This is a genomic window from Streptomyces sp. NRRL S-920, from assembly GCF_000717945.1.
Classification (GTDB): Bacteria; Actinomycetota; Actinomycetes; order Streptomycetales; family Streptomycetaceae; genus Streptomyces; species Streptomyces alboniger.
In genome coordinates this window covers 1-113850 of sequence record NZ_JODF01000031.1, presented here as the reverse complement: position 1 = coordinate 113850, position 113850 = coordinate 1, and the positions used below count along the sequence as shown (strand labels likewise).

The window sequence follows — 113850 nt, the reverse complement described above, 5'->3', positions numbered from 1 at the left end:
CGGGTCGGTCAGCTCGGTCCATCAGGGGGACCCCCAGTCGACGTGGTTTCCGGCGGGATCCGGAAAGGTCGGGACGGATGCGCGGAAGTGGGCCAACTATGGCCGGTCCCGGCCGACTTCTGCCAGCGCTTCGGACACCGCCGCGCGCGTCAATATTGGCCTCAACCACTGGCATGACCAGCGTCGGCGCGCGGAACACCTGCTTCCGCGGTCGTACGCTTGCCGATGATGACCCCTGACCCGCGCGCCCCGCACACCCCGCTCCCCCGCCTCGCCGGCGCCCTGCGCCGGCTGCCGCCCTCCTGCGGCCCCGTCCGGCTGATCGCCGTGGACGGGCACGCGGGCTCGGGGAAGTCGACGTTCGCGCGGCGCCTGGCCGAGGCGCTGGGCGGCGCGCCGGTCCTGCGGCTCGACGACATCGCGAGCCACGAGGAGCTGTTCGACTGGACGGAACGGCTGGGGCGGCAGATCCTCGGCCCGTTCTCGCGCGGGGAGACGGCGCGCTATGCCACGTACGACTGGACGGAACGCCGCTTCGGTCCGGCCGAGGAGAGCCTGCCGCCCGCGCCCGTGGTGATCGTCGAAGGGGTCGGCGCGGGCCGCCGCGCGCTGCGGGCGCGCCTCGCGGCCGTGCTGTGGATGGACGTGCCGCGCGAGGAGGCATGGCGGCGGGGGCGCCATCGGGACGGGGCGGTCCAGAGGGACTTCTGGGACGGGTGGGAGCCGGCGGAACTGCGGCACTTCGCCGAGGACCCCTCGCGGCCCTTCGCCGACCTTCTGGTGCGACAGTGCCCAGAGGGGTACGAGGTACTGCCGGGGCCCAGTGGGACGCCAGTCGGGACCCAGATCGTCACGCAGGGTGATGGGTCATCGGCGGTCCGCTGAACCTCCGGAAAGCGCCTTCCACTTGACCCGGCGAGTTTTCATGAGTGCCCCAACTCCGCTTGACCGAGGGGCCTTACAGGACTTACGTTCTGAATGTGCGGCCTTTCGAGGCCGCCCGCAGACGCGAAGCCCCCGGTTGTTCCCCCGTGATCGGGGGCTTCGTTCTGCCCTAGGAGTCCGATTTCCGGCCGCCATTGACCGCCATTCGCTCACCCTCGGTCACCATCGGGCGCGTTCCTCGATGCTCCTTTTCCGGCCGATCCGCCGGTGCGGCACCCTACGGCCGACCGCTCCCCCGCAGGTACGATGCCTAACGGTGCGCCTTTTTCGGACGGCTGCTCTGCGCGCCGGAACAACTCCCGTCCACAGCACGGCGGTTCAGCGCAGTGGCCGACGGGCACCGGCCCGGTGGTACGCAAACGGGGGCACGGTTTGTGGGGGACGTGATGGACTTCGACGCGGTGGGCTCACCCGCCCCGGCCGACCTCGCCTGGCTGAGGGGCGTCGACGCCTACACGATGGGCGCCTACCCGCAGGCGGAGGAGGAGTTCCGCACGGCGGTACGGCTGGATCCGGGGATGGCCGACGGCTGGCTCGGGCTGCACGCGCTGCGCGTCGAGACGACGACGGCTTTGCTGCGGATGTTCCAGCACCGGGACCGGTTCGGGGACCAGCGCGTACGGCACGCGCGCGCCCTCAACTCCTGGTACTGGCTGGGCTGGTGGGTCCAGCCCGTCCTGGAGAGCACCCGCGATCTGCTGCTCGCGCACGCCTCGCACTGGCTGGACGGCCGCCACGTCCCCGAACTCGACCGGGCGCTCGCGGGCCTGCCGCCCGTCGACGCCGATCCGCAGGTGCGCTTCCTGCACGCCTGCCGTTCCTACCTGGTCAAGGACTGGGAGCAGTTGGTGCGGCACACGGACCCGCTGATCGACGACCCGATGCTCGGCATCGAGGCCGGCCTCTTCGGCGGCATGGCCCGCGTGCGCCTGGAGATGTACGGGCAGGCCGAGCCGCTGCTGTCCGCCGCCCTGATGCGCTGTCGCAGCGAGCAGCCCCAGCGCAAGGAGCTGCGCTACTGGCTGGCCCGCGCGCGCGAGGGCACCGGACGCTCGGCGGCCGCGCTGCCGCTGTACCGGGCGGTACACCGGGTCGACTCCTCATTCATGGACACCTCGGCGCGGCTCGCCGCGATCGCCGAGGGCGACGGCTACGACGAAGCGGCCGACCTGGCCGCCGCGATCAGCATGGCGGGCGGCGGCCAGGACGCGCTGGAGGGGCCCGACGGCATCGACGTGCTCTTCGGCACCGAGGGCCGCGACGTGAAGGTCACCGGCCCCGAACCGCCACCGGGCGGCGGCCCGCCGGGACCCGGCACACCGCCGGGGCAGAAGGGCGCGGCGGGCCGCTCCGAGGCCGACGCCGTCCGCGAGAAGGCGATCATCCCGATCAAGCCGGGCCGCACGCAGCTGCCACCGGGCCCCACCGACCCCGCGCTCCTGGAGGCCGCGCTCTCCGAGCTGGAGTGCATGGTGGGCCTGGAGCCGGTGAAGCGCCAAGTCAAAGCGCTCTCCGCGCAGTTGAACATGGCACGCCTGCGGGCCGCGCAAGGTCTGCCCGTACAGCCGCCGAAACGACACTTCGTCTTCTCCGGCCCCTCGGGCACCGGCAAGACCACCGTGGCCCGCATCCTCGGCCGGGTCTTCTACGCGCTCGGGCTGCTCGGCGGCGACCACCTCGTCGAGGCGCAGCGCGCCGATCTCGTCGGTGAGTACCTGGGCCAGACGGCCGTGAAGGCCAATGAGCTGATCGACTCGGCGATCGGCGGTGTCCTCTTCGTCGACGAGGCGTACTCCCTGTCCAACTCCGGCTACGGCAAGGGCGACGCGTACGGCGACGAGGCCCTCCAGGTCCTCCTCAAGCGCGCCGAGGACAACCGCGACCACCTCGTCGTGATCCTCGCGGGCTACCCCGAGGGCATGGACCGGCTGCTCGCCGCCAACCCCGGGCTGTCCTCGCGCTTCACGACACGCGTCGACTTCCCCTCGTACCGCCCCCTCGAACTGACCGCGATCGGCGAGGTGCTGGCCGCCGACAACGGCGACGTGTGGGACGAGGAGGCCCTGGAGGAGCTGCGTTCCATCAGCGGGCACGTCGTCGACCAGGCCTGGATCGACGAGCTGGGCAACGGCCGCTTCCTGCGCACGCTCTACGAGAAGAGCTGCGCCTACCGCGATCTGCGGCTCTCCGGCTACCCCGGCGAGCCGGGGCGCGAGGACCTGTCGACGCTGCGGCTGCCGGATCTGATGCAGGCGTACGGAGAGGTGCTCTCGGGGCGGGGGCCGCGGAACGCGCCGGAGTTCTGACGCAGGCTCCGAGCCCGGTCCCGCGGCCCGCCCGTCATCCGACGAGGGCGTCGTCCAGGCTGCCGTCCAGTCTCTGGTGGGCGCTCGTCGCTCCCTTGGCCTCCTGGGCCCTGCGCGGTACCGCGACGCGGTGCGCCGGGTCGCGGACCTCGCCGACCAGGAGTTCGAGGACGTCCTCCAGGGCGACCAGGCCGAGCACCTTCCCCGACGCGTCGGCGACCTGCGCCAGGTGCGTCGCGGCGCGGCGCATCACGGTCAGCGCGTCGTCCAGCGGCAGCTCCGCCCGCAGCGTGGTCATCGGCCGCCACACCTGCTGCGGCACGGCGCGGTCGGTGTCCTCCAGATCCAGTACGTCCTTCACGTGGAGGTAGCCCATGAAGGCGCCGTTCTCCGCGCGGACCGGGAAGCGGGAGTAGCCGGTGCGTCCGGTCAGTTCGACGATCTGGCCCGGGGTGACCGAGGCGGCCACGGTCACCAGCGCGGCGCGGTCCAGGAGCACGTCCGTGACCGGGCGCGAGCCCAGCTCCAGGGCGTCCTCCAGGCGCTCCTGCTCCTCGGGGCCGAGCAGCCCCGCCTGGCCGGAGTCCTCGACGAGGCGGTTGAGCTGCTCGCTGGTGAAGACCGCCTCGACCTCGTCCTTGGGCTCGACCCGGAAGAGTTTCAGGACGACCCGGGCGCACGCCCCGAGCGCGACCGTCACCGGCCGGCACAGGCGGGCGAAGGCGACCAGGCCCGGACTGAACCAGAGCGCCGTCTTCTCGGGGGCCGCCATCGCGAGGTTCTTCGGAAGCATCTCGCCGACGACGAGGTGCAGGAAGACGACGACGGCGAGCGCGATCACATACCCGAGGGGGTGGATCATGCCCTCGGGGAGGTGGATAGCGTGGAACACCGGCTCCAGGAGATGCGCGACGGTCGGCTCGGCGACGGCGCCGAGCGTCAACGAGCAGACGGTGATGCCGAATTGGGCGGCCGCCATCATCTGCGGCAGGTGTTCGAGGCCGTAGAGCACCTGGCGGGCCCGCTTGGTCTCCAGGGGCTCGATCTGGCTGCGGCGCACCGATACGAGCGCGAACTCGGCGCCGACGAAGAAGCCGTTGGCGAGGACCAGCAGGAGAGCGAAGAGGAGTTGGAGCAGGCTCATCGGAGTGCCTCCGCGGCGGCTACGGGGGCCGGGGCGTCCGCCGTCATGGCGATCCTGACCCGTTCGGCGCGGTTGTGCCCGACCTGGCGCACCGAAAGCCGCCAGCCCGGGAGTTCGGCCCGGTCGCCGGGGGCCGGGATGCGGCCGAGGAGATCGGCGACGAGGCCCGCGACGGTTTCGTAGGGCCCTTCGGGTACGTCGAGTCCTATGCGGCGGAGGCTGTCGACGCGGCAGCCGCCGTCGGCGTCCCACGCGGGCCTGCCGTCCTCGGGCGGCGCCGCGCACAGCTCGGGCACGTCCAGCAGGTCGTGCTCGTCGCGCACCTCGCCGACGAGTTCCTCGACGATGTCCTCCAGGGTGACGACCCCCGCCGTGCCGCCGTACTCGTCGACGACGACGGCGATCGGCTGCTCGCTGCGCAGCCGCCCCAGGAGGGGCTGCACGGGGAGCGTCTGGGGGACCAGGAGCGGGGACTGCGCGATGCGGCCGACGGGGGTGCGCAGCCGGTCGTGCGCGGGCACGGCGAGGGCGTCCTTGAGGTGGACCATGCCCACGATCTCGTCGATCCGCTCGCGGTAGACCGGGAAGCGGGACAGGCCGGTGGCGCGGGTCAGGTTCACCACGTCCTCGGCGGTCGCCGACGACTGGAGCGCGCTGACCTTCACGCGCGGCGTCATGACGTGCTGCGCGGTCAGCTCGCCGAGGGAGAGGGTGCGCACGAACAGGTCGGCGGTGTGCTGCTCCAGGGCCCCGGCCTGGGCCGAGTGCCGGGCCAGGGAGACCAGTTCGCCGGGGGTGCGGGCCGAGGCCAGCTCCTCGGCGGGCTCGACGCCGAGGGCGCGCACCAGGCGGTTGGCCACCGCGTTCAAAAGGGCGATCACGGGCCGGAAGAGCCGCGAGAAGGCGTGCTGCGGGCCCGCGACGAACCGCGCGACCTGGAGCGGCCTGGACACCGCCCAGTTCTTGGGGACCAGTTCGCCGATGACCATCTGCACGGCGGACGCGAGCAGCATGCCGACCACGACGGAGACACCGCCGACGGCGCCCTCGGGGACACCGATCGCCGTGAACGGGCCCGCGAGCAGGTGCGCGAGGGCCGGTTCGGCGAGCATGCCGACGACGAGCGAGGTGATGGTGATGCCGAGCTGGGTGCCGGAGAGCTGGAAGGACAGCTCCTTGAGGGCGCTGACGACCGTACGGGCGCGGCGGTCGCCGTCGGCGGCGGCCTTCTCCGCGTCGGGCCGCTCGACGGTGACGAGGCCGAACTCGGCCGCCACGAAGAAGCCGTTGGCGAGGATCAGCAGGAATGCCGCCGCGAGGAGCAGGAGGGGGACTGTCATACCGCCGCCTCCCAGGTCGTACGGGTCCCGGGACACCGGGAGGGGGCGGCGCAGGTACTACAGGACGATCCGTCCATCGCCGGAGGGAGTCACTCCTCGGATAGCAGGGGCCCCCGGGGGCCGGGCGGGCCCGTCAGGGGCGGGGCGGCACACCTTGCGTGCCCCGCCACCAGATTAATCAGAACGTCAAGGCGCTGCGTGGAACGTCAGTCCCCGAGCGGCGTGCGGGCTTCGACGAGCGCGCGCAGTGCCTGGGAGTCGGCGATGGCCTGCTGCCTGGCGATGCCCGGCTGGATGCCCAGGGCGGGCAGGCTGGTGCCGTCGCTGAGGTTCAGGAACACCCACGGGTCGCCGGGGCGGAGGGTGACCTGGACGATCTCGGCCCAGGCCAGACGCCGGCTGGTCGCGATGTTGACGACGGTCACGCCGGACTCCTCGGCGACGACCTTGGGCCTGCTAAGCAGCACGAGGACGCCGAAGAGCAGCGCGCCGGTGAGGATGAAGCTGGTCCGCTCCCCCGGGCTGAGCTTGGGCAGCATCAGGGCGATCACCGTGAGGACCACGAACATCGCGGCGCCCGCGGTGAGCATGACGGCCCGGGTCCGCTTGGGGCGGAAGGTGACGGGCAGGGCGGGGAGGTCAGACATGAGATGCGGGCTCCGGCCGGGTCAGAGACGGCAGGCGTGGATGGCGGTGGTCAGGATGGCCCGCGCGCCGATGGCGTACAGGTCGTCCATGACGCGCTGTGCCTCCTTGGCGGGGACCATGGAGCGCACGGCCACCCAGCCTTCGTTGTGCAGCGGGGAGATCGTCGGCGATTCGAGGCCCGGGGTGAGGGCGACGGCCTGCTCCAGGTGCTCGGCGCGGCAGTCGTAGTCCATCATCACGTACGACCTGGCGACCAGGACGCCCTGGAGGCGGCGCAGGAACTGCTGCACCTTCGGCTCGTCGCCGTCGGCGCCGGTGCGCCGGATGACGACCGCCTCGGACTTCATGATCGGCTCGCCGAAGACCTCAAGGCCCGCGTTGCGCAGGGAGGTGCCGGTCTCCACGACGTCCGCGATGACCTGGGCGACGCCGAGTTCGATGGCGGTCTCGACGGCGCCGTCGAGGTGGACCACGGAGGCGTCGACGCCGCTGTTCGCGAGGTGCTTGGCGACGATGCCCTCGTAGGAGGTCGCGACGGTCTTGCCCGCGAGGTCCTCGATGCCGGTGGCCGTGCCCGGCTTGGCGGCGAAGCGGAAGGTGGAGCGTGCGAAGCCGAGCGGCAGGATCACCTCGGCGTCGGCACCGGAGTCGACCAGCAGGTCCTGGCCGGTGATGCCGATGTCGAGCCGGCCGGCCGAGACGTAGATCGCGATGTCCTTGGGGCGCAGGTAGAAGAACTCGACCTCGTTCTCGGGGTCGACCAGGACGAGTTCCTTGGACTCCTTGCGCTGCTGGTATCCGGCCTCATGGAGCATCGCCGACGCAGGTCCGGACAGTGAACCCTTGTTGGGGACGGCGATGCGCAGCATGAGGTCGGATTCCTTTGCGTGAAGGGGGTTGAGCGGGGTTGGCTGGCGTACGGCTCAGAGGTGGGCGTACACGTCGTCGAGGGAGATGCCGCGGGCGACCATCATCACCTGCACGTGGTACAGGAGCTGCGAGATCTCCTCGGCGGCGGCTTCCTTGCCCTCGTACTCGGCGGCCATCCAGACTTCGGCGGCCTCCTCGACGACCTTCTTGCCGATGGCGTGGACGCCCTTGCCGACCAGCTCGGCGGTGCGGGAGGTCGCTGGGTCGCCGTTGGCGGCCTTGTGCTGGAGCTCGGTGAAGAGCGCCTCGAAAGTCTTATTGGACATGATGCCGTTCACTCTACGCGGCCGGGCGGCGCCGCTCAGCGCCAGGGTTCGGAGACGGTACGGAGCGTGGTCGCGGTGGCCACGGCCGCGGTGACCGCTTCGTGCCCCTTGTCCTCGCTGGAGCCCTCGATGCCGGCGCGGTCCAGGGCCTGCTCCTCGGTGTCGCAGGTCAGCACGCCGAAGCCGACCGGCACCCCGGTGTCCACGGAGACCTGGGTGAGGCCCTGGGTGACGCCCTGGCACACGTACTCGAAGTGCGGGGTGCCACCGCGGATCACGACGCCGAGCGCCACGATCGCGTCGTAGCCGCGGCCCGCGAGGACCTTCGCGACGACCGGCAGCTCGAAGCTGCCCGGCACGCGCAGGACGGTCGGCTCGCTGATGCCCAGCTCGCCCAGGGCGCGCAGGGCGCCGTCGACGAGGCCGTCCATGACCTTCTCGTGCCACTGCGCGGCGATCACCGCGACCCGCAGGTCGCCGCAGTTCTTCACGCTCAGTTCGGGTGCGCCCTTGCCGCTCACGCGCTTCTCCTTCGGTCCGTTGACAGGGGTGGGTGCTTACTGGTTGCCGCAGGCGGAGACGCCGGGGGCGTCGAGCCAGGGCAGGTCGTGGCCCATCCGGTCCCGCTTGGTGCGCAGGTAGCGGAGGTTGTGCTCGCCCGCCTGGACGGGCATGGGCTCGCGTGCGCTGACCCGCAGGCCGTGCCGCAGGACCGCGTCGACCTTGTCGGGGTTGTTGGTCATCAGCCGGACGCTGCGGATGCCCAGGTCGTCCAGGATCCGGGCGCCCGCGCCGTAGTCCCGCGCGTCGGCGGGCAGGCCCAGCTCCAGGTTGGCGTCGAGGGTGTCGCTGCCGCGCTCCTGGAGTTCGTACGCGCGCAGCTTGGAGAGCAGGCCGATGCCGCGCCCCTCGTGGCCGCGGAGGTAGACGACGACGCCGCGGCCCTCCTCGGTGATGCGCCGCATGGACTCCTCCAGCTGCGGGCCGCAGTCGCAGCGCAGCGAGTGGAAGACGTCGCCCGTCAGGCACTCGGAGTGGAGCCGGGCGAGGACGTCCTCGCCCTCGCCGACGTCGCCGTGGACGAGGGCGACGTGCTCGACGCCGTCGACGGTCGAGCGGTAGCCGTACGCGGTGAAGTCGCCGTAGGCCGTGGGCAGCCGCACCTCGGCCTCGCGGCGGACGGTGGGCTCCGCGGAGCGGCGGTAGGCGATCAGGTCCTCGATGGAGATGATCGTCAGGCCGTGCTTGCGGGCGAAGGGGATCAGTTCCGGCAGGCGGAGCATCTTGCCGTCCTCACCGGCGATCTCCACGATGGCGCCGGCCGGGCGCAGACCCGCGAGGCGGGCGAGGTCGACGGCGGCCTCGGTGTGGCCGTTGCGGGCGAGCACGCCGCCGGTGCGGGCGCGCAGCGGGAAGATGTGCCCGGGCCGCACGAAGTCGTCGGCCGTGGCCGCGCCACCCGCGAGGAGCTGGAGGGTGGTGGCGCGGTCGGCGGCGGAGATGCCGGTGCTCACGCCGTGCGCGGCGGAGGCGTCGACGGAGACGGTGAACGCCGTGCTCATCGACTCGGTGTTGTGCTCGACCATCTGCGGGAGCCGCAGCCGGTCCAGCTCGTCGGCCTCCATGGGCGCGCAGATCAGGCCGCGGCACTCGCTCATCATGAAGGCGACGATCTCGGGGGTGGCCTTCTCGGCGGCGACGACGAGGTCGCCCTCGTTCTCGCGGTCCTCGTCGTCGACGACCACGACGGGGCGGCCGGCCGCGATGTCGCGGATGGCCTGTTCGACGGGGTCGAGGGAGAGGTCCTCGGCGTTGTCGGTGCTGTACCAGAGCCGGGGGCCCGAGGGGGCGGCGGTCAGCGCCTCGTTCAGGGGGGTGGCGGGAGACGGGTGGGCAGTCATGCCGGGGCTCCTTCCATGACGGGCTGAGAGGCCGCCGCGCGGGAGCGCAGCCACCAGTCGCGCATGCCCCACAGGACGAGGGCGAGGTAGACGACGTACACGAGGCCGGAGAAGGCGAGGCCGCTGCTGAAGGCGAGCGGTACGCCGACCACGTCGACGAGCAGCCAGGCGAACCAGAACTCGACGAGGCCACGGGCCTGGGCGACCATCGCGGCGAGGGTGCCGACGAAGATGTAGGCGTCCGGCCAGGGGTTCCAGGACAGCGAGGGGACGGCGGTGAACAGGGCGCCGACGGCGAGGGTGCCGACGGCGGTGCCCGCGAGCAGGATCCACCGCTCCTTCCAGCTCGCGAACCGGATGGCGATGGAGCCGTCCTGCGCCTGCTGCTTGCCGCGCGTCCACTGCCGCCAGCCCCACAGCGCGACACCGATGACGAGGAGCTGCTTGCCGACGCCGCCGGACAGCTGCGCGGAGGCGTACGCGGCGACGAGGATGACGCCGGACAGGAACTGGGCGGGCCAGGTCCATATCGAACGCCGCCAGCCGAGCGCGAGGGCGACGAGGCCGACGGTGTTGCCGATCATGTCGGACCACATGATGTGCTGGTCGAAGGCGGTGAAGGCCTCGGCGTTGAGCCAGTTCACTGGGTGGCCTCCTGAGCCTGGACGGAGCCGGTGGCGCGGTCGCCGAGGAGGCGCTCCACGTACTTGGCGATGATGTCGACCTCGAGGTTGACCGGGTCGCCGGGCTGCTTGATGCCGAGCGTGGTCAGCGCGAGCGTGGTGGGGATCAGGCTGATGGTGAAGTAGTCGGGGCCCGCGTCGACGACGGTCAGGCTGACGCCGTCGACGGTGATGGAGCCCTTCTCCACGACGTAGCGGGAGAGGCCCGCGGGGAGGGAGACCTTGACGATCTCCCAGTTCTCGGAGGGCTTGCGCTCCACGATCTCGCCCGTCCCGTCGACGTGCCCCTGCACGATGTGCCCGCCGAGGCGCGCGCCGACCGAGGTGGGGCGCTCCAGGTTGACGCGGGAGCCGACCGTGAGCGCGCCGAGGCTGGAGCGGTTCAGGGTCTCGGCCATCACGTCGGCGGTGAACTCGTCGCCCTCGTGCTCCACGACCGTCAGACAGACGCCGTTGACGGCGATGGAGTCGCCGTGCCCCACGCCCTCGGTGACCACGGGGCCGCGCAGGCGGAACCGGGACGCGTCGGGGAGGTTCTCGACGGCGGTGATCTCGCCCAGCTCTTCGACGATTCCGGTGAACACTTCAGTGCTCCTTCGCTACGGGGGTCGCGGTGACGCGCAGATCGGGTCCGATGCGGACGGTCTCGCTCACGTCGAGCCGCAACGCTTCGGTGATGGTCGTGATTCCGCCACCGGTCAGGGCGGCGGGGCCCGCGCCCAGCAGGGCGGGGGCGAGGTAGGCGATGACGCGGTCGACGGCGCCGGCGGCGACGAAGGCCCCGGCGAGCGTCGGGCCGCCTTCGAGGAGGACGGAGCGCACCCCGCGCGCGTGGAGCACATCGAGCAGGGTTGGAATGTCCAACCCTGCCTCGGTGCGCGGGAGTCGGACGGTCTCCGCGGTGTGGGCCCGGGCTTCGGCTCCCGCGTCGGCTCCGGCTTCGTACGCGGGCGTGACGCCGTCCGCGAGCGCGATCAGCGTCGGCGCCGCGGTGTCCAGGACGCGGGCGCCGGGCGCGACGGCGGTGCCGTTCGTGTCGACGACGACCCGCAACGGCTGGACGGCGCCCTCGATGCCCCGCACGGCGAGGTGCGGGTCGTCGGCGCGCTGGGTGCCCGAGCCGACGACGACGGCGTCGCACTCGGCGCGGAGCCGGTGGACGTCGGCGCGGGACTCGGCGGAGGTGATCCAGCGGCTCGTACCGTCGGCGGCGGCGATCCGGCCGTCGAGCGTGGCGGCGTACTTCCAGGTGACGTGCGGGCGGCCGAGGCGTACGGAGGTCAGCCAGGCGGCGTTCCCCTCGGCGGCCGCCGCCTCCAGCAGGCCCGCTTCGACGGAGATCCCTGCCGTGCGGAGGGTCTGGGCGCCGCCGGTCGCGGTGGGGTTCGGGTCGCCGACCGCGTAGACGACGCGGGCGATACCGGCGTCGATGAGGGCCTGTGCGCACGGGCCGGTGCGGCCGGTGTGGTTGCAGGGCTCCAGCGTGACGAGGGCGGTGCCGCCGCGCGCCTTGTCGCCCGCCGCGCGCAGGGCGTTGACCTCGGCGTGCGGGCCACCGGCGCGCTGGTGCCAGCCCTCGCCGACGACCTCGCCACCCGCGTCGAGCACGACACAGCCGACGACGGGGTTGGGGCTCGTGGCTCCGAGGCCGAGCGCGGCCAGCGTGATGGCACGCCGCATGGCGGCTGCTTCGGCTACGGCGGTGGCCACCGGGTCCTCCTGCCTCTTCGGGCACGGACTCCGGGGCTGTCGATGGCGACGACACGTACGGGCAGCGACACCTGGAGACACGTCGACGCCGAATGAGACCTGTCCTCGGGAAAGCCCGAGAACCACTCCTGGCCGAAACCAGGAACCACTCCTGACCCGAGCCAGGAACAAGCCAAGACGGCGGCGTGCAGAGATGCCCGCCCGCCGCGCACTGCCTCCCATCCGGACTTTCACCGTCGGTCCAGGAATTTCACCTGGTCAACCGGCCGCTGGAGGCGGCCGGGTCGCGGACTGTAACCGCCGGTTCGGAATTACACCGACCCCGGAGTGCGCTGCTTCTGGTACGAGGCCAGTCTGCCACGCCCGATCGACGGCCATGCGGGCGATCTCCTGTGGGCTGGCTCACAGCAACATCATTCAATCATCTCTTCAACAACTTGGTCCAGACCTATTGACCGACTGGTCTAGTCCTTTTAATCTCTGCGTCACCTCGGAGGAACCGGAGCCGGACGGTATGCGCACGCCGGGCCCCGGAACGATTCACATCTGTGCCAGCTGTGTTGTGTTCCGCCCCCGTCCGCGTCCCACCCCGTCCCTGGAGGCTCCCTTGCCGTCCCTCTGCCGCGCGAGAACCACTCTGCTGGCGACCGGCGCCGCCGTCGCCGGAATGCTGCTCAGCGTGGTCTCCCCAGGCGCCTCGCACGCCGCCGACAACGCGTCCTGCCGCCCCGACGGCCTCTACCGCACGCCCGGGGTCGAGGTTCCCTACTGTTCGGTCTACGACAGCGAGGGCCGCGAGAAGATGGGCGCCGATCACCAGCGGCGCGTCATCGGCTACTTCACCGGCTGGCGCACCGGAAAGAACGGCGAGCCCGCCTACCTCGCGTCCGACATCCCGTGGGAGAAGGTCACCCACGTCAACTACGCCTTCGCGCACATCGACAAGGGCAACAAGCTCTCCGTGGGCTCCGACGGCGAGAAGAACGCCGCCACCGGGATGACCTGGCCGGGTGTCAAGGGCGCCGAGATGGATCCCGCGCTGCCCTACAAGGGCCACTTCAACCTGCTCAACAAGTTCAAGAAGAAGCACCCGGACGTCAAGACGCTGATCTCGGTGGGCGGCTGGGCCGAGACCGGCGGCTACTTCGACGACGACGGCAAGCGGGTCGGCTCCGGCGGTTTCTACTCGATGGCCACCAACGCCGACGGCTCGGTGAACCAGGCGGGCATCGACACCTTCGCCGACTCAGCCGTCACCTTCATTAAGAAGTACGGCTTCAACGGCGTCGACATCGACTACGAGTACCCGACCTCGATGAAGGACGCGGGCCACCCGGCCGACTTCTCCATCTCCAACGCCCGGCGCGGCGGCCTGGTCAAGGGCTACGCGGCGCTGATGAAGACCCTGCGCGAGAAGCTCGACAAGGCGGGCGCGGCCGACGGCAGGCACTACATGCTCACCGTGGCGGCGCCCTCGTCCGGCTATCTGCTGCGCGGCATGGAGACCTTCCAGGTCCAGAGGTACCTGGACTACGTCAACATCATGTCGTACGACCTGCACGGCGCCTGGAACGAGTACGTCGGTCCGAACGCCTCGCTCTTCGATGACGGCAAGGACGCCGAACTGGCCGCGGCGGGCGTCTACGGAAGCCAGCAGTACGGCGGCATCGGCTATCTGAACACCGACTGGGCGTACCACTACTTCCGCGGTTCCATGCCCGCCGGGCGCATCAACATCGGCCTGCCGTACTACACGCGCGGCCACAAGAACGTGCAGGGCGGCACGGACGGGCTGTGGGGGAAGGCCGCGGCGGCCACCTGCCCGGCCGGTTCCGGGCTGACCAAGTGCGGTGACGGCGCGGTCGGCATCGACAACCTCTGGCACGACAAGGACGACAACGGCAAGGAGTCCCCGGCGGGCTCCAACCCGATGTGGCACGCCAAGAACCTGGAGAAGGGCGTCGTCGGCGACTACGTCACCAAGTACGGCTTCCCCGCGGACACCAAGCTGACCGGCACCTACACCCGCAAGTACAGCTCCTCGCTGGTCGCGCCCTGGCTGTGGAACGCCGACAAGAAGGTCTTCCTGTCCACGGAGGACGAGGAGTCGGTGGCGAAGAAGGCCGACTACGTGGTCGACCGGGGCATCGGCGGCACGATGGTCTGGGAGATGGCGGGCGACTACCGCTGGAACGCGGCCAAGGGCCAGTACGAGATGGGCGACACGCTCACCTCGCTGATGTACGACAAGTTCAAGACCGCCAAGCCCTACGGCGCGAAGGTGTCGAACAAGGAGCTGCCCGCCAAGGCCGTCGACATCGGCGTGGAGTTCGGCGACTTCAAGCTCGGCGACTCCAACTACCCGATCACGCCCAAGGTGAAGATCACCAACAGGACGAAGACGGCGCTGCCGGGCGGCACGGAGTTCCAGTTCGACTACTCCACCTCGGCCCCGGGCAACGCCTCCGACCAGTCCGGTTTCGGTACGAAGGTCATCAGCAGCGACCACACCGGCAGCAATGTGGGCGGTCTGAAGGGTGACTTCCACCGGGTATCGCTGAAGCTGCCCGCCTGGCAGTCGCTGGCGCCGGGCGCCTCCGTGGATCTCTCCTTCAACTACTACCTGCCGGTGTCGACCCCGTCGAACTGGACGGTGAACATCAGCGGTACGACGTACGCGCTCGCCGGTGACCTGGCGCGCGGCACCACGGTCGTCGAGCCGGGCACCGGCACGGACCCGACGGACCCGCCGGACCCGACGGACCCGCCGACGCCGGGCAAGTGCACGGCGCCCGCGTGGACTTCGGCCACCGAGTACGGCAGCGGGTCGACCGTGTCCCACAAGTCGCACACCTACAAGGCCAAGTGGTGGACGAAGGGCGACGAGCCCGGCGCCGGCGGCGAGTGGGGCGTGTGGCAGGACCTCGGCGCCTGCTGATCCCCTGACGCGCCGAGCCGGGAGGGCGCGCGGGGTACGGGAGGTCAGGGGCGCGGCCCGAAGAGTTCGTCCTGGGCCGCGTCCCTGGCGGCGAGCAGCGCGCCGCGCGAGACCGCCGAGCCGCCGAGCGCGCTCGCCCGGACCTCCGTACGCAGGGGCGACATGGCGGTGACGCGGTCCGTGACGCGGTCGGCGAGCGCGGCGCCGCCCGCGCGCCCCACCTCGCCGCCGAGGACGACACACCCCGGGTCCAGGATCGCTGCCATCGCGGCGGCACCGACGGCGACGCGGTCCGCGACGGCGTCCAGGAAGGCGCCCTCCCCCGCCTCCACCGCGTGCCGGACCACGTCGGCGGCGGACATGTCCGGTTTCCGCAGCCCGTGCTCCGCGCCGAGGTCACGGAGCGCGGCGGCGCAGGCCAGCGAGTGGAAGCCGCCCTCGCAGCCCGTGGCGGAGGGCAGGGCGCCGGTCCCCGGCACCGGCAGGAAGCCGATCTCCCCGGTGCCTCCCGAGGCGCCCCTGCGCAGCACCCCGTCCAGTACGACGGCCGCCCCCACGCCCTCGCCGAGCCAGAGCAGCACGAACGTGTCCCGGTCGTGCGCCGCGCCGTCCCGCTGTTCGGCGCGGGCGGCGAGGTTGGTCTCGTTCTCCACCAGGACGCGCGCGCCGAGCCGCTCCTGGAGGGCGCCCGCGAGACGGCGGTGCCAGGCCGGCAGCGAGGACGTGTCGTGCAGGTCGCCGGTCGCGGGGTCGATGAGGCCGGGGGCGCCGATGCCGATGGTGTGCAGCCGCTGGGCGCCGCCTTCCCGCGCGGCGCGCTCGACGAGCGTGAGGGCGCGCTCGACGGCGGTCCCGGTGTCGCCGCCGATGGGCGCGGAGTCCTCGGCGAGGACCGCGCCGAGCAGATCGGTCACCACCACACGGACGCTGTCGGTCCGTACGTCGAGCGCGGCGAGGTGCGCACGGCCCGCGACGATGCCGTAGAGCCGGGCGTTCGGGCCGCGCCGCTGGGCCCCCGCCTCACCGACGACCGTGATGAGCCCGGCGCTCTGGAGGCGCTCGACGAGATCGGCCACCGAGGGCCGGGAGAGTCCGGTGAGCTGCTTCAACTGGTTGGCGGTCAGGGGCCCTTCGCTCTGTAGGAGGCCCAGCGCGAGCCGGTCGTTGATGGCCCGAGCGGTACTCGGTGAGGCAGGCATGCCGCGATCCTTCCACAGAGCGTATTTATCAGGCAGGGTTCCTGATAGTTTACGTCGCCGTACCGGGGCACCTGTCGGGAGGGGCGGAACGCAATGAGTGAAGTGGTCTACGACAAGAGCCGGTTGCGGCGCGCGCGGATCGCCGTGGCGGCCGTCTTCTGTGTGCACGGCGCGGTCACCGGCTCCTTCGCGACCCGGGTGCCATGGATCCAGGAGCACGCCTCGGTCAGCGCGGGCATGCTCGGCCTCGCGCTCGCCTTCCCGGCGATCGGCGCCTCCGTGGCGATGCCGCTGGCGAGCCGGATCAGCCACCGCTTCGGCGCGCGCAACGCGCTGCGCGGGCTGCTCGCGCTGTGGACGCTCTCCCTCGTCCTGCCCTCGCTCGCCCCGAACCTGCTCACGCTCTGTCCGGCGCTCTTCGTGTACGGCGCGACCTCGGGCATGTCGGACGTGGCGATGAACGCGCTGGGCGTCGAGACCGAGACCCGGATGCGGAAGTCGATCATGTCCGGTCTGCACGGCATGTGGAGCGTCGGCGCCCTGATCGGTTCGGCCGCGGGCACGGTGGCCGCCCACCTCGGCTCGGACGCCCGGCTGCACCACGCCCTCGCCGCCGCGGCGCTCACCGCGCTCGGCCTGATCGCCTGCCAGGGGGTCCTCGACCTCCAGGCGGCACCCGAGGAGGAGGAGCCGCCGCGGTTCTCGCTGCCGCCCAAGTCGGCGCTGCTGATCGGCGCGGTCGGCTTCTGCGCGGTCTTCGCGGAGGGCGCGAGCCTGGACTGGTCGGCGGTCTATCTGCGGGACGTCCTGGACTCGTCGGCCGGGGTGGCGGCCGCGTCCACCACCGGCTTCACGCTCACCATGGCTGTCGCGCGGCTCGCGGGGGACGCGGTGGTCAACCGGTTCGGCGCGGTGCGCACCGTGCGCGCGGGCGGTGTGCTCGCGGCGCTCGGCGGGCTCCTCGTGGTCCTCGCCTCCCACCCGGCCGTGGCCATGGGCGGCTTCGCCCTGCTCGGCCTCGGCATCGCGGTCGTGGTCCCGCTGGCCTTCGCCGCGGCGGGGCGCAGCGGCCCGAACCCGAGCCAGGCCATCGCGGGCGTCGCCACCATCACGTACACCTCGGGCCTGATCGCCCCGTCGGCGATCGGCACGCTGGCGAACGCGACGAGCCTCGTGACCTCGTTCGGCCTGGTGACGCTGCTCGCCTGCGGCCTCGCGGTCTTCGCGGGCGTGCTGCGCACGGACGGGCGCGGGGGCGGGCGCGAGGGCGCGCGGGCCGGGAGCGCCCGGGCGACCGGAGAGAAGTCGCACTGACGTCGCACTAACATGGCGTCGATCATTTCGGGCCACGCATACCCGCCAGAGCGGCCCGGCTCAGCGCACAGAAAGCGATACTCACCATGGATCTCGGCGTGCGCTGGAAACTGCACGGCGACGGCCGTACCCCCGCCCCCGGGGCCGTCGTCCGGCCCGATGAGCGGCTCTCCTGGCCGCGGACCTTCGGGCTCGGCGCGCAGCACGTGGTGGCCATGTTCGGCGCGTCCTTCGTGGCGCCCGTCCTGATGGGTCTCGACCCGAATCTCGCCATCATGATGTCGGGCGTCGCGACCGTCATCTTCCTGCTCGCCACGCGCGGCCGGGTGCCCAGCTACCTCGGCTGCTCGCTCTCCTTCGTGGGCGTCGCCGCCGTCATCCGGGCGCAGGGCGGCTCCAGCGGGACGGTGACCGGCGCCGTCCTCGTGGTCGGTGCCGCACTGTTCCTGGTGGGGCTCGCGGTGCAGAAGTTCGGGGCGCGGATCATCCACGCCGCGATGCCGCCGATCGTGACCGGTGCGGTCGTCATGCTGATCGGCTTCAACCTGGCGCCGGTCACCGCGTCGACGTACTGGCCCCAGGACCAGTGGACGGCCCTGCTGGTGATGCTCTTCACCGGGTTGGCCGTGGTGTGCCTGCGCGGCTTCTGGTCACGCGTCGCGATCTTCCTCGGCCTGATCTTCGGCTACGGCATCTCCTGGGTCCTCGACCGGGTCTTCGGCAAGATCCACTCGGCGGACGGCTCCGGCAAGGTCGTCGACCACTGGCGGCTGGACCTCTCCGCCGTGGGCAACGCCGACTGGATCGGCCTGCCCTCCTTCCACGCGCCGAGCTTCGAGTGGTCGGCGATCCTCGTGGCGCTGCCCGTCGTCATCGCGCTGGTCGCGGAGAACGCGGGCCACGTCAAGGCCGTCGGCGAGATGACCGGCGACAACCTCGACGACAAGCTCGGCACGGCGATCTCCGCCGATGGTGCCGCCTCCATACTGTCCACCGCGGTCGGCGGCCCGCCCAACACGACGTACTCCGAGAACATCGGCGTGATGGCGGCCACCCGCGTCTACTCCACGGCCGCGTACTGGGCGGCGGCCGCCTTCGCGCTGCTCTTCGGCCTCTGCCCCAAGTTCGGCGCGGTCGTCGCGGCGATCCCGGGGGGCGTGCTCGGCGGCATCACCGTGATCCTGTACGGCATGATCGGTCTGCTCGGCGCGCAGATCTGGATCAACGCCAAGGTGGACCTGCGCAATCCGCTGAACCTCGTACCGGCAGCGGCGGGCATCATCATCGGCGTCGGCGGTGTCTCGCTGAAGTTCACCGACAACTTCGAACTGAGCGGCATCGCGCTCGGCACGATCGTCGTCATCACGGGCTACCACGTGCTGCGCGCCTTCGCCCCGCCGCACCTCAAGTCCCAGGAACCGCTGCTGGATTCGGGCACCTCGAAGTACGGCGAGGGCGACGAGGGCAGCGATGCCCGCTAGGGCCTGCTAAACCCCATGGACGTGGTGCGCGCCGACTGAGTACCGTGCGCACCATGTCCAGCCCCGAGTCCGACAGACTCCGGCCACCGGTCGTCCGGTGGCTTCCCGTGCTGTCACGCTGACGCTCTTCGCCCGCTGCCCTCTCGCAGCCGACCGCTGCCCCACGCAGCCGTTCGCTGCTTCTCGCAGCCGTCCGCGGCCGTGGCACCACCGCCGGATCACCGCTCCCGTGTCCTGATCGTCATCGATCCACATCGTGGTTGCGGAGTTTCGCTGTGCCCTTTGCCCTCTACCTGCTCGGACTCGCCGTCTTCGCGCAAGGCACCTCCGAGTTCATGCTGTCCGGCCTGCTCTCGGACATCGCCCGGGACCTGGAGGTCTCGATCCCGTCCGCGGGCCATCTGACCTCGGCGTTCGCCGTGGGGATGATCGTCGGCGCGCCGCTGATGGCCGCTCTGAGCCGTCGCTTCTCGCGGCGGCGCGCGCTCCTGGCCTTCCTGATGACCTTTCTGCTCGTCCATGTCGTCGGCGCGCTCACCACGAGCTTCGCCGTGCTGCTCGCGACGCGCGTCGTGGGCGCCCTCGCCAACGCCGGGTTCCTCGCGGTCGCCCTGGTGACCGCCACGAGCATGGTCGAGCCGAACGCCAAGGGACGCGCCACCTCGGCGCTGCTCGGCGGCGTGACGGCCGCCTGTGTCGCGGGGGTGCCCGCGGGCGCGCTGCTCGGCCAGGTGTGGGGCTGGCGCTCGGCGTTCTGGGCCGTGGCCCTGGTGTCCGTGCCCGCTCTCGCCGCGATCGCGCGGGCCGTGCCGGCCGGGGCGCCGGACGCCACCGGGCCGAGCGCGCTCGGCGAACTGCGCGCGCTGCGCGGCCCCCGGCTCCTGCTGACGCTGCTGCTCGGCGCGCTGGTGAACGCCGCGACCTTCTGTACGTTCACCTACCTGGCCCCTGTGATCACCGAGGTCACCGGCCTCCGTCCGGCCTGGGTGCCGGTGGTGCTCGCCCTCTTCGGCATCGGCTCGTTCATCGGCGTCGGCGTGGGCGGTCGCCTCGCGGACGCTCGGCCCCTGCCCCTGCTGGTGTCCGGCTCACTGGCGCTGCTGGCCGGCTGGATCCTCTTCGCGGTGACCGCGGCCCACCCGGTGGCCGCGGTCGTGCTGGCCCTCGTCCAGGGCGCGCTGTCGTTCGGCGTCGGCTCCACGCTGGTCTCGCAGGCCCTCTACGCGGCGGACGGCGCGCCCAGTCTGGCGGGCGGCTTCGCCACGGCCGCGCTCAACACGGGCGCCGCGCTCGGCCCTTGGTCCGGCGGACTCGCGCTCTCCGCGGGGCTCGGCTACCGCTCACCGCTGTGGGTCAGCGCCCTCTTCGTGGCGCTGGCCCTGGCGGTCGGGGGCGCGGCACTCGTCCCGCGTCGCCGGGGGCGTGCGGCAGGGTCCCTCTTTTCGGGGAAGCGACCGGTGCGCTGACGTCCGGGACGGCCCGGTGCTGGGACCCTGCCCCCATGGCGCAGTTGGAGCGGTTCGCAGAGACCAGGGGCCCGCGGCGCGGGGTCGACGGTGTGGTGGCGCGGATGCGCGCGCTCGGCGACGACTGGCCGCCGCGCGACGGGGTGGCCGTCTTCAACCGCGTCTATCTCTCGGTCACCGAGGAGGTCCACCGGAGCATCGGCCTGGGCGCCTTCGCCGACACCCGGGCCGCGACCGCGCTCGGCGTACGGTTCGCCGAGCGCTATCTGGCGGCCGTCGACGCCGCGGCGGACGGGCGCAGGCCGCCCGCGTGCTGGCGCCCGCTCTTCCAGTACCGGCGCCATCCCGGCGTACGCCCCCTACAGTTCGCCCTCGCGGGCATCAACGCGCACATCGGCCACGATCTGGCGCTCGCCCTCGTGGACGCCTGCCGCACGCTCGGCTGCGAACCGGCCGACCTGGAGGACGAGTTCGACCGCGTGGGAGACATCCTCGTCACGCTGGAGGAGCGCATCCGCGAGGAGCTGATGCCCGGCCCCGACCTCCTCCAGATCGGCGATCCGCTGACGCACCTGGCGGGTTCCTGGAGCCTGGAGCGGGCCCGGGACGGCGCGTGGGCCGCGGCCCGCACCCTGTGGGCGCTGCGCGAACTGCCCGGCGTGGCGGAGGAGTTCGCGCAGCGACTCGACGGAGCGGTGGGCCTGGTGGGGCGCATCCTGCTCACCCCGCTCCCGGACTGAGCGCGAGCGCCCGGGGTCAGTCCTCCGGCAGCTCGACCGGCGCGATCTCGTCGTACACGTCCCCCGGGCCGGGGTTCGTGGTGTCCGAGGCGCCGCCGAAGTGGTGCATCACGCCCCATACGGCGTTCAGCGCGGTCTGGATCGCGCCCTCGGCCCAGCCCGCCGTCCAGGAGATGTCGTCGCCCGCGAGGAAGATGCCGCGCTTGTCCTCGGGGAGGCGGTCCTGCATGAAGTGGGTGAACAGGCGCCGCTGGTAGCGGTAGTGGCCCGGCAGGTTCGCCTTGAAGGCGCCCATGAAGTAGGGCTCGTTCTCCCACGAGACCGTCACCGGGTTGCCGATGATGTGGCTGCGGATGTCGACCTTCGGGTAGATCTCGCCGAGCGACTTGAGCATGACCTCCATGCGCTCGTTCGCCGACAGGGGCAGCCACTTCAGGCTGTCGTCGCACCAGGTGTAGGAGAGGCAGATGACGGCGGGCTTGTCCGGCCCGTCGTCGAGCAGGTAGGTGCCGCGCGTCATGCGGTCGGTGAGCGTCATCGACATGACGTCACGCCCGGTCTCCTCGTCCTTGTCCAGCCAGAACGGGCGGTCCACCGGCACGAAGAGCTTGGAGGACTCCATGTAGTGGGTGCGCTCCATCGCCGTCCAGTGGTCGATGGGGAAGAGCGAGTCGTCGCACTCGATCTTGGAGAGCAGCATCCACGACTGGGCGGTGAAGATCGCCGCCTGGTAGGTGCGGATGTCACCGGAGGCGTCCGTGACGGTGACGCGGTTCCCCGCGGTACGGGTCAGGCGGGTCACGGCGGGCCTGGGATCGCCCTCGTGCAGCGACTTCAGGGACGTACCGGGTGCCCAGTGCACGATCTTCTGCGGCTCGCGCTCCCACAGGCGCAGGGGCAGCTGCTGGCTGCCGCCGACGATGCCGCGGTGGTGGTCGTCGGCCTCGGTGTAGACGACGCGCAGGATCTCCAGGATGGAGTTCGGGAAGTCGGTGTCCCAGCCACCGGTGCCGAAGCCGACCTGGCCGAAGATCTCGCGGTGGCGGAAGGACTTGAAGGCCTCGGAGTCGCAGAGGAAGCCGTAGAAGGTCTGGTTGTCGAGCTTCTCGACGAGCTTCGACCAGATCTCGCGGATCTTCGGCACGTCCCGCTCGCGCAGGGCGCGGTTCATGTCGGAGAAGTCGGCGCCCTCCTCCAGGCAGTCGGCCCACGCCTTGGCCACGTCGCGGTAGACCTGCGGCAGGTCCGCGACGGTCTCGGCGTAGTGCGACTCGCCCTTGAGGTCCACGACCGTCGAGGGGGTCGTCTCGGCGAGGGGGTTGGGGAACGCCCTGGTCTTCAGGCCCACCAGGTCGATGTAGTGCTGGAGCGCCGTCGAGGACGGCGGGAAGCGCATCGCGCCCATCTCGGCGGTCAGGTCGCCGTCACAGCCCTCGAACCCGACGGTGCGCAGGCGCCCGCCGATCTGGTCGGCCTCGTACACGACGGGCTTGAGGCCCATCTTCATCAGCTCGTACGCGGCCACGATGCCCGACAGCCCGCCGCCGATGACGGCGACCTCGGTGCCGTGCTCGGTCGCGGGTATCTGGCCGAGGCCCGCGGGGTGCGCGAGGTAGTCGTCGTACGCGTAGGGGAAGTCCGGGCCGAACATGGTGATCGGCGGCTGGGCGTCGGTGTGCTGGATGGCGGTGGGCACCGTGGACGTCATGGGGTACGGACTCCTTGCACGGAACTGAAAAGTCAGGTGGGGGGCGGGGCTCAGACGAGGGACGCGTACAGGCCGGGGCGGCGGTCGCGCAGGTAGGGGTTGGTCTCGCGGGACGCGCTCAGGAAGTCCGGGTCGACGTCGCCGATGACCAGCTCGGTGCCGCGGCCCGCGCGGGCGCGCGCCACACCGTCGGGGCCGACCAGCGTGGAGAGCCCGACGAACTCGAACTCCCCTTCGGGGCCGACGCGGTTGACGTACGCGACGTACATCTGGTTCTCGAAGGCGCGCACCGGCACGACCGACTCGGCGACGAACTGGAAGGGGTGCATCTGCGCGGTGGGGACGACCAGCAGGTCGGTGCCCGCGAGGCCGTGCGCGCGGACGTTCTCCGGGAACTCCACGTCGTAGCAGATCATGAGGCCGATGCGTACGCCGCCCAGCTCGGCCTGCACGACGGGCTGCTCACCGGGGGTGAAGGCGTCGCGCTCGAAGCAGCCGAAGAGGTGGGTCTTGCGGTAGTTCGCGAGGCGGGTCCCGTCGGGGCCGATCAGCTGCACGGAGTTGTAGACCACCTCGCCCTCGCGCTCGGGGTAGCCGTACGCGACGCCGACCTGGTGGCGGACCGCGATCTCGGCGATGGCCTGCGCGGAGGCTCCGTCCGCGGGCTCCGCGAGGCGGGCCACGTCATCACCTATAGCGTACCCGGTGAGGAACAGCTCGGCCGCGACGAGCAGCCCCGCCCCCTGGGCGGCGGCACGGCCCGCGGCCTCGTCGAGCGCCGTGAGGTTCTCGGCGACGGATCCGAGCTGCCCGGAACTCTGGAGCAGGGCGGTGCGCAGCGCAGGCATGGCTGATCCTCAGGGCGTACGAAGGGGCAGGTGGGGTCCGTTAGACCGTACGGTCGGCGACCGCACCGGGACAAGGCTCGACCGTTGCGGGCAGCCGCACGATCTGTTGCGCGTGGCGGGCTCGGAGCGGCGATTCATTGCGCACGGGTCCGTGCGCCACGCGATGGGGGCCGGACACCTCGCGTGTCAGGGGCCGCGCGCCGCACTTCTCGGGGCCCGCGCGCCGCACGTCCCGGAGCCAGGGCGCGGCCCTCGGGAACCATTCACCGCACTTCGCGGGGGGGGCACGCGCCGCACTTCTCGGGGCCACGCGCCCCACCATCCGGGCCCGTACGCCTCATCACTCGGGCCCGCGCACCTCACCACCCGCGCCCGGCCGCCGTGCTCGTCCCTAACGAACTGCCCATGACCGCGCACGGCAAGCTGGACCGGCGCGCCCGCTTCTCGAGGGGCCGCGCACCTCACCACCCAGGCCCGTACGCCGCACTTCCCGGAGCCCGCGCCGCCCTCGGGGGCCGTGCACCGCACTTCTCGGGGGAACCACACGCCGCACTTCTCGGGGCCGCGCGCCCCACCATCCGGGCCCGCCACGCCTCACCCCCCAGGCCCGCGCACCTCACCACCCGCACCCATGCCCCTCACGTATCAGGCGCGTCAGCCCACAGGCGCAGGCCCGGCGCGGCTTCCCCCGCCATGCGGCGGAGACCGGGTGCCGCCCGTGGCCGGACGTGCCGGACCCCGCTTCCGCGAGAGCGTGGTCCCACCCAAGAGAGCGGGTGCCCGGAGAGACCGGGTGAACGCCTCGCAGACGGAGGGTTTGCCATGAGCCGTACGAACACCGACCGTTCCCTCAGCCGCCACCGCGCCTTGGCGGTGGGCGCCGCGCTCCTGATGACCGCGGGGGCGACCGGCGCGGCCGTCGCGTCCGACAAGGACGCCGCACGCACCGACAGGTCGGCCTCCGCGCCGCACAGCGCCGAGCGGGCCGAGAAGCGCGAGGCCGCGGCGCTGACCGGCTCGGCGAAGATGTACCGCAAGACCACGGAGGACGTGACGTTCACCTTCGACGCGCATCTGGCGGCGAGGAACAACGGCGACCCGGCGAAGGCGACCGGCACCTTCCGCTTCGTCCACCTCGACAGGCCGGGCGGCAAGGGCGGCTGGGCGAAGGGCCGCATCGACTGCCTGATGACGGGCGGCAAGGTCGCCACGACGACCGGCATCATCACCGACACGAACATCAAGGAGATCAAGGGCGGCCGGGTGGGCTTCACGGTCCACGACCTGGGCAGGACGGACCGCGTGGGCTACAGCTGGGCGGGCGTGGGCGGCCCCGACGGCACGAAGAACCTCCCCAAGTGCACCAGCTCGGCCCCGCACGAGAAGGTGCGGACGGGCACGGGCGACTTCCAGGTGCTCCCGTGGAAGGTCCCGTACCCGACGGGCGACCGCAGCCGCACCGGGAACTAGAAGCTGGAAGCCGGCCCGCCCTAGGGCGTGTCCGTAAAGTCCCGCCTGCGTCGCGACGCCCGGCACGCACTCTCGCCGCATCGGCCGAAAGCCCAAGTACGCCCAGTACGAGGGCCTCCGGCCGCCACGCCGAGAGCACGCACCGGACGCCGCGACGCCCGCCCTCCGGGCGAACGACGCGACTTTACGGACACGCCCTAGGCCGGGGACCCCGAGGAGAAGCGCCGCATCAACGGCGAGAGAACCAGAACGGACTTCGTCCGCTCGACGAACGGTTCCCCCGCGATCCGTTCGAGCACCCGCTCGAAATGCCGCATGTCCGCGGCGAAGATCTGGACGATCGCGTCCGCGTCCCCGGTGACGGTGGACGCGGACGCGACCTCCGGATAGCGCTCAAGCCCTCGCTTGATCGCCTCCGGCGAGGTGTTGCGGCGACAGTAGATCTCGATGAACCCCTCGGTCTCCCAGCCGAGAGCCGCGGGGTCCACCCGCACGGTGAACCCGGTGATGGCGCCCGTCGCCCGCAGCCTGTCCACGCGCCGCTTCACGGCGGGCGCGGAGAGTCCGACCAGCTGGCCGATGTCGGCGTAGGAGCGGCGGGCGTCCTCGGCGAGGGCGTGCACAATGCGTTCGTCGAGATCGTTCAGTCGCACGGGGGGTGGATCACTTCTCTGCTGTGGCCAATCGGGAGCGGCTCATGCCGTACAGGAAGTAGAACACGAGGCCGACGGCCATCCAGACACCGAAGACCGTCCAGGTGATGGAGTCGAGGCTGAACATGTTGTACGCGCAGAAGCCGAAGCCGAGCACCGGGAAGAGCCAGCCGAGCGGCACCCGGAAGGTGCGCGGCATGTCGGGGCGGGTGCGGCGCAGCACGATCACGGCGATGTTGACCAGGCCGAACGCGAAGAGCGTGCCGATGCTGGTGGCGTCGACGAGCTTGCCGAGCGGGACGACCGACGCGAGCGCGGCGCAGAACAGCGAGACGATGACGGTGTTCACGCGGGGCGTGCCGGTCTTCTTGCTGACCTTGCCGAACGCCTTGGGCACGAGGCCGTCGCGGGACATGGCGAACAGCACGCGGGTCTGGCCGTAGAGGACGGTCAGGACGACGGACGCGATGGAGATGACGGCGCCGGCGGCGAGCAGCGTGCCCCAGAAGCTCTGGCCGCTGACGTCGTTCATGATCGCGGCGAGCGTGGCCTCGGAGCCCTCGAAGTCCTTCCAGTTCCAGGCGCCGACGGCGACCGCGGCGACCAGGACGTACAGCGCCGTGACGATGATCAGCGACAGCATGATGGCGCGGGGCAGGTCGCGCTGCGGGTTCTTGGCCTCCTCACCGGCGGTGGAGGCGGCGTCGAAGCCGATGTACGAGAAGAAGAGGCTCGCGGCGGCGGCGCTGACGCCGGCCGTGCCGAGCGGCATGAAGTCGGAGTAGTTGCCGGACTTGAAGCCCATGAAGCCGATGGTGCAGAAGAGCACGAGCGCGGCGATCTTCACGATGACCATGACCGTGTTGGCCGTCGCCGACTCCTTGGCCCCGCCGAGCAGGAAGACCATGGCGAGCAGCACGACGATCAGGCCGGGCAGGTTGATGATCGCGCCGTCGACCTCACCGGGCGCCGCGGAGAGCGCGTCGGGGATGGTGACGCCGATGGTCCCGTCGAGCAGTTCGTTGAGGTACTCGCCCCAGCCGACCGCGACCGCGGCGACCGATACGCCGTACTCCAGGACCAGGCACCAGCCGCAGACCCAGGCGATGAGTTCACCCATCGTTGCGTACGCGTATGAGTACGAGGATCCCGCGACCGGTATGGAACCGGCCAGCTCGGCGTAGGAGAGGGCGGAGAAGAGGGCGGTGAGGCCGGCGATCACGAAGGAGATGGTGACGGCGGGCCCGGCCTTGGGGACGCTCTCGCCGAGGACGACGAAGATGCCGGTGCCGAGCGTGGCACCGATGCTGATCATGGTCAGCTGCCACATGCCGAGGGAGCGCCGGAGCGAGCCACCCTCGCCCTGGCCACCCTCCGCGACCAGGGCTTCGACGGGCTTGCGGCGCATGAGACGGCTGCCGAGGCCAGGGGCGCCCGGGGGGCTGGGGCGGTTCTGCGGGGGTGCGCCTTGGTCGAGCACGCGCTGGCTCCTTCATCGCTGCCGGTCAGGGCGGCGAGGGACCCGTGGCACCCGTGTCTGAAGACGGGACCCACCGAGCAGGCAGTCCCCGCCACACCACGTACAGCGCCTGACTCTAGAGTCCACGGTTCCCGACCGTAATGCAGCAACCTTGCGCACCAGCGGTGGATCATTGCGCTCTTCCGCCGCACGCGTCGGTTCGTTGCGCGGTCCGTTTCGTCCGTTGCGTTCCGCCCCGGAAACACGAAAGGCGGGCCGTGTCCCTCAAGGGGACACGGCCCGCCTTTCAGGGGCGCGGGGAACTGCACGACCAACCCTCACGACCCGCAGATCTCACGCGATCCGCACAGCGCAGCGACTAGCTCCAGCTGGCGTGCAGCGGCTTGCCCTCGGCGTATCCGGCGGCGCTCTGGACGCCGACCGTGGCCTTCTCGGCGAACTCCTCCAGGGAGGCCGCGCCCGCGTAGGTGCAGGAGGAGCGGACGCCCGCGATGATCGAGTCGATCAGGTCCTCGACGCCGGGCCGGGCCGGGTCGAGGAACATGCGGGAGGTCGAGATGCCCTCCTCGAAGAGCGCCTTGCGCGCACGGTCGTACGCGGACTCCTCGCTGGTGCGGTTGCGCACGGCACGCGCCGACGCCATGCCGAACGACTCCTTGTACAGGCGGCCGTTGGCGTCCTGCTGGAGGTCGCCCGGGGACTCGTACGTGCCCGCGAACCAGGAGCCGACCATCACGTTCGAAGCGCCGGCGGCCAGCGCCATGGCGACGTCACGCGGGTGGCGGACCCCGCCGTCGGCCCAGACGTGCTTGCCGAACTTCTTGGCCTCGGCGGCGCATTCGAGCACCGCGGAGAACTGCGGGCGGCCGACGCCGGTCATCATGCGCGTGGTGCACATGGCGCCGGGACCGACACCCACCTTGATGATGTCGGCACCGGCCTCGATGAGGTCCCTGACCCCCTCGGCGGCGACGATGTTGCCCGCGACGATCGGGACCTGCGGGTCGAGCGCGCGCACGGCCTTGACCGCGCTGATCATCGACTCCTGGTGGCCGTGGGCGGTGTCCACGACGAGCGTGTCGACGCCCGCGTCGAGGAGCTGCTTGGCCTTGCCCGCCACGTCGCCGTTGATGCCCACGGCGGCGGCGATGCGCAGGCCGCCGTTGGCGTCCACGGCCGGGGTGTAGAGGGTCGCGCGCAGGGCGCCCGTGCGGGTCAGGATGCCGGCGAGGCGGCCGTCCTTGTCCACGGCGGGGGCGTACCGGCGGTTGGCGTGGTCCAGCTTGTTGAACGCGTCGCGCGGGTCGATGTCCGCGTCCAGGAGCAGCAGGTCCTTGGACATGACCTCGGACAGCTGCGTGAAGCGGTCCACACCGGTCAGGTCGGTGTCGGTGACGACGCCCACGGGCTTCTGGTCGGCGTCGACCACGACACCGGCGTTGTGCGCGCGCTTGGGCAGCAGGGCGAGCGCGTCCGCGACGGTCTGCGAGGGGGCCAGGACGATCGGGGTGTCCAGGACGTGGTGGCGCGTCTTGACCCAGGAGACGACCTCGGTGACGACCTCGATCGGGATGTCCTGGGGGATGACGACGAGGCCGCCGCGGCGGGCGACGGTCTCGGCCATGCGGCGCCCGGCGATGGCGGTCATGTTGGCGACGACCAGCGGGATCGTCGTGCCCGTGCCGTCGGGCGAGGCGAGGTCGACGCCCTGGCGGGAGCCGACGGCGGAGCGCCTCGGGACCATGAAGACGTCGTCGTACGTCAGGTCGTACGCAGGCTGGATGTCATTGAGGAAACGCACGTGCTGCTCATCCCAGTCGATCAGAGGTGGCCCCCGGACAGTTAGGCCGAGGGAAAAGCACGTACTTCATTCTCCCATGCCGCCGGGGTTGTGCCGCCTGGGACGATCACCCAGGCAGGTCATGGGGGCGTTGGTCGGATCATCCAAGAGCCGTCCACGAGCCGTCCACGAGCCACCCGAGAGGCGACGCGAGCGGAACAGCCGGTTCAGCCCTCGCCACGCTCCGTGCCGACGGGCCCGAGCGCGAGGGCGATCTCCAGGCCGGTCTCCGCGCCCCGCCAGTGCTCGACCGCCGAGGAGAACACCTCCTGGGCGACCTCCCACTCCCCCGGCGCCTCCCGCGCGAACTCCTGCCATCCGGAGACGACGAGCAGCCGTCCACGCGCGCGGGGCGCCCACGACAGGTCGGTGAGGCAGTCGGCGAGCGCGTCCCAGTTCCGCCCGAACCAGTCGGGCAGCGCGAGGTCGCGGGCGCACCGCTCCATGAAGGCGGCCTTGTCCCGCACTCCGGCCAGGGAGAGCGCCGCGGTGGTCCAGCCGGCGCCGCGCGCGGCGTCGAGCACGGGGGCGAGGGGGTCGGGTGCGCTGTCTGTTCGGCCGGGCATTACCTCAGCACCGCCTTGAAGGACGCGTAGTGGTCGTCGGTGTAGTAGATCTCGCCGCCGCTCCCGGTGACGATCCGCCGGGCCCCGCGGTCCCGCTCGCCGGGGGTGCGGACGGTGTACTCCCGGTAGTAGCCGCGCTTCTGCCGGGGCAGCTCCCGCTCGAAGTTGCCGAAGACGCGGCCGTCCTTCTCGTACGGGAACGGGCCCCCGTCATCAATGCGCCGCAACGTCCGCCGCGCCTCGCCGGGCAGCCGGTCGGCCTGGACGGTGTCCATACCGCGGGCCCATGCGGGGGCGCTCGCCCCGGCGTCCGAGGAACACCCGGCCACCAGGACCGAGAGACAGACGAGCAACGCCCCCAACAGGCGGGGAACAACCCGGGTCACCATGCGAAAGACCCTGCCACAACGCCCCGTAAGGGGCGCGGGGCTGTGGCATTTGCGGCTCCGCCGCGCGGGCGCGACCAGCCCCCACGACCCGCGGACGCTCAGCTACCGTCCGGGTCGGCCCGATCCAGCGCGGGCCGAGGCGCAGCCCCAGCGACGAGCAGCTGATCGGCAGCTGCCGTGTCCGTCACCAGACTGGTGACAAGCCCGGACCGAAGCACCGCGTCAATGGCGGCAGCCTTCCGCTGCCCACCCGCGATGGCGACCACCTCGGGAATACGCCGCAGCCGGTCCGCTTCGACGGTGATGCACCGCTCCCCGAGATCCCGCCCGACCCGACGCCCCTCGGCGTCGAACAGGTGCGCGGACATCTCCGCGGCCACTCCCAGCGAGGCGTAATGCGCACGCTCCTCGTCGCTGAGCATGTCGTGGACGGTGGAGATACCCGGCTCCCAGGAGCCGATGGAGACCGCCGCGACCGTGACCTTGTCGAAGTACTCGAAGGCGCGGGCGATGCCGGTCTGGTTCCGCAGCGCCGCCGCGGTGGCCGGGTCGGGCAGCAGCATCGGCGCGTAGATGGGGTGGGCCTCGCCACCGGAGACCTGGGCGGCGCGGCGCACGGCCTCGACCGAGCCGCGCTCGGCGGTCCCCGCGTCGTAGACACCCGTCAACTGCACGACCGTGCACGGCGGCAGCTGGTCGAGCGCCGCCGCCATGTGGATCGTGGAGCGGCCCCAGGCGAGGCCGAGCACATCGCCCTCACTGACCAGCTCGCCGAGCAGGTCCGCCGCGACCTCGCCGAGGTTCTCGGGATCGGGCGAGTCCTCGATCTCGTCGGTGGGCGCCGGCGACTCGACGACGACGGCGTGCCGCAGGCCGTAGCGGGCGCGCAGTGCGTCCGAGCGCTCGGCGTCCAGCTCGGCCGGGACTCGGATCTCGATGCGTACGAGATCCCGCTCCAGGGCGGTCTCCAGGACCCGGGCCACCTTGAAGCGGCTCACGCCGAACTCCTCGGCGATCTGGATCTTGGACTTGCCCTCGAGGTAGAAGCGGCGGGCCATGGCCGCCGCCTGCACCAGCTCCGCGGGTCCCATCCGCATGGCTGACCGACCCGCCGACATGGCCGACACGGCGCTCTCCTCACTGCTGTTCACAAACTGGGTTCGCCGTTCATCCTTGCAGATCCGGCCTAGTTGATCAGCCCTGAGGGACTGCGTTCACGTTCCCGTGGCTCAGTGGTCGCACGCCCAGGCACTTGACGCGGTCTTTGCCGCCGCTTGGGCACGCAATGAACGTACCGCCTCCGCCGGATCCTCGGCGCCGTAGACCGCGGAACCCGCGACGAACACATCGGCGCCGGCCTCGGCGCAGCGCTCGATGGTGGAGGCCGAGACGCCGCCGTCGACCTGGAGCCAGAGCTGGAGTCCGTGCTTGCTGATCAGCTCACGGGTGCGGCGGATCTTGGGCAGCATGATGTCGAGGAACGCCTGGCCGCCGAAGCCCGGCTCGACCGTCATGATCAGCAGCATGTCCAGCTCGGGGAGCAGGTCCTCGTACGGCTCGATGGGCGTCGCCGGCTTCAGCGCCATGGAGGCGCGGGCGCCCTTGGCGCGGATCTCGCGGGCGAGGCGCACGGGGGCGGCGGCGGCCTCCGCGTGGAAGGTGACGGACCCCGCGCCCGCTTCGACGTACTGCGGAGCCCAGCGGTCCGGGTCCTCGATCATCAGGTGGCAGTCCAGCGGCGTGTCCGTCGCGCGGGCCAGCGACTCCACGATCGGCACGCCGAGGGTGAGGTTCGGGACGAAGTGGTTGTCCATCACGTCGACATGGAGCCAGTCGGCGCCCTCGGTGCCCGAAACGGACTTCGCCTCCTCGGCAAGACGGGCGAAGTCCGCGGACAGGATGCTGGGGTTAATCTGCACGGCCATGACCCAAGACTGCCATGCCCGGCGCGGATCGCCGACCGCGGTCCGGGCGACGGCCGCGGCGCCTGCCGCGACAGCACTCCGGGAGCCGGGCCCCGGGGCGCGCCAGACCCTTTGCCGCACCCCCACCCGGCTCCCCCGGTACCTACCAACTCCCTTTCCGCACCGCCGAGTTCACGATTCGAGTACGGCGGCCGCGCGCGGGCGGCTCAGGCGGTCCGCCTGATCAGCGCCAGATACATGGCGTCCGTCCCGTGCAGATGCGGCCACAGCTGGACGTCGGGGCCCTCGCCGAGCGCCGGGACGTCCGGCAGCAGCGGTCGCGCGTCGAGCAGTTCGGCGCCCCCGGTGTGCTTGAGGACGTCGTCGACGACCGCGCGGGTCTCGGCGAGGTGCGGTGAGCAGGTGGCGTAGCCGACGACGCCGCCGACGCGCACGGACTCCAACGCCGTGCGCAGCAGGCCGCGTTGGAGCGGGGCGAAACCTTCCAGGTCCTGCGGGCGGCGGCGCCAGCGGGCCTCCGGGCGGCGGCGCAGCGCGCCGAGCCCCGTGCAGGGCACGTCCATCAGGACCCGGTCGAAGGTGCCGGGGCGCCACGGCGGGCGGGTGCCGTCAGCGGCGATGACCTGGTACGGGCCGGGGTTGCCGGCGAGCGCCTGGGCGACCAGGCCGGCCCGGTGCGGCTGCTTCTCGGCGGCGAGCAGCGCGGCGCCCCGCTGAGCGGCGAGCCCGGCGAGCATGGCCGCCTTGCCGCCCGGCCCCGCGCAGCCGTCGAGCCACTTCTCGTCGGGTCCTTCGACCGGGGCGTTCGCCAGGGCGAGCGCGACGAGCTGGCTGCCCTCGTCCTGCACCCCCGCGCGGCCCTCGCGCACCGCGTCGACAAGGCCGGGCTCACCACCCTCACTGAGCCGCACGGCATACGGCGACCAGCGGCCCGGCAGCGCCGAGTCCTCCCCCACGGAGGCGAGCAGCTCATCGGCGGTGGCGCGGCCGGGCCGCGCCACCAGCGTGACCTCGGGGCGTTCGTTGTCGGCCTCAAGGAGATCCTCGATCCCGGCGCGGCCGCCGCCGAGGGCGTCCCACAGCGCCGAGACGACCCAGCGCGGGTGCGAGTGCACGATGGCGAGGTGGTCCTCGGGGTCCTCGTCGTAGGGCGGCGCGACCTTCTCCACCCAGCCGTCGAGGTCGTCCTGGGCGACCTTGCGCAGCACCGCGTTCACGAACTTGGCCCGCCCGTCGCCGAGCACCACGCGCGCCAGCTCGACCGAGGCGGAGACGGCGGCGTGCGTGGGGATGCGCGTGCCGAGCAGCTGATGCACGCCCAGATTGAGCACGTCGAGCACCGGCGGGTCGACCTCGCGCAGCGGCCGGTCGATGCAGGCCGCCACGATCGCGTCGTACGTGCCCTGGCGGCGCAGCGTGCCGTAGACCAGCTCGGTCGCGAGCGCCGCGTCCCGCGCGTCGAACTTCTCGGGCCCCTCCTTCTCCCTGGCCTTGCGCAGCAGGGGCGGCAGGACGAGGTTCGCGTACGCGTCACGCTCGTCCACCGCCCGCAGCGCCTCGAAGGCGAGGAAGCGGACGGGGTCCTTCTGGGGCCGACGATAGGGCTTGCCGGACTTCCCGGGCTTGCCTGACTTCACCGGCTTGCCGGAGGGCTTACGGGGAGGCCGGTTCGGCTGGTCGTTCAAAGGTGCTCCGCGGCTGGAATGAGTCGAACCCCATCAGCGTACGTCGCCGTCCCCCACGCGCTCGCCGGGGGCGATCCGCACCCCGCGCGCCCAGTCGGCGCCCCGCATCGGCTTCTTGCCCTGCGGCTGGACCCAGAGCAGCTCCACGGCGTGCGAGCCGGAACCGACGTACACGTTGTTCTTGGCGGCGGACAGCTCGCCGGGCGCGAGGTCGGTGCGGTCGGGCACGAGCGCCGCCTGAATGATCTTCAGCCGCTCGCCGCGGAAGACGGTCCACGCGCCGGGCGCGGGGGTGCAGCCGCGCACCACGCGGTCGACGCGCAGGGCGGGCGCGGCCCAGTCCACCTGGGCGTCCTCTACCGTGATCTTCGGGGCGAGGGTGACGCCGCCGGCGGGCTGCGGCACCGCCTTCAGGCTGCCGTCCTCGATGCCGTCCATGGTCGCGACGAGCAGCCCGGAGCCCGCGAAGGCGAGCCGGGTCAGCAGGTCACCGCTGGTGTCGGTGGGCCGCACCTCCTCCGTGACCGTGCCGTACACCGGCCCGGAGTCCAGCCCCTGCTCGATCAGGAACGTGGAGGCGCCGGTGATCTCGTCGCCCGCCATCACCGCGTGCTGCACGGGGGCCGCGCCGCGCCAGGCGGGCAGCAGCGAGAAGTGAAGATTGACCCAGCCGCGGGCCGGTACGTCGAGCGCGGCCTTGGGGAGCAGCGCGCCGTAGGCGACGACGGGGCAGCAGTCGGGCCCGATCTCCCGCAGCCGCGCCAGGAACTCCTCGTCGCGCGGCTTCGCGGGCTTCAGCACCTCGATGCCGGCCTCCTGCGCGCGCTCCGCGACCGGGCTCGCCACGAGCCTGCGGCCACGGCCCGCGGGCGCGTCCGGACGGGTGACGACGGCGGCCACCTCGTGCCGGCCGGAGGCGATCAGGGCGTCCAGGGCGGGGACGGCGACCTCAGGAGTGCCTGCGAAGACGAGCTTCACTGGGTGGTACCTCGGATCTCTGGTGGGAGCGACGGCAGCGCACCAGTCTATGGGCCGCTTCCGGGCCCCGCCCAGGACGGCCCTGCCGGTGACTCGCGTTGACGGCCCTGGGGGCGTACGAACTGACGCGCGCCCCGTGCATATGCGCATACGCCCCTGCACCGTGACCCCACACGAGCTAGCGCGTTGGTCAAGAAAGAGTTGACCACTATGGGCCGCCGATACGGCCCGATCCTTTTCACGCCGGTTCGAGAGGCTTGTTCATGGCCGACCACGCAACCCACGACGCCCAGGCACGGGCCAGCCTGCACCTCCTGGTGCGGGACATCGAGCGGGTCCGCCGGCAGGTGGACGCGCTGCGTACCCTCACCGCCCAGCTCGGCAACGTCTACCGCCCGCGCCGCTCCAGCCCCTCGGCGGGCTTCGTCGTCTACGGGCGGGCTCCCGCCCCGACCGTCCGCCTCGCCCAGGAACTGCGGGACAGCGTCGAGACGCTGGTCACCGCCGCGGTGGACTTCGACCGCTCGCTCGGGTTCTCGTGGGACGCGGTGGGCTCGGCCCTCGGGGTCACCAAGCAGGCCGTCCACCGCCGTTACGGCGCGCGGCGGGCCACCACGCAGGCGGCGGCCGAGGCGGAGCGCGCCACGGAGGCCCCGGTGCCGGCCGCGACCACCACGGCCACCCGCCCGGTCCCGGTCGGCGTCCCCCTGCCGTCCGTCCCCGCCGCCCGTGCGATGCCGACCCAGCCGACCGCGGGCAGCCCCGCCCTTCGCGACGACCCCAGGCCGCCCGCGCTGCCGGGCCCCCGCAACGGCTGAGAGCCCGTGTCCCGGCACGGGCTCCGATCCGCGCCGCTCCCTGCGACTGCCCCCTTCCGCCGCTCAGCTGCCCAGGCCAGGGGGCAGTCGCACGCCGGAGGGACATGCCGGCGTGAGGTGAGCCGGGCCCGGCCCCCGCCCGGCGCCGTCAGCCGATGTCCGGCGGATCCACGCGGATCCGTACCGCCTCCGCGCCGCCCTCCCGGGCCCCCTTGGCCCCCCGGGCCATCCGCGCGGCCTGCGCCGTCTTCAGGGAGGCGGCCAGCGCGGCGCCGCTGCCCGGGGGCACCCGGATCAGCACCCGCTCCCACTGCTCGCCGACAGGTGCCGCGCCGGGGCGTCGTGCGGGCCCCGGGCCCGCGTCCCGTACCGGCACGGGGCCCAGCACCACCGCGTCCGGCGGCAGTTCGGCACCGGCGAGGAACCCCGCGAGCGCTTCGGGCGGCCCGGAGACCGCCGCCATCCGCGAGACCGGCGGGAACCCCAGCTCGGCGCGCTCGGCCAGTTCCCGCACCGCGTGCCCCACGGGGTCCCACCGCACGAGCGCCTGCACGGGCCTCAGCGTCGGCTCGGCGACGACCACCACGGTGCCGCCCGCCCCTTGCGGACGTACGAGCGAGGCGGCCGCTATCCACCGCCGCAGCGCGTCCTCCCCCGCCCGCAGATCGGGCCGGCCGAGCATCGCCCACCCGTCGAGCAGCAGCGCCGCGGCGTAACCGCCCTCCGCGACGGGCTCCGCCCCCGGTGTGCTCACCACCAGCGCGGGCGCCCCCGGCACCGTGTCCAGCACCTGCTCGCGCCCCGAAGTGCGCACCGGAACGGCCGGAAACGCCCGCCCCAGCTCCTCGGCGGTCCGCCGCGCCCCCACCACCTGCGCCCGCAGCCGGAAACCGCCGCAGGAGCCGCAGTGCCACTCGGCCTCCGCCACCCCGCACCAGCCGCACCGCAGGGCCGCGCCGCCCTCCTGCGCCTCCAGCGGCCCGGCACACCTGCGGCACCGGGCGGGCTCCCTGCACCGCTCGCAGGCCAGCCTCGGCACATACCCGCGCCGCGGCACCTGCACCAGGACGGGCCCGTGCTTCAGCCCCTCCCTGACGGCCCGCCAGGCCAGCGTCGGCAGCCGCGCGGCCCGTGCCGCCTCGTCCCGGGCGAGATCCCCGTCGCCCACCGTGCGCACGAGCGGCGCGGCACCCCGCACCTGCTCGCGGTCGGCGACGAGGGGCGCCGCCCAGCCGGTCTCGACGAGCTGCGCGGCCTCGACCGTGCAACTCCAACCGCCCAGCAGGAAGCCGCACTTGTCCCGCGCGGCCCGCAGTTCGAGAACCTCCCGCACATGCGGGAAGGGCGCATGGTCGTCGCTGTGGTTGGGGTCCCCGTCGTCCCAGATGACGACGAGCCCCAGATCCCGTACCGGCGCGAACATGGCGGCCCGCGTCCCGACGACGGCCCGCACCGCCCCGCGCCGCACGGAGAGCCACTCCCGATAGCGCCGCTCCTGCCCGGCGTCGGCGGTCAGCAGTGCGTGCTGCCCCTCGCCGAGGAGCGCGGTGAGCGCGGCGTCCACGCGGGCGGCGGGCCGCCCGGTCGGTACGACGACGAGCGCGCCCCGCCCCGAGGCCAGCGTGGCCTGCACGGCGCGGGCGATCTCCTCGGCCCACTGCGGGCCGGGCAGCGCGGTCCACACCGCGCGGGGCGACCCGCCCGCCGCGAGCGCCCCGACGAAGTCCGCCCCGTGCCCGTACCGCCGCCAGGAGCCGGGATCGGGCGCGGCCGGTGGCGGCGGAGGGGTGGACGCCGCCCGGGACTCGGCGCGGCCGTGCCGGGGCGGGACCGCCAGCTGCAACACGTCGGCGAGGCTTCCCGCGTACCGGTCGGCGACCGCGCGGGCCAGCTCCAGGAGCCCGGAGTCGAGCACCGGCTCGGGGGACACGACCTGGGCCAGGGCGGCGAGCGGGCCGGTGTAGTCGGTCTCGGCGCACCGCTCGACGATGAACCCGTCGATCAGCCCGCCGCCCTCGCGCCGCCCCTCCCGCACATTGCGCGACCCGGCCCCGAACCGCACCCGGACCCGCACCCCGGGCTGGGCCACCTCGTCCAGTTCCTCGGGGACGGCGTAGTCGAAGTACCGGTCGAGGTGCAGCACGCCCTTGTCGACGAGGACCCGCGCCACCGGCAGCTCCTTGGCCAGCGCGGCCCCACGCCACGTCCGCGGCTTGGCCCGCGGCACCTTGGCCTTGCGCACACTGTCCCGGATCAGCGCGAGCTGCTCGGGCTCGGGCACCCCACCCCCGGCACCCTCGCCCGCACCTGAACCGTTCTCCCTGCTCACAGCAGCATTCCTACCAGACCGCTCTGACACCGCCGCGGAGTCGGCCGAGGCCCGGCACCCCGCGAGGGGTACCGGGCCTCAGAAGCCGAAGCGCCGGGGAACTACAGCCCCGCGGCCTTCCGCAGCGCCTCCACGCGGTCCGTGCGCTCCCACGTGAAGTCGGGGATCGCCCGGCCGAAGTGGCCGTACGCGGCGGTCTGCGCGTAGATCGGACGCAGCAGGTCGAGGTCGCGGATGATCGCGGCCGGGCGCAGGTCGAAGACCTCGCCGATGGCCGTCTCGATCTTGTCCGTGTCGACCGTGGCCGTGCCGAAGGTCTCCACGAACAGGCCCACCGGCTCGGCCTTGCCGATGGCGTACGCCACCTGGACCTCGCAGCGGGCCGCGAGACCGGCCGCCACGACGTTCTTGGCGACCCAGCGCATCGCGTACGCCGCGGAGCGGTCCACCTTCGACGGGTCCTTGCCCGAGAAGGCGCCGCCGCCGTGGCGGGCCATGCCGCCGTAGGTGTCGATGATGATCTTGCGGCCGGTCAGGCCGGCGTCGCCCATCGGGCCGCCGATCTCGAAGCGGCCGGTGGGGTTGACCAGCAGGCGGTAGCCCTCGGTGTCCAGCTTGATGCCGTCGTCGAGGAGCGCCTTCAGCTCGGCCTCGACCACGAACTCGCGGATGTCGGGGGCGAGCAGCGAGTCCAGGTCGATGTCGCTGGCGTGCTGCGAGGAGACCACCACGGTGTCGAGGCGGACGGCCTTGTCGCCGTCGTACTCGATGGTGACCTGGGTCTTGCCGTCGGGGCGCAGGTACGGAATGGTCCCGTTCTTGCGCACCTCGGACAGGCGCCGCGAGAGGCGGTGCGCGAGGTGGATCGGGAGCGGCATCAGCTCCGGCGTCTCGTCGCAGGCGTAGCCGAACATCAGGCCCTGGTCGCCCGCGCCCTGCTTGTCCAGCTCGTCCTCATCGCCCTCGACACGCTTCTCGTAGGCGGTGTCGACGCCCTGCGCGATGTCGGGCGACTGCGCGCCGATGGACACCGAGACACCGCAGGAGGCGCCGTCGAAGCCCTTCTTCGAGGAGTCGTAACCGATCTCGAGGATCTTGTCGCGCACCAGCTGCGCGATCGGCGCGTACGCCTTCGTCGTGACCTCGCCGGCCACGTGGACGAGGCCAGTGGTGATCAGCGTCTCCACGGCGACCCGGGACGTCGGGTCCTCCCGCAGAAGCGCGTCGAGAATGGTGTCGCTGATCTGGTCAGCGATCTTGTCGGGGTGACCTTCGGTCACAGACTCCGAGGTAAAGAGGCGCCGGGACACATCGCTCCCTGTGGTTGCAGCGGCTGCTGGCTGATCATTGGTGGACTGCCGGGGGCTGCGCCCGGCGTGGTCCGAGACCAGTTTATCGGTCACACTCGTCCGCCGGACCACATGTCTCGCCACTTGGGAGCCCTGTGACCTGCGGCACTGCATTGTGCGGTACGACGATCAGTCTCCACCAGAGGGTCTCGCACCCGTTTTTTGCAGGTTTGAGGCCCCTGGTGGGACGAAGATGACATTGAGCCCCGTCGGTGGAGACCCGGTCAAGTAACGCATCGCATTCTGGCCGAGTTCCGCCAGGAGACGAAAGGTGAAGTGAAAAAAGACGGAAGAAGACGGAACGGGACAGGCCGCCCGTGATCAGGAGAGCCGCGCCGCGACCAGGTCCCAGACGGTGTCCGCGAGCGCTTCCTTCGGGCCGTACGGCACCGGCGTCTCGCTGCCGTCCGCTCCCAGCACCACGGCCTCGTTCTCCTCGGAGCCGAAGGTCTTGCGCTCGCCGACCTCGTTGACGACCAGGAGGTCGCATCCCTTGCGGGCGAGCTTGGCCCGGCCGTTGGCGAGGACGTCGTCCGTCTCGGCCGCGAAGCCGACGACCACCTGGGCCGGACGCGGCCTGTCCCCCGCGATCTCGGCGAGGATGTCGGGGTTGCGGACCAGCGCGATGGGCGCCGGTTCCTGGCCGTCCTTCTTCTTGATCTTCCCTGCCGCGTACGTCTCCGGGCGGAAATCGGCCACGGCGGCCGCCATCACGACGGCGTCGGCGTCGGCGGCGGCCTTCAGGACGGCCTCGCGCAGCTGCACGGCGGTACCGACCGGCACGACATCGACACCGGCCGGGTCGGGCAGCGCGGCGTTCGCCGCGACGAGCGTGACGCGGGCGCCCCGCGCCGCCGCGCTGCGGGCGAGCGCGTAGCCCTGCTTGCCGGACGAGCGGTTGCCGAGGAAGCGGACCGGGTCCAGGGGCTCACGGGTCCCGCCGGCGCTGATCACGACGTGGCGCCCCGCGAGGTCCCGCGCCAGCCCGCCGCGCGCGAGGACACGGCGTACGACCTCGAACAGCTCGGCGGGGTCCGGGAAGCGGCCCTTGCCGGTGTCGACGCCGGTGAGCCGGCCGACGGCGGGCTCGATGACGAGCGCGCCGCGACGGCGCAGCGTGGCGACGTTCTCCTGGGTGGCCGGGTGCTCCCACATCTCCGTGTGCATGGCCGGGGCGAACACCACCGGACAGCGTGCCGTCAGGAGCGTGTTGGTGAGCAGGTCGTCGGCGAGGCCGTGGGCGGCCTTGGCGAGCATGTCGGCGGTGGCGGGAGCGACGATCACGAGGTCGGCCTCCTGGCCGATCCGGACGTGCGGCACCTCGTGGACGTCGGACCAGACCTCGGCCGAGACGGGGTGGCCGGACAGCGCGGACCAGGTCGCGGCACCGACGAAGTGCAGCGCCGACGCGGTCGGTACGACGCGCACGTCGTGGCCCGACTCGGTCAGCCGCCGCAGCAGCTCGCACGCCTTGTAGGCGGCGATGCCACCGCTGACCCCCAGGACTACCTTCGGCTTCTCGGCCACTGCCTCTGTCTCCCCGCACTCGGATGCGTACGACTCCATGACACACCACAGGCCCGGCAGCCGTGCTGCCGGGCCTGTGGTGAAGGTACGAACCGCTTACTGGGCCGGGCCCTCGATGGCCTCGGACGTCAGCAGGCCGGCGTTGATCTCGCGGAGCGCGATCGAGAGCGGCTTCTCGTGGACGTGGGTGTCCACCAGGGGACCGACGTACTCCAGGAGGCCCTCACCGAGCTGCGAGTAGTACGCGTTGATCTGGCGCGCGCGCTTGGCGGCGTAGATCACGAGGCTGTACTTCGAGTCGGTGGCTTCGAGCAGCTCATCAATCGGCGGGTTGATGATGCCCTCGGGCGCGGTGATGGAAGAGGACACTCTTCGCCTTCCGATGGGGTCAAGACCAGAAGGGTCAAGACAGGGGTAAAGATCAAAGAACCTTCATCAAGGCTAGCAGCTCACGGGCCACGTCCTCGACGGAGGTGTTGACAAGGGTCGTATCGAACTCGGCCTCGGCGGCCAGTTCGACCTTGGCGGCGGCCAGCCTGCGCTCGATGACCTCGGGCGCCTCGGTCCCCCGGCCGGTGAGCCGGCGGACCAGCTCCTCCCAGCTCGGCGGGGCGAGGAAGACCAGCTGCGCCTCGGGCATCGACTCGCGCACCAGGCGCGCGCCCTGGAGATCGATCTCCAGGAGGACGGGCTCGCCCGCCTCCAGACGCTCGATGACGGCGCGTCGCGGGGTGCCGTAGCGGTTGCCTGCGAACTCGGCCCACTCCAGCAGCTCGCCGTTGGCGATCAGCTTGTCCATCTCGTCGTCGGAGACGAAGAAGTACTGGACACCGTGCTTCTCACCGGGGCGCGGCTTGCGCGTGGTGGCCGAGACCGAGAGCCAGACCTCGGGGTGTTCCTTGCGCATATGGGCGACGACCGTGCTCTTGCCGACCCCGGAGGGGCCGGAGAGCACGGTCAGCCGCGGACGTACGTCCGGGGGTACGGGGGTCGTCCCCCGGGATGTTGCAGCCATGCAGCGATTATCCAGGTTCTCAGGAGTGCCTGAGAACGTCAGGCAGCGCCACCGCCGAACTCGCGCTCAAGAGACGCGATCTGGTTGGAGCCGAGCCCGCGCACGCGGCGGCTCTCGGAGATGCCAAGACGCTCCATGATCTGCTTGGCGCGGACCTTGCCCACGCCCGGCAGGGACTCCAGGAGGGCGGAGACCTTCATCTTGCCGATGACATCGTTCTCCTGGCCCTGCTTGATGACCTCGTGAAGCGAGGCGCCGGAGTGCTTGAGTCGATTCTTGACCTCGGCCCGCTCCCGGCGAGCCGCGGCGGCCTTTTCGAGCGCGGCTGCGCGCTGTTCAGGGGTAAGGGGCGGAAGAGCCACGCCTACGTCACCTCGGATGTCGAACTGTCGGATACGGACCGGTGAGGAACCTAATCGCCCCACACCTGGGGAGCAACGTGCAACGCGCTTGCCCGTTGGCTCTCGTCGGAGACTAGCGGCCATGGCCGCTGGAGTCAGCGAGAACAGACGAAAAGTCCTGGTCAGCCTCTGTCGAGCCGTACATATCGGGCAATTCGGCCTCGATTTTGGCTGGTGAGTGATCGGTGGGACCCGCGCGCGGGTCCCACCGATCACTCAGGCCGCTCCGACCGCCGCCCGGATCTCGTCCGCGAAGCGCTCCGCGGCCCCCCGCAGGCCCGCGCTGTCCGGTCCGTACCGCAGCACGCCCCGGCTGACGCTCGGCACCACATTGCGCACCGCCGCGCCGAAGACGCCGGGCAGATCGGCGGGCGTCGCGCCCTGTGCGCCGATGCCGGGGGCGAGCAGCGGGCCGTTGATCCCGAGGTCGTACGACGACAGGTCGCCCAGCGTCGCGCCGACGACCGCGCCGAAGGACCCCAGGGGCTCCTCTCCGGCGTTCTCGGCGGCGAGGTGGCCGAGGACGGTGGCCGCGACCGTGCGGCCGTCCGCACGGAGCGCGTGCTGCACCTCGGCGCCCTCGGGGTTGGAGGTGAGGGCGAGCACGAAGAGCCCGGCGCCGTTCTCGCGCGCCAGCTCCACGGCCGGCTTCAGCGAGCCGTATCCGAGATAGGGCGAGACCGTGAGCGCGTCGCTGAACAGCGGCGAGTCCTTGTGCAGGAAGGTCTCGGCGTACGCGGCCATGGTCGAGCCGATGTCGCCGCGCTTGGCGTCCATGACGACCAGGGCGCCCGCCTCGCGCAGCTCCGCGACGGCCTTCTCCAGTACGGCGATGCCGCGCGAGCCGAAGCGCTCGAAGAACGCGCTCTGCGGCTTGAAGACGGCGACGGTCCCGGCCAGCGCCTCGACGACGGTCCGCGTGAACCGCTCCAGGCCCGCGATGTCGTCGTTCAGGTCCCACGCGGACAGCAGCGAGGCGTGCGGGTCGATGCCGACGCAGAGCGGTCCGCGCTCGTCCATGGCGTGGCGCAGGCGCGCGCCGAACGGCTCAAGGGCACTCATGCGGACTTCCTCACGTCGGCGCCGACGGCGTCGGCGAGGGTGGCGTACGGGCTCGTGCGCAGGCGCGCGGCGAGGCCCTTGTGGATCGCGCGGCCCCAGAACGGGCCTTCGTAGATGAAGGCGCTGTAGCCCTGGACCAGCGTGGCGCCCGCGAGGATGCGCTGCCAGGCGTCCTCGGCGTTCTCGATGCCGCCGACGCCCACGAGCGTGATGCGGTCGCCCACGCGCGCGTAGAGGCGGCGCAGGACCTCCAGGGAGCGCGCCTTGAGGGGCGCTCCGGAGAGCCCGCCGACCTCCTCGATCAGCAGGGGCGGGGAGGTCAGACCGAGGCTCTCGCGCGCGATGGTCGTGTTCGTGGCGATGATGCCGTCCAGGCCCAGCTCGACGGCGAGGTCCGCGACGGCGTCGATGTCCTCGTCCGCGAGGTCGGGGGCGATCTTCACCAGGAGCGGTACGCGACGGCCGTCGACGGCGCGGTCGGCGGCCTCGCGCACGGCGGTCAGCAGGGGCCGCAGCGACTCGGTCGCCTGGAGGTTGCGCAGGCCCGGCGTGTTCGGGGACGAGACGTTGACGACCAGGTAGTCGGCGTGGCGGGCGAGCCGCTCGGTCGACTTCACGTAGTCGGCGGCGGCCTCCTCCTCGGGGACCACCTTGGTCTTGCCGATGTTCACGCCCACGACGGTCTTGAAGACGGGCCTGCGCGAGGCCAGGCGCTCGGCGACGGCGGCCGAGCCGTCGTTGTTGAAGCCCATGCGGTTGATCAGCGCGCGGTCGGGGACCAGGCGGAAGAGGCGCTTCTTGGGGTTGCCGGGCTGCGGCTCCCCCGTGACCGTGCCGATCTCGATGTGATCGAAGCCGAGCATCGACATGCCGTCGATCGCGACGGCGTTCTTGTCGAAGCCCGCGGCGAGCCCGAAGGGGCCGTGCATCCGCAGCCCGAACGCCTCGGTGCGCAGTTCCTTGTAGCGGGGCGCGAGGGCGGCCGCGACGAACGTACGCAGGACCGGGACGCGGGCCGCGAGGCGGATCCAGCGGAAGGCCAGGTGGTGGGCCTGCTCGGGGTCCATGCGCCGGAAGACGAGGTTGAAGAAGAGCTTGTACATGTTCGATGTCCTCAGAAAGAGCCTCGCAAAGAGCCTCACAAAGAGGGGGACACCGTTTCCGGTGTCCCCCTCAGGGCTGCTAGTCGCGGGCCGCGGTCAGGCGTTCGGCGTGTTCCTGGAGTGAACGCACGCCCACATCGCCGCGTCCCAGCGCGTCGATGCCCTGGACGGCGGCGGCGAGCGCCTGGACCGTCGTGAGGCACGGCACGGAGCGCGCCACGGCCGCCGTACGGATCTCGTAGCCGTCGAGGCGGCCGCCGGTGCCGTAGGGGGTGTTGACGATGAGGTCGACGCCGCCGTCGTGGATGAGCTGGACGATCGTCTTCTCGCCGTTCGGCCCCTCGCCCTCGGACTGCTTGCGCACGACGGTGGCGTGGAGGCCGTTGCGCCTGAGCACCTCGGCCGTGCCGGACGTGGCGAACAACTCGAAGCCGTGCGCCACCAGTTCGCGCGCCGGGAAGATCATCGAACGCTTGTCGCGGTTGGCGACGGAGATGAAGGCGCGGCCCTTGGTGGGCAGCGGACCGTACGCGCCCGCCTGCGACTTGGCGTACGCGGTCCCGAACACCGAGTCGATGCCCATGACTTCACCGGTCGAGCGCATCTCCGGGCCGAGGACGGTGTCCACGCCGCGCCCGTGGATGTCGCGGAAGCGCGACCACGGCATGACGGCCTCCTTGACGGAGATCGGCGCGTCCATGGGCAGCGTGCCGCCGTCGCCCTGCTTGGGCAGCAGGCCCTCGGCGCGCAGCTCGGCGACGGTCGCGCCCAGCGAGATCCGGGCGGCGGCCTTGGCCAGCGGCACCGCGGTCGCCTTCGAGGTGAAGGGGACCGTCCGCGAGGCGCGCGGGTTGGCCTCCAGGACGTAGAGGATGTCACCGGCCATCGCGAACTGGATGTTGATGAGTCCGCGGACGCCGACGCCCTTGGCGATCGCCTCCGTGGAGGCGCGCAGGCGCTTGATGTCGAAGCCGCCGAGCGTGATCGGCGGCAGCGCGCACGCCGAGTCGCCGGAGTGGATGCCGGCCTCCTCGATGTGCTCCATGACACCGCCGAGGTACAGCTCCTGGCCGTCGTAGAGCGCGTCCACGTCGATCTCGATCGCGTCGTCGAGGAAGCGGTCGACGAGGACCGGCCTGGAGGGGCTGATCTCGGTCGACTCCGCGATGTACGAGGCGAGGCGGACCTCGTCGTACACGATCTCCATGCCGCGGCCGCCGAGCACGTACGAGGGGCGTACGAGGACGGGGTAGCCGATCTCGTCGGCGATGGCCTTGGCCTCGGCGAAGGTGGTGGCGGTGCCGTGCTTGGGCGCGGGCAGCCCGGCCTCCGCGAGCACCTGGCCGAAGGCGCCGCGGTCCTCGGCGGCGTGGATGGCCTCGGGCGGGGTGCCCACGACCGGCACGCCGTTGTTCTTGAGCGCCTGCGCGAGGCCCAGCGGGGTCTGGCCGCCGAGCTGGACGATGACGCCCGCGATCGGCCCGGCCTGCGCCTCCGCGTGCACGATCTCCAGGACGTCCTCCAGGGTGAGCGGCTCGAAGTAGAGCCGGTCGGAGGTGTCGTAGTCCGTGGAGACGGTCTCGGGGTTGCAGTTGACCATCACGGTCTCGTAGCCCGCCTCGCTCAGCGCGAAGGAGGCGTGGACGCAGGAGTAGTCGAACTCGATGCCCTGGCCGATGCGGTTCGGGCCCGAGCCCAGGATGATCACCGCGGGCTTCTCGCGCTTGGCGACCTCGGTCTCCTCGTCGTACGAGGAGTAGAAGTACGGCGTCTTCGCGGCGAACTCGGCGGCGCAGGTGTCGACCGTCTTGTAGACCGGGCGCACGCCGAGGGCCTGGCGCACCTCGCGGACGACGTCCTCGCGCAGACCGCGGATCTCGGCGATCTGGGCGTCGGAGAAGCCGTGCCGCTTGGCCTCGGCCAGCAGGTCGGCGTCCAGGCGCTCGGTGGCGGCCAGCTCGTCCGCGATCTCCTTGATCAGGAAGAGCTGGTCGACGAACCACGGGTCGATCTTCGTGTAGTCGAAGACCTCCTCGGGGGTCGCGCCCGCGCGGATGGCCTGCATGACGGAGTTGATGCGCCCGTCGGTCGGCCGGACGGCCTCTTCCAGGAGAAGCGCCTTGTCGCCGGGGTCGCCCACGAACGTGAACTGCGAGCCCTTCTTCTCCAGCGACCGCAGCGCCTTCTGGAGGGCCTCGGTGAAGTTGCGGCCGATGGCCATGGCCTCGCCGACCGACTTCATGGTGGTCGTCAGGGTCGAGTCCGCCGAGGGGAACTTCTCGAAGGCGAAGCGCGGGGCCTTGACGACCACGTAGTCGAGGGTCGGCTCGAAGGAGGCGGGCGTCTTCTCGGTGATGTCGTTCGGGATCTCGTCCAGCGTGTAGCCGACGGCCAGCTTGGCGGCGATCTTCGCGATCGGGAAGCCGGTGGCCTTCGATGCCAGCGCGGACGAGCGGGACACGCGCGGGTTCATCTCGATGACGATGACCCGGCCGTCCTCGGGGTTCACCGCGAACTGGATGTTGCAGCCGCCGGTGTCGACGCCGACCTCGCGGATGATCGCGATGCCGACGTCCCGCAGGATCTGGTACTCGCGGTCGGTCAGCGTCATCGCGGGCGCGACGGTGATCGAGTCGCCGGTGTGCACGCCCATCGGGTCGAAGTTCTCGATGGAGCAGACGACCACGACGTTGTCGTTCTTGTCGCGCATCAGCTCCAGCTCGTACTCCTTCCAGCCGAGGATGGACTCCTCCAGGAGCACCTCGGTGGTCGGCGAGAGGGTCAGGCCCTGCCCGGCGATGCGGCGCAGCTCCTCCTCGTCGTGCGCGAAGCCGGATCCGGCGCCGCCCATGGTGAACGAGGGGCGCACGACGACGGGGTAGCCGCCCAGCTCGTCGACGCCCTTGAGGACGTCGTCCATGGAGTGGCAGATGTAGGAGCGGGCGGACTCGCCGTGCCCGATCTTCTTGTTGACCTCTTCGACGACGCCCTTGAAGAGGTCGCGGTCCTCGCCCTTGTTGATCGCCTCGACGTTCGCGCCGATGAGTTCGACGCCGTACTTCTCCAGGACGCCCTGCTCGTGCATGGAGATCGCCGTGTTGAGGGCCGTCTGGCCGCCCAGTGTCGGCAGCAGCGCGTCGGGGCGCTCCTTGGCGATGATCTTCTCGACGAACTCCGGGGTGATCGGCTCGACGTAGGTGGCGTCGGCGATCTCCGGGTCGGTCATGATCGTCGCCGGGTTGGAGTTGACGAGGATGACGCGCAGGCCCTCGGCCTTGAGGACCCGGCACGCCTGGGTGCCGGAGTAGTCGAACTCGGCGGCCTGGCCGATGACGATCGGACCGGAGCCGATGACCAGGACGGACTGGATATCGGTGCGCTTAGGCACGCTGGGCTCCTTCTGCGGTCATCAGGGATACGAAACGGTCGAAGAGGTACGCGGCGTCGTGCGGGCCGGCGGCCGCCTCCGGGTGGTACTGGACGCTGAAGGCGGGGGCGTCGAGGCACTGGAGGCCCTCGACCACGTCGTCGTTGAGGCCGACGTGCGCCACGCGGACGCGCCCGTAGGGCGTGTCGATGTCCTGGTCGAGCGGGGCGTCCACGGCGAAGCCGTGGTTCTGCGCGGTGATCTCGACCTTGCCCGTGGAGCGGTCCTGGACCGGCTGGTTGATGCCCCGGTGGCCGTACTTCAGCTTGTACGTGCCGAAGCCGAGGGCGCGGCCGAGGATCTGGTTGCCGAAGCAGATGCCGAACAGCGGTGTCCGGCGCTCCAGGACGCCCTGGGCGAGGGCGGTCTCGTGGTCGGCGGTGGCGGGGTCGCCGGGTCCGTTGGAGAAGAAGACCCCGTCGGGGTTGACGGCGTAGACGTCCTCCAGGGAGGCCGTGTTCGGCAGGACGTGCACCTCGATGCCGCGCTCGGCCATCCGCCGCGGGGTCATGGCCTTGATGCCGAGGTCGATCGCGGCGACGGTGAACTTCTTCTCGCCGACGGCCGGGACGACGTACGCCTCCTTGGTGGAGACCTCGCCGACGAGGTTGGCGCCGGCCATCTCCGGGGAGGACGTCACCTTCGCGAGGAGTTCGGCGTCCGTGGCGGCCGCGGCCTCTCCGGAGAAGACGCCGCAGCGCATCGCGCCGCGCTCGCGCAGATGGCGGGTGAGGGCGCGGGTGTCGATGCCGCGGATCCCGACGACGCCCTGGTCGGCGAGCTGCTCGTCGAGCGAGCGCTGGGAGCGCCAGTTGGACGGCACCCGCGCGGGGTCGCGCACGACGTATCCGGCGACCCAGATGCGGCGGGACTCGTCGTCCTCGTCGTTCACGCCGGTGTTGCCGACGTGCGGGGCCGTCATGACGACGATCTGGCGGTGGTACGAGGGATCGGTGAGGGTCTCCTGGTAGCCGGTCATGCCGGTGGAGAACACCGCTTCGCCGAAGGTCTCCCCCACGGCCCCGTAGGCGCGGCCGCGGAAGATGCGGCCGTCCTCCAGGACAAGTACGGCGGGAACCTTGCTGGCTCCCCTGGTGGAGGTCGTCATCGTGCGGTGCCTTCCGTAGTGCTGGTCGTATTGATCATGCTGTTGATGGCCTCGACCCACTGGGCCTGCTCGGCCGCCCGGTCCGAGCGGAAGCCGGAGTCGATGAGCTTGCCGCCGTGCTCCCACGTGACGATCAGCAGACCGCCCTCGGCGAGGACCTTCCCCGCGATGCCCTTGTCGAGGCGGGCCTCGCGCAGCTGGGCCGCCGGGACGAAGAAGTCGGCGGCGCCGGGGCGTACGACGTCCAGGCCCGCGTCCGTGAGGGTCAGCTCCACGCGGCTGCGGGTGCCCAGGCCGTGCGCCACGATGCGGTCGAGCCACTGCCCTGCCGTGGTGGAGCCGTGGTAGCGGCCGGTCAGCTCCAGTTTCGCCGGGCCCGGCTCATCCGGCGCGGCGGGCAGCTCCGGCAGGTCGCCCTGGAGGGTGCCGCGCCACTTCCAGCCCTCGCGCATCAGCCAGTAGACGAGCGCGATGAAGAGCAGCAGTCCGACGACCCAGCCGAGCCGTGCGGCCCAGTCGGTCACGTCCGCCGATTCCTTCTCGGCGGCCAGTTCCACAAGAGTTGTCACGCGAGGTTCCCGTCGACGAGCGTGGCCCGACCCCTCAGCCACGTGTGCGTGACGCGGCCCGGCAGCTCACGGCCCTCGTAGGGAGTGTTGCGGCTGCGCGAGGCGAAGCTCGCGGGGTCCACTGCCCCACGGTAATCGGCGTCCACGAGGACGAGGTTCGCGGGCTCACCTGCCGAGACGGGGCGGCCGTGCCCGGTGGCCCGGCCGATCCTCGCCGGCTTGAAGGACATACGGTCGGCGACCGCCTCCCAGGTCAGCAGCCCGGTCTCGACCATCGTCTGCTGGACGACCGACAGGGCGGTCTCCAGGCCGACCATGCCCATGGCGGCCGCGGCCCACTCGCAGTCCTTGTCCTCGTGCGGGTGCGGGGCGTGGTCGGTGGCGACGATGTCGATGGTGCCGTCGGCGAGGGCCTCGCGCAGCGCCATGACGTCGCGCTCGGTGCGCAGCGGCGGGTTGACCTTGTAGACGGGGTTGTACGAGCGGACCAGCTCGTCGGTGAGGAGGAGGTGGTGCGGGGTGACCTCGGCGGTGACGTCGATGCCGCGGGACTTGGCCCAGCGCACGATCTCCACGGATCCGGCGGTCGACAGGTGGCAGATGTGGACGCGGGATCCGACGTGCTCGGCGAGCAGCACGTCACGGGCGATGATCGACTCCTCGGCGACGGCGGGCCAGCCGCCGAGGCCCAGCTCGGCGGAGACGACGCCCTCGTTCATCTGGGCGCCCTCGGTGAGCCGCGGCTCCTGCGCGTGCTGGGCGACGACACCGCCGAAGGCCTTCACGTACTCCAGGGCGCGGCGCATCATCACGGCGTCGTCGACGCACTTGCCGTCGTCGGAGAAGACGGTGACGCCGGCGGCGGACTCGTGCATGGCGCCCAGCTCGGCGAGCTTCTTGCCCTCCAGGCCGACGGTGACGGCGCCGATGGGCTGTACGTCGCAGTAGCCGGACTCCTTGCCGAGCCGGTAGACCTGCTCGACGACGCCGGCGGTGTCGGCGACGGGGAAGGTGTTGGCCATGGCGAACACGGCGGTGAAGCCACCGGAGGCGGCGGCGCGGGTGCCGGTGAGGACGGTCTCGGAGTCCTCGCGGCCCGGCTCGCGCAGATGGGTGTGGAGGTCGACGAGGCCCGGCAGGAGGATCTTGCCCCCGGCCTCGACGACGGTCGCGCCCTCGGCGGAGAGCCCGCTGCCGACGGCCTCGATCGTCTCGCCGTCGATGAGGACGTCCCGCGCCTCGCCGCCGAGCACCTTCGCACCGCGGATCAGGATCTTGCTCATGGTTACTTGCTCTCCGAATCGATGGGCCGGGTGGTGGTGCCGGTGCCGGCGGGTTCGTTGCCGCCCAGAAGCAGATAGAGGACGGCCATGCGGATGGACACGCCGTTGGCGACCTGTTCGACGACCGTGCAGCGGTCGGAGTCGGCGACCTCGGCGGTGATCTCCATGCCGCGGACCATGGGCCCGGGGTGCATGACGATGGCGTGCTCGGGCATTCTCGCCATGCGCTCGCCGTCCAGGCCGTAGCGCCGGGAGTACTCGCGCTCGGTGGGGAAGAACGCGGCGTTCATCCGCTCGCGCTGCACCCGCAGCATCATCACGGCATCGGACTTCGACAGCACGCCGTCCAGGTCGTAGCTGACCTCGCAGGGCCACCGCTCGACGCCGACCGGCACCAGCGTGGGCGGCGCGACCAGGGTGACCTCGGCGCCGAGGGTGTGCAGCAGGTCGACGTTGGAGCGGGCCACGCGGCTGTGCAGGACGTCGCCGACGATGGTGATGTGCTTGCCCGCCAGGTCCTGGCCGAGGCCCGCGTCGGGTCCGACGAGGCGGCGCCGCATGGTGAAGGCGTCGAGCAGCGCCTGGGTGGGGTGCTGGTGGGTGCCGTCACCGGCGTTGATGACGGCGGCGTCGATCCAGCCGGAGGTGGCGAGGCGGTAGGGCGCCCCGGAGGCGCCGTGCCGGATGACGACGGCGTCGACGCCCATCGCCTCCAGGGTCTGGGCGGTGTCCTTGAGGGACTCGCCCTTGGAGACGGACGAGCCCTTGGCGGCGAAGTTGATGACGTCGGCGGAGAGGCGCTTCTCGGCGGCCTCGAAGGAGATCCGGGTCCGGGTCGAGTCCTCGAAGAAGAGGTTGACCACGGTGCGGCCGCGCAGGGCGGGCAGTTTCTTGATCGGCCGGTCGGCCACCCGCGCCATCTCCTCGGCCGTGTCGAGGATGAGGACGGCGTCGTCGCGGGAGAGGTCGGCGGCCGAGATGAGGTGTCGCATCATCGGGGAGTACTCCGGTGTGTGGAGGTCTGCGGGCGCGCGGGCGCGCAGGGTCGTGCCCTGGAGCCCGTGAGGGGGAAGCCGGTCCTTAGGAAGCGGGCTTGGCGCCGAGCAGCACGGCGTCGCGGCCGTCCTCCTCGGTGAGCTGGACCTTGACCGTCTCCCGCAGCGACGTGGGGAGGTTCTTGCCGACGTAGTCGGCGCGGATGGGCAGTTCGCGGTGGCCTCGGTCGACGAGCACGGCGAGCTGCACCGCGCGCGGGCGCCCGATGTCGTTCAGCGCGTCGAGGGCGGCCCGGATGGTGCGGCCGGAGAAGAGGACGTCGTCGACGAGGACGACCAGGCGGCCGTCGATGCCGTCACCGGGGATCTCGGTGCGGGCGAGTGCGCGCGGCGGGTGCATGCGCAGGTCGTCGCGGTACATGGTGATGTCGAGGGATCCGACCGGGATCTTGCGGCCGGTGATCTCTTCGAGCTTGTCGGCGAGCCGGCGGGCGAGGAAGACGCCACGGGTGGGAATGCCGAGGAGAACCACGTCGTCGGCGCCCTTGGCGCGCTCGACGATCTCGTGGGCGATGCGGGTCAACACCCGCGCGATGTCGGGCCCCTCAAGTACGGGGCGGGCGACAGCGGAGTCTTTGGAGCCTTGCGTGTCCATATGAAACGGACCTCCTTCTCCGCCTCACGGGACGGACATTAAAGGACGTCGAAATTGCGCCAGTCACACTACCAGCACCGATGGCGGAACACGTCATCGGCCTCCACCGAAGGAGCGGTACGGACCATTCGGCTTGACGCAGGCAAGTAACGCTGCGTAACCTCACAGTGAGTTACCAGCCACGCGGCGGAGCCGCATGATTGTCGCAGCGTCCGGGGAGCTATATGTCCAGCGAATACGCCAAGCAGCTCGGGGCCAAGCTCCGCGCGATCCGTACCCAGCAGGGCCTTTCCCTCCACGGCGTCGAGGAGAAGTCCCAGGGACGCTGGAAGGCGGTCGTAGTGGGGTCGTACGAGCGCGGCGACCGTGCCGTGACCGTACAGCGCCTCGCCGAGCTGGCGGACTTCTACGGCGTCCCCGTGCAGGAGCTTCTGCCTGGTACGGCTCCCGGTGGCGCCGCCGAGCCGCCGCCGAAGCTCGTCCTCGACCTGGAGCGTCTTGCCCACGTCCCGCAGGAGAAGGCGGGCCCGCTCCAGCGCTATGCCGCCACGATCCAGTCCCAGCGCGGCGACTACAACGGCAAGGTGCTCTCGATCCGCCAGGACGACCTGCGCACCCTCGCCGTGATCTACGACCAGTCCCCCTCGGTCCTGACCGAGCAGCTCATCAGCTGGGGCGTCCTGGACGCGGACGCGCGCCGCGCCGTCGCCCATGAAGAGGTCTGATCCCACCGCCTGACACTTCAGCAGAAACGTGCCGCCGGGGTGGCCGCAGCCGAAAGGCCGCGGCCACCCCGGCGGTTTTCTGCTTTTCTCGCGCAATTACCCCGTGCAAAAACCGGGCGCGAAAACCGGGGCCGGGCGCGCGGCGGGAAAACCGGAGGGCCCGCAGCAATCCGCTGCGGGCCCTCCGGGGTGTCGTAGGAAGACGCCTTACGCCTCGTCCCGGCGCAGGGACGGCTTCAAGTCCTTGAAGCGTCCGAGCAGGCCATTGACGAAGGACGGCGACTCGTCCGTGGAGAACTCCTTGGCGAGCTGGACCGCCTCGTCGAGGACCACCGCGTCGGGCGTCCCGTCGACCCAGACCAGTTCGTAGGCGCCGAGCCGCAGGATGTTCCGGTCGACGACCGGCATGCGGTCCAGGGTCCATCCGACGGCGTACTGCGAGATGAGTTCGTCGATGCGGCGCTCGTGCTCCGCGTACCCCTCGACGAGTTCCATCGTGTACTCGCTCACCGGCGGCTGCCGGGTGTCGGACCGCGAGTGGCGCACCCAGTCGGCGAGGACCGTCAGGACGTCCGTTCCGCGCTGGTCCGCCTCGAAGAGGATCTGGAAGGCGCGCTTGCGGGCCGTGTTACGAGCAGCCACGGTTAGCTGTTCACCCGGCCGAGGTAGTCGCTGGTGCGGGTGTCGACCTTGATCTTCTCGCCGGTGGTGATGAAGAGCGGCACCTGGATCTGGTGGCCGGTCTCCAGCGTGGCGGGCTTGGTGCCACCGGTGGAGCGGTCGCCCTGGACGCCCGGCTCGGTCTCCTGGATGACCAGCTCGACGGCCGCGGGCAGCTCGACGAAGAGCACCGCGCCCTCGTGCTGCGCCACGGTGGCGGTGAAGCCCTCGATCAGGAAGTTGGCGGCGTCGCCGACGGCCTTCTTGTCGACGTGCAGCTGGTCGTAGGTCTCCATGTCCATGAAGACGAAGTAGTCGCCGTCCATGTAGGAGAACTGCATGTCGCGCTTGTCGATCGTGGCCGTGTCGACCTTGACGCCGGCGTTGAACGTCTTGTCGACGACCTTGCCGGAGAGCACGTTCTTGAGCTTGGTGCGCACGAAGGCCGGGCCCTTGCCGGGCTTGACGTGCTGGAACTCGACGACGGACCAGAGCTGGCCGCCTTCGAGCTTGAGCACCAGGCCGTTCTTGAGGTCGTTCGTGGAAGCCACGGTTGCGGAATCTCCTGCACTGACTGACTGGTGGACGACCCCGGTCGGGCACGCGCGCTAGAGCGCGAGCAGTTCCTTGGTCGTGATGGTGAGTAGCTCGGGTCCGCCGTCCGCCTCGGGGCGCACGACGAGCGTGTCATCGATCCGGACACCACCCCGGCCAGGGAGGTGGACCCCCGGTTCGACGGTGACCGGCACGCAAGCGTCCAGTTTACCCATGGCCGAGGGCGCCAGCTGCGGGTCCTCGTCGATTTCGAGCCCCACACCGTGTCCAGTCAGCGGAGGGAGGCCGTCCGCATAGCCCGCCGAGTCCAGTACGTGGCGTGCCGCGTGGTCCACGTCGCGGCACGCGGCGCCGGGTAGGAGTGCCTCCCTGCCGGCCCTCTGAGCGGCGAAGACGAGGTCGTGCAGCTCGATCTGCCAGTCCGCGGGCGAGGTCCCGATGACGAACGTACGCCCGATCTCGCAGCGATATCCGCGGTAGCTCGCCCCGAGGCAGACGGAGAGGAAGTCGCCCTCCTCCACGCGCCGGTCCGAGGGCCGGTGGACGCCCTTGCCGGAATTCGGGCCGGTGCCGACCGAGGTGGGGAAGGCGGGGCCGTCCGCACCGTGGTCCACGAGGCGCCGCTCCAGCTCCAGCGCGAGATGCCGCTCGGTGCGCCCGACCAGAATGGACTCGAGCAGCTCCCCCAGCGCCTGGTCGGCGATCTCCGCGGCGACCCGCAGACAGGAGATCTCCTCCTCGTCCTTGACGTACCGCAGCTGCTCCACCGCCCCGCCGAGGTCCACGAGCCGCAGCCCCGGGGCGACGGAGCCGAGCGCCCGGTGCCGGGCGACCGTCAGATGATGCTCCTCCACGGCCAGCGCCTCGACTCCCTGCGCGGCGGCGAGTCCGGCGGCGGCGACGGCCGGGTCGGCGCCCGCGGCGGGCAGCAGCCGCGTCCTCAGCGCCTCGTCGGGCCGCCCCTCCTCCGCCTGCTCACCGGGCGGGCGCCCGCACAGCAGCACGTCCTCGTCGCCGCCCACCAGGAGCACGGCGCCCCGGGGAGCCGCCCCGGCGAGATAACGGACATTGACGGGCCGGGAGATCAGCGCCACCGCGCCGCCACCCGCGGCGCACCGCTCCTTCACCCGCTCCCTGCGGACCGCATACACCTCTGACATGGGGCGAGCCTACGAGCGCCGTCCCGAACCGGCCCGGTCAGCGCGTCCGACCGGGCGGCGGCCCCCCGTGCGGGACCGGGGGCGCTACCACTGCGGCGGGCTTGCGATGGCGCGGGCCAGGGCGTCGTCCAGGACGCGGGCCGTGGCGGGGACGTCCAGCTGGGAGTTGTCGATGATGGGCAGGCCCGAGCCGTACCAGCCGGCCATGCGGCCGTGGATGCGGGCGACTTCCTCGTCCGTGAGGCGGCGGTTGCCGCTGCGCAGGGCGTTGCGCTCCAGGACGACCTCCAGGCCCGGCAGGAGCACGACGGGCAACAGGCCGGGGCCCACGTGGCGCTTCCAGCCGCCGAGGCCCACGACCGGGCGGTCGGGGAAGACCGCGTCGTCGAGGATGCACGATATGCCGTTCGCCAGGAAGTTCCGCGCAGCGAAGCCGCAGGTGCGGCGGGCCAGGCGGTACTGCGCCTCGGAGTGGTCGTTCCAGCCCGACTGGGGGTCGGCGAATCCCGAGCGCACCCATTCGCGTACGTCGTCGAGGCTGATGTGGGCCGTCGGCACGCGGCGGTGCTCGGCCCAGTACTTGGCGACGCTCGTCTTGCCCGCGCCCGCGGGGCCGATGAGCAGCACGGCGAGCGTCGTCGCGCCGGTGTCGGCCTGCGCCGTGCCCAGCGGGGGGCTCGGCATCGCTACGGGGCCGCCGGGCGGGAGCTGGATGTGCCCTGTGGTGTCCGGGTTCGCGGGCACGGGGCCGTGCCCCAGCTGAAGGGTCGCGGGGCCCTGCCCCTGGCCTCGCGGATGAGGCGGCTGACCCTGCGGGTGCGGGGGCTGTCCCTGCGGGTGAAGCGGTTGGCCCTGCGGGTGCGCGGGCTGTCCCTGTGCGTGCGCGGGCGGCTGTCCGGGGGCGTGCGGCAGCTGCCCCGGCGCGTGCGGCGCCGGGCCGCCCACGAAGCCCGGCGCGGGCTGCTGCGGGCCCCCCGGTGGGACGGCGCCCGGCGGCGGAGCGCTCGGGTGATGTGCGGCCGGGGACCAGCCGGTGGCCGGTCCGTGCCCCGGCTGAGGGGGCGGCGGCAGCGGAGACCCCACTGCGTGCTGCATCCGGTGCCACTCCGTCTCGTGCGACTGACGCTGGTCGGGCGGCGGCCGGGCCGCCCGTTACCGAACGGTACCGCCCCCGGCCGCTGTTGTGTGAACGGCCGGGGAGGCGCTGAGGTGCCCGTGGCCGGACAGAAAGGCCACGGAAGCGCGCTACTGGCCGACTTCGCCGTACGCGGCGAGCAGCACCGCCGGGTCGGGTCCCTCCAGGACGGTCGGCTTGCCGAGGCCGTCCAGGACGATGAAGCGCAGCAGGTCCCCGCGGGACTTCTTGTCGACCTTCATGGTCTCCAGGAGCTTGGGCCACTGGTCGTAGCGGTAGGTCAGCGGCAGCCCCACCGATTCGAGGACCGTACGGTGCCGATCGGCCGTGGCGTCGTCCAGCCGGCCCGCCAGGCGGCCCAGTTCGGCCGCGAAGAGCATGCCGACGGAGACCGCGGCGCCGTGCCGCCACTTGTAGCGCTCGTTCTTCTCGATGGCGTGCGCGAGGGTGTGCCCGTAGTTGAGGATCTCGCGCAGTCCCGCCTCCTTCAGGTCCCCGGACACGACCTCGGCCTTGACCTTGATGGAGCGCTCGATCAGCTCGGCGGTGTGCGGCCCCGTGGGCGTGCGCGCCGCCTGCGGGTCGGCCTCGATCAGCTCCAGGATCGCCGGGTCGGCGATGAAACCGGCCTTGATGATCTCCGCGAGTCCGGAGACGTAGTCGTTCACCGGGAGCGAGTCGAGCGCCGCGAGGTCGCACAGGACCCCGGCCGGCGGGTGGAAGGCGCCCACGAGGTTCTTGCCCTCGGCGGTGTTGATGCCGGTCTTGCCGCCGACCGCCGCGTCCACCATGCCGAGCACCGTGGTCGGTACGGCGATCCACCGCACCCCGCGCAGCCAGGTCGCGGCGACGAACCCGGCGAGGTCGGTGGTCGCTCCGCCGCCGACGCCGATGATGAGGTCGCTGCGCGTGAAGCCGGACTGGCCAAGGGCCTTCCAGCAGTACGCCGCGACCTCCGCCGTCTTGGCCTCCTCGGCGTTCGGCACCTGGATGGCGACGACCTCGTACCCCTGGTCGGCGAGGTCCTGGCGGAGCGCGTCGCCGGTCTCGGCGAGCGCCTCGGGGTGGATCACGGCGACGCGCTTGGTCTGGCCGCCGATGAGTCCGGGCAGCTCACCGAGGAGCTGGCGACCGACCAGGACCTCGTACGGATCCGTGCCGGCGGCGCCACCGACGCGGATACGGGTGGGGGTCTGCTCCGTCGTCATGCTTCCTTCAACTCCAGTGCGTCGAGGACCGCCTGGGCGACCTCTTCGGGGGTGCGGCCGTCGGTGGCGACGACCGCGCGGGCGACTTCGGCGTACAGATGGCGGCGGGCGTCCATCAGCTCGCGCCACTGCTTGCGCGGGTTGACGGCGAGCAGCGGGCGCGCCTGGTTGAGGCCGGTGCGCTTGACGGCCTCCTCGACGTCCATCGAGAGGTAGACGACCGGCAGCGCGGAGAGCAGGGCGCGCGTCGACTCGTCGAGGATCGCGCCTCCGCCGAGTGCGAGGACGCCGCTGTGCTCCTCGACGGCGGCGCGCACGGCCTGCCGCTCCAGGTCGCGGAAGTACGGCTCGCCCTCGTCGACGAAGATGTCGGCGATCTCGCGGCCCTGGGCGGCGACGATGTCGGCGTCGGTGTCCCTGAAGGCGCTGCCGAGCCGGTCGGCGAGCAGCCCGCCGACCGTCGTCTTGCCTACGCCCATGGGGCCGATGAGGACGATCTGCGGACCGGTCACCGGATCTGGAGGTTGTCGAGGTACGACGTCACGTTGCGCCGGGTCTCGGGGACGCTGTCGCCGCCGAACTTCTCGGCGACGGCGTCGGCGAGGACGAGCGCGACCATGGCCTCGGCGACGATGCCGGCGGCCGGGACGGCACAGACGTCGGAGCGCTGGTGGTGGGCCTTGGCGGCCTCGCCGGTGGCCACGTCGATGGTGGCGAGCGCGCGCGGGACGGTCGCGATGGGCTTCATCGCGGCGCGCACGCGCAGCAGTTCGCCGGTGGTCAGGCCGCCCTCGGTGCCGCCGGAGCGGCCGGAGGAACGCTTGATGCCGTCCTCAGTGGCGACGATCTCGTCGTGCGCCTTGGAGCCGGGCACGCGCGCGAGGTCGAAGCCGTCGCCGACCTCGACGCCCTTGATGGCCTGGATGCCCATGAGCGCGGCGGCGAGCCGTGCGTCGAGCCGCCGGTCCCAGTGGACGTGCGAGCCGAGGCCGACGGGCACGCCGTAGGCGAGTACCTCGACGACACCGCCGAGGGTGTCGCCGTCCTTGTGGGCCTGGTCGATCTCGGCGACCATCGCCTTCGACGCGTCGGCGTCCAGGCAGCGCACGGGGTCGGCGTCGAGCTGCTCGACGTCGGCGGGGGTCGGGTAGACGCCGTAGGGGGCCTTGGCGCCCGCCAGCTCCGTCACATGGCTGACGATCTCGATCCCGGCCGTCTCCTTGAGGTAGGAGCGGGCGACCGCGCCGAGCGCGACGCGGGCCGCGGTCTCCCGGGCGGAGGCGCGCTCCAGGACCGGCCGGGCCTCGTCGAAGCCGTACTTCTGCATGCCCGCGAGGTCGGCGTGGCCGGGGCGGGGGCGGGTCAGCGGGGCGTTGCGCGCCAGCTCGGCGAGTACGGCGGGGTCGACCGGGTCGGCCGCCATGACCTGCTCCCACTTGGGCCACTCGGTGTTGCCCACCATGACCGCCACCGGCGAGCCCATGGTCAGGCCGTGCCGGACGCCGCCGAGGAAGGTGACCTCGTCACGCTCGAACTTCATACGAGCGCCGCGTCCATAGCCGAGTCGCCGCCGGGCCAGATGGTCCGCCACCATGTCCGTAGTGATCGGCACGCCGGCGGGAAGCCCCTCCAGCGTGGCGACGAGTGCGGGTCCGTGGGACTCCCCAGCGGTCAGCCAGCGCAACCTGCTCAACGGTGCTCCTCATCCTCGCGCCTGGAACTGCGGTCATCGACGGCGCGGCCGGGTGCGCGGCCCTGGCCCGCCATCCCCGATCCTCCCACGTCCCCAGGGCGGCCCAGGCCTCCGGTCCATCAGGCGGACGCCGCACCCGGCTTCCGGACACGGCGTCGGCAGGCTCACCACCCCGGGGGGTCACCGCTCCGCGATCGCGTGCTCCCCGGCCTTGCGCATCGCGTCCAGCGGGGCGGGGCCGCGGCCCGTCATCTGCTCGACCTGGAGCACGGCCTGGTGCACGAGCAGGTCGAGCCCGCTGACGACCGCCCCGCCGTACGCCGACCAGCGGGCCGCGAGAGCGGTGGGCCACGGGTCGTACAGCACGTCGAAGAGGGTGGCCGGGCGCTCGGGCGCCAGGGCGGAGAGCGCGTCCGTGGTGCCCGCGGGGGTCGTCGCGATCACCAGCGGCGCGGTCAGCGCCTCGCGGGCGTCCTCCCAGGCCTCGGTCCTGACCTCCACGTCGAGCCGCTCGCCCCACTGCCGCATCTCGGCGGCGCGCGTCTCGCTGCGTACGTACGCGACGACCTCGCCGGTGCAGATCCTGGCGAGGGCGGCGAGCGCCGAGGACGCGGTGGCGCCCGCGCCGAGGATGGCGGCGGAGTCGACCTGCTCGATGCCGCGTTCGCGGAGCGCGGCGACCATGCCGGGGACGTCGGTGTTGTCCCCGACCTTGCGGCCGTCCTCCGTGAACACCACGGTGTTCACCGCCTCGACGGACGCGGCGGTCCCGCTGACCTCGTCGAGCAGCGGAATCACCGCCCGCTTCAACGGCATCGTCAGCGAGAGCCCCGCCCATTCCGGACCGAGTTCCCCGAGGAATCCGGGCAGCGCCGCCTCGTCGATCTCGAAACGGTCGTACGTCCAGTCACTCAGCCCCAGCTCGTCGTACGCGGCGCGGTGCAGCACCGGGGAGAGCGAGTGGGCGATCGGGGAGCCGAGGACGGCGGCTCGACGCTTCTGCGCGCTCATTGCCCCTTCAGGTATTTCTCGCGGTTGCGGTTCTGTTCTGCGTTGGTCTCGGCAAAGAGCGTCTTGTCCTCGCTGACCGAGACGAAGTAGTACCAATTCCCCTCGGCCGGGTGCAGCGCCGAATTCAGCGCCACCTCGCCGGGGTTCCCGATCGGCCCGGGCGGCAGGCCCTTGATCTTGTAGGTGTTGTACGGGTCCTTGATCTTGCGCAGATCGTCGACCGTGCCGGTGCCGAGCTTGGACTCGCCCCTGAGGTAGTTCACCGTGGAGTCGAAGTCCAACAGGCCATACGTCTCGGTGTTGTTGGGCTTCAGGCGGTTGTAGACGACCGTCGCGACCTTCTCGAAGTCGTGCTTGTACTTGCCCTCCGCCTGCACGAGGCTCGCCACCGTGAGAACTTCCAGCGGGTTCTTCAGATTCAGCTCGGCGGCCTTCGACGCGAGACCGAGTTCCTCGTACTTCTCATTGGCCTGGGCAACCATCTTGCGCAGGACGTCCTCGGGCTTCTGCCCCGGGGCGACGGGATAGCTGGCGGGGAAGAGGAAGCCTTCCAGCGGGTCCTTGATGTCCTTGTTGGTATTGGCCCACTTCGGAAGACCGAGCGTCTTCCACTCCTTCTTGGCGACCTTTTCCGTCGTGCCCTCGGGCAATTTCAGACGCGTATCGATCATTTTGTAGACCCCCGCGTTCCGCTTACCCTCCGGGATGATGAGGTTGTTGCGGCTCTTGGGGCTGAGCATCAATTCTACGGCGCTCGCCGCGGACATGCGCTTCTTCAGCACATAGACGCCCGCCTGAATGGTCTGCCCCTCCGGGTGCTTGCCCTGGGCTGAGACGAACGCGTCGACGCTCTTGACGACGCCGGCTTCCTTGAGCTTCTGCCCGATCACATAGCCGCCGGAGTCCTTGGGGATGTCGACCGTGGCCTCGCCCGACCCGTCGCCCGCGTAGTCCGGAGCCGCGCCGAAGCGGTCCTGGTAGAACTGGTAGCCGAAGTAGCCGACTCCGCCGAGGCCGCCCGCGAAGACCAGCGTGACGACCAGACAGGCGCAGCCGCTGCGGCGCTTCTTCGGCTTCTTGCCCGCGCGGCCACCGCGCCGGTCGCCGCGGCCGGCCCTGCGGCCGTGCTCGTCATCGTCGTCATCGTCGCCGCCCGCGAAGAAGGCGTGCTCGCCCCGGTCGGGCCCGGGGTCCCAGTCCGTCTCGGGTCCGGCCTCCTGCTCGGGGACGGTGGCGCGGCGGCGGCCCGGGGGCTCCGGCGGCTCGTAGGCGTCGGGCGTGGAGTAGTAGTCGGGGCTCTCCTGGCCGTAGCCGGCCTGCTGCCCGGCATAGGGGTCCATCGGATCGCCGCTGTACGGGACCTGCCCCTGACCGCCGGTGTCCCAGCCGCCGTCACGGGCGCCGGGCCCGCCGTTGTACACCTGCGCGGGGTCGCCCTCGTACTGCTGCTGTCCGCCGTACGCCGACTGGTCGTAGGCGGACTGCTGCTGCCCGGTGTTCCAGTCGCCGCCGTACTGCGGCTGGTGCTGCTGCGGCTGCTGATGCTGGTGCGGCTGGTGGTACTGCTCCTGGCCGCCGTAGGGGGACTGACCGCCCGCGGGCTGCTGTCCTCCCCATCCGCTGTCCCCGTACAACGGGTCCTCCGGATGCCACGGTTCGGAGCCTGGGCCCCGGCCATACTCAGTCATCGATCCCCTACATGCCGCGAGGCGGGGCCGCCGTCGGGATGGCCGGGCAGCCGTTCCGCCTCTTGATGCTGTGCGGCAGCTGTTCGAACACCGCCGCATCGCGCGGAACGTTACCGTATCGCGATCAGATGACCACTTCGACGCCCTCGCCGGGAGCTTTACCTGACGCCCGTTCGGACTCCAAGGCCTGCTGAAGGATGATCACGGCGGCCGCCTGATCGATGACGGACCTGCCCTTTTTGAACTTCACGCCCGAGGCGCGCAGGCCCTGACTGGCCGTCACTGTGGTCATCCTCTCGTCCACGAGCCTCACCGAAATGGGGGCGACCATGCGGGCTAGCTCCTGAGTGAATACGCGGATCTTGGCAGCCGCCGGGCCCTCGCCCCCGTTGAGGGAGCGAGGGAGGCCGACGACGATCTCGATCGGTTCGTACTCCTCGACAAGCTGCTTCAACCGGCGCTGGGCGGCCGGGACATCGCGCCCCGGCACCGTCTCCACCGGCGTGGCGAGGATCCCGTCGGGGTCGCACGAGGCGACCCCGATCCGGGCGTCACCGACGTCGATGGCGAGACGCCGGCCCCTGCGCATGCCCTGGGCAGGCTCGGTCATCAGGCCGTCTCGGTGACGAGGCGCTCGACGGCGGCGATGGCGTCGCCGATGGCGGCCGCGTTCTGGCCGCCGCCCTGGGCGACGTCCGGCTTGCCGCCGCCACCGCCGCCGAGGGTCTTGGCGGCCGTACGGACCAGGTCACCGGCCTTGAGGCCGCGCTCGCGGGCGGCTTCGTTGGTGGCGATGACCGTGAGCGGCTTGCCGTTGGCCGTCGTGAAGAGAGCGACCACGGCGGGGCGGTCGCCCGGGATGCGGCCGCGCACGTCGAGGACGAGCCTGCGCAGGTCGTCGGCGCCCGTGCCGTCCGGCACCTGGCCGGTGACGACGGCGACACCGCGTACGTCCTTGGCGCCCTGGACGAGACCGGCGGCGGCCTGGAGGACCTTCTCCGCGCGGAACTTCTCGATCTCCTTCTCGGCGTCCTTCAACTTGCCGAGCATGGCGGAGACCTTCTCGGGCAGCTCCTCGGGACGGCCCTTGACCAGCTCCTGGAGCTGGGCGACGACCGTGTGCTCCTTGGCGAGGAAGTTGTACGCGTCGACGCCGACCAGAGCCTCGATGCGGCGCACTCCGGAGCCGATGGAGGACTCGCCGAGCAGCTTCACCAGGCCGAGCTGGGCGGTGTTGTGGACGTGCGTACCGCCGCACAGCTCCTTGGAGAAGTCGCCGATGGTGACGACGCGCACGCGCTCGCCGTACTTCTCGCCGAACTCGGCGATGGCGCCCTGCTTCTTCGCCTCGTCGATCGACATGACCTCGGCCTGGACGTCCAGCTCGTGGGCGAGGACCTCGTTGATCTTCTGCTCGACGTCCGTCATCACGGCCGTCGGCACGGCGGACGGCGATCCGAAGTCGAAGCGGAAGCGGCCGGGCTGGTTCTCCGAACCGGCCTGGGCGGCCGTGGGGCCGAGCGCGTCACGCAGCGCCTGGTGCGTGAGGTGGGTGGCGGAGTGGGCGCGGGCGATGGCCCGGCGGCGGTGCGCGTCGATCGAGGCCCACACCGGGGCGCCGACGGTGATCTCGCCGACCTGGACGACGCCCTTGTGGACGTGGACGCCGGGGACCGGCTTCTGCACGTCGCGGATCTCGACGATGGCGCCGCTGTCCAGGCGGATGCGGCCGGTGTCGCCGATCTGGCCGCCGCCCTCGGCGTAGAACGGGGTGCGGTCGAGGACGATCTCCACGTCGTCGCCCTCGGTGGCGGCGGGCGAGGAGACGCCGTTGACCAGGAGGCCGACGATCCGGGCCTCGTTCTCGGTGAGGGAGTAGCCGGTGAAGTCGGTGGCGCCCGAGGCGTCGGCGATCTCGCGGTAGGCGTGCAGATCGGCGTGGCCGGTCTTCTTGGCCTTGGCGTCGGCCTTGGCGCGGTCCCGCTGCTCCTTCATCAGGCGGCGGAACCCGTCCTCGTCCACGGAGAGGCCCTGCTCGGCGGCCATCTCCAGGGTGAGGTCGATCGGGAAGCCCCACGTGTCGTGCAGCAGGAACGCCTTGTCACCGGAGAGGACCTGGCCACCGGCGGCCTTGGTCTCGGTGACGGCGGTGTCGAGGATGTTCGTACCGCCCTTGAGGGCCTTGAGGAAGGCGGCCTCCTCGGCGAGGGCGACGGTCTCGATGCGCTTGCGGTCGGTGATCAGCTCGGGGTACTGCTGCCCCATCGTCTCGATCACGACGTCGACGAGGTCCTTGACGACCGGGCCGGTGGCGCCGAGCAGGCGCATGTTGCGGATGGCGCGGCGCATGATGCGGCGCAGGACGTATCCGCGGCCTTCGTTGCCGGGCGTCACGCCGTCGCCGATGAGCATGGCGGACGTGCGGATGTGGTCGGCGACCACGCGCAGGGAGACGTCCGAGCCGTGCTCGGCGCCGTAGCGCACGCCGGTCAGCTCGGTGGCCTTGTCCATGACGACCCGCAGGGTGTCGGTCTCGTACATGTTCTGTACGCCCTGGAGGATCATGGCGAGGCGCTCCAGGCCGAGGCCCGTGTCGATGTTCTTCGACGGCAGCTCGCCGAGGATCGGGAAGTCCTCCTTGCCGTCGCCCGCGCCGCGCTCGTACTGCATGAAGACCAGGTTCCAGATCTCCACGTACCGCTCGTCGTTGACGGCCGGTCCGCCCTCGGCGCCGAACTCGGGGCCGCGGTCGTAGTTGATCTCGGAGCAGGGGCCGCACGGGCCGGGGACGCCCATGGACCAGAAGTTGTCCTTCTTGCCCAGGCGCTGGATGCGCTCGGCCGGGACGCCGACCTTCTCGCGCCAGATCTGCTCGGCCTCGTCGTCGTCGAGGTAGACCGTGATCCACAGGCGCTCGGGGTCGAGGCCGAAGCCGCCCTTCTCCACGGGGCTGGTCAGCAGCTCCCAGGAGAGCGTGATGGCGCCCTCCTTGAAGTAGTCCCCGAAGGAGAAGTTGCCGCACATCTGGAAGAACGTGCCATGCCGGGTGGTCTTGCCGACCTCTTCGATGTCGGGCGTACGCACGCACTTCTGCACGCTGGTGACGCGCGGCGCGGGCGGCTTGACCTCGCCGAGGAAGTAGGGCTTGAAGGGCACCATGCCCGCGGGGACGAGGAGCAGAGTCGGGTCGTCGGCGATGAGCGACGCCGAAGGGACGACGGTGTGCCCGCGCTCCTCGAAGAAGCTCAGCCAGCGGCGGCGGATTTCAGCCGACTCCATCAGTGGTCCTCATTCCGGTTGTACGAGTACCGCGTGTTGTCGAGGTACTTCGTCTTCTTGTTGGTGCTGTTGTTCGTGTCGGGCTTGTCGGGGCTGCGGTTCTCGATGACCGCGAAGCGCCGCCCGGGGGGCAGTTCGGCGTCGGGGTGGTCGTTGAGGCCGAGCGCCTCGCCCAGTTCCGCCTCGCGCTGGACCATGCCGTCGCGGACGTCGAGCGCGAAGTCCTTCAGCTTGTGGCCCGCCTCGATCGCCTTGTTCGCCGCCTGCGCGGCCAGGCTCTCGGGCGTCAGCTGCTTGAGCTTGCGGTTGACCTTGGTGGTGGCCCATACGCCGGCTGCTGCGCCCGCGGTGAACCAGAACGTACGTCGGAACATCGCTGCGTCAGTCCCTCTTATTCCGGTTGGCCCGCTTCCTCTGCCGTGCGGACGGGACGGTGCGGCCCACGATCACGGTACGACGGGACGGCTTGGCGGGCATTTCCTTCGACTCGGGGTCGGCCTTGCGGCTGATGGCCCGGCGTACGCCGTAACCGAACGCGGCCACCTTGACGAGCGGGCCGCCGAAGGTGGAGGCGACCGTCGAGGAGAGCGCGGAGGCGTTCGACGTGACCTCCTGGACGTCGGAGGCGATGGCGTCGACGCGGTCGATCTGCGTCTGGGCCGAGCGCACCGCGCTGGAGGCGTCCGCGAGGAGGGGAACCGCCTGCTCGGTCACGTCCGCGACGAGCTTGGTGGTCGCCCTGAGCGTCTGGGCCAGCCTCGCCAGTGCCACCGCGAGGAAGGAGACCAGGATCGCCCAGAAGACGGCCACCAAAATCCCGGCAACCTCTCCACCGGACACTTGGCACCGCTCCCTGAGACATCGTCCCTGAACATCGAAAAGTCGTCCTCCGACCCTATCGCGCCGGGGCCGCCGGTCCGTACCGCATTCCCGCTCGCCCTCGCAGGAGTTGCCTCAACTGTTTGTACGGTACGCATGCGGATGAGTACGCTCCGTACTCCATGCGACCCTCTCAGCCCGGCAACCTCCCCCTGGAACTGAACGCCTTCATCGGGCGCACCGCCGAACTGGCCGAGCTGGCCGCGGCGTTGGAGACCGGACGGCTGGTCACCGTGACCGGGATCGGCGGGGTCGGCAAGACGCGCCTCGCGCTGCGGGCCGCGGCGCTGAGCCGCCCGCGGGACGGGGCCTGGCTTGCGGATCTCACGCCGCTGCGGGACGCGGACCTGGTCGAGTACGCCGTCGCCGAGGCCCTGGGGCTGACCGACCACACGACCAGGCCGCCGCGCCAGGTGCTGCGCGAGCATCTCGCCGAGCGGGAACTGCTCCTTGTCGTCGACGGGTTCGAGCACCTGGTGGACGCGTGCGCCCCGCTCCTGCGCGACCTGCTCGTGCACTCCCCCGGGCTGCGGGTGCTCGCGGTGGGCCGCAGGCCGCTGGAGAGCGGCGGCGAGCGGCTGCTGCCGCTGGCGCCGCTGCCCGAGGCGGACGCGGCCGACCTCCTCACCGACCGGGCGGCGGCCGCCCTGCCCCGCTTCGCCCTCGACGACGGCAGCCGCGAGGACATCCTGGAGCTGTGCCGGCGCCTCGACGGCATCCCCCTCGCCGTCGAGCTGGCGGCGGGCCGGCTGCGGACACTCTCGCCCGCGCAGCTGCTCTCGCGGCTCGATGACCGGTTCCGGCTGCTGACCGGCGCCCGCCGCGATGTGCCGCCCCGGCATCAGACCCTGCGGACGGCCATCGGCTGGAGCCACGAGCTGTGCACGCCCAGGGAGCGGCTGCTCTGGTCGCGGCTCTCGGTGTTCGCCGGGCAGTTCGAGCTGGAGGCGGTCGAATACGTCTGCGCCGGGGCGGGGCTGCGCGCTGACGACGTTCTCGACGTGCTGGGCGAGCTGCTCGCGCAGTCCGTGGTGAGCCGCGAGGAAGGGCCCGCGGGCGTGCGGTACCGCATGCTGGAGACGGTCAGGGCGTACGGCGCCGACTGGCTGGAGGCCGCGGGCGACGGCACGCGGCTGCGGCGCAGGCACCGCGACTGGTACATGGGGCTCGCCACCTGGTGCGAGCTGGACTGGTTCTCGCCGCGCCAGGCGGAGGTGGCGACCCTCGTCGAGGCCGAACTGCCCAATCTGCGGGCCGCGTTGGAGTTCTGTCTGACCGAGCCGGGTGAGGCGCGTCTGGGGCAGTACCTCGCGGGCTCACTGTGGTTCTACTGGGTCGGCTGCGGGCGCCTCGCGGAGGGCAGGCACTGGCTCGACCGGGCACTAGGGCTGGACGGCGGCCATGAGGACGCGCGGCTCAAGGCGCTGTGGGTGCTCGGTTACGTGGCGGTGCTCCAAGGGGACAAGGTCGCCGCCCTGACCGCGCTGCACGAGTGCCGCGACGGGGCCGAGGAGGCGGGCAGCGCGCTCGCCGCGGCCTACGCCGAGCACCGCATCGGCTGCCTCGCCCTGGTCACGGACGACATCCCGCGCGCGGAGAAGCTGCTGCGCTCGGCGCTCGCGCGGTATCAGGAGATCGGCGAGCTGAACAGCAATGTCCTGATGGGCCAGGTCGAGCTGGCGATGGCCCTCGCGTTCGGCGGCGACCTCGCGCACGCCGTGGAGCTGTGCGAGGACGTGCGCCGGATCTGCGAGGACCGCGGCGAGCGCTGGACCCTCGCGTACGCCCTGTACGTCCTCGGCTACGCGGCCTGGACCGACGGCGAGCGGGAACGGGCGCGCGAACTGCTCAGCGAGTCCCTCGCGCTGGACCACCGCTTCCACGATCTGCTGGGCACGGTCCTGTCCCTCGAACTGCTCGCTCTGTTCACGGCGGCGGAGGGCGATCCGGCGGAGGCCGCGGTGCTCCAGGGGGCCGCGGCCCGCATCTGGCCGTCGGTGGGGCTGCCGCTGTTCGGCTCGGACAACTTCGGCGGGCCGCACGCCGTGTGCGAGGAGCGGGCCCGCGAGGCGCTGGGCGACGAGCGGTACGAGGAGTGCGTGCGGGCGGGGGCGGGGCTCGGTCTGGACGCGGCGGTGTCCCGGGCGCTGCGCACCGGCCCCGTGAACGACCGAACCCGCCGCCCGCCCCGCCGGGAAGGGCGGGGAGGCGACGGGCTGAAGCAGGGTGAGCTACGTCCGGGTCAGCGGGCGTAGTACTCGACGACGAGCTGCTCGTCGCAGATCACGGGGATCTCCTTGCGGTTCGGGTCGCGGTCCAGGCGGAAGGCCAGGGCCTTCAGGTTCACCTGGAGGTAGCGCGGGGTCTCGCCGTCGGGGGCGAAGCCACCCTCACGCGCGACCTGGAACAGCGGCTTCTCGCGGCTGCGCTCGCGGACCATGACGACGTCGTCCGGCTTGACGCGGAAGGACGGCTTGTCGACCTTCCCGCCGTTGACCTCGATGTGGCCGTGCACGACCATCTGGCGGGCCTGGTAGATCGTGCGGGCGATGCCCGAACGCAGAACCAGGGCGTCGAGACGACGCTCCAGCTCGATGACCAGGGCCTCACCGGTCTTGCCCTGCGTCTTGGCGGCACGCTCGTAGGCGCGGACGAGCTGGCGCTCGGACACGTCGTACTGCGCGCGCAGACGCTGCTTCTCGAGCAGACGGACCTTGTAGTCCGAGTTCTGCTTGCGCCCACGGCCGTGCTCGCCCGGCGGGTAGGGGCGGGCCTCGAAGTACTTGACGGCCTTCGGGGTCAGCGCGATGCCAAGAGCACGCGACTTCTTGACCTTGGGGCGGGACTGGTTCGGCATGAACCAACCTCTCTGTTCTTAAGTGAATTCGGCTTCACCAGTGGTTAGGGGAGGTCGCATCCGCAGCCTGGGAAACCTCATGGGCCGTGGACTCGTAAGTCGTGGCCCGCGAGGCAGCCGCTCCCGGGTCTGGGCACTATGTGCAGCACGCGAGTGGCCCACCGGCCGATTCCCGGGGCTCCGGGGTGGTGGTGGGCTGCCCGCGACACCTTCGACGGTGCGCGACGCTCCTGGATCCCCTCTGCCTTGCGGCGCGGGGGTTCCGGCTGGATGTCCCGTTCTGGTGGTGCCGGTACGAGACCGGGCACGGGACGCAGCACTTCGTCGGTTGACAACTCCCCCAAGCTCTCGGCTTCGCTCGAGCAGGGGGCGCCCCCATCGCGTTGCCGCCCTCCTCCGCCTTGCATCTCGACGCACCAGGCCCCGCTCACCCGCGCAGAAAGGTGACCGCCACCCAAGTACGGCCTGATCCGCCGGACAGGCCCTAGCTCTCGGGCTGCTCTCCCTTGAGCCGGGCGCGGACCCGCTCGACCACGTCCGCGTACCGCGCCTCCGCCCCGTACCTCGTGGGCTGGTAGTAGCGCTTTCCCTCGATGGTGTCCGGGGCGTACTGCTGGGCCGCGATGCCGCCGGGGACGTCGTGCGGGTACACGTACCCCTGGGCGTGGCCGAGCTTGGCCGCTCCCTTGTAGTGACCGTCGCGCAGGTGGGGCGGGACGGGTCCGGCGAGGCCGCCGCGGATGTCCGCCTGGGCCTGCTGGATCGCGATCGTCGCCGCGTTCGACTTCGGGGCCAGGGCGAGGGCGATCGTGGCGTGGCTGAGGGTGAGCGCGGCCTCCGGGAAGCCGATCATGGCGACGGCCTGCGCGGCGGCGACCGCCGTGGGCAGGGCGGTCGGGTCGGCGAGGCCGATGTCCTCGCTGGCGGAGATCATCAGGCGGCGCGCGATGAAGCGGGGGTCCTCGCCCGCCTCGATCATGCGGGCCAGGTAGTGCAGGGCCGCGTCCACGTCCGAACCGCGGATGGACTTGATGAGGGCGCTCGCCACGTCGTAGTGCTGGTCGCCGTCGCGGTCGTACTTCACCGCGGCCCGGTCGACCGACTCCTCCAGCGTCTGGAGGGTGATCTCCTTCTCGCCCTTGGCGAGGGCCGAGCCCGCGCCCGCCTCCAGGGCGGTGAGCGCACGCCGGGCGTCACCGCCGGCGATCCGCAGCAGGTGCTCCTCGGCCTCCGCGGGCAGCTCGACGGCGCCGCCGAGGCCCCGCTCGTCGCTGACGGCCCGGCGCAGCAGGCCGCGCAGGTCGTCGTCCGTCAGCGGTTCGAGGGTGAGCAGCAGGGAGCGGGAGAGGAGCGGGGAGATGATCGAGAAGTAGGGGTTCTCGGTGGTCGCCGCGATCAGTGTCACCCAGCGGTTCTCGACGGCGGGCAGGAGGGAGTCCTGCTGGGCCTTGCTGAAGCGGTGGATCTCGTCGAGGAAGAGGACGGTCTCCTTGCCGTGGCCGCCCATGGCCCGGCGGGCTCCGTCGATGACCGCGCGCACTTCCTTCACGCCCGCGGTGATCGCGGACAGCTCGACGAAGCGCTTGTTCGTGGCCTTGGAGACGACGTACGCGAGGGTGGTCTTGCCGATGCCGGGCGGGCCCCACAGGAATACCGAGGACGGTCCGGCGGGTCCCCCGCCGCCCTCGCCGACGAGGCGGCGCAGGGGGGAGCCCGGCTTCAGCAGATGCTGCTGGCCGACGACTTCGTCGAGGGTGCGCGGGCGCATCCGGACGGCCAGGGGACTGCTGGACGGGTCCTTCTCCTGGCGGTCTTCGGCTGCGGCGGTGAACAGGTCGGGCTCCACGTCAAGAACCCTATGTCACCCCACTGACAATCCGTCCGGCTCAGGCCCAGAGGTCCGCGCCCCAGCGCGTGAGGATCAGCATCGCGACGACGCCGAGGTGCATCACCGGCAGGGCCCAGGTGAAGTCGTCCAGGAAGCCCTTGGCCCAGCGGGGCGCGGGCAGGAAGCCGTTGCGGATGTTGAAGGAGGTGACGTACCAGAACATGATGATCGTGGCGGCCCAGGCCAGGCAGCACCACAGGCAGAGCGCGTTGATGTGGTACAGCGACTGGATCATCAGCCAGGTGCAGAATCCGACGCCGAACAGCATGCCCGCGTTGAACGTCAGCCAGTACCAGCGCGGGAAGCGGGCCCGGCCGAGCAGGCTCATGCCGACGCAGATCACGACGGCGTAGGCGGCGAGACCGAGCATCGGGTTGGGGAAGCCGAAGACCTCCGCCTGCTCGCTCTTCATGATGCTGCCGCAGGACACGATGGGGTTGATGCTGCACCCCGGCGTGTAGTCCGGGTCCTTCAGGAGCTTGAGCTTGTCGAGCGTGATCACCCAGGAGGCGAGCAGACCGGCCGCGCCCGTGATCACCAGGAGGAGGGCGAGCGCGCGACTTCCGCCGACGGCACCGGGAGCTTCCGTCCGCTCCTCGTGGTCCAGGGCGTCGTCCTTCGCTGACATCGTTTTGGTCATCACGCCGTTCCGTCGCTTGAGGTGGCCTGCGGGCACGGACATTGTGCCGTACGTGTCTGTGTGTCCACCGTTCGATGGACATAAGGAGGCACGCACGAGGGACGGAAACGGGCCGGGCTCATCGCCCGGCCCGTCGGTGCCCGGGACTACTTCACGAGCTTGCCCTTCAGGACCGTCACGATCTCGTCCACCGCGACCGCCTCCTGCTCGCCGGACTCCATGTCCTTGAGCTGCACGACGCCCTCGGCGAGATCCCGCTCACCGGCGACGACGGTGAACCGCGCGCCGCTGCGGTTGGCGTTCTTCATCGCTCCCTTGAGCCCCTTCCCGCCGTACGAGAAGTCCGCCGCGATCCCCGCCCTGCGCAGTTCCGTCACCTTGGCGAAGAGCACGCGGCGCGCCTCGTCGCCGAGCGGGACCGCGAAGACGCTGGTGAGCGAAGGCAGTTCCAGCTCTACGCCCTCCGCCTCCAGGGCGAGCACCGTGCGGTCCACGCCGAGCGCCCAGCCGACCGAGGGCAGCGAGGGACCGCCGATCATCTCGGACAGGCCGTCGTAGCGACCGCCGCCGCCGACCGCGGACTGCGAGCCGAGGCCGTCGTGGACGAACTCGAAGGTCGTGCGGGTGTAGTAGTCCAGACCGCGGACCAGCTTCTCGTCGTCCTCGAAGGCGACGCCCGCGGCCGTGATCAGCTCGCGGACCTGCTCGTGGTACGCCTTGCACGCGTCGCACAGGTACTCGCGCAGCGAGGGCGCGCCCGCGAGCTGCTGCTGGACGTCGGCGCGTTTGTCGTCGAGGACCCGCAGCGGGTTGATGTCGATACGTCGACGAGTCTCCTCGTCCAGGTCGAGGCCGCGCAGGAAGTCCTGGAGCGCGGCCCGGTAGACGGGACGGCACTCCTTGTCACCCAGCGAGTTCAGCAGGATGCGGAAGTTCCGCAGGCCAAGGGCGCGGTATGCCTGGTCGGCCAGGATGATCAGCTCGGCGTCGAGCGCCGGGTCCTCGGCACCGATCGCCTCGGCACCCACCTGGGAGAAGTGCCTGTAGCGGCCCTTCTGGGGGCGCTCGTAGCGGTAGTACGAGCCGGAGTACCAGAGCTTGACCGGGAGGTTGCCCGCCTTGTGCAGGCTGCCCTCCAGCGCGGCGCGCAGTACGGAGGCGGTGCCTTCGGGGCGCAGCGCGAGCTTGTCGCCGCCCTTGGTCTCGAAGGCGTACATCTCCTTGGTGACGATGTCGGTGGACTCACCGACACCGCGCGCGAACAGCTCGACGTTCTCAAAACCGGGCGTCTCGACATAGCCGTAGCCGGAGTTGCGCAGCGGCGCGGCGATCGCCTCGCGGACCGCGAGGTACTTCGCGGAGTCGGGCGGAAGCAGGTCGTAGGTGCCCTTGGGGGCCTTGAAGGTGCTCACGGGAGTTCTCTCGTCACATTCCTCGTCGCGGGGCGGACATGGGGTCCGCCCTGTGGCCTTGACGGGCCGCGGCCACCTGCCGCAGATACGGGTTGGTGGCGCGCTCCTGGCCGATGGATGTCTGGGGGCCGTGGCCGGACAGCACCACGGTCGAGTCGTCGAGCGGCAGGCACACGCGGGCCAGCGACTGGAGGATCTCGGTGTGGCTGCCGCCGGGCAGGTCGGTGCGTCCGATGGAGCCGGCGAAGAGCAGATCGCCCGAGAAGAAGACCGAGGGGATCTCGGCCGTCTCGGGCATCTGGAAGGTCACCGACCCCTTCGTATGGCCCGGCGCGTGCGCGACGGAGAAGTCGAGGCCGGCCAGCTTCAGCTCGGCGCCGTCGGTCAGCTCCCGCATGTCGTCGGGCTCCCCCACCGTCAGCTCGCCCATGAGCGGCATCCCGATGGAGCGGCCGAGGGCCTTCTCCGGGTCGCTCATCATGTACCGGTCGGAGGGGTGGATCCACGCGGGTACGTCGTGCGCTCCGCAGACCGGGACGACCGAGGCGACGTGGTCGATGTGGCCGTGGGTGAGGATGACCGCGACGGGCTTGAGCCGATGCTTCTTGAGGGCGTCCTCGACTCCCTGGGCGGCCTGGTGGCCCGGGTCGATGATCACGCACTCCTCGCCTGCGGCGGGGGCGACCAGATAGCAGTTGGTCCCCCAGGCCCCGGCGGGGAACCCGGCAATGAGCACGATCGTCCTTCGTTCGTCGTCCGGCGGGAGGGGCCGCGGCCCCCGGCGGGAGATCGCGGCAGATCAGAGCCTACCGGCGCTGCCGATCCCACAGGTAACCCATATACGGTACGGGGCACCTCCAGGCGGTCCCGGAAAAGGTCCGGGGCAGATCCAGGGAAACAGGGAAACAGGGAAACAGGAAAAGGGGAGAAGACCCGGTGGTCAGCAACGATCAGCGGCGGCGGCAGCTCGCCCGGGAGAAGTTCGAGCGTCAGCAGCAGCGGCGGGAGGCGGCGCGGCGCAAGGCCCGGCTGCGCAACGGCGTGATCGCGGGGACGCTCGCGGTGGTGGTGGCGGGCGGCGCGGTGTCGTACGCGGAGGGCGCCTTCGACGGCGACGGTACGAAGGACGACGCGGCCGCGCGGCCCACCAGCACGCCGAAGGACCCCTGCGAGAAGGCGGCGCCCGGCAAGGTGAAGCCGCTGAGCTTCAAGAAGGAGCCGGCGCTCACCATCGACAAGTCGGCCGATTACGCGATGAACCTGAGGACGTCGTGCGGCGACATCGGCCTCGACCTGGACGCGGCGAAGGCCCCGCGCACCGTCAACTCGTTCAACTTCCTGGTGAACAAGGGCTACCTGGACCACACCGCGTGCCACCGCCTCACCACCGGCGGCATCTACGTCCTCCAGTGCGGCGACCCGAAGGGCACCGGCAAGGGCGGGCCCGGCTACTCGATCCCGGACGAGAACCTGAAGGACAAGCGCCTGAAGGGGAACGTGTATCCGGCGGGAACGGTCGCCATGGCGAACCAGTACAACGCCCGGGAGAAGAAGGGCCGTGACACCGGCGGCAGCCAGTTCTTCCTCGTCTACCAGGACAGTCAGCTCCCGCCCGACTACACACCGTTCGGGACCATTTCCGATTCCGGGATGAAGGTGCTCAAGAAGATCGCGGCCGCCGGGGAGAGCACCGGGCAGGGCGACGGCCCCCCGAACGCGACCGTCGTCATCGACAAGGCCACCGTGACCAAAACCTGAGCCCGCCAGGCAAACTTCGGTCGTGCGGGATGCGGACAGCCGCCCCGCCGGTCGCCTATGTTGGCGGTGACGAAACTGTGGACGATGCCGGGGGCCCGACGGCCCTGCGCAGGCATCATGTGGAGGAGGCGCTGTGAGCAGCGACCCGTGGGGCCGCGTCGACGAGACGGGGACCGTGTACGTGCGTACGGCCGACGGCGGCGAGCGAGTGGTCGGTTCGTGGCAGGCAGGATCTCCTGACGAGGCCCTCGCCTACTTCGAGCGCAAGTACGACGGTCTGGTCGTCGAGATCGGACTTCTCGAGCGCCGGGTGAAGACGACCGATCTGTCGGCCAAGGACGCGATGACAGCCATCGATCACCTGCGCCAGCAGGTCGACGAGGCGCACGCGGTCGGCGATCTGGACGCCCTGAGCAAGCGGCTCGACAAGCTGGTGGAGACCGTCGAGGCCCGCCGCGAGGAGCGCAAGGCCCAGAAGGCCAAGCAGTCCGACGAGGCGCGGCACGCCAAGGAGGCCCTGGTCGTCGAGGCCGAGGAGCTGGCCCAGAGCGAGCAGTGGCGCGTGGCCGGTGAGCGGCTGCGGGCCCTGGTGGACACCTGGAAGGGTCTGCCGCGCCTGGACCGCAAGTCGGACGACGAGCTGTGGCACCGCTTCTCGCACGCCCGCTCGGCGTTCTCCAAGCGCCGCAAGGCGCACTTCGCCTCGCTGGACGCGCAGCGCGAGGAGGCCCGAAAGGCCAAGGAGAAGCTGGTCGCCGAGGCCGAGGCGCTGTCGAACTCGACGGACTGGGGCCCGACGTCCGCGCGGTACCGCGAGCTGATGGCCGACTGGCGGGCCGCGGGCCGCGCCCAGCGCGAGCACGAGGACGACCTGTGGAACCGCTTCCGCGGCGCGCAGGACGTCTTCTTCGCGGCGCGCAGCTCGGTCTTCGCGGAGCGCGACGCCGAGCAGGGCGAGAACCTCAAGCTCAAGGAGGAGCTGGCCGACGAGGCCGAGAAGCTCCTCCCGGTGACGGACCTGAAGGCGGCCCGTGCCGCGTTCCGCTCCATCAACGAACGCTGGGAGGCCATCGGCCACGTCCCGCGTGACGCGCGCCCCAAGGTCGAGGGCCGCATGCAGGCCGTGGAGCGGGCGCTCCAGGAGTCCGAGGAAGCCGAGTGGCGCCGCACCAACCCGGAGGCACGGGCCCGCGCCGAGGGCCTGACGGGGCAGCTCCAGGCGGCGGTGGACAAGCTGACGGAGCAGATCGAGAAGGCTCGCGCCGCGGGCAACAACGCCAAGGCCGACAAGCTCCAGAAGGAACTCGACGGCCGCCAGGCGCTGCTGGACCAGGCGCTGAAGGGGCTGCACGAGTTCGGCGGCTGACAGCCCGCACGACACATGGGTCCGCCCCCGGCGCAGAGGCGCCGGGGGCGGACCCATGTGTGACAGGAGTCAGGGCCTGCGCGCCGAGGTGACCCGGTACACGTCGTACACGCCCTCGACTCCCCTGACCGCCTTGAGTACGTGCCCCAGATGCTTGGGGTCGCCCATCTCGAAGGTGAAGCGGGAGGTGGCGACGCGGTCACGGGAGGTCTGGACCGCCGCCGACAGGATGTTCACGTGCTGGTCCGACAGGATGCGCGTGACGTCCGACAGGAGCCGGGAGCGGTCCAGCGCCTCCACCTGGATGGCGACCAGGAAGACGGAGGACTGGGTGGGCGCCCACTCGACCTCCAGGATCCGCTCGGGCTCGCGCGAGAGCGAGTCGACGTTCACGCAGTCGCTGCGGTGCACCGATACGCCGCTGCCGCGCGTGACGAAGCCGATGATGGGGTCGCCGGGGACCGGCGTACAGCAGCGGGCCAGCTTGACCCACACGTCCTCGACGCCCTTGACCACGACGCCCGGGTCGGTGTTGGAGCGGCGCTTGCTGCGCCCGCGCGAGGGCGGCGCGCTCTCGGCGATGTCCTCGTTGGCCGCCTCCTCGCCGCCGAGGGCCTGGACGAGCTTCTGCACGACCGACTGCGCGGTGACGTGGCCTTCGCCGATCGCCGCGTAGAGGGACGAGATGTCGGGGTAGCGCATCTCGTGGGCGAGCGTGACCAGGGAGTCGCCGGTGAGGATCCGCTGGATCGGCAGGTTCTGCTTGCGCATGGCGCGCGCGATGGCGTCCTTGCCCTGCTCGATGGCCTCGTCGCGGCGCTCCTTGGAGAACCACGCGCGGATCTTGTTGCGTGCCCGCGGCGACTTGACGAAGCCCAGCCAGTCGCGGGACGGGCCCGCGCCCGCGGCCTTGGAGGTGAAGACCTCCACCAGGTCGCCGTTGTCCAGGGTCGATTCGAGCGGTACGAGCCGGCCGTTGACCCGGGCTCCTATGGTGCGGTGGCCGACCTCGGTGTGCACCGCGTAGGAGAAGTCGACGGGGGTGGCGCCCGCCGGGAGCGCTATGACGTCGCCCTTCGGCGTGAACACGAAGACTTCGTTGCGCGACAGGTCGAAGCGCAGCGATTCCAGGAACTCGCTGGGGTCCTCGGTCTCCTTCTGCCAGTCCAGGAGCTGGCGCAGCCACGCCATGTCGTTGAGGTGGTCGTCCTTGCCACCGGCCTTCCTCGGCACGTCGGTGCGCACCTTGGAGGCGCCGGCGACGGCCTCCTGCTTGTACTTCCAGTGCGCGGCGATGCCGTACTCGGCGCGGCGGTGCATGTCGAACGTACGGATTTGCAGCTCGACGGGCTTGCCGTTGGGGCCGATGACCGTCGTGTGCAGCGACTGGTACATGTTGAACTTGGGCATCGCGATGTAGTCCTTGAACCGGCCGGGGACCGGGTTCCATCGCGCGTGGACGGTGCCGAGCGCGGCGTAGCAGTCGCGCACGGTGTCGACCAAGACCCGAATGCCCACCAGGTCGTAGATCTCCGCGAAGTCACGGCCGCGGACGATCATCTTCTGGTAGACGCTGTAGTAGTGCTTCGGGCGTCCGGTGACGGTCGCCTTGATGCGGGCGGCGCGCAGGTCGGCCTGGACCTCGTCGGTCACTATGGCGAGGTACTCGTCGCGCTTGGGGGCGCGCTCGGCGACCAGCCGCACGATCTCGTCGTACATCTTGGGGTAGAGGATCGCGAAGGCGAGGTCCTCCAGCTCCCACTTGATGGTGTTCATGCCCAGGCGGTGGGCGAGCGGCGCGTAGATCTCCAGGGTCTCGCGCGCCTTCTTCTCCTGCTTCTCGCGCTTGAGATAGCGCATGGTGCGCATGTTGTGCAGGCGGTCGGCGAGCTTGATGACCAGGACGCGGGGGTCCTTGGCCATCGCGACGACCATCTTGCGCACGGTCTCGGCCTGCGCGGCCTCGCCGAACTTGACCTTGTCGAGCTTGGTGACACCGTCGACGAGGAGGGCGACCTGGTCGCCGAAGTCGCGCTTGAGGGTGTCCAGGCCGTACTCGGTGTCCTCGACCGTGTCGTGCAGGAGACCGGCCATCAGGGTGGCCGGATCCATGCCCAGCTCGGCGAGGATGGTCGTCACGGCGAGCGGGTGCGTGATGTACGGGTCGCCGCTCTTGCGCTTCTGGCCGCGGTGCCAGCGCTCGGCTACCTGGTAGGCCCGCTCGATCTGGCGGAGCGTGGACGTCTCGATCTTCGGGTCGTTGCTGCGCACTATCCGCAGCAGGGGCTCCAGGACCGGGTTGTACGGGTTCGAGCGCTGCACGCCGAGCCGGGCGAGGCGGGCCCGCACGCGGTTGGAGGAGCCGGAACGGCCCGGCTGACCCGTGGCGGGGCGGATCGCGGGAGCCGTCGGGTGGTGGTCCGCGGGCGGCACGGGGCGGGGCTGCTCGGCCGGTTTGTCACCCCGGGAGACCTCTCCCTGGGCACGCTGCGCGGACGTGCCGCCCTGCGCGGCCGCCGCCTTCTTCGCGGGCGCGGCGGAGCCCGCCGAGGCCTGCTGAGCCTGCTGGGCGGCCTTGGCGGCGGTGAGTGGCTGGGACTCGTCTGGCAAGAGCGCTCCCTGTGCGCGATCGGGGTCCCCCGGACAGGCCCCGAAGTACCCATGGTATCGATCCTGGGGCCTGGGCTCGCCTGCGCCCGGTGGGACGCCTCTGTACTGGAGAAACGCGCGGGGCGGTGTGGCGATTCCCGGCGACGGCGGCTTCCGTGCCGGGTGGTGGGAGGGGAGGCCCGTTGGAGGGGGGCCGGTCGGAGGGGGCCGGTCGGAAGCTCGGCCCGGCCAAGGCGCGGCCCGGCCGAGGGGCGACCGGGCCAAGGCGCGACCCGGCCGAGGGGCGACCGGGCCGAGGCGCGACCCGGCCGAAGACGGCGGCGGGCCTGGAGAAACGCACGGGACAGTGCGGCGGTTCCCGGCCGCGGCGCCGTCCCTGCCGGACCGATCGGAGGGAAACCGGCCGGAGGGGACCCGGCCAAGGGGCGACCGGGCAAAGCGCGGCCCGGCCGAAGACGGCCGCAGGCGAAGACGGCCGCGGGCCTAAAGAAACGCGCGGGACAGTGCGGCGGTTCCGGGCTGCGTCGCCGTCCGTCCGGACCGGTCGGAGGGAAACCGGCCGGAGGGGACCCGGCCGAGGGGCGACCCAAGCCGAGGCGCAACCCGGCCGAGGCACGACCCGGCAAGGCACGCCCCGGCCGAGGCGCGAGCCGGGCGGAGACGGCGGCGGGCGCCCCGGGTGGTGTCGGGGCGCCCGCCGTTCTGTTCTGCGAGCCGTCTTAGACGGTGATCAGCGCCTCTAGCGGCGCACCCTTCAGGGCCTGCTCCAGCTTTCGTCGGCCTCCCAGGAAGCCCAGCTCCATGAGGACCGCGACCCCGGCGACCTCGGCGCCCGAGCGTCGGATCAGGTCCAGCGAGGCCCCCGCGGTGCCGCCGGTGGCGAGGACGTCGTCGATGACCATGACGCGGTCGCCCGCGGCCAGGTCCTCGGCGTGCACCTCGATCTCGGCGCTGCCGTACTCCAGGTCGTAGCTCTGCCGCAGCGTCGCCCCGGGGAGCTTGCCCGCCTTGCGTACGGGAATGAAGCCGAGCCCGGCGCGGATTGCGACCGGGGCGCCGAGGATGAAGCCGCGGGCCTCCAGGCCGACGATCTTCGTGGCGCCGTACCGCGTACTGAGGGCGGCCAGCGTGTCCGTGAGCGCCGCGAACGCGGCCGGGTCGGCCAGCAGCGGGGTGATGTCCTTGAACATCACACCCGGCTTCGGGTAGTCCGGCACGTCACGAATGCGGCTGAGCAGCAGCTCGGAGACGCCCGCCAACTCGGTCATCGGCGCTTCCCCGAAGGCCGGCCCTTGCCGCGGCTGCGGGAGGCGGGCTGGGCCCGCGGACCGACGACGGCCGGTGCGGCCTCGCCCGGGACGTCGTCCCGCGGCGCGTCGTCGTCCTCGTACTCCTGCGCCTCCGTCGATTCGCCCTTGGCCACGGCGGCCGCCCGCTTGGCGAGCACCCGCTTCTTGAGGGCCTTCAGCTGCGGCTCGCGCTCCTTGAAGTCGGCGACGAGCGGCGTGGCGATGAAGATCGAGGAGTACGCGCCGGCCGCGAGGCCGACGAACAGCGACAGCGAGATGTCGTTGAGCATGCCCGCGCCCAGGACACCGCCACCGATGAACAGCAGGCCCGCCACCGGGAGCAGCGCGACGACCGTGGTGTTGATGGAGCGCACCAGGGTGCCGTTGATGCTGCGGTTGGCGACCTCGCTGTAGGTGAAGCGGGTCTGCTTGGTGAGGTCCTTCGACTGCTCCTTCAAGCTGTCGAAGACCACGACCGTGTCGTACAGCGAGTAACCGAGGATGGTCAGCAGACCGATCACCGTGCCCGGCGTGACCTCGAAGCCGACCAGCGCGTACACACCCACGGTGATGGTGATGTCGTGGATGAGCGCGATCAGCGCCGCCAGCGCCATGCGCCATTCGAAGGCGATGGCCAGGTAGATCACCACGAGGACCATGAAGATCGCCAGGCCCTGCCAGGCCTTGTTGGCGATCTGCTCGCCCCAGCTGGGGCCGACCAGGTCGGCGTTGATGTCGGCGGCCTTGACGTCGAGGTCCTTGGCCAGCGCCGCCTTGATCCGGTCGGACTTGTCGATGTCCACGCCCGCGATCTGGATGCGCATCGCGTCGTCGCCCAGCTTCTGGACGATCGCGTCATGGCCGGAGGCCTTCTCCGCGGACTCCTCGGCCTGTGCGACCGAGACACTCGTCTTCGGGGTGTTGAAGACGGCGCCGCCCTCGAACTCGATGCCCATGTTCAGGCCGCGCACCGCCAGGCCGAGGATGGCCGTGATGGTGATCAGTATCGAGACGGCGTACCAGATCTTGCGCTTGCCGACGAAGTCGTAGCCGACCTCGCCGCGGTAGAGCCTGGCGCCGAGATTGCCGAGTTTCGACACCTCAGGCCTCCTTCGGGTCGACAGGGCCAACGGAGGAGCCGGGGGCGCGGCGGGACCGGCGGATCGGAGGCTTGATGCCGAGCCGCTTGGGGTCGAAGCCGGACCACGGGTGACCGCTCGCGAAGAACTTCTTGCGTGCCATGAGCGTCATCAGCGGCTTGGTGAAGAAGAACACCACCACGACGTCGAGCAGCGTGGTCAGGCCGAGCGTGAACGCGAAGCCCTGCACCTTGCCGACCGTGACGACGAAGAGCACGGCGGCGGCGAGGAACGACACGAAGTCGGAGACCAGGATGGTGCGCCGGGCGCGCGGCCAGGCCCGCTCGACGGCGGGGCGCAGCGTGCGTCCCTCGCGGACCTCGTCACGGACACGTTCGAAGAAGACGATGAACGAGTCCGCCGTGATGCCGATCGCGACGATGGCACCGCAGACCGCGGGCAGGTTCAGCGCGAAGTGAATGGTCGGGCCGAGCAGCGTCATGATCGTGTACGTCAGGGCCGCCGAGACCAGGAGGCTCGCGATGGCGATGAGCGACAGGCCGCGGTAGTACACCACGAGGTAGATCACGACGAGCGCGAGGCCGATGGCACCCGCGATCAGGCCCGCTTCCAGCTGCTCGCCACCGAGGGCCGGGCTGACCGTGGTGACGCTCTGCTCGTGGAAGGTGAGCGGCAGCGCGCCGTACGACAGGACGTTCGCGAGGTCCTTGGCGGAGTCCTGGGTGAAGCTGCCGGAGATCTCGGCGTTGGAGGTCAGGGTCGTGTTGACGCTGGGGGCCGAGACGACCTCACCGTCCAGGACGATCGCGAACTGGTTCTGCGGGGGCTGCTGCTGCGAGAGCTTGCCCGTCGTCGCCGCGAACTTCTTCGAGCCGCCCTTGGTGAATTCCATGTTGACGACCCAGGCACCGGTCTGCTGGTTGATCGTCGCCTTGGCCTCGTCGACGTCCTTGCCGTTGACCTCGGCCGGGGCAAGGATGAACTTGTCCCACGTCTTGCCGTCGGGGCTCTTGCCGCAGGCGATGGTGGGGTCGGACGGCTTGATGCCCTTGCCCGCCGCGGCGCGCGCCTTCTTGTCCGTGCAGTCCAGCTTGGTGAACTGCTCCTGGAGCTTGGCGGTGGCCGGGTCCGGGGCGGGCGTCTCGTCCTTCTTCTTGCCGTCGTCCTTCTTGCCGTCGTCCTTCTTGCCGTCCTTGCCGGACGGTGTCGGGTCCGCCTTCAAGGCCTCACTGACGGCGCGGCCCTGGGGCGACGCGGAGGAGTTGGGGGAGTTCGCGGCGTCCTTGTCGGTGGACTTGTCCGTCGCCTTGTCGGTGGCCTTGTCCTTGTCGGCGGACTTGTCCTTCTCCTTGTCCGTCCCGGACGAGGAGGTGTCGGACGGGGTCGGCTCGCCGGGGGCCTGAGTGATCACCGGACGGAAGTAGAGCTGAGCGGTCGTGCCGACCTGATCGCGCGCCTGCTTCTCGTTCGTCCCCTTGGGGATGTTGACGATGATGTTGCGATCGCCCTGGGTCTGGACCTCGGCCTCGGAGACACCCAGGCCGTTGACACGGTTGTTGATGATGTCAACGGCGGTGTTCATGTTGGTCGGGTTGATCGCGTTCTTCTGGCCCGGCTCGTTCCTCGCCTCGAGCGTGATGCTCGTACCACCCGCGAGGTCGATGCCCAGGCGCGGTGTGGTGTGTCCGGAAAGGAACATTCCCCCGGTCAGCGCCACGAGGGCGATCAGGATGAAGGCCAGTGCGCGCCCCGGCTTGCCCGGTGCGCTCTGCCTTCGGCCCTTCTTCGGTGCTGCCACCTTCTCGTTCTCCCTGTCCAACCGCCCGGCATCCGGTCCGGCCCCGAACGGTGCGGGGAGGTTCCGGGCGGGCGGCCATGAAGTGGTGTCGAGATTCGGCGCGAAATGCACGTGATCCGGGGCCCGTGGTGCGCGAGCGGCGCACCCCACGGGCCCCGGCCGTGACTACTTCGCGTCGGACTCGCCGTCGGTCTTCTTCGGCTGCGCGTCGTCGGCCTCGGCGGCCGCGTCCTTCTTGCCGAGGTCGATGCGCGAGTCGTCGGAGGCGGCGGGCTCGTCGGTCTCGGTCAGGGAGGAGGCGTCGTCCGGAACGACGGGGGTGTCCTCGTCCTCGTTCAGGTCGGCCTCGGTGCCGTGCACGATGCGGTTGTACTCGTCGTCCGCGAGGACGGCGCCGATCGCGTTCTTCGCGTAAACCGCGTGGACACCGGGGGCCACCTCAAGGAGGACGGCGTCGTCGTGGACCTCCTTGACGGTGGCGTACATGCCCCCGATCGTGCGGATGCCGGTGCCGGGCTGCATCTCGTTACGCATCTGCGCGGCGGCCTGCTGCTTCTTCTTGGCCGACCGGGTCATCAGGAACATGGCCCCGATGAGCACGATGAACGGGAGGAGGGTCACGATATTCACGGGACGGAGTTTCCTTCGCACGACCGCGCGGGTAAGCGGCCTGATGGATGGGGGTGGGCACGCCGCCCGCAAAGGCGGCGTCGGCGGAGTCTAAGCGAGTCCGCGCCTAACGAACAACGCTCAGCATGGCACCGCAGTTCCTGAGCAGGCGAGTATCCGCGCCGTTCTCCCCCGCTCGCGGCGCTGTCCCGCCGCCCTCACGTCCCGAACAGGTCCTGCTGCCCCTTACCACCCGTACGGCTCGGCGGCACCAGGTCCAGATGCGCCCAGGCCGCGGGCGTCGCGACGCGACCGCGCGGAGTGCGCGCGAGCAGTCCCTCCCGTACGAGGAAGGGCTCGGCGACCTCCTCGACGGTCTCGCGCTCCTCCCCCACGGCGACCGCGAGGGTCGACAGGCCCACCGGCCCGCCGCCGAACAGCTTCAGCAGGGCCTCCAGGACGGCACGGTCGAGGCGGTCGAGGCCGCGTCCGTCGACCTCGTAGACCGCGAGGGCCGCGCCCGCGATGTCGCGATCGATCACACCGTCGGCCTTGACCTGGGCGTAGTCCCGCACGCGGCGCAGCAGGCGGTTGGCGATACGGGGCGTGCCGCGCGAGCGGCCCGCGATCTCGGCGGCGCCGGCCGGGTCGATCTCCACGTCGAGCAGCTGGGCGGAGCGGTGGACGACGCGCTCCAGCTCCGCGGGTTCGTAGAACTCCATGTGCGCGGTGAAGCCGAAGCGGTCGCGCAGCGGCGGCGGCAGCAGGCCCGCGCGCGTGGTGGCGCCGACCAGGGTGAAGGGCGGCAGTTCGAGCGGGATGGCGGTGGCGCCGGGGCCCTTGCCGACGATGACGTCGACGCGGAAGTCCTCCATCGCCATGTACAGCATCTCCTCGGCGGGCCGCGACATGCGGTGGATCTCGTCGAGGAAGAGGACCTCGCCCTCCTGGAGGGAGGAGAGGATCGCCGCGAGGTCGCCCGCGTGCTGGATGGCGGGGCCGCTGGTGATGCGGATGGGGGCGCCCATCTCGGCGGCGATGATCATCGAGAGGGTCGTCTTGCCGAGGCCGGGGGCCCCGGAGAGCAGGACGTGGTCGGCGGTGGTGCCCCGCGCGCGGGCCGCCCGCAGGACGAGGTCGAGCTGTTCGCGGACCTTCTCCTGGCCGATGAACTCGCCCAGGTCCTTGGGGCGCAGGGCGGCCTCGACGGCCTGGTCCTCGCCGTCGGCGCCGGAGTCCACCAGCCGCTCCGCGGCGGGTCCGACGAGCCGCTCGGCCGCGCCGTCGGCGTCGTCGGTCGTGTCGTCCCAGTTCATGCGGTGTGCCTCGCGATGCGGTTCAGGGGGGCGGCGGGTGTGTGCGGGTGCTAGCGGGTGCGGTTCAGGGTCTGGAGCGCCGCCTTGAGGAGCTGGCCCACCTGCGGGTTGCCCTCGGCCGCCTCGGCCTGCGGGGCGACGGCGGCAACGGCCTCGTCGGCCTCGCGCGTGGCGTACCCGAGGCCGATCAGCGCGGCGTGCAACTGGTCGCGCCAGCCGGAGGTGACGGCCGTGCCGATGGCGGGGCCGCCGGTGCCGAGCGGCTCGCCGAGGCGGTCCTTGTACTCCAGGAGCAGCTTCTGGGCGCCCTTCTTGCCGATGCCCGGGACGGCGGTCAGCGCCTTCTCGTCGCCGGTGGAGACAGCGCGGCGCAGGGCGTCGGGGCTGTGCACGGCGAGCATGGCCAGGGCCAGTCGCGGACCGACGCCGCTGGCGGTCTGGAGCAGTTCGAAGGTCTGCCGCTCGTCGTCGTCCGCGAAGCCGTAGAGCGTCAGGGAGTCCTCGCGGACGACCAGGGAGGTGGCGAGCTTGGCCTGCTGGCCGACGCGGAGGGTGGAGAGGGTGTTCGGCGTGCACTGGACGGCCATGCCGATGCCGCCGACCTCGACCACCGCGGCATCGGGGGCGAGGGCGGCGACGGGGCCGCTGACGAAGGCGATCATGCGGTACGGCCTTTCTGCGCTGTGGGGGTTCGTGCGGCGTGCGGGGCCGCTGCCTGCTGGAGGCGGTTCTGGGCGACGGCCTGCTGAAGGCGGTTCTCGGCGACGGCCTGCTGAAGGCGGTTCTGCGCGGGGGCGCGCCAGATGTGGCAGATGGCGAGCGCGAGGGCGTCCGCGGCGTCGGCGGGCCTGGGGGGCGCGTCGAGCCGCAGCAGACGGGTCACCATGGCGCCCACCTGTGCCTTGTCGGCGCGGCCGCTGCCGGTGACGGCGGCCTTGACCTCGCTCGGGGTGTGCAGGGCGACGGGGATGCCGCGGCGCGAGGCGCAGAGCATGGCGACGGCGCTGGCCTGGGCGGTGCCCATGACCGTACGCACGTTGTGCTGGCTGAACACGCGCTCCACGGCGAGGACTTCGGGGCTGTGCTCGTCGAGCCACTGCTCGATGCCCTGCTCGATGGCGACCAGCCGGTGGCCCAACTCGGCGTCGGCCGGGGTCCGTACGACACCGACGCCGCGCATGGTCAGAGGGCGTCCGGCGACTCCATCGACGACCCCCACACCGCACCGGGTCAGCCCCGGGTCGACCCCCAGCACCCGCACGACAGCCCCCACTTCTTCGCTCACCTGTTTGTGCAGGCTATCGGCTCGCACTGACAACGCGACGGGCCGACAGGGGCGTGTCCCCGTCGGCCCGTCGTCGCAGACGCGTCACATCCGCGTGGGTCAGGCGTCCACCTTGGCCATGACCTCGTCGGAGACGTCGAAGTTGGCGAAGACGTTCTGCACGTCGTCGCTGTCCTCCAGGGCGTCGATCAGCTTGAAGATCTTCCGGGCGCCCTCCTCGTCCAGCTCGACCTGCATGGTCGGGACGAAGTTGGCGTCGGCCGAGTCGTAGTCGATGCCGGCGTCCTGGAGGGCCGTGCGGACCGCGACCAGGTCGGTGGCCTCGCTGAGGACCTCGAAGGTCTCGCCCAGGTCGTTGACCTCTTCGGCGCCCGCGTCCAGGACCGCGCCGAGCACGTCGTCCTCGGTCAGCTCGCCCTTGGGGACGATGACGACGCCCTTGCGGTTGAAGAGGTACGAGACGGAGCCCGGGTCGGCCATCGAGCCGCCGTTGCGCGTCATGGCGACGCGGACGTCGGACGCGGCGCGGTTGCGGTTGTCGGTGAGGCACTCGATGAGCACCGCGACGCCGTTCGGGCCGTAACCCTCGTACATGATCGTCTCGTAGTCGGCGCCACCGGCTTCGAGGCCGGCGCCGCGCTTGACCGCGGAGTCGATGTTCTTGTTCGGGACCGAACTCTTCTTGGCCTTCTGGATGGCGTCGAAGAGCGTCGGGTTGCCGGACACGTCGGCGCCGCCCGTGCGGGCCGCGACCTCGATGTTCTTAATCATCTTCGCGAAGAGCTTGCCGCGCTTGGCGTCGATCACGGCCTTCTTGTGCTTCGTCGTAGCCCATTTAGAGTGGCCGGACATCTGCCTGTCTCCTTCGCGTTACCCAACAACCAGTACGAACTCTCCCAGACCTCAAGGCTCCGGGGATCCCCGGAGATCCTACAAGGATCCCGCGCGGGGGTTACCCCGCGCCATCTCCACGAACAGAGCGTGGACCCGGTGGTCGCCGGTCAGCTCGGGGTGGAACGACGTGGCGAGCGCGTTGCCCTGGCGCACGGCGACGATGTGGCCCGCGTGCTCGGCCAGCACCTCGACCTGCGCGCCGACCGACTCGACCCAGGGCGCGCGGATGAAGACGCCCTCGACCGGGTCGCCCTCGATGCCCTTGATGCCGACGGCCGCCTCGAAGGATTCGTTCTGCCGTCCGAAGGCGTTGCGCCGCACGATCATGTCGATGCCGCCCACCGTCTCCTGGCCCGAGCGCGGGTCGAGGATCTTGTCGGCGAGCATGATCATGCCCGCGCAGGTGCCGTAGACCGGCATGCCGTCGCGCACGCGCGCGCGGAGGGGCTCAAGAAGGCCGAAGAGGGCGCCCAGCTTGGAGATCGTGGTGGACTCGCCACCGGGGATGACCAGGCCGTCGACCTCGGCGAGTTCTTCGGGGCGCCGCACCGGCCTGGCCACGGCGTCCGCCGAGGCCAGGGCGATCAGGTGCTCCCGTACGTCCCCCTGGAGGGCGAGGACGCCCACTACGGGAGTGGTCATTACCAGCCTCGGTTCGCGTAGCGCTCGGTCTCCGGCAGGGTGTCGCAGTTGATGCCGACCATGGCCTCGCCGAGGTTGCGGGAGGCGTCCGCGATGATCTTCGGGTCGTCGTAGAAGGTGGTGGCCTTCACGATGGCGGCGGCGCGCTTGGCCGGGTCGCCGGACTTGAAGATGCCGGAGCCGACGAAGACGCCCTCGGCGCCGAGCTGACGCATCAGGGCGGCGTCGGCCGGGGTGGCGACGCCACCGGCGGAGAAGAGCACGACCGGCAGCTTGCCCAGCTCGGCGGTCTCCTTGACCAGCTCGTAGGGGGCGCGCAGGTCCTTGGCGGCGGCGTACAGCTCGTTGTTGTCGAAGCCGCGCAGCTTGGCGATCTCGTTCTTGATCTGGCGCAGGTGGCGGACGGCCTCGACGACGTTGCCGGTGCCGGCCTCGCCCTTGGAGCGGATCATGGCCGCGCCCTCGGCGATGCGGCGCAGGGCCTCGCCCAGGTTGGTGGCGCCGCACACGAACGGGGTCGTGAAGGCGAACTTGTCGCTGTGGTTGACCTCGTCGGCCGGGGTCAGGACCTCGGACTCGTCGATGTAGTCGACGCCGAGGGACTGGAGGACCTGGGCCTCGACGAAGTGGCCGATGCGGGACTTGGCCATGACCGGGATGGAGACGGCCTCGATGATCTCTTCGATCATGTTCGGGTCGGACATCCGCGCCACGCCGCCGTCCTTGCGGATGTCGGCGGGCACCCGCTCCAGCGCCATGACGGCGACGGCGCCGGCGTCCTCGGCTATCTTCGCCTGCTCGGCGTTGACGACGTCCATGATCACGCCGCCCTTGAGCTGCTCGGCCATGCCGCGCTTCACGCGCGCGGTGCCGGTCTCGGGCGACGGGTTGCTGCTGGAGGGGGTGCTGGACACGGAGTTGACCTCACTCGCTGAAGAAGGTTTCTACAGCTCCGAGGAAACTCCCGACTACCAGGCCACAGCAAGGGCCAATGGTTGACCGGTGGCTCATTTTCCGGGACTCGCCCGGTCCGTGCCCCGCTAGGAACCGGCCCGGTCGGCCAGCGCCACCGGCGGCTCGTCGTCCATCTCGAACGCCATGGGGAACGGCGCATGCCCCGCGAGGCGGAACCAGCGGACCTTGCGGTGCCTGCGCAGGGCACGGGCCGCGCGTACGGAGTCGTTGTGGAAGCGGCGGGCCATCGGCACCCGGCGCACGGACGCGGCCAGTTCGGTGGCCGCCTCGTCCCCGCCCGGGGCCTCGCGCACCGCCTCGACCTGCTGGATCTCACCGAAGATGGCCCGCAGCGCCTGGCTCAGCTCGCTCTCCGCGACCTCGCGCTGCTCCTCCTCCGCCTGCCGGGCCGCGTGTGCCGCCTCGTAGAGCACGATCGAGGCGGCGGGGTCGAGCACCCCCGAGGTGGCCAGCTCCTGGGCGACCGAGGCGCGGCGCAGCAGCTGCGCGTCGAGGGCGGCGCGCGAGGCGTCGATCCGCGCGTGCAGCCGGTCGAGCCGCCCGGCGGTCCAGCTCAGATAGAGGCCGATCGCCAGGAGGGCTACCGCGATCCAGATCAAGGTGGAGGTCACGGACGCTCAGGCTAGTCGCCCCGCGCCCCCCGGCTCACCACCGGGCACCCCGAGGCGCCCAGGGCCCCCGTCCGGGGCGGGCCCTCAGGTACGAGTGAGGCCGAACCGCGCCCGAAGACCCGACCGCTCGTCCTCCGCGACCGAGGCCGCGCCGTCCGTCACCGTCTCGTACACCGCGAGGATGTCCGCGCCGACGGTCGACCAGTCGAAGCGCCGCACATGCGCGCTGCCGCGCTCCCGCAGCCCCTCACGGCGCTCGGGGTCGGCGAGGAGGCGCACCGCCGCCTTGGCGAGGGACTCCGCGTCCTCGTTGCCGAACAGCTCGCCCGCCGCGCCCTGGTCGAGCACCTGCGCGAAGGCGTCCAGGTCGCTGGCGAGCACGGGCGCGCCCGCGGACATCGCCTCGACGAGGATGATCCCGAAGCTCTCGCCACCGGTGTTCGGAGCGACGTACAGGTCGACGCTCCTCAGCAGCCGCGCCTTGTCCTCGTCGCTGACCATGCCGAGGAACTCCACCCGGGAGCGCAGCTCGTCCGGGAGCGAGGCCACCGCCTCCTCCTCGTCGCCGCGCCCGGCGACCAGCAGACGGGCGTTCGGCCGCTCGGCGAAGATCTGCGGCAGCGCCTTCATCAGGACCGGCAGGCCCTTGCGGGGCTCGTCGATGCGGCCGATGAAGCCGATGGTCTCCCCCTGCCACTCGGGCTTGGGCTCGGCCTCGGCGAAGAAGTCGACGTCGACGCCGTTCGGGATGACGACCGCGTCGCCGCCCAGGTGCTCCACGAGGGTGCGGCGCGCGTACTCGCTGACGGCGATGCGGGCGCTGATCTTCTCCAGGGCGGGCTGGAGGATCGGGTACGCGGCGATCATGGCCCGGGAGCGCGGGTTGGACGTGTGGAACGTCGCGACGATCGGGCCCTGCGCCGCCCAGCAGGTGAGCAGCCCGAGCGACGGCGATGTCGGCTCGTGGATGTGGATGACGTCGAAGGTGCCGTCGTGCAGCCAGCGGCGGACCCGCGCGGCCGACAGGAAGCCGAAGTTGAGCCGGGCGACGGAGCCGTTGTACGGCACGGGGACGGCCCGGCCCGCCGAGACGACGTACGGCGGCAGGGGCGTCTCGTCGTCGGCCGGGGCCAGGACGGACACCTCGTGCCCCAGGCGGATCAGGTGCTCCGCCAGATCGCGGATGTGGAACTGGACGCCGCCCGGCACGTCCCACGAGTACGGGCAGACGATGCCGATCCTCACGACGACTCCCGCGCGGGAGCGGCGTCGGAGCGCGGCTCCAGGTCCGCGAGCCACAGTCGCTGGAGCATGTGCCAGTCCTCCGGGTGGTCGGCGATGCCGGTGGCGAAGGCGTCTGCCAGCGCCTGCGTCATGACAGACGTCTTCTCGGCGCGGGTACCTGTCTCGGGGACGTCGACGGGCGGGTGGATCCGGCCCTTCATGACGGGCGTGCCGTCGTACCAGAGCGTCACGGGCAGGAGCACGGCGCCGGTGTGCTGGGCCAGCATCGCGGGCCCCGCGGGCATCCGGGCGGTGTCTCCGAAGAACTTCACCTCGACTCCGGAGGCCGACAGATCGCGGTCCGCGACGAGACAGATGAGGCCGCCCGCGCGCAGCCGCCGGGCCAGCGTGCCGAAGGCGGCGCCGCCGGTGTGCGGCAGGACCTCCATGCCGAGGCTCTCGCGGTAGGCGACGAAACGGTCGTAGAGCGTCTCGGGCTTGAGCCGCTCGGCGACGGTCGTGAAGGGGGTTTCGAGCTTCGTGGTGACCCAGGCGCCCGCGAGGTCCCAGTTGCCGAGGTGCGGCAGGGCGACGATGACGCCCTTGCCGGCGGCGAGTCCGTCGGTGAGGTGGTGCTGCCCCTCGACGTCGACGCCGTCCCTGATGCGCTCCCGGCTCCAGGAAGGCAGCCGGAAGGACTCCATCCAGTAGCGCAGGTACGACCGCATGCCCGCCCTGGACAGCTGGGCGAGCCGCTCGGGGGTGGCGTCGGGCACCACGCGCGCGAGGTTCGACTCCAGGCGCAGCACGCCCTTGCCGCGGCGCTTCCAGACCGTGTCGGCGATGGTCCTGCCGAGTCGCTCGGCGACCGGCTCGGGGAGCTTCTTGACGGTGCTCCAGCCGAGCCCGTACAGCGCGTCGGTGAGTCGGTCCTTCACTGCGCGGCGCCACCCTCCAGGCTGGTGGCGGCGTCGGCCTCGGCGGCTTCGCGGCGCACGGTCACGACCCGCTGCACGAGCGTGACGAGGCTGCCGACCGCGACGATCCACAGGGCGATGGGCAGCAGGATCTGGATGCCGGGGACGCCGAACGCGTGGAGCCCGGCGAGGCCCGCGGCGACCAGTGAGATCACCAGCCGCTCGGCGCGCTCCACCAGGCCGTTGACGGCCACGGGCAGGCCGATCGCCTCGCCGCGCGCCTTGGTGTACGACACCACCTGGCCGCTCGCCAGACAGAAGATGGAGACGGCGCAGAGGATGTTGTCGTCACCGGATCCGGCGTACCAGAGGGCCAGGCCGCCGAAGATCGCGCTGTCGGCCACCCGGTCCAGCGTGGAGTCCAGGAAGGCGCCCCAGCGGCTGGAGCGGCCGAGCTGGCGGGCCATGTTGCCGTCGACGAGGTCGGAGAAGACGAACAGGGTGATGACGATCGTGCCCCAGAAGAACTCGCCACGGGGGAAGAAGACCAGCGCTCCCGCCACCACACCGGCCGTGCCGATGAAGGTGACCGCGTCGGGGCTGACCCCGCGGCGGATGAGAAACGCGGCGAACGGTGTGAGGACACGCGTGAAGAATGCACGCGCGTACTTGTTCAGCATGGCCTTCCCGAGGGGTCGGTGCGCCGCGTGGCCCCGTTGGCCACCGGCCGACCCATCGTAGTCACGCCCTTGACGCACCGGCTCGCCCCCTCACGATCGCGTACGACGTATGGACGCACCGTGACGCGAGTGGAAAGCTCGAAACCACCACGGGCGCCGTCGGAGCCGCCCCGCACTGGCCCCGCGCGTCCGCGAGCAGCCAGCATCCCCGAGGGGGCTGAGCCTCCTCATCGTGCACGTGACCGGGAGGCAAGGCATGGGCGACAAGGCGAACGCACACCCCGGAGCCGCCGGCAGGGCAGCGACGGCCGACCACCCCGCGTCCGTACGGAATGTGGTGCTGGTCGGCCACAGCGGATCGGGCAAGACGACCCTGGTGGAGGCCCTCGCGCTGACCGCGGGGGCGGTGAACCGCGCGGGCCGCGTCGAGGACGGCACCGCCGTCTCCGACTACGACGAGATCGAGCACCGGCAGCAGCGCTCGGTGCAGCTGTCCCTGGTCCCCGTCGAATGGGACGGCATCAAGATCAATCTGCTGGACACCCCTGGATACGCCGACTTCGTCGGTGAGCTGAGGGCCGGTCTGCGCGCCGCGGACGCGGCCCTCTTCGTCGTCTCGGCGGCGGAGGGCGCCGAGGGCGTCACCGGCGCGACCCGCATGGTCTGGGAGGAGTGCGCGGCGGTCGGCATGCCGCGGGCCATCGTGGTGACGCACCTGGAGTCGGCCCGCGCGGACTTCACCGTGATGACGCGCAACTGCGCCGAGGCGTTCGGCGCCGACGACCCGGACGCCGTACTCCCGCTGTACCTGCCCCTCCACGGCGAGCAGGGCCCGGACGGGCATGCGCCGGTGACCGGCCTGATCGGGCTGCTCTCGCGGCGGATATACGACTACGCGTCGGGTGAGCGCAAGGAATCCGAGCCGGGCGACGACCAGCTGCCGCTGATCGAGGAGGCCCGCGACAAACTGATCGAGGGGATCATCGCCGAGAGCGAGGACGAGTCCCTCATGGACCGCTATCTCAGCGGCGAGGACATCGACTTCAAGACGCTCGTGGACGACCTGGAGCGGGCCGTCGCGCGCGGCATCTTCCACCCCGTGCTCGCCGCCGCCCCGGCCGCGGAGGGGGCCCGCCAGGGCATCGGCACGGTCGAGCTGCTCGAACTGATCACGGGCGGCTTCCCCACCCCGCTGGAGCACCCCGCGCCGGCGGTGACGACGCCGGGCGGCAAGGCGCGGCCCGCCCTGTCCTGCGACCCCGACGGCCCCCTGGCGGCCGAGGTCGTCAAGACCGCCTCCGACCCCTACGTCGGCCGGATCTCGCTCGTACGCGTCTTCTCCGGCACCCTGCGCCCCGACGAGACGGTGCACGTCTCCGGACACGGTCTGGCGGACCGGGGCCACGAGGACCACGACGTCGACGAGCGCATCGGCGCGCTGTCCTCCCCCTTCGGCAAGCAGCAGCGCGTTCTCACCCGGTGTGTGGCGGGCGACATGGCGTGCGTGGCCAAACTGCACCGCGCGGAGACCGGCGACACGCTGTCGAGCAAGGACGACCCGCTCCTGATGGAGCCCTGGGACATGCCGGACCCGCTCCTTCCGCTCGCCATCCAGGCGCACAGCAAGGCGGACGAGGACAAGCTCTCGCAAGGGCTCTCGCGGCTGGTGGCCGAGGATCCGACGATGCGCCTTGAGCAGAACCAGCACACGCACCAGGTGGTCCTGTGGTGCCTGGGCGAGGCGCACGCCGACGTGGCCCTGGAGCGGCTGCGCAGCCGGTACGGCGTACAGGTCGACGTCGTACCGCACCGGGTCACCCTGCGGGAGACGTTCGCGGGCAGGTCCGCGGGGCGCGGACGCCATGTGAAGCAGTCCGGCGGGCACGGCCAGTACGCGATCTGCGAGATCGAGGTGGAGCCGCTGCCCGGCGGCAGCGGCATCGAGTTCGTCGACAAGGTGGTCGGCGGCGCGGTCCCCCGCCAGTTCATCCCCTCCGTCGAGAAGGGCGTCCGCGCGCAGGCGGCCAGGGGCGTCGCGGCCGGGTACGCCCTCGTCGACATACGCGTCACGCTCCTCGACGGCAAGGCGCACTCGGTGGACTCCTCCGACGCCGCGTTCCAGACGGCGGGCGCGCTCGCGCTGCGCGAGGCGGCGGCCGGGGCCAGGATCCACCTGCTCGAACCGGTCGCCGAGGTACGGGTGCTGGTCGGCGACGACTATGTCGGCGCGGTCATGAGCGATCTGTCCGGGCGCCGCGGCCGGGTGGTCGGCACCGAGCAGGCGCCCGGCGGACGCACGCTCGTACGAGCCGAGGTCCCCGAGATCGAGATCGGCCGGTACGCGGTGGACCTGCGGTCCCTCTCCCAGGGCACCGGGCGCTTCAGCCGCGCGTACGCCCGCCACGAGCCGATGCCCCCGCAGTTGTCGGAGCGGATCCGCGAACAGGCGCGGGCCGCCTCGTAGTTGCCGTAGTCGAAACCGGCGCACGATCGCCGCCCGCCCGGCTCGCGCGGGCGGGCGGCGCCCCGGGTGCCCCCTGCCGGATGTCGGTGCGCCCCGATACGCTGATGACCTGATCAACGGATGTGCCGGACGGCAACAGGCGTGCCGGACAACGAAGTCGGGAAGAGCCGCAGCAGCGAAGGCGTCGCGGCGAGGGGGCGGCAGTGGCGGACGATGGATTCGACTTCAGGCCCGGGGCCCAGGTCCCGCTCTCGGGCACCGCGGGACAGACCGTGGCGACGCATGCCCTGGCGTCGGCCGCGTATCGCGACGGAGACGTCGACGAGATCCTGAAGGCCAACAACGAGTGGCACAAGTCCGTGGTCAAGCCCGGCATGTGGTCACTGTTCAAGCCGAGCCTCGGCGAGGCCTTCGCGCGGACCGTGCAGGTGCGGATGCTCGGCGGCGGCCGCAAGCCGCTCATCCAGTCCTTCGGTATCGAGCCGCAGTCCGTCGTGGAGCACTGCCTGGCGGCGAGCCGCATCCGCAAGGAGCGCGACAGCTGGCTCACGGCCGTGATGGTCCTGTGCGGCGTGCTCTTCCTGCCCGGCCTGCTCATCTGGCTGCTCGTCTTCACCATCAGACGCCAGGTCGCCAAGAACGAGAACAAGCGCGCGGGCGCGCTCGCCACCGCCGTCCTGGTCGCCATGGGCGTGCTGGCCGCCCTCGCCCTCCTCAAGCTGCCGTTCGACGGCTTCTGGGCGTGGTATCTGCGGGCGGCGATCGTCCTGCCCGTGGTGGGCTGGTTCTGGGCCAAGCAGATCGCCGAGCGCACGGCCAGGGACATGCGCGAGCGCTGGGCGAGCCTGCTCTCGGGCGGCGGCATCGGGGCCAAGATCCCCGAGGCGGTGCCGGGCAGCCCCGGCGAGACGGCCGCCGAGCGGCTGCGCCAGGGCCTGGCCAGGCTCTCCGCCGAGCAGCAGAGCAACTCCGTCTTCTACGCCGGGCCCAAGGGCATATTGGGCATGGGCACGCGCTGGGGCAGCTGGCAGCTGGCCGAGGAGCTGGTGCCCGCCGAGGACGGCAAGGAGATCCACCCCTTCCGCAGCTGGGACGTCATACGGGCGGTGCACGACCAGCTCCGCATGCTGGAGCGCGGCCCGCTGCACACCGGTGGCTTCCCCACCCCGTCGATAAACCACTGGATCGTCACCCCCATCGGGGAGAACGCCCAGGCGGTGGCCCGCCCCACCGGCACGGACGTCGACGCCTTCCAGATCCGCGGCCATGAGATACAGCGGATCTGCAATGAACAGCAGTTCGGCAGCGGCGACCGGCACTACCTGGGCGTGCAGTTCACGCTCTGGGACGGCCAGTTGGTCATCACGATGCTCATCACGGTGACCGTGCTGCACGAGACGTTGCGCATCGAGGTCACCGGCCACGCGCTGGGCCCCGTCAACTCCCTGTTCACCACCAAGCCCGAGCCCAAGACGAAGACGGTCAGCAAGCCCATCAAGTTCTGGGAGACCGTCGACCGCCAGCTGCCGCTGGTCGACGCCGACGAGGTGGTACGCCTCGCGGTGCGCGCCCCCTTCACGTGGTATCCGCCGCTTCTGGACCACCTCGGCGGCAAGCTGGTCCTGCCCGAGCCCTTCGGCCTGCGCCACGCCTGGGCCGACAAGCCGTGGCGGCACCGCTTCATGGCCGACGACGCGCTGCGCGCCGCCACGCCCGTACTGCGCGTGGTGCACCAGGCGGCGATCAAGGTCCTCGCGGAGAACGGCGTCAACACCGAGAAGTTCGGCGCCCGTTCCGGCTTCCTCAGCGGGGCGATCCAGGACCCGATGCCGAGGAAGGCGGACGTGTACGACGCGTGAGCGCCGCGCCGGTGCTAGCTCGCGGGCCAGACGTCCGCGAGCATCTTCCGGGTGTCGGCGAGCAGCTGCGGGAGCACCTTCGTATGGCCGACGACCGGCATGAAGTTGGTGTCGCCGCCCCAGCGCGGGACGACGTGCTGGTGCAGATGCGCGGCGATGCCGGCGCCCGCGACGGCGCCCTGGTTCATGCCGATGTTGAAGCCGTGCGCGCCGGACGCGGTACGCAGGGCCGTCATCGCCTGCTTGGTCAGCTCACCCAGCTCGGCGGTCTCGGGGCCCGTCAGGTCGGTGTAGTCGGCGACGTGGCGGTAGGGGACCACCATCAGGTGGCCGCCGTTGTACGGGTAGAGGTTCAGCACCGCGTACACGTGCTCGCCGCGCGCGATCACCAGGCCGTCCTCGTCGGACTTGGCCGGGATGGAGCAGAAGGGGCAGCCGTCGTCGGCTCCCGGGCCCGTGGGCTTGTTCTCGCCCTGGATGTACGCCATCCGGTGGGGCGTCCACAGGCGCTGGAACGCGTCCTGCGTACCCACTCCGATCTGCTGCTCCGGCTCACTCGTCATGGTGGTCAGCATATTCCCCGGCGAGTACGCGACGAGGGGCGGCCCCGAACGGGACCGCCCCTTACCTCCCCGCGCCCGCGGGGACCACGTCATACCTGCACGCGGCGCTCCACCACGTCGACGAGCTTGGCGATCGCCTCGTCACGGGCGATCCCGTTCTCCTGCGACCCGTCCCGGTAGCGGAAGGACACCGAGCCCGCGTTCATGTCGTCGTCACCGACGATGACCATGAACGGCACCTTGCTCCGCTGAGCGTTGCGGATCTTCTTCTGCATACGGTCCGACGAGGCGTCGACCTCGACCCGCAGCCCGCGCTTCTTGGCCTCCTCCGCGAACTCCTGGAGGTAGGGCACGTGCGCGTCGCCGACCGGGATGCCGATCGCCTGCACCGGGGCGAGCCACGCCGGGAACGCGCCCGCGTAGTGCTCCAGAAGCACGCCGAAGAACCGCTCGATCGAGCCGAACAGCGCGCGGTGCAGCATGACGGGCTGCTGCTTGGAGCCGTCCGCCGACGTGTACTCCAGGCCGAACCGCTTCGGCTGGTTGAAGTCGACCTGGAGGGTCGACATCTGCCAGGACCGGCCGATCGCGTCCTTCGCCTGCACCGAGATCTTCGGGCCGTAGTACGCGGCGCCGCCCGGGTCCGGCACCAGCGGAAGGCCCTGCTTCTCGGCCGCCTGGCGCAGCGCCTCGGTGGCCTCCGCCCAGTCCTCGTCCGAGCCGATGAACTTGTCGGAGTCGTCGCGGGTGGACAGCTCCAGCTCGAACTCGTTCAGGCCGTAGTCGCGCAGCAGGTCCAGGACGAAGGTGAGGAGCTTGTCCAGCTCCTCGGCCATCTGCTCCTTGGTGCAGTAGATGTGCGAGTCGTCCTGCGTGAAGCCGCGCGAGCGGGTCAGGCCGTGCACGACGCCCGACTTCTCGTAGCGGTAGACCGTGCCGAACTCGAAGAGCCGCAGGGGCAGTTCGCGGTAGGAGCGGCCGCGCGACTTGAAGATGAGGTTGTGCATCGGGCAGTTCATCGCCTTCAGGCGGTAGTTCTGCCCGTCGAACTCGATCGGCGGGAACATGCCCTCCGCGTAGTGCGGCAGGTGCCCGGAGGTCTCGAAGAGGTGCTCCTTCGAGATGTGCGGGGTGTTCACGAACTCGTAGCCCGAGTCCTCGTGCCGCTTGCGGGAGTAGTCCTCCATCACCTTGCGGATCACGCCGCCCTTGGGGTGGAAGACCGCGAGGCCCGGGCCCAGCTCCTCCGGGAAGGAGAAGAGGTCCAGCTCGGCGCCGAGCTTGCGGTGGTCGCGCTTCTCGGCCTCGGCGAGGAACTCCAGGTGCGCCTTCAGCTCGTCCTTCGAGGGCCACGCGGTGCCGTAGATGCGCTGGAGCTGGGGGTTCTTCTCGCTGCCGCGCCAGTAGGCGGCGGCGGAGCGCATCAGCTTGAACGCGGGGATGTTCCGGGTGGTGGGCAGGTGCGGGCCTCGGCAGAGGTCCTTCCAGCACAGCTCGCCGGTCTTCGCGTCGATGTTGTCGTAGATCGTCAGCTCGCCGGCGCCGACCTCGGCGTCCGCGCCGTCGGCGGCGTTGGCCGCGTTGCCCTTGAGGCCGATCAGCTCCAGCTTGTACGGCTCGTCGGCCAGCTCGACGCGGGCGTCGTCGTCGTTGGCGACGCGGCGCGAGAAGCGCTGGCCCCGCTTCTGGATCTCCTGCATCTTCTTCTCGATGCGCTTGAGGTCCTCGGGGGTGAAGGGCTCCTTGACGTCGAAGTCGTAGTAGAAGCCGTCCCGGATGGGCGGGCCGATGCCCAGCTTGGCGTCGGGGAACAGCTCCTGCACGGCCTGCGCCATGACGTGCGCGGTCGAGTGGCGCAGGATGTTCAGGCCGTCCTCGGAGGAGACCTCGACGGGCTCGACCTCGTCGCCCTCGGCCACGGCGTACGCCAGGTCCTTCAGCTCGCCGGCCACGCGGGCGGCGACGATGGTGCGCTCACCGGCGAAGAGCTCGGCCGCCGTAGTGCCCGTCGTCACCACGCGCTCTTCCCGCTCGGAATCGCGTTGGATGATCACACGGACGTCTGACACCGGTCTCTCCTTGCAGAAGGGGGGTGCGGCGCTTTCTGATGCGCGCGCACTAGGGATCGTACCGAGCCGGGGCCTCCCGCCGCGAAACGGTTATCCCCGGCCGCCCGGAAGCGGGCCCTCCGCCCCGCCGTCCGCCCAGTCCCTCCCGCGCCCCGCCACCGCTCAGTCGGTCCCGCACCCCTCCTCGAAGAAGTCGAGGTTCTCCTGGAGCGACTTCATCAGCCGGTCCCGGTCCGCCTCGTCCACCTGCACCGGCACGACGCCGGTCGCCCCGGTGAGCCTGCGGAATCCGCCCCGGCTCTCCAGTCGCCCGTGCACCCGGATCGGAAGGCCGACCAGATGCGCGTGGCCCGCGACGCGGTAGGAGTCCTCGTCCAGGGCCATCCGCACCTGCGGGACCTCCGCCCCGGCGATCACCCGCAGCCGCACCGCGCCCTCGCCCCGCGGCGAGGTGCGCCGCAGCCGCACCACGGTGCCGGTGATCCGCACCGGCACCGACGGCTCGTCGCGCAGATAGCGGGCGCCCGCCTCGCGCAGCACGGTGAGGTCGCCGGGCGAGAACTCGACGGGCTCGGCGTGCGCCGCGCACCCCTCGGGCACCCCCGCGCCGGGCGCCCACTCCACGGCGACGCGCGCCCCTTCCGTGCCGCGCACCAGGGCCACGATCGCCTCGGTCAGCTCGTGGCTGACGCCCGCCTCGACCGCGCCGTCGAAGGCGTCCATGCCGCCGGTGGCGCGCTGGTAGTCGACGGCTTCCCGGGCGGCGTACAGCGCCTGGTGCAGTCGGACCGCGAGCGGCCGCCCGGTCATCACGGGCACGAAGGCGGTGAGCCTGCGTCCGCCGGGCGCGGGTCCGACCAGGACGTCCTCCAGGGCCGCGGTGGCGGGCCCGCGGTGCCGCGCCCCGTAGTACCCGGCGCGGCCGCGCGCCGCGAGCGCCCCGGCGAGCAGCATCTGGCGGGCCGCGGAGCGCAGTCGCTCCTCCACCGGCCAGGTCGCCGCCCCGGCGGGTCCGGTCGGCACGTCGCGCCACCAGCGGATCTCGTCGCTGGGCACGGCGAGCTGGACGAGCACGTCGCGGGCGGCCGGGGAGGCGCTGCGGGAGAGGGCGACGAGGGCCTCGCCGATCAGGTCGTCGCAGTCGGGGAAGGCGCGGCTCTCGGGTACGAGGAGGCTGGTGCCGTTGCCGCCGGGCCCGGGCGGCGTCCACCGGGCGTAGCGGCCGGGGGCTCCCCCGCGCCGCTGCCAGCCGTGCCGGGCGAGCAGTGCGCCGAGCACCGCGGGGTCGACCGTGCCGGGCTCGGGCGGGCGCGCCCACGGGCTCGCCGAGGGGGCGGGGTGCGGGCGGACGGGAGGCGTGGGCTCGTCGTGGGGGCGGTGCATCTCAGGGTCTCCCTCCCGTCCCGACCCGCGTCATGATCTCGCAGAGCGCGCGGTCGTCGAAGATCCGCGAGGTCGGGACGCGCACGGTGGTCCTGCTCCGGCCGGTCACCGGGTGTCCGGCGAGGTTGGTCCAGTAGCAGCAGTGCCGCAGATCGAGCCGGTCGTGGCCGGCGCGCAGCCAGTCGTCCTGCGACCGGGGCACGAGCATCACGACGAGGATCTTGTGGACCGAGACCGGCGTGCGGGCGAGCTTCTCCAGGTGTGCGTTGTCGAGCGTGAAGGAGAAGGCGGATCCCGCCGGATTCGGCGGGATCTGGTACGTGCACTTCAGCTGGACCTTGATGGTGACCTCGTCGTCGACCGTGTGCCCGGGAGCGCTGTGGCTGACGTGCCAGTCGATGCCGGTGTCCGGAAAGGGCTGGGAGAGGGAGCATCCCGCGGCGGCCGCGACGGCGTGCAGATAGCCCACCTGGAGGGTCTCCATACAGGCGGTGGTGGCGAGTGTGCCGCGCGGCGGTGCGATCCGCTCGGGCAGCAGCCCACCCTGTTCGGGCCGCGCGAGCGCCATGTCCAACAAGCCTTCCGAACCCGGTAGTTCCCCGCTCGGGCCGTCAATTCCAAGGCCCTGTACCTCTGTTGTCTCCGGGCCGCGTACAGCGCAAACGGCCCGGGTATCACCAGCGTGGGCAGAGACCGACGTCATCTGCCGGAACTGATCGAGGAGTTGCGTCACCATGACGTGCTGGTACGAGGGGCCCTTGGCCGCATTCGATACGGAGACCACGGGCGTCGACGTCGAGACCGACCGGATCGTGTCGGCCGCCGTCGTCGTCCAGCAGGGCGCGGGGACCCGTCCGCGCATCACCCGCTGGCTGGTGAACCCGGGCGTTCCGGTGCCCGAGGAGGCCACCGCGGTACACGGACTGACGGAGGATCACCTCCAGCGCAACGGCCGCTGGCCCGCGCCGGTGATGGAGGAGATAGCGCGCGATCTGGCCGAACAGGGCGCGGCGGGGCGGCCGATCGTGGTGATGAACGCGCCGTTCGACCTGACCCTCCTGGACCGGGAGCTGCGCAGGCACCGCGCCTCGTCGCTGAGCCGCTACATGGAGGGCTCGTCCCTCTGTGTGATCGATCCGCGCGTGCTCGACAAGCAGCTCGACCGCTACCGCAAGGGCCGCCGCACGCTCACCGACCTGTGCGCGCACTACGAGGTGGAGCTGGCGGAGGCCCATGACGCGGCGGCGGACGCGCAGGCGGCGCTCGATGTCGTCCGTGCGGTGGGGCGCCGTTTCGCGGCCCGCCTCGAGCGGCTGTCGGCGGCCGAGCTGCATACGTTGCAGGCCGTGTGGCACGCGGCGCAGGCGCGCGGCCTCCAGGCGTGGTTCGCGAAGAGCGGTGCGCCGGAGACGGTGGACCCGGCGTGGCCGCTGCGTCCCGAACTACGGGCGGCCGCCTGAGCGTCGGCGGCGCGCGGGCCCGGGCAGAGAGGGCGTGCGGGCAAGAAAAAACCGGTCCGTCTGCTGACGGACCGGCATTCTCCGGGTGGGCGATACTGGGTTCGAACCAGTGACCTCTTCGGTGTGAACGAAGCGCTCTCCCACTGAGCTAATCGCCCGGGAACGGACTGAACAATACAGGTCCGGGCGCCCTTCCTTCAAACCGCTTCGAGATACGCCGCGAGGCCTCGGCGCCCCGCGCGCATCATCAGGGCGTGGTTGAGCAGGAACAGGGGTCTGCCGGGGACGGCGAGGCGCCGCATCAGGGGCCGTCGCACCTCGACCTCCTGGTCGTAGCGGGCCAGCGTCCCTCTCGGCCCGGGTCGGACCGTCCAGCGGGCCCAGCCGTCCAGGTCGCCGGTCATGGCGATCTCCAGGACCCCTGCCCCGGGATCGCGGCGGCGCTCGTGTGCGGCGACGTGAAGGTCGTACGGGAGGAAGGACCGGAAGCGGGCTGTGCCGCTGCGGTCGTCGGCCTGCGTCGCCTCGCGCACCTGCGGCCACCACAGCGGATAGTCCTCGACGCGCTCCAGGACGGCGTAGACCTCGGCGGGGGCGCCGGGGAGGTCCCAGAGGCTGCGGAAGCGGTAGTGGCACCAGTTCATGGTGCGAGTCTGCCCGGTGTGTGTCGGGCGCACCGGATCTGAGTACGTCCTGAGTATCCGCGCCGATGCCGGGCGGGGTGGCGCGGACCACACTCCTGAGGCATGACGAACATTCCGCCACCGGCCGAGGAGCTGCGCCTCCTCGACTGGGAGCTGCGCCAACTGGAGTCGCGCCGGACGCAGTTGCTGCGGCGCCGCGCCTGGCTGCTCGGGGTCCTGCACGCGGCGGGCCCGGCAGGGCCGTCCCCGCGCCCGGCCGGGCCGCCCGGCCCCGGTGCCACGCCGCCGAGCGCGCAGAACGTCCTGCTGACACTGGGCGGCGTCCTGCTGACCATCGCGGCGATCGCCTTCACGGTGGTGAGCTGGGGCCACTTGGGCATCGGCGGGCGCGGCGCGGTCCTCGGGGCGGTGACCCTGGTGGCGCTGGGCGCCCCCGCGCTCCTGCTGCGGCGCTCGTTGCGCTCGACGGCGGAGGCGGTGGCGGGCCTGGCGCTCGCGCTGACCGTCCTCGACGCGTACGCGTTGCGCTACCTGGCGCTGCCGGACGTGGACGCCCTCTCCTACGCGGCCGGCACATCGGCGGTTCTCGCCACTCTGTGGGCGGGATACGGCCTGCTCCTCGGCGGACTGCGTCTGCCGCTGCCGACGGCGGTGGCCACGGCCCAACTCCCCCTGGTCCTGTGGGCGGGAGCCGTGCAGGCGGGCGATCACGCGATGACGGCCGCGCTGCTCGTGACGGCGGCGTTCGACACCGCGCTCGCGCTGTGGACGACCGTCAGGTCCGTGCGGGTCGTGGCGCTGGCGGGCGGTTGCGCGCTGGGTCTGTGGGGTGCGGCGAGCGCCGGTTGGCTCTCCTCTCGGGCGGCGGATCCGACGGCGGCGGCACGCGCGGGCGTCCTCCTCCTGTTCGCCGCGCTGATCGCGCTCGTAGCGGCGTGGCGGGCGAGGGAGCCCCGGATCGCCACCGGCGCCGCGTGTGCGGGGGGTCTGCTCACGGTGGCCGCGGTCGGCGGAGTCCTGCGGCCCGCCCTGCCCTCGGCGGGGGCCGTGCCGGGCTATCTGGTGTGCGGCATCGTGCTCTTGGCGGCTGTGCGCCTCGCGTTGCCGCGGCCGGTACGACGGGGTCTCGCCGCCGCGTCGGCCGCGGCACAGGGCCTCGCGGCGCTGTGGGCGCTGCCGGTGACCGCCATGGCCCTGCTCGCCCCGGTCGGCTGGGCCACCCGCCCCTGGTCGACCGCTCCGCAGGACGCCCGCGCCGCCCTGCTCACCGAACTGCCCCTGCCTCACCCGCTCCTGGCCCCCCTGGCCCTCGCCCTGATCGCGGGGACGCTGCTGGTGGCTCCCGGCCTGCTCGGCGTGCCGGTCGGCAGGCCCGGCCCGGCGGCCACCCCGCCCGGCCCGGTGAACGCCGCGCCCGGCCCGGTGAACGCCGCGCCCGGCCCGGTGAACGCCCCGTCCGGCCCGGTGAGCCCCCCGTCCGGCCCGGTGAACGCCGCGCCCGACCCGGCGGCCACCCCGCCCGGCCCGGCGGCCACCCCGCCCGGCCCGGCGGCCACCCCGCCCGGTCCGGCGGCCACCCCGCCCAACCCGGTGAGCGCCGCACCCGGCCCGGCGGCCGGCAGGCTCGGCGCGGTCGCCGATCCGCTCGGTGCGGCGGCGGGCCCCCTCGGCGGCGCGGTCCGGAATCTCGCCCGTTATGGCGCACCCGTCCTCGGCTGGGCCGCCGTCGTCGCCCTGCCGGCCGGGCTCGGGCTCCCGTACGCCGTCGGGGTGTCGGCCCACGTCATGGTGGTGGCCGCTCTGCTGGCCGTCGCCGGCCGTGCCGGGTCCGCCGGACAAGCCCTGCCGGCGTCGGTCCTGGCCCTTGTCTCCTCGGTGAGCGTCGCGTTCCTCGCCCTGGCCACCGAGGCCGCGACTCTCGCCACCCTCGGCGCGCTCACGGTCCTGTTCCTGGCGGTCTGCGTACAGCTGACCCGCTGCCCGCACCGGGCAACCGCGGGCGCCGCCGTACTCACGGCCTGCGCGGCCCTCACGTACGCCACCGCGTTCGCCTGCGCCGCGGGTGCCTCCTGGGGGCTGCGTCCGGGGCACGTCGGACTGGTCACCCTGGCCGTTCCCGCGCTGGCCGCGTTCGCCGCGGCGCGCCTGGGTCGGCACCAGCTGACCCTGCCCGTGGAGATCATGGCGGCCGCTTCCTGCGCGGTCGCCGTCACCCTCACCGTGGGCCACGCCCCCACCTTCGCGCTCGCGCTGGCCCTCACCGGGCTCATCGCGGCGGGTACCGCGCTCCGCCCCGACCGCCACCCCGCGGCCTACGCGTCGGGCGCCCTGTTCCTCCTGGCGAGCTGGGTCCGCCTCGCCGCCTGGGAGGTCACGGCACCGGAGGCGTACACCCTGCCGGCCACCGTCCCCGCGCTGCTCATCGGCCTGCTGCGCAGGCGCCGCGATCCCGAGGTCTCCTCCTGGACGGCGTACGGCCCCGGCCTCGCCGCGACACTGCTGCCGAGCCTCGCCGCCGCCTGGAGCGACCCGCACTGGCAGCGCCCGCTGCTGCTCGGCGTCGCGGCCCTCGCGCTGACCCTGGCGGGCGCCCGGCACCGGCTGCGCGCTCCACTGGTCCTCGGCGGCGGGGTGCTCGCCCTGGACGCGCTGCACGAACTGGCCCCGTACATCGTGCAGGTGACCGGCGCTCTGCCCCGCTGGCTGCCACCGGCGCTCGCGGGTCTGCTGCTCCTCGCCGTCGGGGCGACGTACGAGCAACGGCTGCGTGACGCACGCCGGTTCCGGAATGCGCTCGGCCGAATGCACTGACAACAGGCCGTCACGGGATATGTGGACCCGTCAATTCCCTTGAAAGGCACGGGAATACGAGAACGGCCCGGAGGCTGAAAAGCCTCCGGGCCGCAATCCGGGGTGGGCGATACTGGGTTCGAACCAGTGACCTCTTCGGTGTGAACGAAGCGCTCTCCCACTGAGCTAATCGCCCGGGCGCACAGAGAACATTACCGCATGTCAGCGGGTGCTCCCGACCGCCTCGGAGTCACCTCTCGGTCACTCCTTGATCTTCCACGGCATCGTGATGCCGAACTTCCAGACGTAGATGGCGACGAGCACCGCGACGATGACCAGGCCGATGGTCGTCAGGATGATGTTCCGGCGGCGCACCTTGGGGTCGAGGGCGCGCTGCGCGGCCTCGGTGACCTTGCGCTTCGTCCAGCGCAGCACCAGCTGGGCCCAGACGAACTCGGTCGCCCAGATCGCCATACCGCCGAAGATCACCAGCCAGCCGGGGCCCGGCAGCGGCAGCATGATGATGCCCGCGACGACGACCGCGAGCCCCACGACGAAGACGCCCACCTGCCAGCTGAGGTGCAGCGCCTTACGGGCCTGGATGTACTGCGGCGCTCGTGATCCGAGCGGCTGCTCGGCGTCTGCCGCGACGGTCGGTTCCGCGACCTCCGCGGGTTCGTTACTCCCCGTATTCATACGGCCAAACCCTACCGGACGGAAACCCGTCACCGGAATGGGCGCATGAACGGAAGGGAGAACCCGCCAATCGAGCTACCTAAAGACACGCAAAACCCTCAGAGGGGTTTACAACGGCACCGTAGGTGGCATGTCGATTTCGCCGACGTGCGAATCCCCGAGCGCACACTGAGCGAAAGGCCCTGGCGCTTATGAACACCACGGTCAGCTGCGAGCTGCACCTGCGCCTCGTTGTGTCGAGCGAGTCCTCACTGCCTGTACCCGCAGGACTGCGGTATGACACGGCCGATCCCTATGCCGTGCACGCCACCTTCCACACCGGAGCCGAGGAGACGGTCGAGTGGGTGTTCGCCCGCGATCTCCTCGCCGAGGGCCTGCACCGGCCCACCGGAACCGGCGACGTCCGAGTCTGGCCGTCCCGGAGCCACGGTCAGGGCGTTGTCTGCATCGCCCTGAGTTCCCCGGAGGGGGAGGCTCTGCTCGAGGCCCCGGCGCGGGCCCTGGAGTCCTTCCTGAAGCGAACAGACGCGGCCGTGCCCCCCGGCACGGAACACCGCCACTTCGATCTCGACACGGAGCTGTCACACATCCTGGCCGAAAGTTAACGGCGCAGGAGCGTCGGGATCCCCTCACGCCGTCCGACTCGGGGCGACGGCGCAGGCAGTCACGACACGACACGGCGACACAAGGCGGACAGGAATCAGTGACCGGCGCCGTCGCCGCGGGAAGCCCGCGGCGACGGCGCCGGTGCGTCCTGCGGGGAAGCCGCTAGCATCGGCCAGCACCGGCGGGCACCGTTCCCCAAGCTCTCGATGAGCGGGGAGGCCCACCACCCCCAGGCCAGGGAGCGCATCGTGCTGATCACCCATGACACCCGGTGTTCTCTCGACTCCGTGGTCGATCTGGTGAACACCGCACCGGAGGACGACGGAGCCGACGGACTCGGCGACCTGGCGGCGCTCGCCGAATTCGTACGATCCCACGACGTGAGCGACGTCGGAGTGCTCTCGGAGCGTGACCTCGCCGATGTGCGGCGGATCCGCGGCCGCTTCGCGGAGGTCTTCGCGAACCCCGAGCCCCGGGCCGCGTCCACGATCATCAACGAACTGATCGCGGCGGCGGGCACCACGCCCCGGCTCACCGACCACGACGGCTACGACTGGCACATCCACTACTTCGCGCCCGGGGCTTCCGTCGCGGACCACCTGGCGGCCGACTGCGGGATGGCGCTGGCCTTCTTCGTGGTCGCCGGCGAGCAGGAGCGGCTGCGACGCTGCGAGGCGCCGGACTGCCGACGCGCCTTCGTCGACCTGTCCCGCAACCGCTCGCGCCGCTACTGCGACAGCCGCACCTGCGGCAACCGCCTGCACGTCGCCGCGTACCGCGCCCGCCGCAAGGAAGCCGCGGGCTAGGGCGTTACGCCCTAGAGCAGCAGCAGGTCGTGCAGGGACGCCAGCAGGATCAGTGTGCCGACCACCGTCAGGAAGATCATCAGGGGGGGCTGGGAGAGGGCGAAGAGGCAGCCTCGCGGTTCTTCGTCAGGGGCGGGCCGCTCTCCGTCAGGGGCGTGCCGCGCTTCGTCGGCAGGTCGTCGCTCAGGGGACGGTGCCGCTTGCCGTCCGTCGTCCGGCGGGGCCGCATCGCCCGGTGTGGTGGTGTCAAGCATCTCGCGGTGATGATGACGCAGCCGACCGGTGGCCGATGACCAACACGCCCGGGCGAAAGGGCAGTTCGCCGGGGCCCGTGAACAGGGATAAGTCCAGCGCCCGGCGCGTTCCGCAGCTTCCGCGCGGCCCCGCGCCGCCGCGACAGCCCGCGGAGGATCCCGCACTCGAACGAGGGATTATCCCGCCGTTCTGCTGCCGGACGCCGTGCTTTCGTGCTCCCCCGCTGCCTCGCTCCCCCGCCTCCGTCAGATGCCGTGCTTCTTCAAGATCGCCTCGATGTCGCTGAAGTCGTCCGCGGGTGCGGCCGCCCTCGGCTTGGCCGCGGGCTTCGCGGCGGCCGGGCCCGCGCCCTGGCCGAGCGAGGGCGCCGAGGCGGCGGGGGCCACCACGTCGCGCTGGGCGGCCTTCGCGGCCTTGCGCTCCTTACGGGTGCCGCCCGTGCGGCGCTCCACCGCGCGCGTGGCGAGGAACATCAGCCAGGCCGCGCCCAGCACACCGAAGCCGACCCACGCCTTGAGGCTGAACGCGGTGTCGGCGGCCCATCCGACGACGCCCGTCAGCACGAGGCCCACCGGCACCAGCGAGTACGCGGCAAGGCGGGCCGCGGTCAGGAAACGCTTTCGATAGGCCGTGACCGCGGCGATGCCGAGCCCGGCCGCGGATACGGCGGAACAGACGGTCTCGGCAATCATCCGGTCCTCCAGAGGTCATGTACGCGGTTGTCCCTTCCATCCTGCCCCGGGTGGATGCCGCGTAGCCACGGCCGGGGCGGACCTCAGGGACATATCAGGGTCATCCAGGAGTGGGAGACTGTGCCCATGAACGACTCCGCTCCTGATCACCCCGCCCGCCCCGTCGTCCTCGACGTCTGGTGCGAGTTGCAGTGCCCCGACTGCGGTACCGCCCTGGACGACGTGCGCGCCCTGCGAGCCCGCTACAGCGACCGCGTCGAGCTGCGCCTGCGCCACTTCCCCCTCGAGAAGCACAAGCACTCCTTCGCCGCCGCCCAGGCCGCCGAGGAGGCCTTCGAGCAGGGTTCGGGCTGGCCGTACGTCGAGGCGGTGCTCGCCGGGGTCCAGGAGCTGGACCGCAGGGGCGAGCCCTTCCTGGTCGACACCGCGCGCGAACTGGGCCTGGACGCGGAGGAGTTCGACACCGCCCTGATCGACGGCCGGCACATCCTGATCGTCGACGCCGATCAGGCCGAGGGCAAGGCCATCGGCGTCACCGGCACACCGACATACGTCGTCGACGGCGAGCGTCTGGACGGCGGCAAGAGCCAGGAGGGGCTGCGGGAGCGCGTCGAGGCGATCATCGACCGCCTCCTTGCCGCCGAGGGCTCCTAAAGCAGCTGTCTGTACCGACGACTCCTAGAGCAACGGCTTGTAGAGGGAGTACGTCACCGGCTCATAGCCGAGCGAGTCGTACAGGCACAGGGCCGGGGCGTTGCCCGCGAAGACGTTGAGGCCGATGCGGGCGCGTCCGGCCGCGCGGGCCCGCGCCTCGGCCAGGAGCATCAGGGAACGGCCGTGGCCGCGCCCGCGGTAGCGCTGGTCGACCGCGACGTCGTGGACGAACGCGTCACCGTCGCCCAGCGTGAGCCACAGGACGCCGACGCTCTCGCCGTCCTCGGTGAGCACGTCGAGCACGACATCGGGCGTGGCCACGCCGTACGGCAGGCCCGCGGCGTGGTCGGCCTCGGCCTTGGCGTACGCCTCCGGCTCGGGCACACCGCGGTCGATCCAGCTCCGCGCGTACTCCCGCTTCGCCCGCGCCAGCCAGGTCCCGTACTCGTCCTCGGTCATCGGCCGGCCCTCGACGCCTACCGGCAGCGCGGCGGGCTCGTCCCGTACCGGCTTCGTCATCCGGCGGTTGCGCTCCACATAGCCGAGGGCCGTCGCCAGGCGCAGCGCCCCGGTCGCCCCGGCGGGGACGTCCGCCTCGATGCGCCGGCAGCCCCAGCCGCGCGCGACCTCCTCCGCCGCCAGCGCCGCCACGGTGGCGCGGCCGCGCCCCCGGTCGGGTTCGGCGATCCGCAGGTCGCGCACGCGGCAGACGCCGGGGCCGAAGACCTCGTCGGTGGCGAGCGCTATGGAACCGACGGGGCGGCTGTTCACACAGACGTCGTACGTGCGCGCCTTGCCGCCGTCGGCGCTCCGCTGAAGCGGCCCGGTCGGCCGCAGGGTCGTGGTCATCACGGGTGTTCTACCCGTGATGGCGCTCACGGATCCAGGTCGTCCGCGGCTCGCTCGTCGAAGGCCCGCATCGCCTTGGTGGTCATCGGACCCGGGGCCGCGGGCAGTTGACGCCCGTCGACGCGGTGGACGCCCTGCACATCACGCAGCGTCGACGTCAGGAAGACCTCGTCGGCGCGCTCCAGGACGTCCAGCGGCAGATCGGCCTCCCGGGCGCCCGTCCACTCGATGGTCAGCGCGCGCGTGATGCCGTCGAGGCACCCGGAGGCGACGGGCGGGGTGAGGATCTCGCCGTCGAGCACGACGAACACGTTGGAGCCGGTGCCCTCGCAGAGCTGCCCGACCGTGTTGGCGAACAGTGCCTCCGAGGCGCCGTGCTCGTGGGCGCGGGCCAGGGCGACGACGTTCTCCGCGTACGACGTGGTCTTCAGGCCGGTCAGCGCGCCCCGTTCGTTGCGGGTCCACGGCACCGTGATCACGGCGGTGGAGTCGGGCCGCCGCGCGGCCTCGCCGAGGGCGACTACCAGTGTCGTGCCCTGGTCGCCGCGGTCCGAGCCGAGTGGCGAGAGGCCCCCGGTGTAGGTGATCCGCAGCCGTCCCAGCGGCAGCGGGTTGGCCTCCAGGACGGCGGCGCAGGCGTGGCGCACCTCGTCGAGGTCGGGCTCGGGCAGCCCCAGGCCGCGCGCCGACCGGGCGAGCCTGGCCAGGTGGCGGGTCAGGGCGAAGGTCCTGCCCTCGACGGACTTCACCGTCTCGAAGACGCCGTCGCCCACCGTCAGCCCGTGGTCGAGCACCGAGACGCGGGCCGAGTCGACGTCCCGCAGCCCGTCGTTGAGCCATATCTTCACGTTGGGGTTCCTCCGCTCGCTTCGTACGCCCCTGACGCTACCGCCAGCAGTCGCGCGGCCTTCAGCTCGGTCTCCCGCCACTCCCCCTCGGGGTCCGAGCCCCAGGTGATGCCCGCCCCGGTGCCGAAGCGCAGCATCCCCTCGGCCCGGTCGATCCAGAAGGTGCGGATGCCGACGGCCAGCTCTCCGGTGCCCCGGTCGGCGTCCACCCAGCCGATGCCGCCGCAGTAGGGGCCCCGGGGCGCCGTCTCCAGTTCGTCGATGATCCGCAGGGCGCTGGACTTGGGGGCGCCGGTGACCGAGCCGGGCGGGAACGCCGCTTCGAACAGTTCCGGCCAGCCGGCACCGGGGCGCAGCTCCCCGTGGACGGTGGAGACGAGGTGCACGAGGCCGGGGTGCTTCTCGACCACGCAGAGGTCGGGGACGGTCACCGAGCCGGTCGCGCAGACGCGTCCCAGGTCGTTGCGGACGAGGTCCACGATCATGACGTTCTCGGCGTAGTCCTTCTCCAGGAGGTCCGCCTCGGTCCGTCCGGTGCCCTTGATGGGCCCCGACTCCACGACGCGGCCCGCGCGGCGCAGGAACAGCTCCGGGGAGGCGGTGGCTATCTCCACGCCGTGTCCGGGCAGGCGAATCGTTCCGGCGTACGGGGCGGGGTTCCCGCGCGCGAGGAGAGCCGTCAGGGCGTCCACGTCGGCGCCGGCCGGGACGGGCGCGGAGAGGACGCGGCAGAGGTTCGCCTGGTAGACCTCGCCGGCCGCGATGTACGCGCGTATCCGACGTACGCCTTCCGTGTACGCGGCGCGGTCGAGGGACGACGTCCAGTCACCGGCGGCCGGGCCCCGCCACAGCCCCGGGACAGGGGCGGGCACGGCCTCGTGGCGCACGTCGTCGAAGCGGGCGCAGACCAGACCTCCCTCGAAATCCGCGGACACCGCCCAGAAGCCGGTGGAGTCCAGAGCCGCAGGGTCGCTGGTCACATCGCGCAGACCGGTGGCCACCAGACCGCCGAAGCGCGCCATGGGAGGGAGCGCGGGTGGGGACGTCAGAGGGGGGTTGTGCACGGCTGCGAGTCTATGACCGGTGTCCCGGCCGCGCCCCGGACCGGCTTCAGCGCAGCACGCTGCGCAAACGCGTTTTTGTACTGGCCCAGGAATCCGCTAGAGTTCAACACGTCGCCGGGACGCGCAAGCGGACCGGGAAAGACAAGCGGACGTAGCTCAGTTGGTAGAGCGCAACCTTGCCAAGGTTGAGGTCGCCAGTTCGAACCTGGTCGTCCGCTCGCAGGAAAGTGGGGGATCTTCCCGACCCCCGCACTCCTGGTGGAGTGGCCGAGAGGCGAGGCAACGGCCTGCAAAGCCGTCTACACGGGTTCAAATCCCGTCTCCACCTCCAAGGACGATTAGCTCAGCGGGAGAGCGCTTCCCTGACACGGAAGAGGTCACTGGTTCAATCCCAGTATCGTCCACTGATCTTCACGAAGGCCGTCTCGGCGGGTTCCTTCATGAGGGTCGATCCCGCGCGATTAGCTCAGCGGGAGAGCGCTTCCCTGACACGGAAGAGGTCACTGGTTCAATCCCAGTATCGCGCACGCAGTACGCAGCACACGCAGGTTCACCTGCGCGATTAGCTCAGCGGGAGAGCGCTTCCCTGACACGGAAGAGGTCACTGGTTCAATCCCAGTATCGCGCACCACCCCACGAACCCCCCGGCCGTCTCCACGGCCGGGGGGTTCGTCGTTTCCGGGCGCACCCGGGGCTCGTCAGGAAGAGAAGAGCATGTGCCCGAAGCTCTTGTGACGCTTGCCGTGGCCGTAGTGACCACTGTGGCCGCCATGACCGCCGTGGGCTCCCTGGGGGGCGCCCCAGGCGGGGGCCGGCGCGGCGGGGTAGCCCTGGGGGGCCGGGGGCGCGGGCGGCGGCGGGACCTGCGGGCCGCCCCACTGGGCCTCCAGGCGGGTCAGGGACTCCAGCTCGCCGTAGTCGAGGAATATGCCGCGGCAGCCGTTGCACTGCTCGATCTGGACGCCATTGCGGTTGTACGTGTGCATCGGTGCGTGGCACTTGGGGCACTGCATGGACGGCTCAACTCCTCGCCGGTGGTGAATGCTTCGCCGGATGTCTGCCCGGCTTCGGTGCGTTGCACCCTACTTCGTCGTGTCTCAGGTCAACTTGCGTGGTCCCGGATCGACTCGGGTCGCCCCCCGTCCTGCGTGCGTGGCGCGGCGGGCGCTCGGCTCAGGTGCGGCTCATCCGGCCGCAGGCGTCGGTCAGCGCCTGCTCGACCTCGTCCAGGGGGCGGTCCGCGGCGACGGCCTTGGCGACCGCGAGGGCGGCCGTCTGGGCGGTCAGGGCGCGTGCCGGGATGTCGAGGGCGGGCCAGGGGTCGGCCCCGTCGAGCGGGACGGCCGGACCTCGGGCCGCGCGATAGGCGTCGAGGAATCGGGTCCACTCCTCCGGGGCGAGCAGGCCGCACGCGTACCAGGCGGCGGGCCGGGCCAGGTCCCAGGCGGGGTCGCCGACGCCGAGGTCGTCGACGTCGATCAGCCGCCAGGTGCCGTCCGGGGCGCGGACGAGCTGGCCCAGGTGGAGGTCGCCGTGGCACAGGCGCGGCGGGCCCGGTGCGGGGGCCTCGGCGCGGGCCCAGGGCGGGAGGGCGCGCCAGGCCCGCAGGACCGGGTCGGCGGCGGGGTGGGGCCGGCCGGCCGCGCGGAGGCGTTCGATGGCGCGGGCCGCCTTGGCCGGGCCGCGCATGGCGGGGAGCGGGTGCGGGAGGGACCCCGGGTCGGCGTTGTGCAGCCGGGCCAGAAGGGTGGCGGTGGCCTCCCAAGGGGCCGCGTCCGGGTCGTCACGGTCCACGGGGGTGCCGTGGGGCCAGAAGGTGACGAGGCGGTCGTGGAGGGGCGTGGGGGTGGTGTGCAGGGGCGCGAGGAGGGTGGTGGGGAGGCGGGCGGCGACGGCCAGTCGTATCGCCAGCTCCGCGGGGTGCGTGTCCTGGGCGTGGGCCTTGGCGACGATGTCGCCGTGGCGGATGACGGTGGCGTCGGGGCGGTCCGCGAGGACGGCGCCGGTGGCTTCGCCGCAGGCGCAGGGGGCTCCTCCGGGTGGGTGGGCCCTGGTTTTGGCCTTGGCGGTGAGGGCGGGGAGGAGGGGCG

The 113850-nt window shown here is 71.5% G+C and carries 102 protein-coding genes, 7 tRNA genes and 1 riboswitch; of the genes, 25 read left to right on the top strand and 84 right to left on the bottom strand.

Features of this window, described 5'->3' with window-relative positions:
• Positions 1–225 precede the first annotated feature (225 nt).
• Both IG54_RS0122625 and IG54_RS0122620 read left to right on the top strand, forming a co-directional pair.
• Entirely contained in the window at positions 226–885 is a 660-nt protein-coding gene (locus tag IG54_RS0122625; RefSeq protein WP_037897564.1) for an AAA family ATPase, read from the top strand.
• Between the two features lie 446 nt (positions 886–1331).
• Positions 1332–3251 carry an AAA family ATPase gene (locus IG54_RS0122620; RefSeq protein WP_030787368.1) on the top strand — a complete coding sequence of 640 codons (1920 nt, stop codon included), beginning with the start codon at positions 1332–1334 and terminating at the stop codon, positions 3249–3251.
• A 34-nt stretch (positions 3252–3285) separates the two neighbouring features.
• Here the strand turns inward: IG54_RS0122620 and IG54_RS0122615 are convergent, their stop codons facing one another.
• From IG54_RS0122615 to ribD, 10 genes are all read right to left on the bottom strand, one after another.
• A complete protein-coding gene (locus IG54_RS0122615) occupies positions 3286–4395 on the bottom strand; it encodes a hemolysin family protein (protein WP_030787365.1) in 1110 nt (369 codons plus the stop codon).
• Positions 4392–5735, bottom strand: a complete 1344-nt coding sequence (locus IG54_RS0122610) for a hemolysin family protein (RefSeq protein ID WP_030787362.1) — start codon at positions 5733–5735, stop codon at positions 4392–4394. Before IG54_RS0122610 ends, IG54_RS0122615 begins: the two co-directional genes overlap by 4 nt.
• Before the next feature lie 206 nt (positions 5736–5941).
• Positions 5942–6382: a PH domain-containing protein gene (locus tag IG54_RS0122605; protein ID WP_030787358.1), complete on the bottom strand. Its 441-nt coding sequence runs from the start codon at positions 6380–6382 to the stop codon at positions 5942–5944.
• Between the two features lie 21 nt (positions 6383–6403).
• Positions 6404–7252, bottom strand: coding sequence for an ATP phosphoribosyltransferase (gene hisG, locus IG54_RS0122600; RefSeq protein ID WP_030787355.1), 849 nt, complete (start codon positions 7250–7252; stop codon positions 6404–6406).
• Positions 7253–7306: 54 nt separating this feature from the next.
• Positions 7307–7579 carry a phosphoribosyl-ATP diphosphatase gene (locus tag IG54_RS0122595; protein WP_030787352.1) on the bottom strand — a complete coding sequence of 91 codons (273 nt, stop codon included), beginning with the start codon at positions 7577–7579 and terminating at the stop codon, positions 7307–7309.
• A 35-nt stretch (positions 7580–7614) separates the two neighbouring features.
• On the bottom strand, positions 7615–8100 hold the full coding sequence (gene ribH / locus IG54_RS0122590) for a 6,7-dimethyl-8-ribityllumazine synthase (RefSeq protein ID WP_030787349.1): 486 nt from the start codon (positions 8098–8100) through the stop codon (positions 7615–7617).
• Positions 8101–8136: 36 nt separating this feature from the next.
• Positions 8137–9480, bottom strand: coding sequence for a bifunctional 3,4-dihydroxy-2-butanone-4-phosphate synthase/GTP cyclohydrolase II (locus IG54_RS0122585; protein WP_158708907.1), 1344 nt, complete (start codon positions 9478–9480; stop codon positions 8137–8139).
• A complete protein-coding gene (locus IG54_RS0122580) occupies positions 9477–10076 on the bottom strand; it encodes a nicotinamide mononucleotide transporter family protein (protein WP_051819805.1) in 600 nt (199 codons plus the stop codon). The genes IG54_RS0122585 and IG54_RS0122580 overlap by 4 nt, the downstream gene beginning before the upstream one ends.
• A gap of 44 nt (positions 10077–10120) precedes the next feature.
• Positions 10121–10747 (bottom strand): riboflavin synthase, encoded by a 627-nt coding sequence (locus IG54_RS0122575; protein ID WP_030787342.1) that lies wholly within the window; start codon positions 10745–10747, stop codon positions 10121–10123.
• 1 nt (position 10748) lies between these two features.
• Entirely contained in the window at positions 10749–11843 is a 1095-nt protein-coding gene (gene ribD / locus IG54_RS0122570; protein ID WP_030787339.1) for a bifunctional diaminohydroxyphosphoribosylaminopyrimidine deaminase/5-amino-6-(5-phosphoribosylamino)uracil reductase RibD, read from the bottom strand.
• A 234-nt stretch (positions 11844–12077) separates the two neighbouring features.
• Positions 12078–12208: riboswitch (FMN riboswitch) on the bottom strand.
• Between the two features lie 332 nt (positions 12209–12540).
• Here ribD and IG54_RS0122565 point away from each other — a divergent pair.
• Entirely contained in the window at positions 12541–14811 is a 2271-nt protein-coding gene (locus IG54_RS0122565) for a chitinase C-terminal domain-containing protein (protein ID WP_234336306.1), read from the top strand.
• Positions 14812–14855: 44 nt separating this feature from the next.
• On the opposite strand, the gene IG54_RS0122560 is transcribed toward IG54_RS0122565, so the two are convergent.
• Positions 14856–16010: an ROK family transcriptional regulator gene (locus tag IG54_RS0122560; protein ID WP_030787333.1), complete on the bottom strand. Its 1155-nt coding sequence runs from the start codon at positions 16008–16010 to the stop codon at positions 14856–14858.
• A gap of 93 nt (positions 16011–16103) precedes the next feature.
• Here IG54_RS0122560 and IG54_RS0122555 point away from each other — a divergent pair, with 93 nt between their 5' ends.
• The 4 genes from IG54_RS0122555 to IG54_RS0122540 all read left to right on the top strand — a co-directional run bounded on the left by IG54_RS0122555 (position 16104) and on the right by IG54_RS0122540 (position 21011).
• Positions 16104–17324: an MFS transporter gene (locus IG54_RS0122555; protein WP_030787331.1), complete on the top strand. Its 1221-nt coding sequence runs from the start codon at positions 16104–16106 to the stop codon at positions 17322–17324.
• An 86-nt stretch (positions 17325–17410) separates the two neighbouring features.
• Positions 17411–18805 carry a uracil-xanthine permease family protein gene (locus tag IG54_RS0122550; RefSeq protein WP_030787327.1) on the top strand — a complete coding sequence of 465 codons (1395 nt, stop codon included), beginning with the start codon at positions 17411–17413 and terminating at the stop codon, positions 18803–18805.
• Between the two features lie 275 nt (positions 18806–19080).
• Positions 19081–20271 (top strand): Cmx/CmrA family chloramphenicol efflux MFS transporter, encoded by a 1191-nt coding sequence (locus tag IG54_RS0122545; protein ID WP_030787324.1) that lies wholly within the window; start codon positions 19081–19083, stop codon positions 20269–20271.
• 35 nt (positions 20272–20306) lie between these two features.
• Positions 20307–21011, top strand: a complete 705-nt coding sequence (locus IG54_RS0122540) for a DUF5995 family protein (RefSeq protein ID WP_030787321.1) — start codon at positions 20307–20309, stop codon at positions 21009–21011.
• Positions 21012–21027: 16 nt separating this feature from the next.
• Here the strand turns inward: IG54_RS0122540 and IG54_RS0122535 are convergent, their stop codons facing one another.
• Positions 21028–22719 (bottom strand): flavin monoamine oxidase family protein, encoded by a 1692-nt coding sequence (locus tag IG54_RS0122535; protein ID WP_030787318.1) that lies wholly within the window; start codon positions 22717–22719, stop codon positions 21028–21030.
• Positions 22720–22769: 50 nt separating this feature from the next.
• Entirely contained in the window at positions 22770–23567 is a 798-nt protein-coding gene (locus tag IG54_RS0122530) for a carbon-nitrogen hydrolase family protein (protein ID WP_030787316.1), read from the bottom strand.
• Between the two features lie 822 nt (positions 23568–24389).
• On the opposite strand from IG54_RS0122530, the gene IG54_RS0122525 reads away from it, so the two are divergent.
• The gene (locus tag IG54_RS0122525; protein WP_030787313.1) at positions 24390–25037 is read left to right on the top strand and encodes a hypothetical protein; all 648 of its coding nucleotides are present in this window, start codon (positions 24390–24392) and stop codon (positions 25035–25037) included.
• 197 nt (positions 25038–25234) lie between these two features.
• On the opposite strand, the gene IG54_RS0122520 is transcribed toward IG54_RS0122525, so the two are convergent.
• From IG54_RS0122520 to fmt, 9 genes are all read right to left on the bottom strand, one after another.
• Positions 25235–25690, bottom strand: a complete 456-nt coding sequence (locus tag IG54_RS0122520) for an Lrp/AsnC family transcriptional regulator (protein WP_030787310.1) — start codon at positions 25688–25690, stop codon at positions 25235–25237.
• 10 nt (positions 25691–25700) lie between these two features.
• On the bottom strand, positions 25701–27170 hold the full coding sequence (locus tag IG54_RS0122515) for an amino acid permease (protein ID WP_030787307.1): 1470 nt from the start codon (positions 27168–27170) through the stop codon (positions 25701–25703).
• A gap of 358 nt (positions 27171–27528) precedes the next feature.
• On the bottom strand, positions 27529–28971 hold the full coding sequence (locus tag IG54_RS0122510; RefSeq protein ID WP_030787302.1) for a GuaB1 family IMP dehydrogenase-related protein: 1443 nt from the start codon (positions 28969–28971) through the stop codon (positions 27529–27531).
• A gap of 206 nt (positions 28972–29177) precedes the next feature.
• On the bottom strand, positions 29178–29576 hold the full coding sequence (locus IG54_RS0122505; protein ID WP_037897562.1) for a barstar family protein: 399 nt from the start codon (positions 29574–29576) through the stop codon (positions 29178–29180).
• A complete protein-coding gene (locus tag IG54_RS0122500; protein WP_030787295.1) occupies positions 29576–29965 on the bottom strand; it encodes a ribonuclease domain-containing protein in 390 nt (129 codons plus the stop codon). Before IG54_RS0122500 ends, IG54_RS0122505 begins: the two co-directional genes overlap by 1 nt.
• Before the next feature lie 98 nt (positions 29966–30063).
• A complete protein-coding gene (locus IG54_RS0122495) occupies positions 30064–31116 on the bottom strand; it encodes a sugar-binding transcriptional regulator (RefSeq protein ID WP_037897561.1) in 1053 nt (350 codons plus the stop codon).
• Between the two features lie 78 nt (positions 31117–31194).
• Complete coding sequence (gene rpe / locus IG54_RS0122490) at positions 31195–31890, bottom strand: ribulose-phosphate 3-epimerase (protein WP_030787287.1); 696 nt, start codon at positions 31888–31890, stop codon at positions 31195–31197.
• A gap of 206 nt (positions 31891–32096) precedes the next feature.
• Complete coding sequence (locus IG54_RS0122485; RefSeq protein ID WP_420712272.1) at positions 32097–33575, bottom strand: RsmB/NOP family class I SAM-dependent RNA methyltransferase; 1479 nt, start codon at positions 33573–33575, stop codon at positions 32097–32099.
• A 33-nt stretch (positions 33576–33608) separates the two neighbouring features.
• Positions 33609–34553, bottom strand: a complete 945-nt coding sequence (fmt, locus tag IG54_RS0122480; RefSeq protein WP_030787281.1) for a methionyl-tRNA formyltransferase — start codon at positions 34551–34553, stop codon at positions 33609–33611.
• 263 nt (positions 34554–34816) lie between these two features.
• Between fmt and IG54_RS0122475 the strand changes: the two genes are divergently transcribed.
• Positions 34817–35371 carry a hypothetical protein gene (locus IG54_RS0122475; RefSeq protein WP_030787279.1) on the top strand — a complete coding sequence of 185 codons (555 nt, stop codon included), beginning with the start codon at positions 34817–34819 and terminating at the stop codon, positions 35369–35371.
• A gap of 148 nt (positions 35372–35519) precedes the next feature.
• Here IG54_RS0122475 and IG54_RS0122465 read toward each other — a convergent pair whose 3' ends face one another.
• The 14 genes from IG54_RS0122465 to pyrR form a co-directional block, all read right to left on the bottom strand.
• Positions 35520–37700, bottom strand: coding sequence for a primosomal protein N' (locus IG54_RS0122465; protein WP_030787277.1), 2181 nt, complete (start codon positions 37698–37700; stop codon positions 35520–35522).
• Positions 37701–37801: 101 nt separating this feature from the next.
• Positions 37802–39010 carry a methionine adenosyltransferase gene (metK, locus tag IG54_RS0122460; RefSeq protein ID WP_030787274.1) on the bottom strand — a complete coding sequence of 403 codons (1209 nt, stop codon included), beginning with the start codon at positions 39008–39010 and terminating at the stop codon, positions 37802–37804.
• A 360-nt stretch (positions 39011–39370) separates the two neighbouring features.
• On the bottom strand, positions 39371–40615 hold the full coding sequence (gene coaBC / locus IG54_RS0122455; RefSeq protein WP_051819801.1) for a bifunctional phosphopantothenoylcysteine decarboxylase/phosphopantothenate--cysteine ligase CoaBC: 1245 nt from the start codon (positions 40613–40615) through the stop codon (positions 39371–39373).
• Positions 40616–40672: 57 nt separating this feature from the next.
• Positions 40673–40945, bottom strand: coding sequence for a DNA-directed RNA polymerase subunit omega (rpoZ, locus tag IG54_RS0122450; protein WP_005319902.1), 273 nt, complete (start codon positions 40943–40945; stop codon positions 40673–40675).
• 52 nt (positions 40946–40997) lie between these two features.
• Positions 40998–41591 (bottom strand): guanylate kinase, encoded by a 594-nt coding sequence (gene gmk, locus IG54_RS0122445; RefSeq protein WP_030787268.1) that lies wholly within the window; start codon positions 41589–41591, stop codon positions 40998–41000.
• A 38-nt stretch (positions 41592–41629) separates the two neighbouring features.
• Positions 41630–41953 (bottom strand): integration host factor, encoded by a 324-nt coding sequence (locus tag IG54_RS0122440; RefSeq protein ID WP_005319887.1) that lies wholly within the window; start codon positions 41951–41953, stop codon positions 41630–41632.
• Positions 41954–42208: 255 nt separating this feature from the next.
• A complete protein-coding gene (gene pyrF / locus IG54_RS0122435) occupies positions 42209–43054 on the bottom strand; it encodes an orotidine-5'-phosphate decarboxylase (protein WP_030787265.1) in 846 nt (281 codons plus the stop codon).
• The gene (locus IG54_RS0122430; protein ID WP_030787262.1) at positions 43051–44157 is read right to left on the bottom strand and encodes a quinone-dependent dihydroorotate dehydrogenase; all 1107 of its coding nucleotides are present in this window, start codon (positions 44155–44157) and stop codon (positions 43051–43053) included. The genes pyrF and IG54_RS0122430 overlap by 4 nt, the downstream gene beginning before the upstream one ends.
• A gap of 79 nt (positions 44158–44236) precedes the next feature.
• Positions 44237–47545: a carbamoyl-phosphate synthase large subunit gene (carB, locus tag IG54_RS0122425; protein ID WP_030787259.1), complete on the bottom strand. Its 3309-nt coding sequence runs from the start codon at positions 47543–47545 to the stop codon at positions 44237–44239.
• On the bottom strand, positions 47538–48692 hold the full coding sequence (carA, locus tag IG54_RS0122420; RefSeq protein WP_030787256.1) for a glutamine-hydrolyzing carbamoyl-phosphate synthase small subunit: 1155 nt from the start codon (positions 48690–48692) through the stop codon (positions 47538–47540). The genes carB and carA overlap by 8 nt, the downstream gene beginning before the upstream one ends.
• Positions 48689–49261: a membrane protein gene (locus tag IG54_RS0122415; RefSeq protein ID WP_030787252.1), complete on the bottom strand. Its 573-nt coding sequence runs from the start codon at positions 49259–49261 to the stop codon at positions 48689–48691. The genes carA and IG54_RS0122415 overlap by 4 nt, the downstream gene beginning before the upstream one ends.
• Complete coding sequence (locus IG54_RS0122410; RefSeq protein ID WP_030787249.1) at positions 49258–50544, bottom strand: dihydroorotase; 1287 nt, start codon at positions 50542–50544, stop codon at positions 49258–49260. The genes IG54_RS0122415 and IG54_RS0122410 overlap by 4 nt, the downstream gene beginning before the upstream one ends.
• A 2-nt stretch (positions 50545–50546) precedes the next feature.
• Positions 50547–51539 (bottom strand): aspartate carbamoyltransferase catalytic subunit, encoded by a 993-nt coding sequence (locus IG54_RS0122405; RefSeq protein ID WP_030787246.1) that lies wholly within the window; start codon positions 51537–51539, stop codon positions 50547–50549.
• 85 nt (positions 51540–51624) lie between these two features.
• Positions 51625–52194 carry a bifunctional pyr operon transcriptional regulator/uracil phosphoribosyltransferase PyrR gene (gene pyrR, locus IG54_RS0122400; RefSeq protein ID WP_030787242.1) on the bottom strand — a complete coding sequence of 190 codons (570 nt, stop codon included), beginning with the start codon at positions 52192–52194 and terminating at the stop codon, positions 51625–51627.
• A 224-nt stretch (positions 52195–52418) separates the two neighbouring features.
• Here pyrR and bldD point away from each other — a divergent pair, with 224 nt between their 5' ends.
• Positions 52419–52919 (top strand): transcriptional regulator BldD, encoded by a 501-nt coding sequence (gene bldD / locus IG54_RS0122395; protein WP_030787240.1) that lies wholly within the window; start codon positions 52419–52421, stop codon positions 52917–52919.
• A gap of 207 nt (positions 52920–53126) precedes the next feature.
• Here the strand turns inward: bldD and nusB are convergent, their stop codons facing one another.
• The 13 genes from nusB to IG54_RS0122330 all read right to left on the bottom strand — a co-directional run bounded on the left by nusB (position 53127) and on the right by IG54_RS0122330 (position 66148).
• A complete protein-coding gene (gene nusB, locus IG54_RS0122390; protein ID WP_030787237.1) occupies positions 53127–53561 on the bottom strand; it encodes a transcription antitermination factor NusB in 435 nt (144 codons plus the stop codon).
• 2 nt (positions 53562–53563) lie between these two features.
• Complete coding sequence (gene efp / locus IG54_RS0122385) at positions 53564–54130, bottom strand: elongation factor P (RefSeq protein WP_030787234.1); 567 nt, start codon at positions 54128–54130, stop codon at positions 53564–53566.
• A 57-nt stretch (positions 54131–54187) separates the two neighbouring features.
• On the bottom strand, positions 54188–55294 hold the full coding sequence (locus IG54_RS0122380) for an aminopeptidase P family protein (protein WP_030787231.1): 1107 nt from the start codon (positions 55292–55294) through the stop codon (positions 54188–54190).
• An 84-nt stretch (positions 55295–55378) separates the two neighbouring features.
• Positions 55379–56389 (bottom strand): AAA family ATPase, encoded by a 1011-nt coding sequence (locus tag IG54_RS0122375; protein ID WP_078594375.1) that lies wholly within the window; start codon positions 56387–56389, stop codon positions 55379–55381.
• A gap of 150 nt (positions 56390–56539) precedes the next feature.
• Positions 56540–57637 (bottom strand): 3-dehydroquinate synthase, encoded by a 1098-nt coding sequence (aroB, locus tag IG54_RS0122370; protein ID WP_030787225.1) that lies wholly within the window; start codon positions 57635–57637, stop codon positions 56540–56542.
• Positions 57634–58149, bottom strand: a complete 516-nt coding sequence (locus tag IG54_RS0122365) for a shikimate kinase (RefSeq protein WP_030787222.1) — start codon at positions 58147–58149, stop codon at positions 57634–57636. The genes aroB and IG54_RS0122365 overlap by 4 nt, the downstream gene beginning before the upstream one ends.
• The gene (gene aroC / locus IG54_RS0122360) at positions 58146–59330 is read right to left on the bottom strand and encodes a chorismate synthase (protein ID WP_037897556.1); all 1185 of its coding nucleotides are present in this window, start codon (positions 59328–59330) and stop codon (positions 58146–58148) included. The genes IG54_RS0122365 and aroC overlap by 4 nt, the downstream gene beginning before the upstream one ends.
• Before the next feature lie 180 nt (positions 59331–59510).
• Entirely contained in the window at positions 59511–60341 is an 831-nt protein-coding gene (locus tag IG54_RS0122355; RefSeq protein WP_030787216.1) for a shikimate dehydrogenase, read from the bottom strand.
• Entirely contained in the window at positions 60338–62029 is a 1692-nt protein-coding gene (gene mltG, locus IG54_RS0122350; protein ID WP_030787213.1) for an endolytic transglycosylase MltG, read from the bottom strand. Before mltG ends, IG54_RS0122355 begins: the two co-directional genes overlap by 4 nt.
• A gap of 124 nt (positions 62030–62153) precedes the next feature.
• Positions 62154–62618, bottom strand: a complete 465-nt coding sequence (gene ruvX / locus IG54_RS0122345) for a Holliday junction resolvase RuvX (protein WP_199809574.1) — start codon at positions 62616–62618, stop codon at positions 62154–62156.
• A gap of 20 nt (positions 62619–62638) precedes the next feature.
• Positions 62639–65308, bottom strand: a complete 2670-nt coding sequence (gene alaS / locus IG54_RS0122340) for an alanine--tRNA ligase (protein WP_030787209.1) — start codon at positions 65306–65308, stop codon at positions 62639–62641.
• Positions 65308–65682, bottom strand: a complete 375-nt coding sequence (locus IG54_RS0122335) for a DUF6167 family protein (protein ID WP_030787206.1) — start codon at positions 65680–65682, stop codon at positions 65308–65310. The genes alaS and IG54_RS0122335 overlap by 1 nt, the downstream gene beginning before the upstream one ends.
• Positions 65683–65689: 7 nt before the next feature.
• Positions 65690–66148: a DUF948 domain-containing protein gene (locus IG54_RS0122330; RefSeq protein WP_030787203.1), complete on the bottom strand. Its 459-nt coding sequence runs from the start codon at positions 66146–66148 to the stop codon at positions 65690–65692.
• A gap of 161 nt (positions 66149–66309) precedes the next feature.
• Here IG54_RS0122330 and IG54_RS0122325 point away from each other — a divergent pair, with 161 nt between their 5' ends.
• Complete coding sequence (locus IG54_RS0122325; RefSeq protein ID WP_078594373.1) at positions 66310–68442, top strand: ATP-binding protein; 2133 nt, start codon at positions 66310–66312, stop codon at positions 68440–68442.
• Here IG54_RS0122325 and rpsD read toward each other — a convergent pair.
• From rpsD to IG54_RS0122300, 5 genes are all read right to left on the bottom strand, one after another.
• Positions 68430–69044, bottom strand: coding sequence for a 30S ribosomal protein S4 (gene rpsD / locus IG54_RS0122320; protein ID WP_030787196.1), 615 nt, complete (start codon positions 69042–69044; stop codon positions 68430–68432). The two genes, IG54_RS0122325 and rpsD, sit on opposite strands and share 13 nt — an antisense overlap.
• A gap of 484 nt (positions 69045–69528) precedes the next feature.
• Entirely contained in the window at positions 69529–70890 is a 1362-nt protein-coding gene (locus IG54_RS0122315) for a replication-associated recombination protein A (RefSeq protein WP_030787193.1), read from the bottom strand.
• Positions 70891–70930: 40 nt separating this feature from the next.
• Entirely contained in the window at positions 70931–71572 is a 642-nt protein-coding gene (locus IG54_RS0122310; protein WP_030787189.1) for a vitamin K epoxide reductase family protein, read from the bottom strand.
• A 146-nt stretch (positions 71573–71718) separates the two neighbouring features.
• The gene (gene hisS / locus IG54_RS0122305) at positions 71719–72984 is read right to left on the bottom strand and encodes a histidine--tRNA ligase (RefSeq protein WP_030787186.1); all 1266 of its coding nucleotides are present in this window, start codon (positions 72982–72984) and stop codon (positions 71719–71721) included.
• Between the two features lie 13 nt (positions 72985–72997).
• Positions 72998–73720 (bottom strand): MBL fold metallo-hydrolase, encoded by a 723-nt coding sequence (locus tag IG54_RS0122300; protein WP_030787183.1) that lies wholly within the window; start codon positions 73718–73720, stop codon positions 72998–73000.
• Between the two features lie 200 nt (positions 73721–73920).
• Between IG54_RS0122300 and IG54_RS0122295 the strand changes: the two genes are divergently transcribed.
• A complete protein-coding gene (locus tag IG54_RS0122295; RefSeq protein WP_030787180.1) occupies positions 73921–74742 on the top strand; it encodes a peptidylprolyl isomerase in 822 nt (273 codons plus the stop codon).
• Between the two features lie 133 nt (positions 74743–74875).
• Complete coding sequence (locus IG54_RS0122290; RefSeq protein WP_030787177.1) at positions 74876–76108, top strand: DUF349 domain-containing protein; 1233 nt, start codon at positions 74876–74878, stop codon at positions 76106–76108.
• 69 nt (positions 76109–76177) lie between these two features.
• On the opposite strand, the gene IG54_RS0122285 is transcribed toward IG54_RS0122290, so the two are convergent.
• From IG54_RS0122285 to pgsA, 15 genes are all read right to left on the bottom strand, one after another.
• The gene (locus tag IG54_RS0122285) at positions 76178–78718 is read right to left on the bottom strand and encodes a RelA/SpoT family protein (protein WP_030787174.1); all 2541 of its coding nucleotides are present in this window, start codon (positions 78716–78718) and stop codon (positions 76178–76180) included.
• A gap of 719 nt (positions 78719–79437) precedes the next feature.
• Positions 79438–79986 (bottom strand): adenine phosphoribosyltransferase, encoded by a 549-nt coding sequence (locus tag IG54_RS0122280; RefSeq protein WP_030787171.1) that lies wholly within the window; start codon positions 79984–79986, stop codon positions 79438–79440.
• Positions 79983–81107 carry a protein translocase subunit SecF gene (gene secF, locus IG54_RS0122275; protein WP_030787168.1) on the bottom strand — a complete coding sequence of 375 codons (1125 nt, stop codon included), beginning with the start codon at positions 81105–81107 and terminating at the stop codon, positions 79983–79985. Before secF ends, IG54_RS0122280 begins: the two co-directional genes overlap by 4 nt.
• Position 81108: 1 nt before the next feature.
• The gene (secD, locus tag IG54_RS0122270) at positions 81109–82905 is read right to left on the bottom strand and encodes a protein translocase subunit SecD (protein WP_030787164.1); all 1797 of its coding nucleotides are present in this window, start codon (positions 82903–82905) and stop codon (positions 81109–81111) included.
• 165 nt (positions 82906–83070) lie between these two features.
• The gene (gene yajC, locus IG54_RS0122265; protein ID WP_030787160.1) at positions 83071–83535 is read right to left on the bottom strand and encodes a preprotein translocase subunit YajC; all 465 of its coding nucleotides are present in this window, start codon (positions 83533–83535) and stop codon (positions 83071–83073) included.
• Between the two features lie 197 nt (positions 83536–83732).
• The gene (gene ruvB / locus IG54_RS0122260; RefSeq protein ID WP_030787158.1) at positions 83733–84830 is read right to left on the bottom strand and encodes a Holliday junction branch migration DNA helicase RuvB; all 1098 of its coding nucleotides are present in this window, start codon (positions 84828–84830) and stop codon (positions 83733–83735) included.
• A gap of 50 nt (positions 84831–84880) precedes the next feature.
• Positions 84881–85492, bottom strand: a complete 612-nt coding sequence (gene ruvA, locus IG54_RS0122255) for a Holliday junction branch migration protein RuvA (protein ID WP_030787154.1) — start codon at positions 85490–85492, stop codon at positions 84881–84883.
• Positions 85489–86091, bottom strand: a complete 603-nt coding sequence (gene ruvC / locus IG54_RS0122250; protein ID WP_030787151.1) for a crossover junction endodeoxyribonuclease RuvC — start codon at positions 86089–86091, stop codon at positions 85489–85491. Before ruvC ends, ruvA begins: the two co-directional genes overlap by 4 nt.
• 123 nt (positions 86092–86214) lie before the next feature.
• Positions 86215–86967: a YebC/PmpR family DNA-binding transcriptional regulator gene (locus tag IG54_RS0122245; protein ID WP_030787148.1), complete on the bottom strand. Its 753-nt coding sequence runs from the start codon at positions 86965–86967 to the stop codon at positions 86215–86217.
• A 78-nt stretch (positions 86968–87045) separates the two neighbouring features.
• Positions 87046–87651: a pyridoxal 5'-phosphate synthase glutaminase subunit PdxT gene (gene pdxT, locus IG54_RS0122240; protein WP_030787145.1), complete on the bottom strand. Its 606-nt coding sequence runs from the start codon at positions 87649–87651 to the stop codon at positions 87046–87048.
• Positions 87651–88565, bottom strand: coding sequence for a pyridoxal 5'-phosphate synthase lyase subunit PdxS (pdxS, locus tag IG54_RS0122235; RefSeq protein WP_030787143.1), 915 nt, complete (start codon positions 88563–88565; stop codon positions 87651–87653). Before pdxS ends, pdxT begins: the two co-directional genes overlap by 1 nt.
• Positions 88566–88691: 126 nt before the next feature.
• Positions 88692–89237: a hypothetical protein gene (locus tag IG54_RS0122230; protein WP_030787140.1), complete on the bottom strand. Its 546-nt coding sequence runs from the start codon at positions 89235–89237 to the stop codon at positions 88692–88694.
• Between the two features lie 84 nt (positions 89238–89321).
• Positions 89322–90482 carry a glycosyltransferase family 4 protein gene (locus IG54_RS0122225; protein ID WP_030787138.1) on the bottom strand — a complete coding sequence of 387 codons (1161 nt, stop codon included), beginning with the start codon at positions 90480–90482 and terminating at the stop codon, positions 89322–89324.
• A complete protein-coding gene (locus IG54_RS0122220) occupies positions 90479–91399 on the bottom strand; it encodes a phosphatidylinositol mannoside acyltransferase (RefSeq protein ID WP_030787136.1) in 921 nt (306 codons plus the stop codon). Before IG54_RS0122220 ends, IG54_RS0122225 begins: the two co-directional genes overlap by 4 nt.
• Positions 91396–92058: a phosphatidylinositol phosphate synthase gene (pgsA, locus tag IG54_RS0122215; RefSeq protein WP_030787134.1), complete on the bottom strand. Its 663-nt coding sequence runs from the start codon at positions 92056–92058 to the stop codon at positions 91396–91398. The genes IG54_RS0122220 and pgsA overlap by 4 nt, the downstream gene beginning before the upstream one ends.
• Positions 92059–92314: 256 nt before the next feature.
• On the opposite strand from pgsA, the gene IG54_RS0122210 reads away from it, so the two are divergent.
• Positions 92315–94522, top strand: coding sequence for an elongation factor G-like protein EF-G2 (locus tag IG54_RS0122210; RefSeq protein WP_030787128.1), 2208 nt, complete (start codon positions 92315–92317; stop codon positions 94520–94522).
• Positions 94523–94725: 203 nt separating this feature from the next.
• The gene (locus IG54_RS0122205; RefSeq protein ID WP_030787125.1) at positions 94726–96381 is read left to right on the top strand and encodes a hypothetical protein; all 1656 of its coding nucleotides are present in this window, start codon (positions 94726–94728) and stop codon (positions 96379–96381) included.
• 14 nt (positions 96382–96395) lie between these two features.
• Here the strand turns inward: IG54_RS0122205 and IG54_RS0122200 are convergent, their stop codons facing one another.
• From IG54_RS0122200 to IG54_RS0122185, 4 genes are all read right to left on the bottom strand, one after another.
• The gene (locus IG54_RS0122200; protein ID WP_030787121.1) at positions 96396–96956 is read right to left on the bottom strand and encodes an HIT family protein; all 561 of its coding nucleotides are present in this window, start codon (positions 96954–96956) and stop codon (positions 96396–96398) included.
• A gap of 77 nt (positions 96957–97033) precedes the next feature.
• Positions 97034–99013, bottom strand: coding sequence for a threonine--tRNA ligase (thrS, locus tag IG54_RS0122195; protein ID WP_030787118.1), 1980 nt, complete (start codon positions 99011–99013; stop codon positions 97034–97036).
• Positions 99014–99175: 162 nt separating this feature from the next.
• The gene (locus tag IG54_RS0122190; RefSeq protein WP_030787115.1) at positions 99176–100396 is read right to left on the bottom strand and encodes a hypothetical protein; all 1221 of its coding nucleotides are present in this window, start codon (positions 100394–100396) and stop codon (positions 99176–99178) included.
• A 1-nt stretch (position 100397) separates the two neighbouring features.
• Complete coding sequence (locus IG54_RS0122185; protein WP_030787112.1) at positions 100398–100964, bottom strand: DUF4365 domain-containing protein; 567 nt, start codon at positions 100962–100964, stop codon at positions 100398–100400.
• Between the two features lie 166 nt (positions 100965–101130).
• On the opposite strand from IG54_RS0122185, the gene IG54_RS0122180 reads away from it, so the two are divergent.
• Positions 101131–101856 (top strand): 3'-5' exonuclease, encoded by a 726-nt coding sequence (locus tag IG54_RS0122180; RefSeq protein WP_030787109.1) that lies wholly within the window; start codon positions 101131–101133, stop codon positions 101854–101856.
• A gap of 86 nt (positions 101857–101942) precedes the next feature.
• On the opposite strand, the gene IG54_RS0122175 is transcribed toward IG54_RS0122180, so the two are convergent.
• Positions 101943–102014, bottom strand: a tRNA-Val gene (locus IG54_RS0122175).
• A 39-nt stretch (positions 102015–102053) separates the two neighbouring features.
• Positions 102054–102500, bottom strand: coding sequence for an SRPBCC family protein (locus tag IG54_RS0122170; protein WP_030787106.1), 447 nt, complete (start codon positions 102498–102500; stop codon positions 102054–102056).
• A 102-nt stretch (positions 102501–102602) separates the two neighbouring features.
• On the opposite strand from IG54_RS0122170, the gene IG54_RS0122165 reads away from it, so the two are divergent.
• Entirely contained in the window at positions 102603–105311 is a 2709-nt protein-coding gene (locus tag IG54_RS0122165; protein WP_030787103.1) for an SCO7613 C-terminal domain-containing membrane protein, read from the top strand.
• A 103-nt stretch (positions 105312–105414) separates the two neighbouring features.
• Here the strand turns inward: IG54_RS0122165 and IG54_RS0122160 are convergent.
• Together IG54_RS0122160 and IG54_RS0122155 are read right to left on the bottom strand one after the other, a co-directional pair.
• Positions 105415–105486 (bottom strand) — tRNA-Val (locus IG54_RS0122160).
• A gap of 65 nt (positions 105487–105551) precedes the next feature.
• Positions 105552–105986: a TIGR02611 family protein gene (locus IG54_RS0122155; protein WP_030787100.1), complete on the bottom strand. Its 435-nt coding sequence runs from the start codon at positions 105984–105986 to the stop codon at positions 105552–105554.
• 191 nt (positions 105987–106177) lie between these two features.
• Between IG54_RS0122155 and IG54_RS0122150 the strand changes: the two genes are divergently transcribed.
• Positions 106178–106591, top strand: coding sequence for an SsgA family sporulation/cell division regulator (locus IG54_RS0122150; protein WP_003959770.1), 414 nt, complete (start codon positions 106178–106180; stop codon positions 106589–106591).
• A 249-nt stretch (positions 106592–106840) separates the two neighbouring features.
• A complete protein-coding gene (locus tag IG54_RS0122145; protein WP_030787095.1) occupies positions 106841–107398 on the top strand; it encodes a CGNR zinc finger domain-containing protein in 558 nt (185 codons plus the stop codon).
• Positions 107399–107409: 11 nt separating this feature from the next.
• Here the strand turns inward: IG54_RS0122145 and IG54_RS0122140 are convergent, their stop codons facing one another.
• Both IG54_RS0122140 and IG54_RS0122135 read right to left on the bottom strand, forming a co-directional pair.
• The gene (locus tag IG54_RS0122140) at positions 107410–107652 is read right to left on the bottom strand and encodes a hypothetical protein (RefSeq protein ID WP_051819799.1); all 243 of its coding nucleotides are present in this window, start codon (positions 107650–107652) and stop codon (positions 107410–107412) included.
• Positions 107653–107898: 246 nt separating this feature from the next.
• Positions 107899–108345, bottom strand: coding sequence for a hypothetical protein (locus IG54_RS0122135; RefSeq protein ID WP_030787089.1), 447 nt, complete (start codon positions 108343–108345; stop codon positions 107899–107901).
• 126 nt (positions 108346–108471) lie between these two features.
• On the opposite strand from IG54_RS0122135, the gene IG54_RS0122130 reads away from it, so the two are divergent.
• The gene (locus IG54_RS0122130; protein ID WP_030787086.1) at positions 108472–108999 is read left to right on the top strand and encodes a DsbA family protein; all 528 of its coding nucleotides are present in this window, start codon (positions 108472–108474) and stop codon (positions 108997–108999) included.
• A gap of 24 nt (positions 109000–109023) precedes the next feature.
• On the opposite strand, the gene IG54_RS0122125 is transcribed toward IG54_RS0122130, so the two are convergent.
• From IG54_RS0122125 to IG54_RS0122115, 3 genes are read right to left on the bottom strand one after another with little or no spacing between them, the layout of a single operon-like run.
• Entirely contained in the window at positions 109024–109848 is an 825-nt protein-coding gene (locus IG54_RS0122125; protein ID WP_030787083.1) for a GNAT family N-acetyltransferase, read from the bottom strand.
• A 26-nt stretch (positions 109849–109874) separates the two neighbouring features.
• Positions 109875–110696, bottom strand: coding sequence for an aminotransferase class IV (locus IG54_RS0122120; protein WP_030787081.1), 822 nt, complete (start codon positions 110694–110696; stop codon positions 109875–109877).
• Positions 110693–111718 (bottom strand): chorismate-binding protein, encoded by a 1026-nt coding sequence (locus IG54_RS0122115; protein ID WP_030787078.1) that lies wholly within the window; start codon positions 111716–111718, stop codon positions 110693–110695. The genes IG54_RS0122120 and IG54_RS0122115 overlap by 4 nt, the downstream gene beginning before the upstream one ends.
• A gap of 187 nt (positions 111719–111905) precedes the next feature.
• Here IG54_RS0122115 and IG54_RS0122110 point away from each other — a divergent pair.
• From IG54_RS0122110 to IG54_RS0122090, 5 genes are all read left to right on the top strand, one after another.
• Positions 111906–111978, top strand: a tRNA-Gly gene (locus IG54_RS0122110).
• Positions 111979–112017: 39 nt separating this feature from the next.
• Positions 112018–112091 (top strand) — tRNA-Cys (locus IG54_RS0122105).
• Position 112092: 1 nt separating this feature from the next.
• Positions 112093–112164, top strand: a tRNA-Val gene (locus IG54_RS0122100).
• 51 nt (positions 112165–112215) lie between these two features.
• Positions 112216–112287: transfer RNA gene (locus IG54_RS0122095), tRNA-Val, on the top strand.
• A gap of 29 nt (positions 112288–112316) precedes the next feature.
• A tRNA-Val gene (locus tag IG54_RS0122090) sits at positions 112317–112391 on the top strand.
• 67 nt (positions 112392–112458) lie between these two features.
• Here IG54_RS0122090 and IG54_RS0122085 read toward each other — a convergent pair.
• Complete coding sequence (locus tag IG54_RS0122085; protein WP_078594371.1) at positions 112459–112773, bottom strand: zf-TFIIB domain-containing protein; 315 nt, start codon at positions 112771–112773, stop codon at positions 112459–112461.
• A 160-nt stretch (positions 112774–112933) separates the two neighbouring features.
• On the bottom strand, positions 112934–113850 hold a 917-nt coding region (locus IG54_RS0122080), incomplete at its 5' end, for an aminoglycoside phosphotransferase family protein (protein ID WP_030787072.1).

Excerpts from the sequence above, each read along its gene's own strand:
- IG54_RS0122165 (WP_030787103.1), top strand. The coding sequence starts at position 102,603 with ATGACGAACATTCCGCCACCGGCCGAGGAGCTGCGCCTCCTCGACTGG.
- IG54_RS0122405 (WP_030787246.1), bottom strand. The coding sequence starts at position 51,539 with ATGATGCGACACCTCATCTCGGCCGCCGACCTCTCCCGCGACGACGCC.
- IG54_RS0122310 (WP_030787189.1), bottom strand. The coding sequence starts at position 71,572 with ATGACCAAAACGATGTCAGCGAAGGACGACGCCCTGGACCACGAGGAG.
- IG54_RS0122085 (WP_078594371.1), bottom strand. The coding sequence starts at position 112,773 with ATGCAGTGCCCCAAGTGCCACGCACCGATGCACACGTACAACCGCAAT.
- IG54_RS0122430 (WP_030787262.1), bottom strand. The coding sequence starts at position 44,157 with ATGTACAAGCTCTTCTTCAACCTCGTCTTCCGGCGCATGGACCCCGAG.
- mltG (WP_030787213.1), bottom strand. The coding sequence starts at position 62,029 with ATGACTGAGTATGGCCGGGGCCCAGGCTCCGAACCGTGGCATCCGGAG.
- bldD (WP_030787240.1), top strand. The coding sequence starts at position 52,419 with ATGTCCAGCGAATACGCCAAGCAGCTCGGGGCCAAGCTCCGCGCGATC.
- IG54_RS0122625 (WP_037897564.1), top strand. The coding sequence starts at position 226 with ATGATGACCCCTGACCCGCGCGCCCCGCACACCCCGCTCCCCCGCCTC.
- IG54_RS0122595 (WP_030787352.1), bottom strand. The coding sequence starts at position 7,579 with ATGTCCAATAAGACTTTCGAGGCGCTCTTCACCGAGCTCCAGCACAAG.
- pyrF (WP_030787265.1), bottom strand. The coding sequence starts at position 43,054 with ATGAGTGCCCTTGAGCCGTTCGGCGCGCGCCTGCGCCACGCCATGGAC.
- ribD (WP_030787339.1), bottom strand. The coding sequence starts at position 11,843 with ATGCGGCGTGCCATCACGCTGGCCGCGCTCGGCCTCGGAGCCACGAGC.
- IG54_RS0122140 (WP_051819799.1), bottom strand. The coding sequence starts at position 107,652 with ATGCTTGACACCACCACACCGGGCGATGCGGCCCCGCCGGACGACGGA.
- IG54_RS0122355 (WP_030787216.1), bottom strand. The coding sequence starts at position 60,341 with ATGAGCGCGCAGAAGCGTCGAGCCGCCGTCCTCGGCTCCCCGATCGCC.
- IG54_RS0122125 (WP_030787083.1), bottom strand. The coding sequence starts at position 109,848 with ATGACCACGACCCTGCGGCCGACCGGGCCGCTTCAGCGGAGCGCCGAC.
- rpe (WP_030787287.1), bottom strand. The coding sequence starts at position 31,890 with ATGGCCGTGCAGATTAACCCCAGCATCCTGTCCGCGGACTTCGCCCGT.
- pgsA (WP_030787134.1), bottom strand. The coding sequence starts at position 92,058 with ATGCTGAACAAGTACGCGCGTGCATTCTTCACGCGTGTCCTCACACCG.
- IG54_RS0122190 (WP_030787115.1), bottom strand. The coding sequence starts at position 100,396 with ATGCACCGCCCCCACGACGAGCCCACGCCTCCCGTCCGCCCGCACCCC.
- IG54_RS0122525 (WP_030787313.1), top strand. The coding sequence starts at position 24,390 with ATGAGCCGTACGAACACCGACCGTTCCCTCAGCCGCCACCGCGCCTTG.
- IG54_RS0122280 (WP_030787171.1), bottom strand. The coding sequence starts at position 79,986 with ATGACCGAGTTGGCGGGCGTCTCCGAGCTGCTGCTCAGCCGCATTCGT.
- coaBC (WP_051819801.1), bottom strand. The coding sequence starts at position 40,615 with ATGGAGTCGTACGCATCCGAGTGCGGGGAGACAGAGGCAGTGGCCGAG.
- IG54_RS0122200 (WP_030787121.1), bottom strand. The coding sequence starts at position 96,956 with ATGCTGACCACCATGACGAGTGAGCCGGAGCAGCAGATCGGAGTGGGT.
- ruvX (WP_199809574.1), bottom strand. The coding sequence starts at position 62,618 with ATGCGCAGGGGCCGGCGTCTCGCCATCGACGTCGGTGACGCCCGGATC.
- IG54_RS0122535 (WP_030787318.1), bottom strand. The coding sequence starts at position 22,719 with ATGACGTCCACGGTGCCCACCGCCATCCAGCACACCGACGCCCAGCCG.
- ruvB (WP_030787158.1), bottom strand. The coding sequence starts at position 84,830 with ATGAACTGGGACGACACGACCGACGACGCCGACGGCGCGGCCGAGCGG.
- alaS (WP_030787209.1), bottom strand. The coding sequence starts at position 65,308 with ATGGAGTCGGCTGAAATCCGCCGCCGCTGGCTGAGCTTCTTCGAGGAG.
- IG54_RS0122130 (WP_030787086.1), top strand. The coding sequence starts at position 108,472 with ATGAACGACTCCGCTCCTGATCACCCCGCCCGCCCCGTCGTCCTCGAC.
- IG54_RS0122555 (WP_030787331.1), top strand. The coding sequence starts at position 16,104 with ATGAGTGAAGTGGTCTACGACAAGAGCCGGTTGCGGCGCGCGCGGATC.
- aroB (WP_030787225.1), bottom strand. The coding sequence starts at position 57,637 with ATGACGACGGAGCAGACCCCCACCCGTATCCGCGTCGGTGGCGCCGCC.
- IG54_RS0122335 (WP_030787206.1), bottom strand. The coding sequence starts at position 65,682 with ATGTTCCGACGTACGTTCTGGTTCACCGCGGGCGCAGCAGCCGGCGTA.
- IG54_RS0122530 (WP_030787316.1), bottom strand. The coding sequence starts at position 23,567 with ATGCCTGCGCTGCGCACCGCCCTGCTCCAGAGTTCCGGGCAGCTCGGA.
- gmk (WP_030787268.1), bottom strand. The coding sequence starts at position 41,591 with ATGGCTGCAACATCCCGGGGGACGACCCCCGTACCCCCGGACGTACGT.
- IG54_RS0122565 (WP_234336306.1), top strand. The coding sequence starts at position 12,541 with ATGCTGCTCAGCGTGGTCTCCCCAGGCGCCTCGCACGCCGCCGACAAC.
- IG54_RS0122185 (WP_030787112.1), bottom strand. The coding sequence starts at position 100,964 with ATGGCGCTCGCGCGGCCCGAACAGGGTGGGCTGCTGCCCGAGCGGATC.
- IG54_RS0122615 (WP_030787365.1), bottom strand. The coding sequence starts at position 4,395 with ATGAGCCTGCTCCAACTCCTCTTCGCTCTCCTGCTGGTCCTCGCCAAC.
- IG54_RS0122380 (WP_030787231.1), bottom strand. The coding sequence starts at position 55,294 with ATGTCAGAGGTGTATGCGGTCCGCAGGGAGCGGGTGAAGGAGCGGTGC.
- IG54_RS0122155 (WP_030787100.1), bottom strand. The coding sequence starts at position 105,986 with ATGAATACGGGGAGTAACGAACCCGCGGAGGTCGCGGAACCGACCGTC.
- IG54_RS0122180 (WP_030787109.1), top strand. The coding sequence starts at position 101,131 with ATGACGTGCTGGTACGAGGGGCCCTTGGCCGCATTCGATACGGAGACC.
- IG54_RS0122505 (WP_037897562.1), bottom strand. The coding sequence starts at position 29,576 with ATGCCCGGCCGAACAGACAGCGCACCCGACCCCCTCGCCCCCGTGCTC.
- IG54_RS0122170 (WP_030787106.1), bottom strand. The coding sequence starts at position 102,500 with ATGAACTGGTGCCACTACCGCTTCCGCAGCCTCTGGGACCTCCCCGGC.
- IG54_RS0122410 (WP_030787249.1), bottom strand. The coding sequence starts at position 50,544 with ATGAGCAAGATCCTGATCCGCGGTGCGAAGGTGCTCGGCGGCGAGGCG.
- carA (WP_030787256.1), bottom strand. The coding sequence starts at position 48,692 with ATGACGACCTCCACCAGGGGAGCCAGCAAGGTTCCCGCCGTACTTGTC.
- pdxT (WP_030787145.1), bottom strand. The coding sequence starts at position 87,651 with ATGACCACTCCCGTAGTGGGCGTCCTCGCCCTCCAGGGGGACGTACGG.
- IG54_RS0122245 (WP_030787148.1), bottom strand. The coding sequence starts at position 86,967 with ATGTCCGGCCACTCTAAATGGGCTACGACGAAGCACAAGAAGGCCGTG.
- IG54_RS0122500 (WP_030787295.1), bottom strand. The coding sequence starts at position 29,965 with ATGGTGACCCGGGTTGTTCCCCGCCTGTTGGGGGCGTTGCTCGTCTGT.
- IG54_RS0122540 (WP_030787321.1), top strand. The coding sequence starts at position 20,307 with ATGGCGCAGTTGGAGCGGTTCGCAGAGACCAGGGGCCCGCGGCGCGGG.
- IG54_RS0122475 (WP_030787279.1), top strand. The coding sequence starts at position 34,817 with ATGGCCGACCACGCAACCCACGACGCCCAGGCACGGGCCAGCCTGCAC.
- IG54_RS0122210 (WP_030787128.1), top strand. The coding sequence starts at position 92,315 with ATGGGCGACAAGGCGAACGCACACCCCGGAGCCGCCGGCAGGGCAGCG.
- IG54_RS0122605 (WP_030787358.1), bottom strand. The coding sequence starts at position 6,382 with ATGTCTGACCTCCCCGCCCTGCCCGTCACCTTCCGCCCCAAGCGGACC.
- IG54_RS0122150 (WP_003959770.1), top strand. The coding sequence starts at position 106,178 with ATGAACACCACGGTCAGCTGCGAGCTGCACCTGCGCCTCGTTGTGTCG.
- IG54_RS0122375 (WP_078594375.1), bottom strand. The coding sequence starts at position 56,389 with ATGCAGCACGCAGTGGGGTCTCCGCTGCCGCCGCCCCCTCAGCCGGGG.
- ruvA (WP_030787154.1), bottom strand. The coding sequence starts at position 85,492 with ATGATCGCCTTCGTCAGCGGCCCCGTCGCCGCCCTCGCCCCCGATGCC.
- IG54_RS0122115 (WP_030787078.1), bottom strand. The coding sequence starts at position 111,718 with ATGGCGCGCTTCGGCGGTCTGGTGGCCACCGGTCTGCGCGATGTGACC.
- IG54_RS0122620 (WP_030787368.1), top strand. The coding sequence starts at position 1,332 with ATGGACTTCGACGCGGTGGGCTCACCCGCCCCGGCCGACCTCGCCTGG.
- IG54_RS0122550 (WP_030787327.1), top strand. The coding sequence starts at position 17,411 with ATGGATCTCGGCGTGCGCTGGAAACTGCACGGCGACGGCCGTACCCCC.
- hisG (WP_030787355.1), bottom strand. The coding sequence starts at position 7,252 with ATGCTGCGCATCGCCGTCCCCAACAAGGGTTCACTGTCCGGACCTGCG.
- IG54_RS0122325 (WP_078594373.1), top strand. The coding sequence starts at position 66,310 with ATGCGACCCTCTCAGCCCGGCAACCTCCCCCTGGAACTGAACGCCTTC.
- IG54_RS0122580 (WP_051819805.1), bottom strand. The coding sequence starts at position 10,076 with ATGTGGTCCGACATGATCGGCAACACCGTCGGCCTCGTCGCCCTCGCG.
- IG54_RS0122135 (WP_030787089.1), bottom strand. The coding sequence starts at position 108,345 with ATGATTGCCGAGACCGTCTGTTCCGCCGTATCCGCGGCCGGGCTCGGC.
- IG54_RS0122560 (WP_030787333.1), bottom strand. The coding sequence starts at position 16,010 with ATGCCTGCCTCACCGAGTACCGCTCGGGCCATCAACGACCGGCTCGCG.
- IG54_RS0122610 (WP_030787362.1), bottom strand. The coding sequence starts at position 5,735 with ATGACAGTCCCCCTCCTGCTCCTCGCGGCGGCATTCCTGCTGATCCTC.
- pyrR (WP_030787242.1), bottom strand. The coding sequence starts at position 52,194 with ATGGACACGCAAGGCTCCAAAGACTCCGCTGTCGCCCGCCCCGTACTT.
- rpsD (WP_030787196.1), bottom strand. The coding sequence starts at position 69,044 with ATGCCGAACCAGTCCCGCCCCAAGGTCAAGAAGTCGCGTGCTCTTGGC.
- IG54_RS0122585 (WP_158708907.1), bottom strand. The coding sequence starts at position 9,480 with ATGACTGCCCACCCGTCTCCCGCCACCCCCCTGAACGAGGCGCTGACC.